This window comes from Rhodanobacter sp. Root561, from assembly GCF_001427365.1.
In the GTDB taxonomy this organism is placed as follows: domain Bacteria; phylum Pseudomonadota; class Gammaproteobacteria; order Xanthomonadales; family Rhodanobacteraceae; genus Rhodanobacter.
In genome coordinates this window covers 1-112,570 of sequence record NZ_LMGH01000012.1, presented here as the reverse complement: position 1 = coordinate 112,570, position 112,570 = coordinate 1, and the positions used below count along the sequence as shown (strand labels likewise).

Annotated in this window: 106 protein-coding genes and 3 tRNA genes (1 of these 109 cut by a window edge); 59 read left to right on the top strand and 50 right to left on the bottom strand. The window is 66.8% G+C overall.

The features are described 5' to 3' along the window. Positions 1-164, top strand: the 3' end of a protein-coding gene (locus tag ASD55_RS11495; protein ID WP_200946152.1) for a 2'-5' RNA ligase. The gene continues 406 nt to the left of window position 1, outside the view; 164 of the gene's 570 nt are visible here — the last part of the coding sequence; the start codon falls outside the window, past its left edge; it ends in the stop codon at positions 162-164. A gap of 14 nt (positions 165-178) precedes the next feature. Here the strand turns inward: ASD55_RS11495 and ASD55_RS11490 are convergent, their stop codons facing one another. Continuing rightward, the gene (locus tag ASD55_RS11490) at positions 179-1,057 is read right to left on the bottom strand and encodes an EamA family transporter (protein ID WP_082542750.1); all 879 of its coding nucleotides are present in this window, start codon (positions 1,055-1,057) and stop codon (positions 179-181) included. A 654-nt stretch (positions 1,058-1,711) separates the two neighbouring features. On the opposite strand from ASD55_RS11490, the gene ASD55_RS11485 reads away from it, so the two are divergent. Then, positions 1,712-3,193 carry a carbohydrate-binding protein gene (locus tag ASD55_RS11485; protein WP_082542749.1) on the top strand — a complete coding sequence of 494 codons (1,482 nt, stop codon included), beginning with the start codon at positions 1,712-1,714 and terminating at the stop codon, positions 3,191-3,193. Between the two features lie 43 nt (positions 3,194-3,236). On the opposite strand, the gene ASD55_RS11480 is transcribed toward ASD55_RS11485, so the two are convergent. Then, positions 3,237-3,605 (bottom strand): VOC family protein, encoded by a 369-nt coding sequence (locus tag ASD55_RS11480; protein WP_157598954.1) that lies wholly within the window; start codon positions 3,603-3,605, stop codon positions 3,237-3,239. Positions 3,606-3,720: 115 nt separating this feature from the next. On the opposite strand from ASD55_RS11480, the gene ASD55_RS11475 reads away from it, so the two are divergent. Continuing rightward, positions 3,721-4,065 carry a zinc ribbon domain-containing protein YjdM gene (locus ASD55_RS11475; RefSeq protein ID WP_056766253.1) on the top strand — a complete coding sequence of 115 codons (345 nt, stop codon included), beginning with the start codon at positions 3,721-3,723 and terminating at the stop codon, positions 4,063-4,065. A gap of 15 nt (positions 4,066-4,080) precedes the next feature. On the opposite strand, the gene ASD55_RS11470 is transcribed toward ASD55_RS11475, so the two are convergent. Together ASD55_RS11470 and ASD55_RS11465 are read right to left on the bottom strand one after the other, a co-directional pair. Beyond that, a complete protein-coding gene (locus tag ASD55_RS11470) occupies positions 4,081-5,325 on the bottom strand; it encodes a GGDEF domain-containing phosphodiesterase (protein ID WP_056766251.1) in 1,245 nt (414 codons plus the stop codon). Positions 5,326-5,403: 78 nt separating this feature from the next. After that, entirely contained in the window at positions 5,404-6,618 is a 1,215-nt protein-coding gene (locus ASD55_RS11465) for an HD-GYP domain-containing protein (protein ID WP_056766249.1), read from the bottom strand. Positions 6,619-6,874: 256 nt separating this feature from the next. On the opposite strand from ASD55_RS11465, the gene ASD55_RS11460 reads away from it, so the two are divergent. Continuing rightward, complete coding sequence (locus ASD55_RS11460) at positions 6,875-7,330, top strand: PepSY domain-containing protein (RefSeq protein WP_235577789.1); 456 nt, start codon at positions 6,875-6,877, stop codon at positions 7,328-7,330. 46 nt (positions 7,331-7,376) lie between these two features. Here ASD55_RS11460 and ASD55_RS11455 read toward each other — a convergent pair whose 3' ends face one another. Together ASD55_RS11455 and ASD55_RS11450 are read right to left on the bottom strand one after the other, a co-directional pair. Then, positions 7,377-7,802 carry an organic hydroperoxide resistance protein gene (locus tag ASD55_RS11455; protein WP_056766243.1) on the bottom strand — a complete coding sequence of 142 codons (426 nt, stop codon included), beginning with the start codon at positions 7,800-7,802 and terminating at the stop codon, positions 7,377-7,379. Between the two features lie 81 nt (positions 7,803-7,883). Then, entirely contained in the window at positions 7,884-8,351 is a 468-nt protein-coding gene (locus ASD55_RS11450; protein ID WP_056718210.1) for a MarR family transcriptional regulator, read from the bottom strand. Between the two features lie 171 nt (positions 8,352-8,522). On the opposite strand from ASD55_RS11450, the gene ASD55_RS11445 reads away from it, so the two are divergent. Further along, on the top strand, positions 8,523-8,999 hold the full coding sequence (locus ASD55_RS11445) for a nuclear transport factor 2 family protein (protein WP_235577788.1): 477 nt from the start codon (positions 8,523-8,525) through the stop codon (positions 8,997-8,999). 12 nt (positions 9,000-9,011) lie between these two features. Here ASD55_RS11445 and ASD55_RS11440 read toward each other — a convergent pair whose 3' ends face one another. Beyond that, a complete protein-coding gene (locus tag ASD55_RS11440) occupies positions 9,012-9,545 on the bottom strand; it encodes a lipocalin family protein (protein ID WP_056766238.1) in 534 nt (177 codons plus the stop codon). Between the two features lie 107 nt (positions 9,546-9,652). Continuing rightward, a complete protein-coding gene (locus ASD55_RS11435) occupies positions 9,653-10,873 on the bottom strand; it encodes an FAD-dependent oxidoreductase (RefSeq protein ID WP_056766236.1) in 1,221 nt (406 codons plus the stop codon). A 151-nt stretch (positions 10,874-11,024) separates the two neighbouring features. Between ASD55_RS11435 and ASD55_RS11430 the strand changes: the two genes are divergently transcribed. Together ASD55_RS11430 and ASD55_RS11425 are read left to right on the top strand one after the other, a co-directional pair. Further along, on the top strand, positions 11,025-11,951 hold the full coding sequence (locus tag ASD55_RS11430) for an ABC transporter ATP-binding protein (protein ID WP_056766482.1): 927 nt from the start codon (positions 11,025-11,027) through the stop codon (positions 11,949-11,951). Beyond that, on the top strand, positions 11,948-12,709 hold the full coding sequence (locus ASD55_RS11425) for an ABC transporter permease (RefSeq protein ID WP_056766234.1): 762 nt from the start codon (positions 11,948-11,950) through the stop codon (positions 12,707-12,709). Before ASD55_RS11430 ends, ASD55_RS11425 begins: the two co-directional genes overlap by 4 nt. A gap of 4 nt (positions 12,710-12,713) precedes the next feature. On the opposite strand, the gene ASD55_RS11420 is transcribed toward ASD55_RS11425, so the two are convergent. Then, entirely contained in the window at positions 12,714-13,211 is a 498-nt protein-coding gene (locus tag ASD55_RS11420; protein ID WP_056766232.1) for a hypothetical protein, read from the bottom strand. 282 nt (positions 13,212-13,493) lie between these two features. On the opposite strand from ASD55_RS11420, the gene ASD55_RS11415 reads away from it, so the two are divergent. From ASD55_RS11415 to ASD55_RS11395, 5 genes are all read left to right on the top strand, one after another. After that, positions 13,494-14,351 carry a DUF3014 domain-containing protein gene (locus ASD55_RS11415; protein WP_056766230.1) on the top strand — a complete coding sequence of 286 codons (858 nt, stop codon included), beginning with the start codon at positions 13,494-13,496 and terminating at the stop codon, positions 14,349-14,351. Between the two features lie 18 nt (positions 14,352-14,369). Beyond that, on the top strand, positions 14,370-14,966 hold the full coding sequence (thpR, locus tag ASD55_RS11410; protein ID WP_056766228.1) for an RNA 2',3'-cyclic phosphodiesterase: 597 nt from the start codon (positions 14,370-14,372) through the stop codon (positions 14,964-14,966). A 238-nt stretch (positions 14,967-15,204) separates the two neighbouring features. After that, positions 15,205-16,014 carry an SAM-dependent methyltransferase gene (locus tag ASD55_RS11405; protein ID WP_056766226.1) on the top strand — a complete coding sequence of 270 codons (810 nt, stop codon included), beginning with the start codon at positions 15,205-15,207 and terminating at the stop codon, positions 16,012-16,014. A 209-nt stretch (positions 16,015-16,223) separates the two neighbouring features. Next, positions 16,224-16,559 carry a hypothetical protein gene (locus ASD55_RS11400; protein ID WP_056766224.1) on the top strand — a complete coding sequence of 112 codons (336 nt, stop codon included), beginning with the start codon at positions 16,224-16,226 and terminating at the stop codon, positions 16,557-16,559. 174 nt (positions 16,560-16,733) lie between these two features. Further along, positions 16,734-18,383, top strand: a complete 1,650-nt coding sequence (locus ASD55_RS11395) for a GGDEF domain-containing protein (RefSeq protein WP_235577787.1) — start codon at positions 16,734-16,736, stop codon at positions 18,381-18,383. A gap of 134 nt (positions 18,384-18,517) precedes the next feature. Here ASD55_RS11395 and ASD55_RS11390 read toward each other — a convergent pair whose 3' ends face one another. Beyond that, positions 18,518-21,280, bottom strand: coding sequence for a M14 family zinc carboxypeptidase (locus tag ASD55_RS11390; protein ID WP_056766480.1), 2,763 nt, complete (start codon positions 21,278-21,280; stop codon positions 18,518-18,520). 178 nt (positions 21,281-21,458) lie between these two features. On the opposite strand from ASD55_RS11390, the gene ASD55_RS11385 reads away from it, so the two are divergent. The 6 genes from ASD55_RS11385 (at position 21,459) to ASD55_RS11360 (ending at position 27,475) form a co-directional block, all read left to right on the top strand. Further along, positions 21,459-22,271, top strand: coding sequence for a class I SAM-dependent methyltransferase (locus tag ASD55_RS11385; RefSeq protein WP_056766220.1), 813 nt, complete (start codon positions 21,459-21,461; stop codon positions 22,269-22,271). Between the two features lie 89 nt (positions 22,272-22,360). Beyond that, positions 22,361-22,582: an oxidoreductase-like domain-containing protein gene (locus ASD55_RS18110; protein WP_082542748.1), complete on the top strand. Its 222-nt coding sequence runs from the start codon at positions 22,361-22,363 to the stop codon at positions 22,580-22,582. After that, positions 22,579-23,337 carry an arginine deiminase family protein gene (locus ASD55_RS11375; protein ID WP_235577786.1) on the top strand — a complete coding sequence of 253 codons (759 nt, stop codon included), beginning with the start codon at positions 22,579-22,581 and terminating at the stop codon, positions 23,335-23,337. Before ASD55_RS18110 ends, ASD55_RS11375 begins: the two co-directional genes overlap by 4 nt. Before the next feature lie 3 nt (positions 23,338-23,340). Further along, positions 23,341-23,811: a GNAT family N-acetyltransferase gene (locus tag ASD55_RS11370; protein WP_056766215.1), complete on the top strand. Its 471-nt coding sequence runs from the start codon at positions 23,341-23,343 to the stop codon at positions 23,809-23,811. A gap of 143 nt (positions 23,812-23,954) precedes the next feature. Further along, positions 23,955-26,672 (top strand): Ig-like domain-containing protein, encoded by a 2,718-nt coding sequence (locus ASD55_RS11365; protein ID WP_056766213.1) that lies wholly within the window; start codon positions 23,955-23,957, stop codon positions 26,670-26,672. A gap of 89 nt (positions 26,673-26,761) precedes the next feature. Continuing rightward, positions 26,762-27,475 (top strand): ion channel, encoded by a 714-nt coding sequence (locus tag ASD55_RS11360; RefSeq protein ID WP_056766211.1) that lies wholly within the window; start codon positions 26,762-26,764, stop codon positions 27,473-27,475. 259 nt (positions 27,476-27,734) lie between these two features. Here ASD55_RS11360 and ASD55_RS11355 read toward each other — a convergent pair whose 3' ends face one another. Next, complete coding sequence (locus ASD55_RS11355; RefSeq protein WP_056766210.1) at positions 27,735-28,457, bottom strand: rRNA pseudouridine synthase; 723 nt, start codon at positions 28,455-28,457, stop codon at positions 27,735-27,737. 124 nt (positions 28,458-28,581) lie between these two features. On the opposite strand from ASD55_RS11355, the gene ASD55_RS11350 reads away from it, so the two are divergent. Together ASD55_RS11350 and ASD55_RS11345 are read left to right on the top strand one after the other, a co-directional pair. Further along, positions 28,582-29,577 (top strand): LLM class flavin-dependent oxidoreductase, encoded by a 996-nt coding sequence (locus tag ASD55_RS11350; protein WP_056766208.1) that lies wholly within the window; start codon positions 28,582-28,584, stop codon positions 29,575-29,577. A 61-nt stretch (positions 29,578-29,638) separates the two neighbouring features. After that, positions 29,639-30,496: a PA4780 family RIO1-like protein kinase gene (locus tag ASD55_RS11345; RefSeq protein ID WP_056718193.1), complete on the top strand. Its 858-nt coding sequence runs from the start codon at positions 29,639-29,641 to the stop codon at positions 30,494-30,496. A gap of 54 nt (positions 30,497-30,550) precedes the next feature. Here ASD55_RS11345 and ASD55_RS11340 read toward each other — a convergent pair whose 3' ends face one another. After that, entirely contained in the window at positions 30,551-30,985 is a 435-nt protein-coding gene (locus ASD55_RS11340; protein WP_056718192.1) for an FKBP-type peptidyl-prolyl cis-trans isomerase, read from the bottom strand. Between the two features lie 139 nt (positions 30,986-31,124). Beyond that, positions 31,125-31,682 (bottom strand): YaeQ family protein, encoded by a 558-nt coding sequence (locus ASD55_RS11335; protein ID WP_056766206.1) that lies wholly within the window; start codon positions 31,680-31,682, stop codon positions 31,125-31,127. Positions 31,683-31,746: 64 nt separating this feature from the next. Here ASD55_RS11335 and ASD55_RS11330 point away from each other — a divergent pair, with 64 nt between their 5' ends. The 5 genes from ASD55_RS11330 to ASD55_RS11310 all read left to right on the top strand — a co-directional run bounded on the left by ASD55_RS11330 (position 31,747) and on the right by ASD55_RS11310 (position 37,015). After that, positions 31,747-32,634, top strand: a complete 888-nt coding sequence (locus ASD55_RS11330; RefSeq protein WP_056766203.1) for a pseudouridine synthase — start codon at positions 31,747-31,749, stop codon at positions 32,632-32,634. Between the two features lie 102 nt (positions 32,635-32,736). Further along, positions 32,737-34,740 (top strand): oligopeptide transporter, OPT family, encoded by a 2,004-nt coding sequence (locus ASD55_RS11325; RefSeq protein ID WP_056766200.1) that lies wholly within the window; start codon positions 32,737-32,739, stop codon positions 34,738-34,740. Positions 34,741-34,831: 91 nt separating this feature from the next. Continuing rightward, positions 34,832-35,173, top strand: a complete 342-nt coding sequence (locus ASD55_RS11320) for a carboxymuconolactone decarboxylase family protein (protein WP_056766478.1) — start codon at positions 34,832-34,834, stop codon at positions 35,171-35,173. A 73-nt stretch (positions 35,174-35,246) separates the two neighbouring features. Further along, a complete protein-coding gene (locus tag ASD55_RS11315) occupies positions 35,247-36,317 on the top strand; it encodes a methyltransferase (RefSeq protein WP_056766198.1) in 1,071 nt (356 codons plus the stop codon). Continuing rightward, positions 36,314-37,015 (top strand): pseudouridine synthase, encoded by a 702-nt coding sequence (locus ASD55_RS11310; RefSeq protein ID WP_007805859.1) that lies wholly within the window; start codon positions 36,314-36,316, stop codon positions 37,013-37,015. The genes ASD55_RS11315 and ASD55_RS11310 overlap by 4 nt, the downstream gene beginning before the upstream one ends. Positions 37,016-37,018: 3 nt before the next feature. On the opposite strand, the gene ASD55_RS11305 is transcribed toward ASD55_RS11310, so the two are convergent. After that, a complete protein-coding gene (locus tag ASD55_RS11305) occupies positions 37,019-37,363 on the bottom strand; it encodes a YkgJ family cysteine cluster protein (RefSeq protein ID WP_056718186.1) in 345 nt (114 codons plus the stop codon). A gap of 46 nt (positions 37,364-37,409) precedes the next feature. Further along, a complete protein-coding gene (locus ASD55_RS11300; RefSeq protein WP_056766196.1) occupies positions 37,410-38,000 on the bottom strand; it encodes a DUF1415 domain-containing protein in 591 nt (196 codons plus the stop codon). A 233-nt stretch (positions 38,001-38,233) separates the two neighbouring features. Between ASD55_RS11300 and ASD55_RS18850 the strand changes: the two genes are divergently transcribed. Both ASD55_RS18850 and ASD55_RS11290 read left to right on the top strand, forming a co-directional pair. Continuing rightward, positions 38,234-39,322: a lytic transglycosylase domain-containing protein gene (locus tag ASD55_RS18850; RefSeq protein ID WP_235577785.1), complete on the top strand. Its 1,089-nt coding sequence runs from the start codon at positions 38,234-38,236 to the stop codon at positions 39,320-39,322. An 82-nt stretch (positions 39,323-39,404) separates the two neighbouring features. Further along, on the top strand, positions 39,405-40,964 hold the full coding sequence (locus ASD55_RS11290) for a YdiU family protein (RefSeq protein WP_056766194.1): 1,560 nt from the start codon (positions 39,405-39,407) through the stop codon (positions 40,962-40,964). Between the two features lie 47 nt (positions 40,965-41,011). Here the strand turns inward: ASD55_RS11290 and ASD55_RS11285 are convergent. Continuing rightward, positions 41,012-41,088 (bottom strand) — tRNA-Arg (locus ASD55_RS11285). 145 nt (positions 41,089-41,233) lie between these two features. On the opposite strand from ASD55_RS11285, the gene ASD55_RS11280 reads away from it, so the two are divergent. The 6 genes from ASD55_RS11280 to murB all read left to right on the top strand — a co-directional run bounded on the left by ASD55_RS11280 (position 41,234) and on the right by murB (position 46,776). After that, the gene (locus ASD55_RS11280; RefSeq protein WP_056766192.1) at positions 41,234-42,769 is read left to right on the top strand and encodes an aldehyde dehydrogenase family protein; all 1,536 of its coding nucleotides are present in this window, start codon (positions 41,234-41,236) and stop codon (positions 42,767-42,769) included. A gap of 84 nt (positions 42,770-42,853) precedes the next feature. Continuing rightward, positions 42,854-43,156: a DUF4190 domain-containing protein gene (locus tag ASD55_RS11275; protein ID WP_056766190.1), complete on the top strand. Its 303-nt coding sequence runs from the start codon at positions 42,854-42,856 to the stop codon at positions 43,154-43,156. 6 nt (positions 43,157-43,162) lie between these two features. Beyond that, positions 43,163-43,936 (top strand): SDR family oxidoreductase, encoded by a 774-nt coding sequence (locus ASD55_RS11270; RefSeq protein ID WP_056766187.1) that lies wholly within the window; start codon positions 43,163-43,165, stop codon positions 43,934-43,936. Beyond that, positions 43,929-44,696, top strand: a complete 768-nt coding sequence (locus ASD55_RS11265) for a class I SAM-dependent methyltransferase (protein ID WP_056766185.1) — start codon at positions 43,929-43,931, stop codon at positions 44,694-44,696. The genes ASD55_RS11270 and ASD55_RS11265 overlap by 8 nt, the downstream gene beginning before the upstream one ends. Before the next feature lie 3 nt (positions 44,697-44,699). Beyond that, positions 44,700-45,737, top strand: a complete 1,038-nt coding sequence (locus ASD55_RS11260) for a quinone-dependent dihydroorotate dehydrogenase (protein ID WP_056766184.1) — start codon at positions 44,700-44,702, stop codon at positions 45,735-45,737. Between the two features lie 10 nt (positions 45,738-45,747). Continuing rightward, positions 45,748-46,776 carry a UDP-N-acetylmuramate dehydrogenase gene (gene murB / locus ASD55_RS11255; RefSeq protein ID WP_056766181.1) on the top strand — a complete coding sequence of 343 codons (1,029 nt, stop codon included), beginning with the start codon at positions 45,748-45,750 and terminating at the stop codon, positions 46,774-46,776. An 845-nt stretch (positions 46,777-47,621) separates the two neighbouring features. On the opposite strand, the gene ASD55_RS11250 is transcribed toward murB, so the two are convergent. Then, positions 47,622-48,869 (bottom strand): MFS transporter, encoded by a 1,248-nt coding sequence (locus ASD55_RS11250; RefSeq protein WP_056766179.1) that lies wholly within the window; start codon positions 48,867-48,869, stop codon positions 47,622-47,624. A gap of 243 nt (positions 48,870-49,112) precedes the next feature. Between ASD55_RS11250 and ppk1 the strand changes: the two genes are divergently transcribed. Continuing rightward, positions 49,113-51,287: a polyphosphate kinase 1 gene (gene ppk1 / locus ASD55_RS11245; RefSeq protein ID WP_056766476.1), complete on the top strand. Its 2,175-nt coding sequence runs from the start codon at positions 49,113-49,115 to the stop codon at positions 51,285-51,287. A gap of 190 nt (positions 51,288-51,477) precedes the next feature. After that, a complete protein-coding gene (locus tag ASD55_RS11240) occupies positions 51,478-51,681 on the top strand; it encodes a hypothetical protein (RefSeq protein WP_056766475.1) in 204 nt (67 codons plus the stop codon). Between the two features lie 54 nt (positions 51,682-51,735). Here ASD55_RS11240 and ASD55_RS11235 read toward each other — a convergent pair. Next, a tRNA-Ala gene (locus ASD55_RS11235) sits at positions 51,736-51,811 on the bottom strand. A 178-nt stretch (positions 51,812-51,989) separates the two neighbouring features. Further along, entirely contained in the window at positions 51,990-53,105 is a 1,116-nt protein-coding gene (locus tag ASD55_RS11230; protein ID WP_056766178.1) for an HRDC domain-containing protein, read from the bottom strand. A gap of 109 nt (positions 53,106-53,214) precedes the next feature. Here ASD55_RS11230 and ASD55_RS11225 point away from each other — a divergent pair, with 109 nt between their 5' ends. Continuing rightward, a complete protein-coding gene (locus ASD55_RS11225; RefSeq protein WP_056766176.1) occupies positions 53,215-55,152 on the top strand; it encodes a formylglycine-generating enzyme family protein in 1,938 nt (645 codons plus the stop codon). 39 nt (positions 55,153-55,191) lie between these two features. Here ASD55_RS11225 and ASD55_RS11220 read toward each other — a convergent pair. From ASD55_RS11220 to ASD55_RS11115, 22 genes are all read right to left on the bottom strand, one after another. After that, a tRNA-Leu gene (locus ASD55_RS11220) sits at positions 55,192-55,277 on the bottom strand. Positions 55,278-55,304: 27 nt separating this feature from the next. Then, positions 55,305-55,886 carry a cysteine dioxygenase family protein gene (locus ASD55_RS11215; protein WP_056714687.1) on the bottom strand — a complete coding sequence of 194 codons (582 nt, stop codon included), beginning with the start codon at positions 55,884-55,886 and terminating at the stop codon, positions 55,305-55,307. A 47-nt stretch (positions 55,887-55,933) separates the two neighbouring features. Continuing rightward, positions 55,934-57,058 carry a homoserine O-acetyltransferase gene (locus ASD55_RS11210; protein WP_056766174.1) on the bottom strand — a complete coding sequence of 375 codons (1,125 nt, stop codon included), beginning with the start codon at positions 57,056-57,058 and terminating at the stop codon, positions 55,934-55,936. 2 nt (positions 57,059-57,060) lie between these two features. After that, positions 57,061-58,113 (bottom strand): cytochrome C biogenesis protein CcmI, encoded by a 1,053-nt coding sequence (locus ASD55_RS11205; RefSeq protein WP_056766172.1) that lies wholly within the window; start codon positions 58,111-58,113, stop codon positions 57,061-57,063. After that, the gene (locus ASD55_RS11200) at positions 58,110-58,556 is read right to left on the bottom strand and encodes a cytochrome c-type biogenesis protein (protein WP_056714679.1); all 447 of its coding nucleotides are present in this window, start codon (positions 58,554-58,556) and stop codon (positions 58,110-58,112) included. Before ASD55_RS11200 ends, ASD55_RS11205 begins: the two co-directional genes overlap by 4 nt. Next, positions 58,556-59,098 carry a DsbE family thiol:disulfide interchange protein gene (locus tag ASD55_RS11195; protein WP_056766170.1) on the bottom strand — a complete coding sequence of 181 codons (543 nt, stop codon included), beginning with the start codon at positions 59,096-59,098 and terminating at the stop codon, positions 58,556-58,558. The genes ASD55_RS11200 and ASD55_RS11195 overlap by 1 nt, the downstream gene beginning before the upstream one ends. Further along, the gene (locus ASD55_RS11190) at positions 59,095-61,080 is read right to left on the bottom strand and encodes a heme lyase CcmF/NrfE family subunit (protein ID WP_056766168.1); all 1,986 of its coding nucleotides are present in this window, start codon (positions 61,078-61,080) and stop codon (positions 59,095-59,097) included. Before ASD55_RS11190 ends, ASD55_RS11195 begins: the two co-directional genes overlap by 4 nt. After that, a complete protein-coding gene (gene ccmE / locus ASD55_RS11185; protein WP_200946173.1) occupies positions 61,077-61,562 on the bottom strand; it encodes a cytochrome c maturation protein CcmE in 486 nt (161 codons plus the stop codon). The genes ASD55_RS11190 and ccmE overlap by 4 nt, the downstream gene beginning before the upstream one ends. 24 nt (positions 61,563-61,586) lie before the next feature. Further along, a complete protein-coding gene (ccmD, locus tag ASD55_RS11180; RefSeq protein WP_200946171.1) occupies positions 61,587-61,784 on the bottom strand; it encodes a heme exporter protein CcmD in 198 nt (65 codons plus the stop codon). 5 nt (positions 61,785-61,789) lie between these two features. Next, positions 61,790-62,548, bottom strand: coding sequence for a heme ABC transporter permease (locus ASD55_RS11175; RefSeq protein ID WP_056766164.1), 759 nt, complete (start codon positions 62,546-62,548; stop codon positions 61,790-61,792). 9 nt (positions 62,549-62,557) lie between these two features. Next, positions 62,558-63,247: a heme exporter protein CcmB gene (ccmB, locus tag ASD55_RS11170; protein ID WP_056766162.1), complete on the bottom strand. Its 690-nt coding sequence runs from the start codon at positions 63,245-63,247 to the stop codon at positions 62,558-62,560. Then, positions 63,240-63,875 (bottom strand): cytochrome c biogenesis heme-transporting ATPase CcmA, encoded by a 636-nt coding sequence (gene ccmA, locus ASD55_RS11165; RefSeq protein ID WP_056766160.1) that lies wholly within the window; start codon positions 63,873-63,875, stop codon positions 63,240-63,242. The genes ccmB and ccmA overlap by 8 nt, the downstream gene beginning before the upstream one ends. Positions 63,876-63,934: 59 nt before the next feature. Then, complete coding sequence (locus ASD55_RS11160; protein ID WP_056766159.1) at positions 63,935-64,342, bottom strand: DUF3293 domain-containing protein; 408 nt, start codon at positions 64,340-64,342, stop codon at positions 63,935-63,937. Then, a complete protein-coding gene (locus ASD55_RS11155; RefSeq protein ID WP_056766157.1) occupies positions 64,335-65,738 on the bottom strand; it encodes an NAD(P)/FAD-dependent oxidoreductase in 1,404 nt (467 codons plus the stop codon). The genes ASD55_RS11160 and ASD55_RS11155 overlap by 8 nt, the downstream gene beginning before the upstream one ends. A gap of 144 nt (positions 65,739-65,882) precedes the next feature. Beyond that, positions 65,883-67,433, bottom strand: coding sequence for a M4 family metallopeptidase (locus tag ASD55_RS11150; protein WP_056766155.1), 1,551 nt, complete (start codon positions 67,431-67,433; stop codon positions 65,883-65,885). A 230-nt stretch (positions 67,434-67,663) separates the two neighbouring features. Then, positions 67,664-68,425, bottom strand: a complete 762-nt coding sequence (phbB, locus tag ASD55_RS11145; protein ID WP_056766153.1) for an acetoacetyl-CoA reductase — start codon at positions 68,423-68,425, stop codon at positions 67,664-67,666. 125 nt (positions 68,426-68,550) lie between these two features. Next, the gene (gene phaR, locus ASD55_RS11140; protein ID WP_007808062.1) at positions 68,551-69,048 is read right to left on the bottom strand and encodes a polyhydroxyalkanoate synthesis repressor PhaR; all 498 of its coding nucleotides are present in this window, start codon (positions 69,046-69,048) and stop codon (positions 68,551-68,553) included. Between the two features lie 88 nt (positions 69,049-69,136). Then, positions 69,137-70,690, bottom strand: a complete 1,554-nt coding sequence (locus ASD55_RS11135) for a DHA2 family efflux MFS transporter permease subunit (protein WP_056714642.1) — start codon at positions 70,688-70,690, stop codon at positions 69,137-69,139. Positions 70,691-70,704: 14 nt separating this feature from the next. Continuing rightward, positions 70,705-71,901, bottom strand: a complete 1,197-nt coding sequence (locus tag ASD55_RS11130; RefSeq protein WP_056714640.1) for an HlyD family efflux transporter periplasmic adaptor subunit — start codon at positions 71,899-71,901, stop codon at positions 70,705-70,707. Continuing rightward, positions 71,888-73,366, bottom strand: a complete 1,479-nt coding sequence (locus ASD55_RS11125; RefSeq protein WP_056766150.1) for an efflux transporter outer membrane subunit — start codon at positions 73,364-73,366, stop codon at positions 71,888-71,890. Before ASD55_RS11125 ends, ASD55_RS11130 begins: the two co-directional genes overlap by 14 nt. Before the next feature lie 11 nt (positions 73,367-73,377). Beyond that, positions 73,378-73,902 (bottom strand): MarR family transcriptional regulator, encoded by a 525-nt coding sequence (locus tag ASD55_RS11120; protein ID WP_056718285.1) that lies wholly within the window; start codon positions 73,900-73,902, stop codon positions 73,378-73,380. A gap of 66 nt (positions 73,903-73,968) precedes the next feature. Continuing rightward, a complete protein-coding gene (locus ASD55_RS11115; protein WP_056766148.1) occupies positions 73,969-74,736 on the bottom strand; it encodes a TatD family hydrolase in 768 nt (255 codons plus the stop codon). 170 nt (positions 74,737-74,906) lie between these two features. On the opposite strand from ASD55_RS11115, the gene ASD55_RS11110 reads away from it, so the two are divergent. Both ASD55_RS11110 and ASD55_RS11105 read left to right on the top strand, forming a co-directional pair. Beyond that, the gene (locus ASD55_RS11110) at positions 74,907-75,494 is read left to right on the top strand and encodes a glycine zipper 2TM domain-containing protein (protein WP_056766146.1); all 588 of its coding nucleotides are present in this window, start codon (positions 74,907-74,909) and stop codon (positions 75,492-75,494) included. Positions 75,495-75,529: 35 nt separating this feature from the next. Beyond that, positions 75,530-76,027: a glycine zipper 2TM domain-containing protein gene (locus ASD55_RS11105; RefSeq protein WP_056718288.1), complete on the top strand. Its 498-nt coding sequence runs from the start codon at positions 75,530-75,532 to the stop codon at positions 76,025-76,027. Between the two features lie 120 nt (positions 76,028-76,147). On the opposite strand, the gene ASD55_RS11100 is transcribed toward ASD55_RS11105, so the two are convergent. Further along, positions 76,148-76,582: a cell wall hydrolase gene (locus ASD55_RS11100; RefSeq protein ID WP_056718289.1), complete on the bottom strand. Its 435-nt coding sequence runs from the start codon at positions 76,580-76,582 to the stop codon at positions 76,148-76,150. 473 nt (positions 76,583-77,055) lie between these two features. Then, positions 77,056-77,868, bottom strand: a complete 813-nt coding sequence (locus ASD55_RS11095) for a folate-binding protein YgfZ (RefSeq protein ID WP_056766144.1) — start codon at positions 77,866-77,868, stop codon at positions 77,056-77,058. 373 nt (positions 77,869-78,241) lie between these two features. Here ASD55_RS11095 and sdhC point away from each other — a divergent pair, with 373 nt between their 5' ends. The 13 genes from sdhC to lpxK all read left to right on the top strand — a co-directional run bounded on the left by sdhC (position 78,242) and on the right by lpxK (position 90,906). Then, entirely contained in the window at positions 78,242-78,637 is a 396-nt protein-coding gene (gene sdhC / locus ASD55_RS11090) for a succinate dehydrogenase, cytochrome b556 subunit (protein WP_056766140.1), read from the top strand. Next, positions 78,634-79,038: a succinate dehydrogenase, hydrophobic membrane anchor protein gene (gene sdhD, locus ASD55_RS11085; protein ID WP_040673274.1), complete on the top strand. Its 405-nt coding sequence runs from the start codon at positions 78,634-78,636 to the stop codon at positions 79,036-79,038. The genes sdhC and sdhD overlap by 4 nt, the downstream gene beginning before the upstream one ends. Positions 79,039-79,057: 19 nt before the next feature. After that, the gene (sdhA, locus tag ASD55_RS11080) at positions 79,058-80,845 is read left to right on the top strand and encodes a succinate dehydrogenase flavoprotein subunit (RefSeq protein ID WP_056718292.1); all 1,788 of its coding nucleotides are present in this window, start codon (positions 79,058-79,060) and stop codon (positions 80,843-80,845) included. A gap of 96 nt (positions 80,846-80,941) precedes the next feature. Further along, positions 80,942-81,724, top strand: a complete 783-nt coding sequence (locus ASD55_RS11075; RefSeq protein ID WP_056718293.1) for a succinate dehydrogenase iron-sulfur subunit — start codon at positions 80,942-80,944, stop codon at positions 81,722-81,724. 102 nt (positions 81,725-81,826) lie between these two features. Beyond that, positions 81,827-82,075: a succinate dehydrogenase assembly factor 2 gene (locus ASD55_RS11070; protein ID WP_056766138.1), complete on the top strand. Its 249-nt coding sequence runs from the start codon at positions 81,827-81,829 to the stop codon at positions 82,073-82,075. Further along, positions 82,047-82,484, top strand: coding sequence for a protein YgfX (locus ASD55_RS11065; RefSeq protein ID WP_056766135.1), 438 nt, complete (start codon positions 82,047-82,049; stop codon positions 82,482-82,484). The genes ASD55_RS11070 and ASD55_RS11065 overlap by 29 nt, the downstream gene beginning before the upstream one ends. Before the next feature lie 98 nt (positions 82,485-82,582). Beyond that, positions 82,583-83,824: a lipoprotein-releasing ABC transporter permease subunit gene (locus ASD55_RS11060; RefSeq protein WP_056766133.1), complete on the top strand. Its 1,242-nt coding sequence runs from the start codon at positions 82,583-82,585 to the stop codon at positions 83,822-83,824. 7 nt (positions 83,825-83,831) lie between these two features. Further along, positions 83,832-84,530: a lipoprotein-releasing ABC transporter ATP-binding protein LolD gene (gene lolD, locus ASD55_RS11055; protein WP_056718297.1), complete on the top strand. Its 699-nt coding sequence runs from the start codon at positions 83,832-83,834 to the stop codon at positions 84,528-84,530. A gap of 92 nt (positions 84,531-84,622) precedes the next feature. Next, positions 84,623-86,923, top strand: a complete 2,301-nt coding sequence (locus ASD55_RS11050; RefSeq protein ID WP_056766131.1) for a DNA internalization-related competence protein ComEC/Rec2 — start codon at positions 84,623-84,625, stop codon at positions 86,921-86,923. Between the two features lie 98 nt (positions 86,924-87,021). After that, a complete protein-coding gene (locus tag ASD55_RS11045; RefSeq protein WP_007808032.1) occupies positions 87,022-87,687 on the top strand; it encodes a MotA/TolQ/ExbB proton channel family protein in 666 nt (221 codons plus the stop codon). Between the two features lie 10 nt (positions 87,688-87,697). Next, positions 87,698-88,129, top strand: coding sequence for a biopolymer transporter ExbD (locus tag ASD55_RS11040; RefSeq protein WP_007808031.1), 432 nt, complete (start codon positions 87,698-87,700; stop codon positions 88,127-88,129). Further along, positions 88,126-89,910 carry a lipid A export permease/ATP-binding protein MsbA gene (gene msbA, locus ASD55_RS11035; RefSeq protein WP_056766129.1) on the top strand — a complete coding sequence of 595 codons (1,785 nt, stop codon included), beginning with the start codon at positions 88,126-88,128 and terminating at the stop codon, positions 89,908-89,910. The genes ASD55_RS11040 and msbA overlap by 4 nt, the downstream gene beginning before the upstream one ends. Positions 89,911-89,919: 9 nt before the next feature. Continuing rightward, positions 89,920-90,906, top strand: coding sequence for a tetraacyldisaccharide 4'-kinase (gene lpxK, locus ASD55_RS11030; protein WP_056766128.1), 987 nt, complete (start codon positions 89,920-89,922; stop codon positions 90,904-90,906). Here lpxK and hutI read toward each other — a convergent pair. The 3 genes from hutI to ASD55_RS11015 form a co-directional block, all read right to left on the bottom strand. Next, positions 90,892-92,121, bottom strand: coding sequence for an imidazolonepropionase (gene hutI, locus ASD55_RS11025; protein ID WP_056766127.1), 1,230 nt, complete (start codon positions 92,119-92,121; stop codon positions 90,892-90,894). The genes lpxK and hutI overlap by 15 nt on opposite strands. 45 nt (positions 92,122-92,166) lie before the next feature. Beyond that, complete coding sequence (locus ASD55_RS11020; RefSeq protein ID WP_056766125.1) at positions 92,167-93,660, bottom strand: chloride channel protein; 1,494 nt, start codon at positions 93,658-93,660, stop codon at positions 92,167-92,169. A 197-nt stretch (positions 93,661-93,857) separates the two neighbouring features. After that, the gene (locus tag ASD55_RS11015) at positions 93,858-95,417 is read right to left on the bottom strand and encodes a bifunctional GNAT family N-acetyltransferase/carbon-nitrogen hydrolase family protein (RefSeq protein WP_056766122.1); all 1,560 of its coding nucleotides are present in this window, start codon (positions 95,415-95,417) and stop codon (positions 93,858-93,860) included. 85 nt (positions 95,418-95,502) lie between these two features. On the opposite strand from ASD55_RS11015, the gene ASD55_RS11010 reads away from it, so the two are divergent. The 4 genes from ASD55_RS11010 (at position 95,503) to ASD55_RS10995 (ending at position 99,554) form a co-directional block, all read left to right on the top strand. After that, positions 95,503-96,873: a formimidoylglutamate deiminase gene (locus ASD55_RS11010; RefSeq protein ID WP_056766120.1), complete on the top strand. Its 1,371-nt coding sequence runs from the start codon at positions 95,503-95,505 to the stop codon at positions 96,871-96,873. A 107-nt stretch (positions 96,874-96,980) separates the two neighbouring features. Beyond that, complete coding sequence (locus tag ASD55_RS18440) at positions 96,981-97,169, top strand: hypothetical protein (RefSeq protein ID WP_157598952.1); 189 nt, start codon at positions 96,981-96,983, stop codon at positions 97,167-97,169. 96 nt (positions 97,170-97,265) lie between these two features. Beyond that, positions 97,266-98,252 carry a multidrug resistance efflux transporter family protein gene (locus ASD55_RS11000; RefSeq protein WP_056766116.1) on the top strand — a complete coding sequence of 329 codons (987 nt, stop codon included), beginning with the start codon at positions 97,266-97,268 and terminating at the stop codon, positions 98,250-98,252. Between the two features lie 48 nt (positions 98,253-98,300). After that, on the top strand, positions 98,301-99,554 hold the full coding sequence (locus ASD55_RS10995) for an MFS transporter (RefSeq protein ID WP_056766113.1): 1,254 nt from the start codon (positions 98,301-98,303) through the stop codon (positions 99,552-99,554). 147 nt (positions 99,555-99,701) lie between these two features. Here ASD55_RS10995 and ASD55_RS10990 read toward each other — a convergent pair whose 3' ends face one another. Then, on the bottom strand, positions 99,702-100,985 hold the full coding sequence (locus tag ASD55_RS10990) for an ectonucleotide pyrophosphatase/phosphodiesterase (RefSeq protein WP_056766111.1): 1,284 nt from the start codon (positions 100,983-100,985) through the stop codon (positions 99,702-99,704). 52 nt (positions 100,986-101,037) lie between these two features. On the opposite strand from ASD55_RS10990, the gene ASD55_RS10985 reads away from it, so the two are divergent. Then, complete coding sequence (locus ASD55_RS10985) at positions 101,038-101,457, top strand: hypothetical protein (RefSeq protein ID WP_056766109.1); 420 nt, start codon at positions 101,038-101,040, stop codon at positions 101,455-101,457. Between the two features lie 169 nt (positions 101,458-101,626). Here ASD55_RS10985 and ASD55_RS10980 read toward each other — a convergent pair whose 3' ends face one another. From ASD55_RS10980 to ASD55_RS10970, 3 genes are all read right to left on the bottom strand, one after another. Then, positions 101,627-102,139 (bottom strand): methylated-DNA--[protein]-cysteine S-methyltransferase, encoded by a 513-nt coding sequence (locus ASD55_RS10980; RefSeq protein ID WP_056766106.1) that lies wholly within the window; start codon positions 102,137-102,139, stop codon positions 101,627-101,629. Beyond that, positions 102,136-103,635 (bottom strand): DNA-3-methyladenine glycosylase 2, encoded by a 1,500-nt coding sequence (locus ASD55_RS10975; RefSeq protein ID WP_056766473.1) that lies wholly within the window; start codon positions 103,633-103,635, stop codon positions 102,136-102,138. Before ASD55_RS10975 ends, ASD55_RS10980 begins: the two co-directional genes overlap by 4 nt. Positions 103,636-103,757: 122 nt before the next feature. Beyond that, positions 103,758-104,303, bottom strand: a complete 546-nt coding sequence (locus ASD55_RS10970) for a nuclear transport factor 2 family protein (RefSeq protein ID WP_056766103.1) — start codon at positions 104,301-104,303, stop codon at positions 103,758-103,760. A gap of 154 nt (positions 104,304-104,457) precedes the next feature. Here ASD55_RS10970 and ASD55_RS10965 point away from each other — a divergent pair, with 154 nt between their 5' ends. The 3 genes from ASD55_RS10965 (at position 104,458) to ASD55_RS18100 (ending at position 112,030) form a co-directional block, all read left to right on the top strand. After that, complete coding sequence (locus ASD55_RS10965) at positions 104,458-106,074, top strand: tetratricopeptide repeat protein (RefSeq protein WP_056766102.1); 1,617 nt, start codon at positions 104,458-104,460, stop codon at positions 106,072-106,074. A 67-nt stretch (positions 106,075-106,141) separates the two neighbouring features. After that, entirely contained in the window at positions 106,142-107,812 is a 1,671-nt protein-coding gene (hutU, locus tag ASD55_RS10960) for a urocanate hydratase (protein WP_056766100.1), read from the top strand. A 279-nt stretch (positions 107,813-108,091) separates the two neighbouring features. Continuing rightward, positions 108,092-112,030: a DUF4365 domain-containing protein gene (locus ASD55_RS18100; protein WP_082542746.1), complete on the top strand. Its 3,939-nt coding sequence runs from the start codon at positions 108,092-108,094 to the stop codon at positions 112,028-112,030. The last annotated feature ends 540 nt before the right edge of the window (positions 112,031-112,570 follow it).

Below are 112,570 nucleotides of genomic sequence, written 5' to 3'. Positions count from 1 at the left end.
GGCGCGCCTGCGAGTTCGTGCTGATCCGCAGCTTCTTCGGCGAATCACGCTTCGAGGTGGTGGGGCGCTGGCCGCTGGCCGAGGCGTCGGGACAGCCGTCGGTCAATCTGCTGGACGAGCTGGCCAACATGCCGGACCTGCCCGAGTTGCCTGACGCCTACTGACCGCGCGGCCCCGGTCAGATCGACGGCTCGGCGCTCGTCACCGGTGCCACCTGCTGGCGCCGTTCGCGCGCCAGGCGATGTTCGCGCCAGGCAATGTACAGACTGGCCGCGATGATGATGGCGGCGCCTGCCGCGGTGTAGCGATCCACCGCCTCGCCGAAGATCCACCAGGCCAGCACCGCCACGATCAGCAGCTGCAGGTAACTGAACGGAGCCAGCAGCGACGCGTCGGCCAGGCGCAGCGCACGCGTCCAGCAGAAGTGGCCGCCGGTGCCCAGCGCGCCGGACAGCACCAGCCATGGCCAGATCCCCGCCTGCGGCCATTGCCATACCGACAGCGCGGCGGGCAGCGACAGCGGAATCCACAGCAGGGTGGTCAGCAGCACGATGCGGTCGGCCGGTTCGCTGCCGGTCAGCGACTTGATGCTGATCGTCACCGCCCCGGTCAACGCGGCCGCCAGCAGGGCGACCAGGCTGCCGCTGGTGAACGCATCGCTGCCTGGCCGCACGATCACCAGCACGCCGATGAAGCCGGCGACCACCGCGCTCCAGCGCCGCATGCGCACCACTTCGCCCAAGAACAGCACGGCGCCGATCGTGACGAACAGCGGTGACGAATAGGACAGCGCCACGGCCTCGGCCAGCGGCAGGTTCACGATCGCCCAGAACCCGGCCAGCATCCCGCCCATGCCCAGCACGCAGCGCACGATGTAGAAACCCAGTCGCGGGGTGCGCAGCAGCTGCCAGCCGTGGCCGTGCAGCAGGGGCAGCGCGAACAGGGCGCCGAAGCCGCTGCGGAAGAAGGTGATCTGGAACGGATGCAGCTGGGCCGAGGCCAGGCGGATGCAGACCGCCATCAGCGCAAACAGGCTGGCGCTGCCCAGCATCAGCATGACGGCGCGCAATGGCAGCGCCGTGACGGGGGATGACGGGGTGGGTGTCGTTTCCAGGAGCGTGCCGCAGGAAGCGAAGAGTGGCGCGCATGGTACTGCAAGTTCCGACCCGGCTTCGCATCGCAGTCGCCGTGCAATGGCGTGTTGCATGTCCCGCAGTCATGGCGCAGCACCCGGACTCGGCCTTGCAGCGATCGGTGAGGTGGTGCCGACGTGCGATCGCGCCGGAGGCCGCTGCCGCTGCGGCGTCCCGACGCCGGCGAGGGCGTTTCATGATTCCTCGGCGCTTGGTGGACAACGTTGTCAATCCACATGAGGTTTCATCACCTCCTCGCAACGTGAGGCAATCCCGCGGCTTGATGGCGTCTGGAGCCAAGCGCGGATCATGGCGGGCGGTTCCCCGTCACAGTTTGGAAAAAGTCTGATAGACAACGTTGTCATTCGAGTCTATGACGGGACAGCACGTCCATAAGAAGCGGTAGCGAGCAAGGAGGCAGCAGGACACCGGGTTCCCCACCCCTGGCTGACCGGAGCGTCGCCAGGCCTGTCCTGACAACCCACCCGTAGCGATGTAGTCCCGACAGGAGACATCTCATGTTTGCGAAACGATCGGCTGTGTGGTCCGGCTTGGCTTTGAGTGCATTGGGCAGTGCCATGGGCACGTGCTTTTCGGTGGCCCTGCTGGCGGCAGTGCCGCTGCAGGCGACACACGCGCAATCCGCGCCCGCCTGTGCCGCGGCGTGGAATGCGGCGACCGCCTATGGCGGCGGCAGCGTGGTCAGCGAGAACGGCAACAACTACCTGGCCAACTGGTGGACCCAGGGCAACGACCCGGCGACCAGCAATGGACCGAATGGTTCGGGCCAGCCATGGACATCGCAGGGCAGTTGCGGCGGCAGCAATCCGCCGACCGATCCGCCGCCCACCGACCCGCCTGCGTCGGGTGGTTGCGACGCGGCATGGAATGCGGCGACCGCCTATGGCGGCGGCAGCCTGGCCAGCGAGAACGGGGTGAACTACAAGGCCAACTGGTGGACCCAGGGCGATGACCCGGCCACGCACAGCGGACCGACGGGTACCGGCCAGCCGTGGACTGCCCAGGGCAATTGCGATGGCACCACGGACCCGGGCGATCCCGGTGATCCGGGGGACCCTGGCGATCCGGGCACGCCGAACCCGCCTGCCGAGGGCTTTCTGTTCAGTCCGTACAAGGACGTCACCATCAACCTCAACTGGAATACCAACGTGATGCGCACCGCGGTCACCGGCACGGCGATTCCGCTGGTGGGCAGCGGCAGCCTGGTGTCCACCGCGTTGCCGAATCTGGGTGCGGTCACCCTCGCGTTCGCTTCCGGCGAATGCGGCAGCGAAAGCTGGGGCGGCATCCCGGCGGCGAGCTTCGCCAGCGCCAACATCCAGCCGCTGGTCGACGCGGGCATCAGCTATGTGGTTTCCACCGGCGGCCAGGCGGGCAGCTTCACCTGCGGTTCGGCGGCGGGCATGGCGCAGTTCCTTTCGCGCTACGCCTCGCCGTACATGGTTGGCTTGGACTTCGATATCGAAGGCGCCCAGTCACAGGCGCAGATCAACAACCTGATCGCCAACGCCGCGTACGCGCACACCTTGTATCCGAACCTGCGCTTCTCGTTCACGCTGGCCACACTGGCTGCATCGGACGGCAGCTACGGCGGGCTGAACGGCGTCGGCGACATGGTGGTGCGCGCGGTGAAGGCAGCCAACCTGCCGAACTACACGATCAACCTGATGGTGATGGACTTCGGTTCGGCGAGCCCCGGCGTGTGCGTGGTGTCGAACGGGCAGTGCGACATGGGCCAGTCGGCGATCCAGGCGGCGCTGAACCTGCAGCACACCTACGGCATTCCCGCCAGTCGCATCGAGCTGACCCCGATGATCGGCGTGAATGACGTCAGCAGCGAAGTGTTCCGGATTTCCGACGTGGACACCGTGGTCAATTACGCGGTGAACCAGGGCATGGCCGGCGTGCACTTCTGGTCGCTGGATCGCGACACGCCGTGCGCGGGCGGTGGCGGCACGGCATCGCCGATCTGCAATTCGGTGAACGGCACCACGCCGCTGCAGTACAGCAAGCGGTTCCTGCAGGACCTGGGCAAGTAGCAACAGGAGCTGGCGGACCGGCCGGATGCCGGTCCGCCAGCTTTCAGGACGTCGCCGATTCGACGAAGGTGACCATGTTGCCGTCCGGATCGCACACCGGCGCGAAACGCACGAAGTGCGTGGCCAGTTGCGGGGCAGGGACGTCGATGTTGCGATCCTGCAGGTCATGCAGGATTTCGTCCAGATCCTCGACCATGATGCCGACCGACGTTGCACCGGCGTGGCAGCAGGGCTCTTCGGTCAGCTCGTTCCTCGACAGCAGCTGGATGCGCGTGCGCCTGGCGATCTGCCACTCGGCACAGAACGCGTTGGGTGTGTCGTCAGGGTCCCGTCCGAACAGGCGGGCATACCAGGCGCTGGATGCAGCAAAATCGCTCACGGCAACAGTGGCGAGAACCTGGCGGGCAGTCATGATGTTTCTCCGCGGGTATTGGCGCAAGATTTAGCGCCTCGTCCATGTCGGCAGCGTGAAGGTCCGCACGATGCCCTTATAATCGCGGCCCGTTTACCTGATTCAGGGGCGTTCCGTGTCCGATATTCCCGCCTGTCCGTCCTGCGCGATGGAGAACACCTATCCCGACGGCGACAACTACATCTGCGCCGATTGTGGCCACGAGTGGCCGATTGCGTCGGGTAACGGCGAGGGTGGCGATGCGCTGGTGGTGCGCGACGTCAACGGCAACGTGCTCAACAGTGGCGACACCGTGACGGTGATCAAGGACCTCAAGGTGAAGGGTTCATCGATCCCGCTGAAGCAGGGCACGGTGATCCGCAACATTCGCCTGGTCGATGGCGACGACGAGCACATCGAAGGCAGCTCGGACAAGATCAAGGGACTGGTGCTGAAGGTGTGCTTCCTGAAGAAGGCCTGAGGCCGCTGCCCGTTGTCAGTCCGGGGGCAAGGCCTGGAAGCGCTGCACGAAATCGGCTGCTGCTTCCGGCATGCCGAGATGGTAGCCCTGGCCAAAATCGCAGCCCATGCCGGCCAGCAGGTCCTCGGTGGCCTGGTTCTCGATGCCTTCGGCAATCGTGGCGAGGTCGAGGTCGTGGGCCATGTTGATGATCGCGCTGACCAGTCGAGTCGTATGCGGATCGTCCTGCGTGGAGCCGATCAGTGACTGGTCGATCTTCAGTTCGGTGGCGGGGAAGCGGCGCAGGTAGGAGATCGAGGCGTAGCCGGTGCCGAAATCGTCGATGGCGATGCGCACGCCCATGTCACGCAGCCGGCGCAGCACCTGCACGCTGGACTCCAGGTCCGCGGCCAGCGCGGTCTCGGTGACTTCCGCGATCACCGAGGTGGGCGCCACGCCCCAGATGTCGAGTGCGCCCCGGAACTGCTCGACCATGCCGGGCCGCGAAAAGGCCTGCGGCGAGAGGTTGATGGCAAAGTCCAGTCCGCCCTTCGCGCACAGCGGCGCGGCGTGGCGCAGGGTGGCGTTGATGCTCCAGCGGGTCAGCATCGAAATCAGGTCGCTCTGTTCGGAAAACGGCACGAAGCTGGCCGGCGACACCGCGCCGTGGCGGGGGCTGGTCCAGCGTGCCAGCGATTCGACGGCCACCAGGCGCCGTGCCTGCAGCTCGCATACCGGCTGGAAATACACCTGCAGCCGGTTCGCCTCGATGGCGTCGCGCAGTTCCTCGTAGAAAATCTCCACCTGGGTGTCGTGCGGCTGGTAGATCTGGCAGGACTCGCGCCGGCGCTGCGCTTCGTCCAGCGCCATCGCGGCGCGGCGGCACAGCAGGTCCGCGTCCTGCCCGTGTTCGGGGTAGAGCGCGATGCCCATCACCGCGCGCAACTGCCAGGGCGATTCCACACCGTGCAGCGGCTGCTCGAAGGCCTGGCTGAGTCGCGCGCTGGCCAGCAGCACGTGGTTGCGGCTCAGCATGTCGGGCAACAGCACGGCGTAGCTGTCGTCGCCGGCGCGGAAGACCCGGTCGGCGGGGCGCAGCGACCGCACGATCAGTTCATGGGCGATCTCGCCGGCGTGCTCGCCCTGCGCGTAACCGAAGCGCAACGCGATCTGGCGCAAGCCGCGGGCACGCAGCATGAGCACGGCGAAACGCCCGCCCGTTTCGGCGCAGGCGCCGATTTGTTCCTCGATCGCGGCAAACAGGGAATCCCGATTCAGCATGTCGATGGCAACGCGGCCTGGAGACTTGAGGGCGGGTGGAGCGCGAACCCGTGGCACGGGCGAATCATCGCAGCTGCGTCATTTCAGGAACAGGCCGGCGGCGTCGATGCCATAGTCGCCGGCGACCAGGCTGCGCACGATGTCCACCGCAGCGTCATGGCCCTGCTGCATCAGGTCGACCTGATGGAAATCCTCCAGCGGCTGCTTGTTCGACCGGGTCAGCACGACGACCTTGGGGCGCAGCCGGCGCACCTGGTTCTGCGCCATCACCACGGCGACCTCGCCGGTGCTCAGCTCCACCAGCGACCCGGTCGGGTAGACGCCGAGGCAGACCTGGAAGCGCTCGATCATCTCGGCCTGGAACAACGTGTTGCGGGTGGCGTAGATCTGCCGCAGCGCGTGGTGACGGGAAATGGCCGGACGATAGGGGCGCGGACTGATCATCGCGTCGTAGGTGTCGATGATGCCGAGCATGCGTCCGGTGATCGGGATCATGTTGCCGGCCAGGCCGTCGGGATAGCCGCTGCCATCATGGCGCTCGTGATGGCTGCGCAGGATGTCGAGCACGTCCTGGTCGGTGATGTCCGACTCGGAGACGATCGCCAGCCCGGCCTCGACGTGCGAGCGCACCACGTCCACTTCGGCGGGCGAGAGCGAGCCGGGATAGCGCAACAGGTTTTCGGGAACGCGGGTCTTGCCCACGTCCATCAGCAGGCCGCCGGCGGCCAGGCTGAGAATGGTTTCCTCGGCGAAGCCCATGTGCCGCCCGAACGCGGCGGCAAGCGCGCTGCAACCGATCGAATGGCTGTAGGAATAGTTGTCGTGCCGGCGCAAGCCCTCGACCAGGAAAAATGCATCGGCGCTGCGCAGCACGCTGGCCACCAGCGGTCGCACTGCCTGCTCCACGCGCTCCACCGAGAGCTCGCGGCCGCTGGCGATGTCTTCGTAGATCCGGTCGACCATCTCGCCGGCGTTGTCCAGCGCGGCGTGCGCCCGCGGCGCTTCCTCCTCGACCGGAATCCTGTCGGCGTACTGGACGGTGTCCTTGAAGCGGGTCCCAGAGAGGCTGGTGCGGGTCAGTGCCGGTCGCGCCGTTATCGGCACCTGGCGGCGAAGGTCGATGTATACGTACTCGCAAACCGCGCGGACGGCAGCGAGATCCTCGGGACTGGCCAACCCCACTCCCTGCAGGGGAAAAGAGGTCGCGTCCCACGGTCGGTCGAGCCGGCACACGTACATGCCAAGCCGGAGGGCGTGGACGTCCATGCGCTGTTCTTCGATCTCAAAGGCCACGCATGGTCCCGGGCTGGCTGGAATGGGGCGAGCCGATGGTCTGGCCGAATGGCCCGGCGGCAGACTTTCCGCCTCCTGCAACACCCGGCAGCCTAGCAGGGGATTGTGTGCGGATGCCAATGAAGCATGTCGCGCAGGATGCGTTGATGCGGAGTGATCATGCGCGCGTCGACCATTGGCCTGGCCGAGTGTCGCCACTACAGTGCAACACCTTGCCCAGGACCCTCGTGCCCGTATGTCGCCCACTCACCGATTCTTGCGTACCTTCCGATCGATCCATCTGCACCTGGGCGTGTTCACCGCCCCGATGCTGCTGTTTCTTGCCATCACGGGCGGGCTGCAGGTGTTCGGCCTGCACGAAGGCTCGCGCGGCAGCAGTTACGCGCCACCGGCCTGGCTGGCCAGTGCGGCGCAACTGCACAAGAAGCAGACCCTGGAAATGCCGCAGCGGCGGCGTCCGCCGGCCACGGCGGCCGGCAACACGGCGCAACCGACGCCGGCCGCGCAACCGCGTGTGCGCGACGAGGCGGCGCGGCCAGCGAAGAAGAATCTGTGGCCGATGAAGGTGTTCTTTGCGCTGGTCGCCCTGGGCCTGCTGGTGTCGGTGTCGAGCGGGCTGTACATGGCGTGGCGCTTCACCCGCCGCCCCGCGATGTTCGGTGCGGTGCTCGGCGCCGGAGTCGTGGTGCCGCTGTTGCTGCTGCTGTTCTGACCCGTCGGCGCGGCAGGCTGGACTACGGCCTGCCGCGGCCGGTGACTCAGGCGATGGTCAGCGTCACGTCGATGTTGTTGCGCGTGGCGTTCGAGTAGGGGCAGACGATGTGCGCCTTCTGCACCAATGCCTCGGCCTCGGCGCGCGGCATGCCGGGGATCGTGATGGTCAGCTCGACCTCGATGCCGAAGCCGGTGGGAATCGGGCCGATGCCGACCTGGCCGGTGACTTGGGTGTCGGCTGGCAACTGCAGCTTCTGCTGGCCAGCCACGAACTTCATCGCGCCCAGGAAGCAGGCCGAGTAGCCGGCGGCGAACAACTGTTCCGGATTGGTGCCGTCACCGCCGGCGCCACCCAGTTCCTTCGGGGTGGTCAGCTTGACGTCGAGCACGTTGTCGGAGGAGGTGGCGCGGCCGTCGCGACCGCCGGTGGCGGTGGCCTTGGAGCGATACAGGACTTTTTCGATGGACATGGCGGATTCCTTGGTTGTGGGTGATGAAGTTGTGTGCTATCAAATAGCGCGCTATTTGAATGATGGAAAAACGATTGGCGATCAGTCCTCGGTGGACAGCTTGCGGCGCAGGTCCTGCAATTCCTGCTTGAGGTGGATCAGCTGCTCCGGTGCGCAGCGGGTGGCGCAGAAGATCGATTCCTGCACCTTGCCGGCCTTGCCCTGCAGCGCCTTGCCCCGGGCGGTCAGCGAGATCACCACGTGGCGTTCGTCATCGCGCGAGCGCAGCCGCGTCACCAGGCCTGCGGACTCCAGCCGCTTGAGCAGCGGGGTCAGGGTGGCGGAGTCGAGGAACAGGCGTTCACCGATTTCCGACACGCTGAGGCTTTCGTCCTCCCATAGCACCATCATCACCAGGTACTGCGGATAGGTGATGTCGAGGGCCTTGAGCAGCTTGCGATACACCTTGTTCATGGCCAGCCCGGCCGAATAGAGCGCAAAGCACAATTGCGCATCCAGCCGGGGTACGGCGTTGGCGGCAGGCTTCGTGGTGGTGCGGGCGGCTTTCATGGCTGCGCATATTACATAGCGCGCTATTCGTTTGCAAGCGATCTTGTTCGCGAGATCGCAGCCGTATCGCGCGGCTGGAGTAGAGTTGTGGACCCGCCGGTGCCGCCAGAGGTTCCGGCATCCACGCAGCAGCCCAGGGGACTACGCATGGACTTCCGGATCAGCAGGTTCGTGACACTCACGGTTGCCGCCTCCGTGGCGCTGGGTGGAGCCGGTGTCCACGCCGGGGAAACGTACAGCGCGGCCCAGCGCGAGGCCCTGGGCGCGGTCGATGCGCTGTTTGTGGCCATGACTCGGCATGACGTGGAAGCTTCGCGTCGGCTGATCCTGCCAGGCGCCAACTTCGTGGTGCTGCTGCCCGACGGCAAGCTGCGGATCGAGGCCGATACCGGTTATCTCGACACGCTGGCCAAGCGCAAGGAAGCCTTCCTCGAGCGCATATGGGATGCACAGGTCACCGTGCAGGGGAATCTCGCCCAGGTCTGGGCGCCGTACGACTTCCATCTGGACGGCAAGCTGTCCCATTGCGGCATCGACAGTTTCAGCCTGGCGCGGACCGCCGATGGATGGCGCATCGCCGGCATCAGCTACACGGTGCAGAAGGTAGGTTGCGCGCCGAGCCCGCTGGGCGCCGTGCACCCGCAGTGAGGGCGTTTCAGGTCACTCCAGCGGCGCGGTGATCATCAGCTGATCGACGTCGTAGCCGCGCTGGCGCGAGTGTTCCTTCAGCGTCCGGAACAGCGCATGGTCCATCGACGCCTTGCGGGCGAGGATCCACAGATGTTTCCGGCCGGGACTGCCGATCACCGCCCATTGGTAGTCCGGGTCCACCTCGATCACCCAGTAGTCGGCCCAGGTCACCGGCAGCCAGCTCAGCCAGCCCGGGGCGAAGCGCACCTCCAGCGCACCGGGCTGGCCGTCCTTGATCCGGGCCACGCCGGTGACCGACATCCGGCCCTTGCGGGTGCGACAGGTGTTGTCCACGCGTACGGTGCCGTCGGCGTTCGGCGTGTACCTGGCGGTCACGCCGTCCAGGCACTTGCGCTCGAAATACATCGGCAACCGGGCGATCTCGTGCCATTGGCCGGCGTAGTGGTTGAGGTCGAGCGAGCGCACCGGCTCGTTCGGCAAGGTGGCCGCCGCGACGGGTGCGGCGAAGGCCAGCGATGCGAAAAACAGAAGCAGGAAGGGCATGGCGGATGCCGGCAAGGAGGGACAGAGCATGCTACGTGTCGGAAGTGCCACTGGATGCGGGCATCGAGCAGGAATGGCCAGGGGCGCGTCATCGGCTGGCGAGTACGTCATGGCTTGCGCTCCAGCCGGGCGAACGAGAAAAGCGATGCCAACCGGTGCCTGCGCCGTTCGATCAGCGCGCGGATCAGCTCCGCGCCCAGCATGCTGTAAGTGATGCCATTGCCGCCATAGGCCATCGCGAAATGCACGCGCGGCCCGTATTGCGCGTGCGGCCCGAAGAACGGCAGGCCGTCATCAGTCTCGGCGAAGGTGCCGCCCCAGGCGAAGGTAGGGGTCAGCCGGAGGCCGGGAATGGCCCTGGCCACCTTGCCCACCAGTTTGCGCGCCTTGCGGTCGACCCGTGCATCGCGCAGGGCCGGCACGTCGATGGCGTCATCTTCGCCGCCGACTAGCAGACGGTGGTCGGCGGTGCTGCGCAGATACAGGTAGGGGCGGGCGGTTTCCCAGGCCATGGTGTCGGCCAGGCCATGCAACGCATCCGGATCGAGCGGATCGGTGACGAAGGCGTAGCTGCTGCGGTTTCGTGCCACCGGTGTCTTCAACCATTGCTGGCTGGCGTAGCCGGCGGCGACCACCACGTGTTTTGCGCGCAGGCGGATGCCGTCGCTGCTGCGCAGGGTGACGCCCAGGTTGCCCGCCTCGATGGAATGGATCGTGCTGCGATCGAACACGGCCGTGCCGCGGCGTTCGAGCCGGGCGAACAGCCGGTTGGCCATCCGGTACGGGTCCATGCGGGCGGCCAGCCGGCTGAGGATCGCGCCTGGCGCCTCGATGCCGTAGTCGCCACGGAGCGCGTCCGCCGACAACCATTCCACGGCCAGGCCGTGCTTGCGACGCAGCGCGAGTTCGTCCTGCATCGCCGAGACATCGCGGCGGCGGCTGGCGTAGTAGAGGCTGCGCATTTTCGCGAAGCCGACGTCGCGCACCTCACGGGCCAGCGTGCCCAGGCGCGGGATCGCCTCGGCGCAGGCGGTGTAGGCAAGTACCGCATCGGCCTCGCCGTAACGCCGCGCCAGCTCGCTCATTGGCGTGTCGATCTCGTACTGCAACAGCGCCGTGCTTGCCGCGGAACTGCCCCAGCCGATGTCGCGCTGTTCCACCACGACAACGTCGTGTCCCGCCGCGACCAGTTCATGGGCGATCAGGGCGCCGGTGATGCCGCCGCCGATCACCACCACGTCGCAGCGCGTGTCCTGCTGCAACGGCGGGAACGCATGCATCAGGCCGTTGCTGATCGCCCAGAACGGATAGCCGCTTTTGAGATCCATGCCGGTTGACCCTGGCGTGCCGATTCGATGGCGCAGCGTTAGGTGTCCGATGTCTTCGCGTCGTGAGCGGGACTACCGGACTGGCGGGCTGGCCTTGGCCATTGCCACCGGCATACCATGCGCGTTCCCCGATCGTTGCCAGGACATGTGCGTGCCGCCGATCATTGCCGTAAAGCAACTCAGCAAGACCTACGCCTCCGGTTTCAAGGCACTGAACGACATCAACCTGGAAATCCGCCAGGGTGAGATCTTCGCCCTGCTCGGACCCAACGGTGCCGGCAAGACCACCCTGATCAGCATCATCTGCGGCATCGTCAATCCCGGCGAGGGCACGGTGCTGGCCGATGGCCACGACGTGGTGCGCGATTACCGCGCGGCGCGCTCGAAGATCGGCCTGGTGCCGCAGGAGCTGACCACCGACGCGTTCGAGACGGTGTGGAACACGGTCAGCTTCAGCCGCGGCCTGTTCGGCAGGAGCGCGAACCCGGCGTACATCGAGAAGGTGCTGAAGGAACTCTCGCTGTGGAACAAGAAGGACAGCCGGCTGATGACCCTGTCCGGCGGCATGAAGCGCCGCGTGATGATCGCCAAGGCGCTGTCGCACGAGCCGCAGATCCTGTTCCTGGACGAACCCACCGCCGGCGTCGACGTGGAGCTGCGCCGCGACATGTGGGCGATGGTGCGCGCGCTGCGCGACACCGGCGTCACCATCATCCTGACCACGCACTACATCGATGAGGCCGAGGAGATGGCCGACCGCATCGGGGTGATCAACAAGGGCGAACTGATCCTGGTCGAGGACAAGGCCGAGCTGATGAACAAGCTCGGCCGCAGGCAGCTGACCCTGCAGTTGCAGAGCCCGCTGGACAGCGTGCCGGCCTCGCTGTCCGGCTATGCGCTGGAGCTGTCGGCCGACGGCAGCCAGCTGGTCTACACCTTCGACGCGCAAGGCGAGCACACCGGCATCGACGTGCTGCTGCGACGGCTCGGCGAGGCGGGCATCGACTTCAAGGACCTCAAGACCAGCCAGAGCTCGCTGGAGGACATTTTCGTGAACCTGGTGAGGGAGCGCGCATGAACGTCTACGCCATCCGTGCGATCTACCTGTTCGAAATGGCGCGTACCTGGCGCACGCTGCTGCAGAGCATCGTCTCGCCGGTGATCTCCACCTCGCTGTACTTCGTGGTGTTCGGCGCGGCGATCGGCTCGCACATGAACGGGATCGACGGGGTCAGCTACGGCGCCTTCATCGTGCCGGGACTGATCATGCTGTCGCTGCTGACGCAGAGCATCTCGAACGCCTCGTTCGGCATCTACTTCCCGAAGTTCGTGGGCACGATCTACGAGATCCTGTCGGCGCCGGTGTCCGCGTTCGAGATCGTGGCCGGCTACGTGGGCGCGGCAGCGAGCAAGTCGATCATCCTCGGGCTGATCATCCTGGTCACCGCGCGGCTGTTCGTGCCGTTCCAGATCGAACATCCGCTGTGGATGCTGGCGTTCTTGCTGCTCACCGCGCTCACCTTCAGCCTGTTCGGCTTCATCATCGGCATCTGGGCGGACAATTTCGAGAAGCTGCAACTGGTGCCGCTGCTGATCGTGACGCCGCTGACCTTCCTCGGCGGCAGCTTCTACTCGATCCACATGCTGCCGCCGTTCTGGCAGAAGGTCACCCTGTTCAATCCGGTGGTCTACCTGATCAGTGGTTTCCGCTGGAGCTTCTACGGGGTGTCCGACGTGAGCGTGGGTGTCAGCGTGAGCATGACCCTGGTGTTTCTCGCGATCTGTCTGGCCGCGGTGTGGTGGATCTTCCGCAGTGGCTATCGGCTGAAGGCCTGACAGTTCAGCTCAGCGCGGTATGCGCATGGAACGGCAGCAGCGTGGCGCCGGTACGGGCCACGGCCGGTTCGGCGGCGCCCAGTTGCTCCTTGCTGGCGTCGATCACCACCAGGATGCGCCCGGCCGCGATCTCGTCCTTGAACTTGCGGCTGATTGCATCGGGCACCTCGAAACCGACCATCTCGCCGATGCAGGTGCCGAACGCGGCGCCGGCAATCGTCATCGCCGCGGCGCCGGCGAGCGTCACGCCCAGCGGCGGCACGGCGACCGCGACGAGTCCGAGCAGCAGGCCGGTCCCGCCGCCGCAGACGCCGCCACGCACGGCGGCGGGGTAGAAGTCGTTGCGCCCCTGCATCAGGTGATCGGGGATCTTTTCCAGCTCGATGTCTTCGCGGGCGACCAGCGAAATATCGTGGTCGTCCACGCCGGCTTGTCGCGCCGCGGCCATCGCGGCACGCGCTGCCGGCAGGTCGGGCGTGCTGAATACGCGTCGGGTTTTCATGGAGTGTCCCTCCACTTCCGGCATGGCGCCCCTGCGGACGGCACGGGCAAGGCGGGTTTGCCGCGCCTATCTTTGTCGTCGCAACGTCATCGTTGCGTGACCCCCTTGTTATCAGAAACGATGGGCTGCGTCGGTGCGTCTTTCATGCGCCGAAGGGGAACGGGAGCACGGTCGCCCCATCCGCAGGCCTGTACGGTGTGCTCTCGCAGGTTCGGGCGAGCGCGATGAACGAATGGGGCGCATGCAAGTCCAACCGGGATATACGGCACAACGGGAGAGATCGTGGGCAAGCAACAAGCATCGACAGGCAGCTGGATCGGAGCGGTGGTCGTGGTCCTGGCCATCGTGGCGGGAGGCATCTATTTGGCGCGCAAGGCCATGCACCCGGGCGCGCCGGAACCGACCACGCCAGCCGCTTCGGCGTCGGCCCGAACTGCTCCGGCCAGCACGCCGATCCAGCATCCGATCGAACAGGCGCAGGCCGGGCTCGCAACCGCCTCGACCGCCGCGCTGCCCGCACTGGATGACAGCGATGCCGGCGTGGCTTCGGCACTGGCCGCACTGGCCGGCGGCAGCGACCTGTCGTCGCTGCTGGTGAGCCAGCAACTGATCACCCGCATCGTGACCACCATCGACGCGCTGCCCCGGCACGACGGGTTGGGTACGTTCACGCTGCCGGCGCATGTGCCCAAAGGCGCGTTTGCGGTCGACGAGGTCGACGGCGGGACGGTGATCGGCGCCGGCAACAGCGCTCGCTACGCGCCCTACATGCAAGTCGTGGACGCGACCGACCCGCAGGCGCTGGTGGCCTGGTACGTGCATGCCTATCCGCTGTTCCAGCAAGCCTACCGGCAGCTGGGCTATCCGAAGGGCTATTTCAACGATCGCCTGATCGTGGTGATCGACGACCTGCTGGCGGCGCCGGAACCGGCCCAACCGCCCGCGGTGGTGCGCTCGAAGACGTTCTACGTCCATGCCGACCCTGCACTGGAGTCGCTCTCGACCGGACAGAAGCTGCTGCTGCGCGTCGGCTCCGCCAACGAGGCGAGGATCAAGGCGAAACTGCGTGCGATCCGCGCCGGGCTGATCGGACAGCATTTGCCGGCCACGCCGGCGGCGGTCGACGGAAAGCACCCATGACCTTGCCCGGTCGCTCCCGTGCCCGCTGATCATCCGCAGCTCGACCTGCTTGGTGCTGCAGCCGCGCATCCTGCCGAAGTGCACCGGCTGTTCCTGGCGCTGCTGCCGGATGCCGCGACCCGCGCACGCCTGGCGCAGATCGCGGCATCCCTCAAGGCCGACCATCCCGGCCTGCGCGCACGCTGGGTGAATCCGGCGCGCTACCACGCCACGCTGCATTTCCTGGGCGACCACCCGATGCTGCGCCAGGACCAGGTCGATGCCGCCATGGCGGCGGCAGGCCGGCTCGGCGGCGTGCCCGCGTTCGATTGGGTGCTCGATCACGCCAGCAGTTTCCGCGGCCGCCAGCCGCCCTGCGTCCTGCGCAGCATCCGCATGCCCGAGCCGCTGCAGCAGTTGTGGCAGGACTTGCGCCATGCGCTGGTCCTGGCCGGGCAGGGGCGGCACGTCGAGCGCAGCTTCACGCCGCACGTCACACTCGCCTATGGTCAGGGCATGCTGCCGGAAACGGCACTGATCGAGTCGGTGGCCTGGCCGGTCACCCGGGTAGGGCTGATCCACAGCGTCGTGGGGCAGCAGGACTATCAGGTGCTGGCGGACTGGTCGCTGCGTTAGCGCGCCCGGTGATATCGCTGTAGTGGCGTCGTCGCAGCGGGTGCGGTATCCGGATGGGCGGCCGTTTCTCGTCGCTGTTGCGGGCGTGAGCAGGCCAGCTTCACGCGCGGCGATCGCGGCGGGTTCTCGACCACAGGGCTGCCATTGCCGCCGGGCCTGATCAGGTCGCCGGGGGAGGCGTTTCCGTCGACGCGGGATTCGGGTACAACGGACTGATCCATCTCAAGCGAGCAACAAGATGCAAGCAACGCCTTCGACCGGAAGCCTGGTCTGCGTCGGTCTGGGCATGACCCTGGGTTCGCACCTGGGGCCGCTGGCGCGCAGCCATATCGAACAGGCCGACGTGGTGTTTGCCGCGCTCTCCGACGGCATCGTGGAACTGTGGCTGCAGCGCATGCATGCCGACGTGCGCAGCCTGCAGCCGTTCTACCAGGAAGGCAGTTCGCGCATGAACACCTACTGGCAGATGGTCGAAGCCATGCTGGTCGAGGTTCGCGCGGGCAAGCGGGTCTGCGGGGTGTTCTACGGCCATCCCGGCGTGTTCGCCTGGGTGCCGCACAAGGCGATCGAACTGGCCCGCGACGAAGGCTATCGCGCGCACATGGAGCCGGGCGTGTCGGCCGAGGACTGCCTGTACGCCGATCTGGGCATCGACCCGGGTGCGTATGGCTGCCAGCACTACGAAGCCAGCCAGCTGCTGTTCTACCAGCGCCGCATCGACCCCACCGCCTACCTGATCCTGTGGCAGGTCGGCGTGGTGGGCGACCAGTCGATGGCGCGCTTCTCGACCAACGCCGCCTATCGCCAGGTATTGGTGGACGTGCTGGCGCGTGATTACCCGCTGACCCACGAGGTGATCATCTACCGCGCGGCGACCTTGCCGATCCAGTCACCACGCATCGAGCGGCGGCTGCTGGGCACGCTTGCCCAGGCAACGGTCGAGATGGCGGATACGGTGGTGATCCCGCCGGCACGTCCGTTGCAGCCGGATCATGAAATCCTGGCGCGCTTCGATGCGCTGGACAAGGCGCTTTCTCCGGTATCGTGAGCGCAGGCGATGCGCTGGCGGTAGCCCGACGGTGGCGCTATGCTGCCCAGCGCGTCCACGGGGGTATCAGACGCACTACTGCCGGGGGGCAGACTATCGTTTTCGGTGGATCGATTGAGTGAATGGGTGTGGCGCGTCGCCGTCGACGTCGTTCATCAGCCGGTCTGAACGTTTGCAGTTGCACCACGATCAGGTTCAAAGGGGGAATCTTGTCAGACATTATCGATTTCATGGAAAGGATGGGGGGCGATGCCCAGCTGTCGCAGGCGTCAGCGGACGAGCTGGCGGAGGTCCTGTCCGCAAGCGATCTTGCACCCGAGATGCAGTCGGTGGTGATGGAGGGGAATGCTGCAAAGCTGGAAACTCTGCTCGGAACGAAGCCCATGTGCATGTTGGTGGCACCGCCCGGACCGCCAGGTACCGAGTCAACTCCGGTGCGGCCGGCCGTACCGCCGCCGCCGCCGGATGACGCCGAGGAAGAGCAGGAAATCAAGGACCTTGCTGAACACGCGAGTGCCAGCGAACGCGAGATTCGTCGGGCCTAGTCGATGCCCAATTCCGGCACCCGGTGTCGATGGCTGCTGATCAGCTTGATTGGCAGCCTTGCCCTGTTTGCCGGCATGGCTTGCGCGACAGAACCCGCGACGACAAACGAAAGCGAAGTCCTGTTGCAGCAGGCTGAGACACAGGCTTGTCCCACCGCGCTCACGAAGCAATGCGTGAGCTTGCTGCGTCGTCTGGATTCGATGGCGGATCAGTTGTCTCCGGAACGGAGGCAGCATCTGCGCTATCTGCAGGCTTGGCAGGCTGTTCTCGGTGGCGATTACCAGAAATCGGATGCGCTCATTGACGGCATCCTGAGCCACTCGCAAGATCCGAACCTGTCGTTGCAGGCCGCGATACTGCAAGTGAATTCCCTGTCGGAGCAGTCCCGCTTCGAAGAGGCCTTCCGCCAGCTGAGCCGATTGATCGTTTCCCTGCAGGATGGCGTGGGTATCACTCCGCGCATGCGGGAAAAGGGCTTTGTAGTGGCATCCTCCCTGTACGCGGACGCTGGCCAGTATGAATTGGCGTCCTATTACGCCAACGAGATATTCAGGCAGGGTCTGGCAATCGACGGCTATACCTGCGTGGACGACCATGCCCGCATCGCGGCTCTGTTCGGCAGTGGCCAGTGGGAGGGCATCGAATCGCTGATGGCGCAGGGCATCGAGGTCTGCATCAAGGAGGGCAACAGCCTCTACGCCAATGGCATTCGCTATTTCGCGGCCAAGCTGGATGTCAGTCGCGGGCATCCGGAGCAGGCGATCGCCCTGCTGCGGAAGAACTACCCGGCGGCGGAACGCGACGGCTACGCGCCCCAGCTGGCCCAGTTCAACGCCTTGCTGGCTGCCGCTTACTACGAAACCGGGCAACTGCAGCTGGCGCGGGAGTCGGCGCTGGCGGCGGTCACGCACGGTACGCACAACCATTACGCCGAATCCATCGGCACGGCCTACCGGATCCTGTATCTGGGGGCCAAGCAGCAGGGTGACGTCGCCTCGGCGCTGGCGTATCACGAAAGGTACATGACTGCCGACAAGGGCTATCTGGACGAGCTCAGCGCGAAGGCGCTCGCGTTCCAGACCGTGCAGCAGCAGGTGGCAGCGAAGAAGCTGCAGATCGACACGCTGAACAAGCAGAACCGGATCCTCCAGTTGCAGCAGTCGCTTGATCGCAGCGCGTCGGAAACCAACCGGCTGTACATCATCCTGCTGCTGACCGTGCTCGGCTTCATCGCGTTCTGGACCTACCGCATCAAACGCTCGCAACTGCGCTTCATGAAGCTGGCGCGGCGCGACGGGCTTACCGGGATCTTCAACCGGCAGCATTTCGTCAGTTCGGCCGAACTGCAGTTGCAGTATTGCCGCAAGTCGTCGCGGCAGGCCTGCCTGGTGTTGATCGACCTTGACCATTTCAAGGTGGTCAACGACACGCACGGGCATGCGGTGGGCGATCGCGTGCTGAAACGCGCCGTGGCAGCCTGCCAGAAACACCTGCGCTCCACCGACATCTTCGGCCGGCTCGGTGGCGAGGAGTTCGGCATCGTGTTGCCCGAATGCACGCTGGAACAGGCCCTGGGCCGCGCCGAACAGATCCGCGCGGCGATCGCCGACGCAGCCGGCAGCGACGATTCGCTGGCGGTGGCGGTGTCGGCCAGCTTCGGCGTGGCCACCATCGAGCGTTCGGGTTACGACCTCAGGAAGCTGCTGATCGATGCGGACGACGGCCTGTACCGCGCCAAGCGCGAAGGCCGCAACCGGGTCCGCGTCTGCGATGACGCGCAGCCACGCGAGCGTGTCGCCGGCGTGGCGGTCGAGAACGCGTAAGCCGATCTGGCGCACCCGGTGCGCGATGCGCTTCGGCACGCCTCGTAGGGCGGACACCGTCCGCCGGCTTTCCGTCACATTGTGCAGAAGCGGCGGGCAGTGCCCGCCCTACGCCTGGGGTTGGTCGGGGTCGCTTATGGTGACGCCGTGTCTTGCGCTTTCGCCGTCGGCGCATCCAGCCGGTTGAAATGGAGGATGGCGTTGAACACCAGCGGGTAGCTGCCGATAGTTTCGCCGCGCCAGATCGGGTTGCTGGCGAACAGCAGCACATGGCCCTTGCCGTAGCGGGCGTCGACCACGGCGGCGCGTTCGGCGATCTCGTCGCCACCATCGAGCAGGCCGGCGATCAGCAGGTCTTTCGCCGCGGCGTAGCGTAGGATCACCTGCGGTCGCTGGTCCAGCGGGATGACCCACGGGTTGTTGCGCATCTGCTCGGCGTTCAGCGGCATCGGCTGCCATGGCTTGACGTCGGGCAGCGCCGGCGCGGCGGTCGCGGCGCGGCCTTCCGGCGTGTCGGTGTCGTGCGGGCCACCCCGTCCGGTCGGGCGCTGGAAGTTCTTCGCGTTGGGCAGGCCGTGGTCGCCGGTGAGCAGGCTGGATACGCTGAACGACTGCCCGGCCGCGCTGTACAAGGCCAGTTCGTCGCGCGTGTAGCTGGCGGCGATCGGACTGCGCCGGTCGACGAACTTCGCCTGCAGCACGCTGCCGACGACCTTCAGCCGACTGGTGGGAACGATCGAAACGCCCGGCGCCATGCCGGTGTCGATGGCGAACTTCGCAGTGTCCTCGGCGGTGACCAGCAGCCCGCCGTCGCGCACGAACTGCTGGAGCCTGGCCAGCCCGCTGCTGCTCAGGCCGGGCCGCATGTCGTCGGTGGCATCGATGCGACCCAGGTTCGGCGTCAGCGCCGTGGTTTTCCACGGCAGCGGGTTGCCCCACATCGGCATGCCGTCGACGATTTCCCGCGCGCTGGCGTCGCCAATCGGGGCGAACAGGATCACGTCGTACTTCGCGTGCAGGTCGCCGATCCTCGCCACATCCTGGGTGCTGATGTAGTCGTACGGCACCTGCAGGTTGTCCAGCGCGATGCGCCACCAACCTTCGGTCTGGGTGCCCAGCCAGGTGTGCATCAGCGCGATGCGGGGCAGCTTTCCGTTGGGCAGATCGATCGCGGCCAGGCCCGTCGGTACGTTGACCGGCTGGCCGACCTGGCTCATCGGCGCCTGCAGGATCGCCGGATCGGTGATTCGCGCCACCTGCACGTCGAACAGGTCGCCCATCGACCAGCCGGTGTCGTCGTAGGGATGCTGCTGGGGGTCTTTCGGCGACCAGTACTGGCGATCCAGCAAGGTGTCGGCGATGCGCGAGTAGGGCTGGTCCATGCGCACCACGTAGCTGCCGGCGGGGAACGTCTGCGTGGCCGGCTTCTTCTGCTGGTCGGCCGGGGCGGGCAGGCTCACGGTGACCGGCGCGCTGGTGCGGCTGATCTCCACATGCTGGCGCTGCAGCACGCGCAGCAACTGGGCGCGCGAGCCGGCGCGCGGATCGCTGGCGCTGAACACGTAGGCGGCGGGCCCGGCCTGCTGCGGCTTCTCGATCGAGCGTTTGGCCTTCAGGTAGAAGTTCTTCAGAAACTGCTGGCCATTGCCGGCGAAATAGTTCAGCGCGGTGAGCAGGCCGGTCTGCTGGTAATTGTTGTTGTTGCGCTGCGACCACAGCACGGTGGGCAGCGGCGGGTTGGGCCGGTACCAGGTGCGCTCGTACTCGGACGGTTCGAGGATGCGCTGCACGGTGTCGGCGCCGCCGTTGCCGAAGGTTTCGTAGAGCCGGCTGATGCCGTTGTGCATGGCCGCGATGAACATCAGGTAGCCCGGGCTCCAGGTGTCGAAGTCGCCGTGGGTGAACACGCCGGGCATGCCCAGCCGGGTCATCTGCTGCACATTGTCCCAGCCGAGCTGCTGCCATTCGCCGGTGAGGATCGGGTCGATCCACGCGTTGTACGGGCCGTCGCCCACCGTGTTGTCGTACAGGAACGGCACGGATTCATGCAGGTCGTGCAGCACCTGGGCATGCCAGCCCACGAAGGTGTCGGCCACGTTGCGGGTGAGCGCCAGCGACATGCCCATCGCATCGCGGTTGTTGTCGTGCGCCACGTAGTGGCCCCAGTACATCAGTCGCGGATAGTTCTGGCCGGGGTGGGCCAGGTGCCAGTTGTACAGGTCGACCATGCGGTCGCGGCCATCCACCTCGACCACCGGCGTGATCAGGGTGATCACGTGCGAGCGGATGTGGCGGATGTATGGCGCCTCGTCCACCGCCAGGCGGTAAGCCAGTTCCATCAGCGCGGTGGGCGAGCCGGTCTCGGTGGAGTGGATGGCGCCGGTGATGTAGTAGACCGGGGTGGACTGGGCGACCAGCTGGTCGGCCTTCGCATCGTCCATGGCTATCGTGCGCGGGTCGGCCAGCTGGGCCAGCCGCGCCCGGTTCGCGTCCAGCCCGGCCAGCAGACTCTCGTCGGCGATCGCCACCGCGATCATCTCGCGGCCTTCCTCGCTCTTGCCGATGGTGAACACCTTGACCCGCGGACTGGCGGCGGCCAGCGCCCGGAAGTAGCGATGGACGTCGGCGCTGTACGGCAGGTAGTTCGGCGCGCCGGCGACATGGCCCAGCACCTTCTCCGGCGTGGGGACGCTGGCGGAAGCGGGCAGGTAACTGGTCAGCGGCGTGTTGAACGACGGGTCGGTGGTGAATTTCAGGATCTGGTCGGTATAGGCCTGGTCGACCGGCTGATCCGGCGCGCGGGCGTAGTCGTTGGCCACGACCGTGCTGGCGGCGTGGGCGGCGAACACGCCGAGCGAGAACAGCACGCCGCATGAGAACCGGATGGTTGTATGCATGATCAGCTTCCCCCGTGGCCGAGGCCGGCCGATTTCCCCACTTTGCCAGAGCGCGCCGGACTGCGGATAGGCCATCAGTCAGGTAGGGATTCGGCTCGCATGCACCGTGCCGGTCGGCACGGGTTCGTGGCGCGAATCGGGTGCACAATCGGCAGACCTCTTGCCATGGAGTAGCGTCATGCGACCGACCGTGCTTGCAACCCTGTTTTGCCTCGCAATTCCCGTTGCCGTTTCGGCCCACGCGCCGAACCCGAACGCGGCCTCGCAAAAGGCCGAGAAGACCGGTATCGACAAGGCCGCTGTGGAGAAGGCTGCTGTGAAGAAGGCTTTGAACGACCCCGCCCGCGCCGCCGACAAGGGCGACGACAACCGCCGCAAGATCGAACAGGTGATGCTGTTCGCCCAGGTCAAGCCGGGCCAGAGCGTGCTGGAACTGGTCCCCGGCAGCGGCTACTGGACCCGCGTGTTCAGCGCCGTGGTCGGGCCGCAGGGTCACGTCTACACGGTGTGGCCGAACGAGATGGGCAAGTTCGACACCGAAAGCCTGGCCAACTGGCAGAAGCTGACGGCCACGCCGCACTACGCCAACGTGGGCATCCTGCAGCAGCCGGCGGCGAAGTTGCAGGCGCCGGCGCCGGTGGACCTGGTGTTCACCGCGCAGAACTACCACGACTTCCATGATCCGTTCATGGGACCGATGGACATCGCGGCCTTCAATCGTCAGGTGTTCGATGCGCTCAAGCCCGGCGGCCTGTTCGTGATCATCGACCACGTCGCTCCGGCCGGTTCGGGACTCGCCGATACGAACACCTTGCACCGGATCGACCCGGCCTCGGTGAAGCAGGAAGTGGAGGCCGCCGGCTTCGTCTTCGACGGCGAAAGCAAGGCGCTGCACAACCCCGCCGATCCGCACGACATCAAGGTGTTCGACAAGGCGATACGCGGCCACACCGACCAGTTCATCTTCCGCTTCCGCAAACCCGCGAAGTGATTGGCGCAACGCGACCTGCTTGAGTTGCGGCGGTGTCTGGCGGCACCATCAGGGCGACACGCCTATTCGCCGATGCCCGCAGGAGCGCCGTGAATTCCGATGAACCTGTCGCACCGGTGGCCGATCCGCACGATCCGCCACCGGTGCGTCCGCCCGAGCCCGATGCCGCCGATTGCTGCGGCGAGGGTTGCGTGCGCTGCGTGTACGACGTGTACGACGAGGCGCTGGAGCGTTACGAGCGCGCGCTGGCCGCATGGCATGCGCGCCATCCGGGACAAGCAAGGGGAATCGAACCATGTGGATCGCCATGACGCGTGAGGTCAGCCCGGCACTCGGCGATTGCGAGCTGTCGTTCGTCGAACGCGCCGCGATCGATGTGGCGCAGGCCAGCGCGCAGCATCACGCCTACCAGCACGCGCTGGAAACGCTGGGTTGCCGGGTGATCGCGCTGCCGGCCGAAGCCGATTTGCCCGACTCGGTGTTCGTCGAGGACACCGCGATCGTGCTGGACGAGGTGGCCGTGTTGACCCGTCCCGGCGCCGCGTCCAGACGCGGCGAGGTGGCCAGCATCGCCGCGGCGCTGGGCGAGTGGCGACCGCTGCTGGCGATCGAGGCGCCGGGCACCATCGACGGCGGCGACGTGCTGCGACTGGGCCGCACGCTGCATGTCGGCGAGTCGGCACGCAGCAATGCCGCAGGCATCGGGCAGTTGCGCGAACTGCTGGCCGGACATGGCTACGCCGTCGAAGGCGTGCCCACGCACGGCTGCCTGCATCTGAAATCGGCGGTGACCCAGCTCGACGACCACACCGTGCTGTTGCAGCCGGCCTGGGTGGACCGCGCACGCTTCGCCGATTTCCGGGTGATCGAAGTCGATCCGGCCGAGCCGCATGCGGCGAACGTGGTGCGCATCGGCGATGCCTTGCTGATGCCGGCCAGCTTTCCGCGCACGCGGCAACGCCTGCTGGACGCGGGTTTCGCCGTGACTGCCGTCGACGTCTCCGAGCTGCAGAAAGCCGAAGGCGCGGTGACCTGCTGCAGCCTGATCTTTCGCGCCACGGACTGAACCGTGCTCATCCGTTATCGCCTGGCCCGCCCGCAGGACGCCCTCGCGATCGGCGTGCTGGCGCGGCGGGTGACCCGGCGCTGGATCCTGCCGGAGCAACCGGCCAGCGCAGCCGCTTCGCTGCTTTACGGCATGGGCGCCCGGGTGATCCGGCGCAAGATCCTGGCTGGCCAACGCTTCCAGCTGGCCTGGCAGGATGGCGAGCGCCTGGTGGGCGTGGCGGCGATGCGCGACGAATCGCATCTGTTCCAGTTCTTCGTGAGCACGCGCCTGCACGGCCACGGCATCGCCCGCCGACTGTGGCAACGCGCGATGGACGATGCGTTCCGCCGTGCCGGCACGCGCCACTTCACGCTGAATTCCTCGGCGATGGCGGTGCCGGTCTACCGGCATCTGGGTTTCGTCTGCAGCGGGCCGCTGAAGATCAGCGACAACGGCCTGGTGACCCAGCCGATGCATCTGGATCGGCCGTGAAGCCGGCACCGCTGACCCGCGGCGATCCGCGAGTTCTTGCGTTGAGCGTCACCGCAACTACGAATTTTGGTCATACCGCGGCAAGCGCCGGTCGCATATAAAACGCGCCGGGGGAATCCTTGCCAACGCGTAGGGATTTATCAATGTCGTGGAACAACAAGATCGTCCGCAGCCTGGTGCTCGCGGGATGCGTGGCCTGTTGGCCGGCGCTGGCCGCTCCGCTGCTGCCGGATCACCAGGAATTCGACGCCGCACTGCAGGTGCCGTTCCAGGCGACGGCAGGGCGGGACATCGTGATGCACTTCGAATACCCCGGGGCCAACCCGGGCACGCCGGTGGCGTGGCAGGTCGCGCTGCTCGATCGCGATGGCCAGTTGCTGCGCGAATGGAATGGCGGCTCCGTGCTGCACACGCGCCAGGCGCAGGCCAGCATCCACTGGGACGGCCTCGATGCGCGCCACCAGCCGCTGCCCGCCGGCTACTACAGCCTGCGTCTGCGCGCGATCGCGCTGGACGATGACAACGCACGCCGCATCGGCAGCGGCCTGGCCAGTCGTGCGCTGGCGCTGGCCGAACGCCTCGCGCCCGAGGCGATCACCGAGCAGCGCCAGGAAATCCAGATCGGCCATGTGCCGGCGGCGGTCATGCCGCACTTCACCGCGCTGGCGCAGCATGCTGCCCCGCAGAGCTTCGCGGCCAGCACTGGCGGGCTGCCCTACACGGTCTGGTACGGCGATTTGCACAGCCAGACCAACCACAGCGACGGTGGCGGCGCGCTGGCCACCTGCCACGGCGAGCAGAATCCGCAGAGCAGTGCCTACGGCCCGACCGATGCCTACCAGTACGCGATGGGTCGCGGCCTGGACATGCTGATGACGTCCGAGCACAACCACATGTACGACGGTTCGACCGGCACCAACACGTCGGCCAACCCGGCCACCGCGCACAACCTGTTCGCCTCGGGCCTGCAGGCCGCCGCCGCGTTCCGTGCCGCGCACCCGAACTTCCTGGCGATCTACGGCCAGGAATGGGGCGTGATCAGCAACGGCGGCCACATGAACATCTTCAACGCCGACGGCCTGATCGAGTGGGAGAAGAACAGCGCCGGCCAGCTGATCGGCGACTACGAGATCGCCAAGGGCGACTACGGCTCGCTGTACACGCTGATGCGCGGCAAGGGCTGGATTGGCCAGTTCAACCATCCCGCGCAGAGCGGCCAGTTCAAGGTCGGCGGCACCGACTTCGGCTATACCGCCGATGGTGACCAGGTGATGGTGCTGGCCGAGGTGCTGAACAGCTCGGCGTTCTCGGTGAACACCACCGAATCGGAAACCGTGCGGCCCAACTATGAGATCGCCTTCAACACGATCCTCGAACGCGGCTACCACGTGGCGCCGAGTTCGGACCAGGACAACCACTGCGCCAACTGGGGTGCCAGCTTCAGCAACCTCACCGGCGTGCTGATCCCGACCGGTACCGCGCTGAGCCTGGACAGCTTCCTCGACGCGCTGCGCGCCAGGCGCGTGTTCGCCACCGAGGACAAGACCGCGCAGATCGTGCTGACCGCGAACGGCCACGTGATGGGCGAGCGCTTCGCCAACAGCGGTCCGCTGACGCTCGACGTGAACTACGCCAGCACTTCCGGCCAGACGGCGCAGCACGTGGAGCTGTTCGAGGGCGTGCCCGGCAGCAACGGCAGCGTCACCAGCCTGTCCGAGACGGCCACGACCACGGTCACGCCGGCGGCGGGCGAGCATTTCTATTACGCCAGGATCACCCAGGCCAACGGCCTGCGGCTGTGGTCGGCGCCGGTATGGGTGACCGAGGGTTCCGGTGGCGGCGACACCACGGCACCGACCGCAACCGCCAGCGAGAACGGCAGCAGCGGCAGCATCAGCTTCACTGCCAGCGCCAGCGACAACGTCGGCGTGACGCGGGTGGAGTTCTACGTGGACGGCGCGCTCAAGGCCATCGATGCCAGCTCGCCGTACAGCGCGACGCTGGACTCGACCACGCTGGGCGACGGCGCGCATGCGCTGATCGCCAGGGCGTACGACGCCGCCGGCAACGTCGGCAGCAGCAGCCCGGTCAGCTTCAGCGTGTCCAACGGCAGCAGTGGCGACAGCACCGCCCCCACGGTAAGCGCCTCCGAAAGCGGCAGCAGCGGCAGCATCACGTTCAATGCCACCGCCAGCGACAACGTCGGCGTGGCACGGGTCGAGTTCTACGTGGACGGCACGCTCAAGGCCACCGACGCCAGCTCGCCGTACAGCGCGACGCTGGACTCGACCACGCTGGGCGACGGCACGCATGCGCTGATCGCCAGGGCGTACGACGCCGCCGGCAACGTCGGCAGCAGCACGGCCGTGGCCTTCAGCGTCTCCAATGCCACCAGCACGCCCGCGCAACTGATCGCCAACGGCGGCTTTGAAAGCGGCACGACGGGATGGACGCAAACCAGCGGCGTGATCACCAGTGACAGCAGCGAGCCCGCGCATGCCGGCAGCTGGAAGGCGTGGCTGGACGGTTACGGCAGCAGCCACACCGACTACGTGCGCCAGCAGTTCAGCATTCCCGTCACCGTGGCCCATGCCACGCTGAAGTTCTTCCTGCATGTGGACACCGCCGAGTCGGGCAGCACCGCGTACGACACGCTGCAGGTGCAGCTGATCACCTCGACCGGCAAGTACATCAACCTGGCCAGCTTCTCCAACACCAACGCCGCCAGCGGCTACCAGCAACACACGATCAGCCTGGATGCGTACAAGGGGCAGACCGTGCAGGTCAATTTCTACGGCAAGGAAGACGGCAGCCTGGCGACCTCGTTCGTGATCGACGACGTGGGCGTCGAGGCACAGTGAGTGCGCACATGGCGGGAAGCACAAGCTTCCCGCCATGCTCGCGGCTGCAGCTACACTGCATCGGGTCGACGCCGTGCAGGGAACGAGGGATGAGTGACATCGACGCGACCGGGACCACCGGCAAACTGATCCGCTACGCGCACCTGCGCTGGCTGGTGCGCATCCTGCGGCACCCTTCGGCGGTGCTGTTGCTGGTGCAGCTGATCGGACTGCTGCTGTACCCGTTCATCGAACATACCCGTTCGGCACGCGCGCTGTTCGGCGCGTTCGGCGTGCTGGTGCTGTGCCTGGCGATCGCGATGGTGCAGCGTACGCCGGGGCGGGCATGGGTCAGTGCCGCCATCGCGGTGCCGGCGGTGCTGTTCAACGTGCTCGACCTGACACTCGGCCTGCCGGGGCTGAAACCCTGGTGGGCGGCACTGGAATCGCTGTTCTATTTCTACGCGGCGATCTGCCTGATCCGCTACATGCTGGCGGACCGGCGCGCCACCAGCGACGAGCTGTTTGCGGCCGGCGCCACGTTCACCCTGCTGGTCTGGGCGTTCACCTATCTGTTCGTGCTGTGCCAGACCCTGCAGCCGGGCTGTTTCGCGGCGGCTGTGAATCCGGATGCGCCGCGCAGCTGGACCGAGCTGCTGTTCCTGAGCTTTGCCCTGATGTCCAGCACCGGCATCGGCGACGTCATTCCGGTCACCGTGCACGCCCGTGCGGTGGCCAGCCTGGAGATGTTCGTGGGGGTGATGTACATGGCGCTGGTGGTGTCGCGACTGATCGGACTGACCCTGTTGCGCAAGGGCGAGTAGCGACAGCGACAGATGCGCCGGGCGAGGTGTCCCGGCGCAACCGCGGTGACTCGCGGTCCGCCGGGGCAGCGGGCGCTTACTTGCTGTTCTTCTTCTTTTCCTGCTTGGCCGCCTTTTTTTCCTTCATGGTCTTGGCCGGTTTCTTCTTCTCGTCCTTCTTTGAATCCATGCCCTTGCTCATGTTGCTCTCCGCGATGTGGATGGTTGGCAGTGACGCATGGGCAAGTCTAAGCCGTTCTGCCGGTTCCGGGCAGGGTGCTCAGATGCGATCGTCGGGGGCCAGGTAGCGCCATTGCCCTGATGGGAGTTTCGACAGCGGAATGCGCCCCACCCGCAGGCACTTCATCGCCAGCACCTTGAGGCCGACCGCGTGGCACATCGGCTCGATCCGGCTCGCCGACATCCGCTTGAAGGCGAAGCGCAGGCGCTGCTCGCTCTGCCAGCTGACCTTGATCGGCGGCATCGCGTAATTGTTGAAGCTGAGGCCGTGGTTGAGCAGGGCCAGGCCGTTTTCCTTCAGCGTGCCGCTGACCTCGACCACGAACTCCTGCTCGATCCGGTCGATGTCCTCGGTGAGCTTGCGGCTGACCCGCCAGTCCTGGGTGAACACCAGCAGGCCGCTGGCAGCGGTGGGCAAGGCCAGCGGCGCGCCGAGGCCGTGCATGTGTCGCTGCAGCGGCCGCACGCCGGAAGCGTCGTCGGCCCATCGGGTGGCCGGCGTCACCAGCGCGCGGGCCGGGTTCGGGCCGTCGCCCGCGTCGTAGCCGGCCGGCTTGTGCAGCACCAGGGTGACTGCCTCCAGCGGCGCCAGTTTGGCGGCCGGGTCGATCTCGACGCTCTGCGTGTCGACCATGAACTGCGGCTCTTCCACCACGATGCCGTCGACCCGCACCCAGCCGCCCTCGATGTACTGCTCGGCCTCGCGGCGCGAACATTGCGCCAGCGCGACGACGCGCTTGGCCAGGCGGAGGGATTCGGTCATCGGGCATGCCAGCGGGTGAGGGTAGGCCATTGTAGGCCGGCTTCGGCGCGGGGAAATCGGCGGCTGGCAATCGGCGCCGGATGTCCCCACATCGAAGTCATCCGTTTTTGGCACGAGTCACGACATGATCCCGTTTTCCATTCTCGACCTGGCCCCGGTGACCGAAGGCAGCGACGCCAGCCAGGCGTTCCGCAACACGCTGGACCTGGCCCGCCTGGGCGAACAGCTGGGCTATCGCCGTTACTGGCTGGCCGAGCACCACAACATGCCCGGCATCGCCAGCGCCGCGACGGCGGTGCTGATTGGCCACGTGGCGGCGGGCACCTCGACCATCCGCGTCGGCGCCGGCGGCATCATGCTGCCCAACCATTCGCCGCTGCAGGTGGCCGAGGCGTTCGGCACGCTGGCTTCGCTGCACCCGGACCGGATCGATCTGGGGCTGGGCCGTGCGCCGGGCACGGACCAGGCCACCGCGCGTGCCTTGCGCCGCTACTTCGATGGCGCGGACAGCTTTCCGCAGGATGTGCTGGAACTGCTCGCCTATTTCGAGCCCGCCGTGGCCGGACAGCAGGTGCGCGCCGTCCCCGGCGCGGGCGTCGAGGTGCCGGTGTGGCTGCTCGGCTCCAGCCTGTTCAGCGCGAAGCTGTCGGCGCAGCTCGGCCTGCCGTTCGCGTTTGCCTCGCACTTCGCGCCGGACGCGATGGACGAGGCGCTGGCGCTGTACCGGCGCGATTTCCAGCCCTCCGCCCGCCTGCAGCAGCCGTACGCGATGCTGGGCATCAACGTGGTCGCCGCCGACAGCGATGCCGAGGCGCGCCGGTTGTTCACCACCCAGCAGCAGAGCTTCATCAACCTGCGTCGTGGCCGGCCGGGGCTGATCCCGCCGCCGATCGACGACATCGAGGCGTACTGGACGCCGCCGGAAAAGCTGATGGTGGAGCGCGCGCTGGCCTGTGCCGTGGTCGGCGACGCGGCCACGGTGGAACAGGGCATCGCCGCCTTCATCGGGCGGCACCGGCCGGACGAACTGCTGCTCACCGCCAACGTGTTCGAGCACGGGGCGCGGCGGCGTTCGTTCGAGCTGGCGGCCGCGGCACGCGATCGTCTGCAGGCCGCATGAGCCCCGGGGCGCCAATCGGCCATAATGGGCGTTGTTCTCCCATCGCGAAGCTCTTCCAAGCATGAAAACCCCCAAGGGCCTGCAGGACCTGATCGACGAAGGCGTGATCGATCAGGTGCTGCGACCGCTGAAGAGCGGCAAGGAAGCCTCCGTCTACGTCGTCCGCTCGGGCGAGGACATTCGTTGCGCCAAGGTCTACAAGGACATGGCGCAGCGCAGTTTCCAGGCGCGCGTGCAATACCAGGAAGGCCGCAAGGTGCGCGGCAGCCGGCAGATGCGCGCGATGGGCAAGGCCACCAAGTTCGGTCGCAAGGAGGCCGAGGCCGCCTGGAAGAATGCCGAGGTCGACGCGCTCTACCAGCTCACCGCCGCCGGCGTGCGCGTGCCCAAACCCTACGGTTATTTCAGCGGCGTGCTGGTGATGGAGCTGGTCACCGACGCGGAGGGCTACTCGGCGCCGCGGCTGGGCGAGGTGGAACTGTCAGCCGACACCGCCCGCGAGTACCACCGCTTCCTGATGCAGCAGGTGGCGCGGATGCTGTGCGTGGGCCTGATCCACGGCGACCTTTCCGAATACAACGTGCTGGTGGGACCGGACGGCCCGGTGATCATCGACCTGCCGCAGGCGGTCAGCGCCTCGGGCAACAACAACGCCCGCACCATGCTGCGGCGTGACGTGGGCAACATCAGCATCAGCCTGTCGCGCTTCGCGCCGGAGCTGCTGGACACCCACTATGGCGAGGAGATGTGGGCGCTGTACGAACTGGGTGAACTGCACCCGGACAGCGAACTCACCGGCCACTTCGAGTTCGACGAGACCATCGCCGACGTGGACAGCGTGATGCAGTCGATCATCGACGCGCGCGAGGAAGCGATCATCCGCCAGCAGGGGCGCGAGGCCGCGGCGCAGGAAGACTGAGCTTCGCGGGTCGCAGGGCGGCAGGCAGTGCTCGCCCTGCGACCTGGAAAGGGTTCAGTGCGTGCTGACGTCGACCAGTTCCACGTCGAACACCAGCGAGGCGTTCGGCGGGATGTCGCCGCCGGCGCCGCGCGCGCCGTAGCCGAGCTCGGCGGGAATCAGCAGGGTGCGCTTGCCGCCTACCTTCATGCCGGCCACGCCCTGGTCCCAGCCGTCGATCACGCGGCCGGCGCCCAGCGGGAAGTTGAACGGCGCGCCGTGGTCGTACGAGCTGTCGAACTTGGCGCCGTGCTTGTCCTTGGCGCTGTCGTCGTAGAGCCAGCCGGTGTACTGCACCAGCACGTCCATGCCGGGCTTGGCCTCGGCACCGGTGCCGACCCGGGTGTCGATGATGGTGAGCTTGTCGACCTTGCCGCTCGCGTGCGCCGGAGGCGGCGTGCTGCAGGCGGCGAGGGCGAACACGGTGAGCAGGGGCAGCAACCAGCGCATGGGTGACTCCGGGAAGGTGGATGGAAAGGGACAGGGTATTACGTGTCCGCAAGCTTTGTGGCGGCGTGGACCCCACCCCAGCCCTCCCCTGCCGAGCAGGGGAGGGAATTCCGGCGTTTTTCGGCTTTGTGGCAGACGCTCAGCTCACCAGTTCGGTGGCGACCATGCGCTTGAACGGCTCGACGGCCACCGCATCGGCATCGTTCATCAACTGCAACTGGCCGTCCTGGATCAGCGCCTGCAGGCGCATGCCACGCTGCAGCAGTGCCACCAGTTCGGCCACCGTGGCGACGGGAATGTCCAGCACGGTGAGGTTCTTGTTGCGGGCCAGCGCACTGGCGTTCTTGTTCCACCAGATCTCCGCCGCGTTGCCGCCGTAGTTGATCACCACCACCTGGCGCGAACGGCCGCAGGCCTTGCGGATGCGCGTCTCGTCGGGCTGGCCGACCTCGATCCACAGCTCGATCTCGTCGGTATACGCCTTGCGCCACAGCGCCGGTTCGTCCTCGTCGCTGATGCCCTTGCCGAACTCCAGGCGATCCTCGGCATACAGCGCGAACGCGAGCAGGCGCACCATCAGGCGCTCCTCGGTTTCCGACGGATGCCGCGCCAGGGTCAACGCATGGGTGGCGTAGTAATGCCGGTCCATGTCGCTGACCTGCAGTTCGACTTTGTATATGGTGGAGTTCAGTGCCATGGGCGTACCTGGAGACAACAAGCCGACCATTGTACGCGCCGGGCAGCACCTACACTGTGCGCACATGAAGTCGCCCACACCAAGCTTCACCCGTGACGCCCGCGCCAGCACGGTGCACCTGCCGCCGGGCCACTGGGCGACCGTGCTCGACGCGCTGTGTGGGCACTTCGCCACGATCAGCCGCGCGCAATGGCTGGACCGCATCGAACGCGGACGCGTGCTGGATGGGCAGGGCGGCGCGATCACGCCGCAGACGCCGTACCGGGTGGGGCTGCGCGTCCACTACTACCGCGAGGTGGCGGATGAGCCGGTGATCCCGTTCGGCGAAACCGTGCTGCATGTGGACGAGCACCTGGTGGTGGCCGACAAGCCGCACTTCCTGCCGGTGACGCCGGCCGGCGGCTTCGTCGAACAGACCCTGCTGCGCCGGCTGGTCCAGCGACTGGACAACCCCGCGCTGGTGCCGCTGCACCGGATCGACCGGCTCACCGCGGGCCTGGTGCTGTTCTCGGCAAACCCGGCCAGCCGCGCCGCGTATCAGGCGCTGTTCCGCGAACGGCGCATCGACAAGCGCTACGAGGCACTGGCGCCGGCCTTGCCCGAGCTGGCGTTTCCGCACCTGCGGCGCTCGCGCATCGTTGCCGGCGAGCCGTTCTTCCGGATGCGCGAGGCGGCAGGCGAGGCGAACAGCGAGACGCGCATCGAGGTGATCGAACAGGGCGCCAGTGACTGGCGTTATGCGCTGTTCCCGCGGACCGGAAGGAAACACCAGTTGCGCCTGCACATGGCCGCGCTGGGGGCACCGATCAGCGGCGATCCCCTGTATCCGGCGCTGGCCGAGCCGGCCGCCGACGATCATCTTCGGCCGCTGAAATTGCTGGCGAAGGAGCTGGCGTTCGTCGATCCGTTGTCCGGACAACCACGGCACTTCGCGAGCGTCCTGGCGCTATAGGCGGGCGGCACCTGCGGGCTCGCCGTTTCGCGCCATCGGTAACCACCCGCGGCCATTCCACGCTATCTTCCACCGCAGCATCCATCCGGGGGAGAGTCATCTGTGAGTGCAAAACCAGCTTCCATCAGCGCGCCACGCACCGAGTTGACCGTACGTGGGTTGATCATCGGTATCGTGATCACCCTGGTGTTCACCGCGGCCAATGTGTTCTTCGGGCTCAAGGCCGGCCTGACCTTCGCCACCTCGATTCCGGCGGCGGTGATCTCGATGGCGATCCTGCGCAACTTCAGGAACTCGACCATCCAGGAAAACAACATCGTGCAGACGATCGCCTCGTCGGCGGGCACCTTGTCGGCGATCATCTTCGTGCTGCCCGGTCTGGTCATGGTCGGCTGGTGGACCGGCTTCCCGTTCTGGATCACCTTCGGCATCTGCGCCACTGGCGGCATCCTGGGCGTGATGTACACGATCCCGCTGCGCCGCGCGCTGGTCACCGATTCCGACCTGCCGTATCCGGAAGGCGTGGCCTGCGCCGAGGTGCTGAAGGTGGGCGGCGGCGACGATTCGGAATCCACCACGGAAGAGAGCAGCCGCGCCGGCCTGCTCGCCGTGATGGGCGGCTCGGTGGTCTCGGCGCTGTTCGCCATCGTGGTGGCCACCCGCGTGTTCGGCAGCAACGTGGCGCAGTATTTCCGCCTCGACGATCGCGGTTCGGCGACTGGCTACGACTTCAATCTTTCCTTCGCGCTGCTGGCAGTCGGGCACCTGGTGGGGCTGTGGGTGGGCCTTGCCATGTTGTTCGGCGCCGTGATCGCGTGGGGCTGGGCGGTGCCGCATTACACCGGGCTGCTTGTTGGCGTCACCGGTGCCGCGGCGGACGTGGCGCAGGCGGCGTGGAGCAGCAAGGTGCGCTTCATTGGCGCCGGCACGATCGGCGTGGCGGCGATCTGGACGCTGGCCAAGCTGGTCAAGCCGGTGATCGGCGGACTCGCCGCGGCGATGGCCTCGTCACGGGCGCGCAAGTCCGGCCAGGGCGCCAGCCTGCCCCGTACCGAGCTGGACATGCCGATCGGCATCGTCGGCCTGGTCAGCCTGCTGTGCCTGCTGCCAATCGCCTGGCTGCTGGGTGATTTCGCCGGCGATACCGGCCTGGGCGACCACCTGGGCCTGCTGCTGGCCGGCGGCCTGGTATTCGTGGTGGTGATGGGTTTCCTGGTCTCGGCGGTGTGCGGCTACATGGCCGGCCTGATCGGTTCGTCCAACAGCCCGCTGTCGGGCGTGGGCATCCTGGTGGTGATCGTGGCGGCGCTGTTGCTGGTCGCCGGCGTGCAGTCGCAACTGCCGGTCAGCGCGGGCAAGGGGCTGGTGGCGTTCGCGCTGTTCGCCACCTCGATCGTGTTCTCGGTGGCGACCATCGCCAACAACAACCTGCAGGACCTGAAGACCGGCCAGCTGGTCGACGCCACGCCGTGGAAGCAGCAGGTGGCGCTGGTCGCCGGCGTGCTGGTGGGCGCGGCGGTGATCCCTCCGGTGCTGGACTTGGTCAACCAGGCCTACGGTTTCGCCGGCATGCCGGGCGTCGACCCCTCGCGCGCACTGGCCGCGCCCCAGGCCGGACTGATCTCCGCGCTGGCGCAGGGCGTGATCCAGGGCAACATCGACTGGAGCCTGATCATCCTGGGCGGCGCGATCGGCGTGGTGCTGATCATCATCGACGCGGTGCTGGGACGCGCCAGCAAGTCCGCCTCGCTGCCGCCGCTGGCGGTGGGCCTGGGCATCTACCTGCCGACCTCGACCACGCTGATGGTGGTGGTCGGCGCGATCGTCGGCTGGTACTTCGACAAGCGCGCCGACCGCGCGCGCGATCCGGAGGCGACCAAACAGCTGGGCGTGCTGCTGGCCTCGGGCATGATCGTGGGCGAGAGCATCATCGGCGTGGTGATCGCCGCGATCGTGGTGTTCTCCGGCAAGGAGGCGCCGCTGGCCCTGGTCGGCGGCGGCTTCGCCAATGCAGCGATCTGGATCGGCGGGATCGCCTTCATCGCGGTCAACGTGGCGCTGTATCGCTGGGTGGCCCGACTGGGCCGTACACCCGCGGCCGGTTGAGGGGTTTGACGGGCATTTGTCCGCGCCGTGGCGCATGATCGCGCTGCGGCGGGGCAGGTCGCCCGGCTGCCACGACAACGAGGTGACCGTCATGCTGGATTGGTTGCAATACCGCAAGGAACTGCTGGGCCGGATCGGCGAGATCGGCAAGCTGAGCCCGGATACCCTGAAGGGCTACCAGACCCTGTCTGGCGCCGGCGAAAAGACCGGTCACCTGGATGCGAAGACGCGCGAGCTGATCTCGCTGGCGGTGGCGGTGACCACCCGCTGCGACGGCTGCATCACGGTGCACGTGGGCGAGGCGCTGAAGCATGGCGCCAGTCGCGAGGAAATTGCCGAAGCACTCGGTGTCGCGGTGGCGATGAACGCCGGCGCGGCCCTGGTGTATTCCGCCCGCGCGATGGATGCGGTCAACGCGCACAGCGGCGGTTGAGTCGGCAATCGGCGCGGATACAAGGCGCCGCCACGTACAATGCCGCCATCGTTTTTGATGGTCGAGGGATGACGTGACGGTTGCCGGAGTTTCCGCTGCCGCGCCGGATGCGGCGCTGGCGGCCCTGTTCGTGCCGTTCGAGTCCGGTGAGTTGTCCTTGCCGGCAGACGGTCGCGTGCTGTTCCTGCGCGCCCGCGCGGGCGTGCGCCTGCGCGAAATGGCGCAGCCGGGTTGGCTGTGCGAGCAGGGCTTCCTGCCGTTTGCCGACGAACTGGCGCGCAACGGCCTGCGCGTGGGCGAGCCGGCGGCCGGGGAGAAATTTTCGCTGGTGCTGCTGCTGCCGCCGCGCCAGCGCGACGAAGCCCGCGCGCTGTTCGCCCGCGGGTTGCAGCACGTGGCGGCGGGCGGCGTGCTGCTGGCAGCGATGCCGAATGCCGAGGGCGCGAAGTCGGGCGAGGCGGACCTGGCGAAACTGGCCGGCGCCGTGCAGCACCAGTCCAAGCACAAGTGCCGGGTGTTCTGGAGCACGCCGTCTGCCGACACCGTGGATCAGGCCTTGCTGGCCGAGTGGCTGGCGCTGGACGCGTCCCGCGAAATCATGGACGGCTACATCAGCCGCCCCGGCCTGTTCGCCTGGGATCGCATCGATCGCGCTTCGGCATTGCTGGCCGCGCATCTGCCGGCGGATCTGCACGGCAGCGTGGCCGATCTCGGCGGCGGCTACGGTTATCTTTCCACGCAGGTCATCGCGCGCTGTCCGCGAGTGCAGGCGATCGACCTGTACGAGGCCGAGGCGCGCGCGCTGGAGCCGGCGCGACTCAACCTGACCCGGGCGAAACGCGAAGCCGGCAGGGAACTCGCGGTGGCGGTGTACTGGCATGACGTCACCCGCGGCCTGGCGCAGCGCTACGACGCCATCGTCAGCAATCCGCCGTTCCACCAGGGCCGCGCCGACCTGCCCGAGCTGGGCCGCGCGTTCATCGTCAGCGCGGCCGAGGCGCTGCAGCCGGACGGCCGCCTGTTGCTGGTGGCCAATCGCCATCTGCCCTACGAGGCCGTGCTGGCCTCGCGTTTTCATGAAGTGCGCACGCTGGTTGTGCAGGAAGGATTCAAGGTGATCGAAGCGGTGGGAGTGCGGGGATGAAACTGGTCAAGCTGATCGCCAATCTGGGTTATGGCAGCCGCAAGGATGTCACGGCGCTGTTCCGTTCCGGCCGCATCACCGATGCCGATGGCGAAGTGCTGTACGCCGACGACGTGGTGCCTTACGAGACCATCCGCGTCGACGACGAACCGCTCGATCCGCCGCCCGGCCTGGTGCTGATGCTGAACAAACCGCTGGGCGTCACCTGCTCGCGCAAGGACCCGGGCCGGGTGGTCTACGACCTGCTGCCGCCACGCTACAGCGTGCGCTCGCCGGCGCTGTCCAGCGTGGGCCGGCTCGATCGGGACACCTCCGGCCTGCTGCTGTTCACCGACGACGGTGCGCTGCTGCACCGAATCATTTCGCCCAAGGCGCAGGTGACCAAGGTCTACGAGGCGACGCTGGCGCAGGATCTGCGCGGCGACGAAGGCGCGCTGTTCGCCAGCGGAAGCCTGATGCTGGAATCGGAGAAGGAGCCGCTGGCGCCGGCGAACCTCGAAGTGCTGGGCCCGCGCCATGCCCGGCTCAGCGTCACCGAGGGCCGCTACCACCAAGTGCGTCGGATGTTTGCCGCCACCGGCAACCATGTCGAGACCCTGCAGCGGATCTCGGTGGGCAGGCTCGCGTTGGGCGAGTTGCCGCTGGGCGAATGGCGTGCGCTGGATGCCGACGAGGTCGCGCTGATCTTCGCGCCCTAGCACCTACAGCATGTGCACCGCGGTGGGGATCGTGGCGCCGAACCACTTGTGCCGCTCGTCGCGGCAGCTGGGGCTGCCCATCGCGAACTTGCGGCAGATGCCCGGGCGTTCGTCGTAGATGGTGCAGCCCGAAGTGTTCGGATCGACCGCCGCGCACCAGCCGTCCTCGCCCTTGGCCAGGGTTTCCATGCCGTGTTCGTCGCGATCGATCAGCCACGTGGGCACGTGGTCGTCGGGCATCAGCACCACGGTGAGGCGGCAGCACACGGCTTCGCAGGTATTGCAGTGGACGCCGGGGTCGATGCTTTCGGCGTAACGGTCGACGGGCTGTGCGCGAGAGGGATTCATGCGCCAGCTTGGCACTGCCGCGATGAACAGGATGTTGAGGCGACGATCAGTCCGCCTTGTCGTCCCACAACGCCTGCCAGCCATCCGCACCCAGCCGGCGCAGGGTTTCCTGGTTGCGGCGATAGATCGCGTCGGTGTCGCTCATCTGTTCCATCGCGCGTTCGACGCTCGCTTCGCGCAACAGGTGCAGGGTGGGGAAGGGTGAGCGGTTGCTGAAGTTCTCCACGTCGTCCGCTTCGCTGTCGGCGAACTGGTACTGCGGATGGAAGCTGGCCACCTGCCATTCGCCTTCCAGTCCCAGCGTCTGCACGGCCGCGTCGGCCACGTCGAGGAAGTCGTTGTAGTCGAGGAAATCGCCGAGCACAAACGGATGGATCAGCAGGCCGGTTTCGCATTCCTCCGGCGTCAGCGCGTTGAGCGACTGCAGCTCGCCGCAGAGGTCGTCCAGCAGCGCGTCGGTGTCGCGTGCCTGGCTCACCCGCATGCGCAGCTTGCCCTGCACGTGGGGCGCGCGGGCGAACGGACACAGGTTCAGCCCGATCACCGCCCGTTCCAGCCAGCGCGTGGTGGCCGCCAGGTAGGGCGCGTCCCCGGGCAGGGCGTCGGCGTTCAGGTCGTTGGCGGGGGACGGGATCATGCGATTTCCGGTTCGGGGACGAGCCCGACTATAGCCGTTGCGGGCGGGCCACCGGCACGGACTGGCTGCGGCGCGCAGATGACGTGCGATGATGTCCGACGCATTCCGGGCACGCGGCTTGCTTGGGTGAAGGTTTCCCTTCGCCGGCCACCGCTGAACGCGGCTTTGCCCGGTCGCATGGTGAGGATGGATTCGTGGATGGTTCGAGCGGCCGGATGACAGGTGCGACCCACTTGGCGCCCGGCGAAAAGCCGGAAGCTCCTCGCCCCGCCGTGGCGCGCGCCGCGGCGGCGACCGCGTGCGCGCCGACGGCCAGTCGTTTCCGCGGACCCCAGCGCCGCCCCGATCCCCGGGCCAGGCCTGCCACGCCCGCGCCGGCGCGGCATGCGCTGGTGCGTCGGCGCCGCGAATCAACGCTGCGCGAGGTGCCGGGCCATCGTGGACGATGGACGGCAGCGTTCGCCGCCTGGCGTCACTTCGCGGCGCGCGTGCCGGCCTTGGTCAATGTCTATCTGCCATCGGTGCCGCGCTACCTTGCACCGGCGCTGCTGGCCGCGGCGTGTCTTGCGACAGCGATCGGCTTTGGCGGCGGGCGCCATCCCGGGCATGCGACGGCTCCCGCGATGACGGCGCAACCGGCGCCCGGAGCGCCAGCCCTGGTCACGGCCGTGCCACCCAGGGAGGTGGCCGCTCCAGCGGCGGCTCCGGCGATTCCGCCGTATGCCGCGGAACAGCGGACGCCTCCCGCGCCGTCCGCCGACCGCCTGCTCAGCGAAGTCAGCACGATGGACCTGATGATGCCGATCGCCGAGCCCGACCTGGACATCCGTTCGCGCCACAGCCTGTGGGCCCAGGTGGGCAAGACCTACGGCATCGACCCGCTGTTGCTGTACAGCGTGGCGCTGGTGGAATCGAAGTCGCTGTATCCGGACGGCCGGGTGGCGCCGACGCCGTGGCTGTTCCGCGTCGACGACCATCTGGTGCGGGGCGATCGCCAGCACGTGCAACTGCAGATGGCCGCGGCCAGCCAGTTCGGTTCGGCGGTGCAGGACGTGGGCATCATGCAGGTCTATTACCCGATGCACCGCGACGCGGTGCGCGACCCGCTGACCCTGCTCGATCCGCGCACCAACATCACCGTCGGGGCAAAAATCCTCCGCGACGGCATGCGCCGCACCCGCGATCGCGTGATGGGCGTGGGCTATTACCACAGCCGCACGCCCAGCCTGGCCAGGGGTTACGGCACGGCCGTGCTGACCGTCTACGACAGGCTGAAGGCGCAGCATCGCAAGTCGGCCAGGCAGGGGCCGGTGGCGCGCTAGGTTCCTCCGGTCGCAGGCGAACGCCTTGCATCGCGGGGCGGTCGCCCGGATATAGGCAGCACCTCCCGCGGTCACTATCAGCATGTTCCATCTGCGCTTCGACAACGCCTTCGTCCGCGACCTGCCCGGTGATCCGCAGCAGGGCGCAGGTCTGCGCCAGGTCGAAGGCGCGCTGTATTCGCGGATCGATCCCACGCCCGTGGCTGCGCCGCGGCTGCTGGCGCATTCGGCGGAGATGGCCGCCACGCTGGGGTTCAGCGAAGCCGAGATCGCTGCGCCGGAATTTGCGCAACTGTTCGGCGGCAACGCGCTGCTCGACGGCATGCAGCCGTATGCGGCGAACTACGGTGGCCACCAGTTCGGCCACTGGGCCGGGCAGTTGGGCGATGGCCGGGCGATCTCGCTGGGCGAGGTGATCAATGCCGCCGGCGAACGTTGGGAGTTGCAGCTGAAAGGTGCGGGCCTGACACCGTATTCGCGCGGCGCGGATGGTCGCGCGGTACTGCGCTCGTCGGTACGCGAATTCCTGTGCAGCGAGGCGATGCACCACCTGGGCGTGCCGACCACGCGGGCGCTGAGCCTGGTCGGCACCGGCGAGCCGGTGCTGCGCGACATGTTTTACGACGGCAACGCGGCCACCGAGCCGGGCGCCATCGTCTGCCGCGCGGCGCCTTCGTTCCTCCGCTTCGGCAACTTCGAACTGCCGGCGTCGCGCGGCGACATCGGTCTGCTGCGGCAACTGGTCGACTTCGCCATCCGGCGTGATTTCCCCGAACTGCAGGGGCAGGGCGAGGCGCTGTACGCGGAGTGGTTTGCCCAGGTCTGCGAGCGCACCGCCGCGATGATTGCGCACTGGATGCGGGTGGGCTTCGTGCATGGCGTGATGAACACCGACAACATGTCGATCCTGGGCCTCACCATCGACTACGGTCCGTACGGCTGGATCGACAACTACGACCCGGACTGGACGCCGAACACCACCGACGCGCAGCGTCGCCGCTACCGTTTCGGCCAGCAGCCGAACGTGGCCTGGTGGAACCTGAGTCGGCTGGCCGGCGCGCTGGCGCCGCTGTTCGCCGACGTGGCGCCGCTGCAGGCGGGGCTGGATCGCTACGCGGCCGCCCATGCCGCTGCCGATCGGGCGAATATCGCCGCGAAACTCGGCTTCGCCGAATGCCGCGATGACGACGTGGCCCTGATGCAGTCGTTGCAGTCCCTGCTGCAGCAGGCCGAGATCGACATGACGCTGTGGTTTCGCGCACTCGCTGATCTCGACACGCGGGCGCCCACGCTGGCGCCATTCGCCGCGGCTTTCTACGACGAGGCGAAACGTCGCGCGGCCGAGCCGGCGCTCGACGACTGGCTGCGCCGCTACGCGGCGCGGCTGGCCGACGATCCGTTGTCGGCCGGACCACGTCGCGAGCAGATGCGTCTGGCCAACCCCCGTTACGTGCTGCGCAATTACCTGGCGCAGCAGGCGATCGACCGCGCCGAGCAGGGCGACCTCGACGGCATCACCGAGCTGCTCGACGTGTTGCGCCACCCGTACGACGACCAGCCCGGCCGCGAGGCGTTCGCGCAGAGGCGCCCGGACTGGGCGCGGCACAAGGCCGGTTGCTCGATGCTGTCGTGCAGTTCCTGAGCCGGAAAGCACGAAGGCCGGCAATGCCGGCCTTCGTGATCGGAAAATGGTGCCCTCGAGACGATTCGAACGTCCGACCTGCCCCTTAGGAGGGGGCCGCTCTATCCAACTGAGCTACGAGGGCAGCGCCGGGATTTTCGCATGGATCGCGCGGTTCTGCTGCTCCCCTGCCGCCAGAGGGAGGGAGCAAGGTGGTTGCCCCTGCTAGAATGGCGAATTACCGATTTCATCCACGGTGCCGGCAGGCGCCGCATGTCCAGGAGACATCCATGTCCCATGCAATCCTCAGCGCGCTCGGCCTCGACGGCGAGCAGTCCGGCAGCTACCTCGGCCAGGGCGAGTGGTCGAAAACCACCGACGCCGGCGCGTTGCAGCCGGTGAACCCGGCCACCGGCGAAGTGCTCGGCACCGTGCATGCGTCCAGCGCCGCCGATTACGAGGTGATCGTCCAGCGCGCCCAGGCCGCGTTCAAGGTGTGGCGCACCACGCCCGCGCCGCAGCGTGGCGAAGCGGTGCGCCTGTGCGGTGAGGCGCTGCGCAAGCACAAGGACGCGCTCGGTTCGCTGGTGGCGCTGGAGATGGGCAAGATCAAGCCCGAGGGCGATGGCGAAGTGCAGGAGATGATCGACATCGCCGACTTCGCGGTGGGCCAGAGCCGCATGATGTACGGCTCGACCATGCATTCGGAGCGCCCCGGCCACCGCATGTACGACCAGTACCATCCGCTGGGCCTGGTCGGCATCATCAGCGCGTTCAACTTCCCGGTCGCGGTGTGGGCGTGGAACGCCATGCTGGCCACCATCGCCGGCGACATCTGCATCTGGAAGCCGTCGCCGAAGACGCCGCTGTCGGCGATCGCCACGATGAAGATCTGCAACGAGGCGCTGAAGGACGCCGGCTTCCCCGACCTGTTCTTCCTGTTCAACGATGCCGGCAGCGACCTGGCGCAGGCCTTCGTCGACGACAAGCGCATCCCGCTGATCAGCTTCACCGGCTCGACCAAGGTCGGCCGCATGGTCGGCGAGCGCGTGGCGCAGCGCATGGGCCGCTCGCTGCTGGAGCTGGGCGGCAACAACGCGATCATCCTCGATGAAACCGCCGACCTGAAGCTGGCGATCCCGGGCATCGTGTTCGGCGCCGTCGGCACCGCCGGCCAGCGCTGCACCACCACGCGCCGTTTGTTCGTGCAGGAATCGATCTTCGACGGCGTGGTCGATACCCTGGTCAAGGCCTACCAGCAGGTCGAGGGCAAGATCGGCGATCCGACCCTGGCCACCACGCTGATGGGTCCGCTGAACAGCCAGGAAGCGGTGCAGGGCTACCTGAAGGCGGTGGAGAACGCCAAGGCCGCCGGTGGCACCGTGCGCACCGGCGGCAAGGCGCTGACCGACCGCAAGGGCAACTTCGTGCTGCCGACCATCGTCACCGGCGTGAAGAATTCCGACGACGTGGTGCAGACCGAGACGTTCGCGCCGATCCTCTACGTGATGCCGTTCAAGACGCTGGACGAAGCCATCGACATGCAGAACGACGTGCCGCAGGGCCTGTCCTCGTCGATCTTCACCAACAACCTGCGCGCGGGCGAGCAGTTCCTGTCGGCGGCGGGTTCCGACTGCGGCATCGCCAACGTCAACATCGGCACCTCGGGTGCGGAGATCGGCGGCGCGTTCGGCGGCGAGAAGGAAACCGGCGGCGGCCGCGAATCCGGTTCGGATGCGTGGAAGGTCTACATGCGCCGCCAGACCAACACCATCAACTACTCCGACGCGCTGCCGCTGGCGCAGGGCATCAAGTTCACGGTGTGACGAAAGTCGGCCACGGGCGTTCGCCGTCCGTGGCCGTCCGATACATGAAGGCGTTGTGCCACCTCCCTCACGAGTGAGCGAACGATGAGCTATCAACCGTCTTATCGCCCGGGCAACACGACCAGTTCGCTGGCGGTGGTGAGCCTGGTGTTCGGCATCCTGACGTGGATCTTGCTGCCGTTCATCGGTGCGCTGGTGGCGATCGTCTGCGGTCACCTGGCACGCGGCGAGATCCGCCGCAGCCCGATCGACCACCGCATGGAAGGTGACGGCATGGCGGTGGCCGGGCTGGTGCTCGGCTACGTCCAGCTGGCCTTGTGCGTGCTGGGCATCTTCCTGCTGATGGCGGTGCTGATCTTCGGTTTCGCGTTTGCCGGCTGGCACTGACGGCGCATGAACAAGGCGCTGCCGGCTCCGTTCGATTTCCGCGGCTTTCGCGTCGTCGTGGCCGGTGGCAGCCGTGGCATCGGCCGCAGCATCGCGCTGGGTTTTGCCGCCGCTGGCGCCGGGGTCTCCATCTGCGCCCGTGGCGCAACAGCTCTCGAGGAAACTCGCCAGGCCATCGCGGCCCACGGCGTGGTCGCGCACGCGCAAGGCTGTGACCTGGCCGACGCCTCGGCGATCGAAGTTTATGTGGCGAATGCCGCCGACGCGCTCGGCGGCATCGACGTGCTGGTCAACAACGCCAGCGGTTACGGCTTCGACGAAGGCGACGAGAGCTGGCTGGCCGGCTTCAACGTCGACCTGATGGCCGCGGTGCGCGCCTCGCGCGCGGCGCTGCCGCATCTCAAGGCGTCGGCCCACGGCTGCATCCTGCACACCAGTTCGATCGCGGCCTTCCGTCCGCGTGCGAACGGCGCGGCCTATGCCGCGGTGAAGGCGGCGCTGAGCCAGTACACCACCTCGCAGGCGCTGGCGCTGGCCGGCGAGCGCATCCGCGTCAACGCGATCGCGCCCGGCTCGATCGCGTTCGCCGATGGCCTGTGGGAGCGGCGCCGGGTGGAGCAGCCGGAGTTGTACCGCGCCACGCTGGCGAAGATTCCGTTCGGCCGCTTCGGCACGCCGGAGGAAATCGCCCACGCCGCGCTGTTCCTCGCTTCCCCGTTCGCGGGCTGGATCACCGGCCAGACCCTGGTCGTCGACGGCGGGCAGATGCTCAGTGGCTGATTTCCAGTCCACCACACGCTTCAGCGATCGCGTCGACGACTACGTGCGCTATCGCCCCGACTATCCCGTGGCGCTGTTCGACTGGCTGCAGCGCGAGCAGGGCGTGGACAGCCACTGGCGCGTGGCCGACGTGGGTGCGGGCACCGGCATCTCCTCGAAGATGTTCCTCGATGCGGGTTACCGTGTGACGGCGGTAGAGCCGAATGCGCCGATGCGCGCCGCCGCCGAGCAATGGCTGCGCGGGTACGACGGCTTCGATGCCGTCGACGGCCGCGCCGACGCCACCAAGCTGGCCGATGCCAGCGTGGATCTGGTCACCGTGGCGCAGGCGTTCCACTGGTTCGACGAGGCAGCGGCGCGGCGCGAGTTCGCGCGCATCCTGCGTCCGCAAGGGCTGGTAGTGATCTGGTGGAATTCGCGCCGGCTCACCGGCACGCGCTTCCTCGAAGGTTACGAGGCCTTGCTGCTGCGCTTCGGCACCGACTACACCAGCGTGGCCGAGCGTTACGCCGACGATGCACACATGCGCGTCTGGTTCGGCGCCGGCTACCGCGGCAGCGCCAGTTTCGGGCACGGCCAGCGGCTGGACTTCGACGCGCTGTGCGGGCGCCTGATGTCATCCTCGTATGCGCCGCAGGCGGGACATCCGCAGCATGAGCCGATGCTGCAGGCGCTGCGCGAACTGTTCGACAACTGCGCCGAAGACGGCACGGTAAGCTTCGATTACGACACCCGCATCTTCGCGGGCCAACCGGTCTGATCCATGTACGACATCCTGCGCCCGCTGCTGTTCCAGCTCGACGCCGAGAAGGCACACCACCTCACCCTGTACGGGCTGGGCGTGGCCCAGCGCAGCGGCTTCGCCCGCTGGATCGCCAAGCCGCCGGCGGACCTGCCCACCACGGTGTTCGGCATTACCTTTCCGAACCCGGTCGGCCTGGCGGCCGGCCTGGACAAGAACGCCGAATACCTGGACGCGCTCGATGCGCTGGGCTTCGGCTTCATCGAAGTCGGCACGGTCACGCCGCTGCCGCAGCCGGGCAACGACAAGCCCCGCATGTTCCGCCTGCCAGGGCACGAGGCGATCATCAACCGGCTCGGCTTCAACAATGGCGGCGTCGATGCGCTGGTGCGCAACGTGCAGCAGTCCAGCTACCACGGCGTGCTCGGCATCAACATCGGCAAGAACAAGGACACGTCGAACGAGAAGGCGGTCAACGATTACCTGACCTGCCTGCACAAGGTCTACGAACACGCCAGCTACGTCACGGTGAACATCTCCTCGCCGAACACGGCCGGACTGCGCGACCTGCAGCAGGAAGCCACGCTGTACAAGTTCATTTCCGTGCTGCGGGCGGCGCAGGAGCGGCTGGGTTCGCAAGCCGGCAAGCGCAAGCCGATGCTGCTGAAGATCGCCCCGGATCTGTCCGAAGCGGAGCTGGATGCGATTGCCGAGGTGCTGCTGCGCACCGGCATCGACGGGGTGATCTGCAGCAACACCACGATCGATCACGAGTCGGTGGCGGATGACCCGCGCGGCGGCGAGGCGGGCGGCCTGTCCGGCAAGCCGCTGTTCGCGCGGTCCACCGCGGTACTCGCCGGCATGCACAAGCGCCTGCAGGGACGCATTGCGCTGATTGGCGTGGGCGGCATCCTCGAAGGCAGCGACGCGGCCGAGAAACTCGACGCCGGCGCCTCGCTGGTGCAGGTCTACTCGGGCCTGGTCTATCGCGGCCCGCACCTGGTCGGCGAATGCGTCAACGAAATCCGTCGCCAGCGCGAGGCCGCCCATGCCGTCTGAGCGCACCGACATGGGTGGTTACACGCTGATAGAAAACGCCTCGCTGGTGAACCGCAACACGCTGCGCGTCGATGCGCGCGCCACGTTGCTGGCGGAAATCCGCGACGCCAGCAAGCTGCCCGAACTGCTCGACTTTCCCGCCGTGCGCAACGGCCGCCTGCTGGTGTTGGGCGAGGGCAGCAACATGCTGTTCACCGGTGACTTCGACGGCACCGTGCTGGCGATGGAAACCCGCGGCGTGCAGGTGGAAAGCGACGGCGACAGCGCACGCATCGCGGTGGCCGCGGGCGAACGCTGGGACGACTTCGTGCGCTGGACGCTGGGCCAGGGTTACGCCGGCCTGGAAAACCTGATCCTGATCCCCGGCACCGTGGGCGCCGCGCCGATCCAGAACATCGGTGCTTACGGCTGCGAAGTGGCCGAATTCGTCGAGAGTGTGGAAGCGTGGGATACCCGCCAGCACCGCGTGGTGACGCTGGACCACGCCACCTGCGCATTCGCCTATCGCGACTCACTGTTCAAGCACGAGCCAGGTCGCTACATCGTCACCGCCGTGCGCTTCGTGCTGCCCCGCCACCGCGCACTGCGCACCGACTACGCCGGCATCGACGAGCAGCTGGCGCGGATGGGCATCGACAAGCCCGCACCTTTCCACGTCGCCGAAGCCGTCGTGCACCTGCGCACGAAAAAACTGCCCGATCCGGCCGTGATCGGCAACGCCGGCAGCTTCTTCAAGAACCCCATCGTCGACGCCGCGCTGGCCGATGCGCTGAAACGCGAGCATCCCGAACTGGCCGCCTGGCCGCAAGCGGATGGCCGCAGCAAGCTTTCCGCCGCGTGGCTGATCGAAGCCGCCGGCTTCAAGGGTTTCCGCGAAGGCGATGCCGGCATCTCGAACCGGCACGCGCTGGTGCTGGTCAACCACAGTCACGCCACCGGCCCCCAACTGTGGGCGCTGGCGCAGCAGGTGATGCACGGCGTGCACGCCAGGTTCGGCGTGCAGCTGGAACCTGAGCCGGTGGTGATCGGCGCGCGCTGAGCGCCTATTGCTCTTGGAGCACTCGGAGCAAGAGCTTTCGTCCTCCTTCGGAGGGCGAGGTACTTCTCTTTTGCTTGTCCAAAAGAGAAGTACCCAAGAGAAAACGACACCCCGCTTCCGCGCCTTGCGGACATCCTGTCCGCAAGGTTCGCGAGTCGGGGTCGGGCTTTTCGACAGGGCATCCTGCCCTGGCGAAAAGGAGCCGACATCCCTGTCGGCTCCCGCTACGCGGCCTGTCGACCCCGCCTCGCCGCTGCAGAGGGGCCCCGGGTAGAGCGACGCGCATCCTGCGCGTACTTTTCAGAAGAGCCGGATCAAGAGCANTACGCGGCCTGTCGACCCCGCCTCGCCGCTGCAGAGGGGCCCCGGGTAGAGCGACGCGCATCCTGCGCGTACTTTTCAGAAGAGCCGGATCAAGAGCAAAGCCGCGGCGACCGGAGCTTTTGCTCTGGCTTTTTGCTTTTGCTTTTCAGCTTCATCACCGAGTGCGGGCCACGATGGCCCGCTGCTTTACCGGGGTCCCTTGTGCGGCGGTGAGCCGGGGTCGACAGGCCGCGCAGCGGGCGTTGCCACGGATGGCAACGCCTTTTCGCACGGGCAGGATGCCCGTTCGAAAAGCCCGGCCCCGGCTCACGGACTTGCCGGACAGGAGTCCGGCAAGCGCCAAGCGGGGTGGCCTTCTCTTTTGGTTACTTTTCTCTTGGCCACGCAAGAGAAAAGTGACTCGGTCGCCGAAGGCGATCGACCGCTCTGCACTTGAGCTCTTGCTTCAGAAAATGAGGCTTATCCACTGCACGGAGGACGAACGGCTCTCCCGCTTTGAGCCAAAGCGCCCCGCGCGCGCATCAATCGCGAACCCGCTTCTCGATACTCGGCAGAAACACCGTGATCAGCCCCATCAGCGGCAGATACGCGCACAGGCCATAGACATATTCGATGCCGTGCGTGTCGGCCAGGCCGCCGAGTATCGCGGCGCCGATGCCGCCCATGCCGAAGGCGAAGCCGAAAAACAGTCCCGAGATCATGCCGACGCGCCCGGGAATCAGCTCCTGCGCGTAGACCAGGATCGCCGAGAACGCGGAGGCCAGGATCAGGCCGATCACCACGGTGAGCACACCCGTCCACATCAGGTTCGCGTGGGGCAGCAGCAGGGTGAACGGGGCCACGCCCAGGATCGACACCCAGATCACCCACTTGCGTCCCACGCGGTCGCCCACCGGTCCGCCGATCAGCGAACCGGCGGCGACGGCGAACAGGAACACAAACAGGTGCACCTGGGCGCTCTGCACCGACACGCCGAACTTGTGGATCAGGTAGAAGGTGTAATAGCTGCTGAGGCTGGCCAGATAGAAATACTTGGAGAAGATCAGCAGGCCCAGGATCGCCAGCGCGCCGATGATCTGGTTGCGCGACAGGGCGATCACATCCAGGTGCCGCGATGGCGACTTGCTGCGCGCCACGTGATGGCGGCCGTACCAGCGCCCCACCTGCAGCAGCACCACGATGGCCAGCAGGGCGGCCAGCGAGAACCACGCCACGCTGCCGCGCCCGTGCGGCACGATGATCCATGCCGCCAGCAGCGGACCCAGCGACGAGCCGGTATTGCCGCCGACCTGGAACAGCGACTGCGCCAGGCCATGTCGACCACCGGAAGCCATCCGCGCCACCCGCGACGATTCCGGATGGAACACCGACGAGCCGGTGCCGACCAGGGCCACGGCCAGCAGCAGCACGGGGAAATTCGGCGCGACCGCCAGCAACAGCAGGCCGCACAGGGTGAAGCCCATGCCGACCGGCAGCGAGTAAGGCATCGGTCGCTTGTCGGTGACCATGCCCACCAGTGGCTGCAGCAGCGAGGCGGTGAGCTGGAAGGTCAGGGTGATCAGGCCGACCTGGGCGAAGCTCAGGTGGAAGCTGCCCTTCAACAACGGATAGATCGCCAGGATCAGCGACTGGATCATGTCGTTGAGCATGTGCGCGAAGCTGATTCCGCCGAGCACGACGAACTGGGTGGGTTCGCTGGCGGGGATGGAAGTCGTGGATGCGGGGATCGCGGAAGGGGAGAGCGGAGCGCTTTCGACGCGGGTCTGCATGGGCGGTGTTTGACTGGGTGGGGTACGACGCGGGGAGGCCCTACCTTAGGACAGTGGCGGCGAACCCGCATGTGCCAGGGGTACGGCGTCGTGCTTCCACCGGGCCGACTTGTCATCTGACCGTCAAGCGCGTGCGGCAGACTGAGCCGGGGATGACCTGTCGCGGCCGTCGTCACCCGGGCCTTGCCCCTGCCGCGCTACGATGTCCCGACGTATTCCTGCATGAGCCAAGCCGGTGTCACCATGAACAGCCGCCTGATCCACGAGAGCTCGCCGCCCGGCACCGCGACGCCGGCCGCCAACGATGCCTCGACGGCGATCGCGCCGGCGACGGACCTGGGCGATCCCCGGCTGTTCATCCACCGCGAGTTGTCGCAGCTGCAGTTCAACATCCGCGTGCTGGACCAGGCGCTGGACGAGCGCACGCCGCTGCTGGAAAGGCTGAAATTCCTGCTGATCTTCTCGCGCAATATGGACGAGTTCTTCGAGATCCGGGTGGCAGGGCTGAAGGGCCAGGTGGCGCTGGACCACGAGCTGATCGGCCCGGACGGGATTCCGCCGAAGCGTGCGCTATTGATGATCAGCGAGATCGCGCACCGGCAGATCGAGCGGCAGTACGCGATCCTCAACGAGCGCATCCTGCCGGAACTGGCCGCGCAAGGCATCCGCATCGTGCGGCGCCAGCAGTGGACGCAGAAGCAGAGGCTGTGGGTGCGCCGCTATTTCCGGGCGGAAGTGGCGCCGCTGGTGACGCCGATCGGGCTGGACCCGACCCATCCGTTCCCGCTGCTGGTCAACAAGAGCCTCAACTTCATCGTGCGGCTGGACGGCGTGGATGCGTTCGGCCGCGACTCCGGCCTGGCGGTGGTGCCGGCGCCGCGCGTATTGCCGCGGCTGATCCAGATGCCGGCCGAGATCTGCGAGGGCGGCGACAACTACGTGCTGCTGTCCTCGATCATCCATGCCCATGCGGAAGAACTGTTCCCCGGCATGGAGGTGCTCGGCTGCTACCAGTTCCGGCTGACCCGCAACGCCGACCTCACGCTGGACCCGGAAGACGTCGAGGACCTGGCGCTGGCGCTGCGTGGCGAACTCTACTCGCGCCGCTTCGGCGACGCAGTGCGGCTGGAAGTGGCCGACAACTGCCCGAAGGACCTGACCGATCACCTGCTCAAGCAGTTCGGCCTGGCCGAGTCGGAGCTTTACGAAGTGAACGGCCCGGTGAACCTGGCGCGGCTGTTCCGCATCGCCAGCCACGTGAATTACCCGCGGCTGCAGTACCCGCCGTTCACGCCCGCGCTGCCGAAGGAGCTGCGTCACGCCGAGGACCTGTTTCAGGTGATCGGCAAGCAGGACGTGCTGCTGCTGCATCCGTACGAGTCGTTTGCGCCGGTGGTGGACCTGCTGCGCCAAGCCTCGGTCGACCCGCAGGTGCTGACGATCAAGCAGACGCTGTACCGCACCAACGCGAATTCCGAAATCGTCGACGCGCTGGTCGACGCGGCCCGCGCGGGCAAGGAAGTGACCGCGGTGGTCGAGCTGCGCGCGCGTTTCGACGAGGAGTCGAACCTGAGCCTGGCCTCGCGCCTGCAGCAGGCTGGCGCGATGGTGATCTACGGCGTGGTCGGCATCAAGACGCACGCGAAGATGATGCTGATCCAGCGTCGCGAAGGCCGCGAGCTGGTGCGTTACGCCCACCTGGGCACCGGCAACTACCACAGCGGCAATGCGCGGCTGTACACCGATTACAGCCTGCTCACCTCCGACGAGGCGTTGTGCGAGGACGTGCACAAGCTGTTCAGCGAACTGACCGGCATGGGCACCGTGCTGCACATGAAGAAGCTGCTGCATGCGCCATTCACGCTGAAGCCCCGGCTGCTGGAAATGATCGCCGGTGAAGCGGCGCACGCCGCGGCGGGCCGGCCGGCGCGGATCATCCTCAAGCTCAACGCGCTGACCGAACCGACCGTCATTCGCGCGCTGTACCGGGCCAGCATCGCCGGTGTGCAGATCGACCTGATCGTGCGCGGCATCTGCAGCCTGCGGCCAAGTATCGAAGGCGTGTCGGAAAACATCCGGGTGCGTTCGATCATCGGTCGCTTCCTCGAACACAGCCGCGTGTACTGGTTCGCCAACCACGGCGAGCCACTGCTGTACCTGTCCAGCGCCGACCTGATGGAGCGCAACCTCGATCGCCGCGTGGAAACGGCGTTCCCGATCGAGGGCAAGCGGATGCAGCAGCGCATCACCCAGGTGCTGGAGCTGTGCCTCGCCGATAACATCGGCGCCTCGCTGCTGCAGGCCGACGGCGAGTACCTGCATCCTCTGCCGGCCGCCGGCGAGCCGATCCACGACATGCAGGCCGAGCTGCTGGGAAAGTTGTGCGGGGCAGGGGCCGGCAACGGCAACGGGCACTGAACCAGCTGCATCGCGCAGGGCGGGCCATGCCCGCCGGTTTTGATGGGTACGGGAGAGTGCTGCTGGATAGCCCGGCCGCGCGCATCGCCGCGTTGCCGGTGGTGATCCGCCGTTGAGCAGTTTCATTCCACGGACCGCCCTGGCCGCGGAGTACGATGCGCCGACATCGGGCGAATTGCCGGGAGCTGCCTTGAACGCATCGACGCTGTGGTGGGGTCTGCTGTTCGGCTCGATCGGGCTGGGCTTCTTCGTCTACGGCAGAAAGCAGCGCGCGATCGTGCCGCTGGTCTGCGGCATCGCCCTGATGGTGTTTCCGTATTTCGTCAGCGGCACCGCGTGGCTGATCATCATTGGCGTGGTGCTGGTCGCGATTCCCCGGTTCGTCAGCCTGTGAGGCGAACGCCCAAGAAAAAAGCCCGCGGAAGCCGCGGGCTTTTTTGAAAATCCGTGGTGGAGCGGATGGGGATCGAACCCACGACCTCCACGATGCGAACGTGGCGCTCTCCCAGCTGAGCTACCGCCCCACGGAAGCCGCGAATATTAGCAGCGTGGGTGGGGTTCGCCAAGACCCCGGCTGGCGGATGGTGAAGCGCGGCGATCCATCGACCCTGTGCCGGAGGGGCTTGCGCGGACGGGTGAGCCTTTCGACTTCGCGCTGCGCGCCTGCGTTCCGGTCGAACGGCGGACCAGGACGTGCGGCGCTCAGTCCGGCAGCAGCCCGGGCAGGTCGTCGTGCAGCACCTCGCGGCGCCAGCCTTCGAGGAAGTCCGGCCATTCGGCGGTGACCACGTATTCCTCCAGCACCTTGCGTGGGCACAGCAGGCCGGGCGGCAGGTCGAGTTCGCCGGCGCGGGTGTCGACCAGTTGCTTCATCTCGCCCAGCGCCTTCTTCGCCGCGCCCTGCGGGTGGGCCGGGATTTTTGCGGTCGTCGCGATTTCCTCGGCGCTGACGGTGGGCGCAATCAGCTCGAACAGTTCGCTGCGTTGCGCCGAGCGCAGAGCGCGCTGGCCGCGGCTGCGCTGTTCCAGGTCGGCCAGATGGGTCGGCGGCAACTCGGCCAGGTTCAGTGCGAGGTTGTCGTCGAGCAGCCAGGGGCGTGGCACGTCGAGTCGACGCGCGCTGCGGTCGCGCCACAACAGCAGGCGGCGCAGCAGGGCCTGGCGTTCGGGTGACCATTCGGCAGCGCCACGCAGCGCACGTTGCGGCTGCGGGTCGCCGTCACGATGGCTGGCGCGCTGCTTCAGGCGGGCACAGTCTTCGGCGTGCCACGCGCTGCGGTCACGCTGGCGCAGGCGCTCGTTCAATTGTTCGTGGATGGTTTTCAGATAGACCACGTCCAGCGCGGCATAGCTGCGCTGCGACGCGGTCAACGGACGCTGCAGCCAATCCGAGCGGGTCTCGCCCTTGTCCAGTTCGTCGCCGGACAGTTCGGCCACCAGCGCCCGATAGCTGATGCCCAGGCCCATGCCGACAAAGGCGGCGGCGATCTGGGTGTCGAACAGTGTGTGCGGGCCATCGGGCAGCAACGGCGAGAGGGTTTCCAGATCCTCGCTGGCACTGTGCATGATGGTGACGGCCGGGCCGGCGCCCAGCAGCGGCTGCAACGCCGGGCCGATGTCGAAGGCCAGCGGGTCGACCAGGGCGTAGCGACCGTTCCAGCCCAGTTGCAGCAGGGCCAGCTGCGGATAGAACGTATTGCGCCGCATGAACTCGGTGTCCAGGCCCACGGCGGCGTCTGCCGGTATCGTGGCCAACCATGCCTGCAGCGCGTCGAGCGTGTCGATCCAGTCGGCGGCAGGGGTTTCGGGCAATGACATCGGTACTCCTTGGAAGGCGGCGCGGTCACTCGCGCGGATTGCCCTGTCGGCGGTTTGTGCCTATGGTGAGCAGCGCACGATAACAGGCCGCGCCCAAGGACGCCCATCCATGCCGAACAACGCCAACCTGCAGCGTCAGCGTTTTCTCGGTGGTGCGCTGGGGGTGATCGTGCTGGGGTTTGCGCTGACCTATCACTTTTTTCCGCGCCTGTTCCACGTCGATCCGACCCAGGCGCCGCGGCGTTCGATGTCGCTGGGCACCGCGACGCTGGGCAGCGGCCTGCAGCCGGAGCGCGCAACGGCGATCAGCGAACTCAATGCCGGGCCGCCGCTGACCTTGGCGCCGGCTGCGGTGATCGCCGCGCGCAACAGCGCCAAGGCCGACCTGCCCAAACAGCTCAGCGCCGACCCGCCCGAAGTGGTGGCCCTGCTCGACAAGGCCACCAGGGCGCTGCATGCGGGCGCGCTGGCCGGCGGCGAGGACAGCGCTGCGGCCCTGTTCGAGCAGGCGTTGAAGCAGAAGCCCGACAGCCGCCGCGCCGTGCAGGGCCTGTTCGACGTGCGCGCGCGCCTGGTGGCGGAGATCGACCAGGACATCGCGGTGGGTGACGTGGACGCCGCGCATGACCTGCTCGACGCCTTGCGCACGCTGCCCAACGCCGAAGCCGAAGTGGCGCAACTGGAAACCGGCCTGCAGACGCTGGAGAAGGTGCGCCCGATGCTGGCCCGGGCAGCGGGCCTGCTGCAGCAGGGCAAGGCCGACCGCCCCGACGGTGGCAGCGCGCTGGACCTGTATCGCGACGTGCAGAAGCTGGACCCGCAGAATGCCGTGGCCGAGCAGGGCATCCTTCAGGTGCAGCGTGCCGTGCTGGACCGGGCGCTGGCGGCGGTGGCGCAGAACGATTTCGCCGGCGCCGACCACGAACTGGCCAGGGCGCAGCAGATCCGTCCCGGCACCCAGCAGATGCGCGACGTGCACCAGCGCGTGGACGACATGCGCGAGCAGCGTGCCCGCGGAATACTTGCCCAGGCGCATACCGCGCTGGATGCCGGCAACGTGACCCTGGCCATCAAGCTGGCCGGGCAGGTTCGCGCGATCGATCCGGACCTGACAGGGCTGCCGGCGCTCGACGAGCAACTGGTCAACGCGCGTCTCTACGCCAGCTACAAGCCCGGCCAGGCCTTTGCCGACCATTATGTCGACCTGCCGGGCAAGGCGCCCACCATGGTGGTGATTCCCACCGGCAGTTTCATGATGGGTGCACCGGCCAGCGACAGCGATCGGCTCGCCTCGTCCCAACCGCAACATGCGGTGACCATCGCCACCGGTTTCGCGATGGCGCGCAGCGCGGTGACGGTGGCCCAGTTCCGCGAGTTCGTGCGTGCCAGCGGCTACGTGCCCGATTCGATCCGGCTGGGTGGCGCCAGCGTGTACGACGAGCGCAGCGGCGTCCTGCGCGACGACAGCACCGCCACCTGGGAAGACGACTACGCTGGTCGCAAGGCCGACGACAACCTGCCGGTGGTGAACGTGTCCTGGGCCGATGCCACGGCTTACGCGGCGTGGCTGCAGCAACGCACCGGCAAGACTTATCGACTGCCCAGCGAAGCGGAGTTCGAGTACGCGCTGCGCGGTGGCACGAAGACACGTTACTGGTGGGGCGACGGGGTGCCGTCGCACCCGGTGGAGAACCTGACCGGCTCCGCCGACCGCTCACGCAGTGGCCGACGCTGGAGCAACGCCTTCCGCGGCTATCGCGACGGCCACTGGGGACCGGCGCCGGTGATGAGCTTCGCCGCCAACCCGTTCGGCCTGTTCGACATCGACGGCAACGTTTCCGAATGGGTGGTCGACTGCTGGCACGACAGCTACCTGCGTGCGCCCACCGACGGCAGTGCCTGGGTCAACCCCGGCTGCCGCGCCCACGTGCTGCGCGGCGGTTCCTGGGGCAGTTCGCCCGAACAGGTCGAATCGGCCTATCGCCAGGGCGCCAACGGCGACGCCCGCAGCGCCCGCGTGGGCTTCCGCGTGGTGCGCGAGCTGTAGGCATGAAAAACCCCGCGCGAGGCGGGGTTCTTCGAAAGCTGGTACCGGTGAGAGGACTCGAACCTCCACTGTGTCACCACAAGCGGATTTTGAGTCCGCCGCGTCTACCATTCCGCCACACCGGCATGTGTGAGCGGGGGATTATGCCGGGTTCAGTGCACGCGGTCGAGTCCCAGCTGGCGCACGTCACGTCCGTACCAGCGGTCCTCGGGCAGGGGCTGGAACACCGAGCAGCGGACCATCGGGCCGGAATAGATGTGCAGGCTGACGGTGACCGCGTCGTCGCTGGGGTTGCGGATGCTGTGGTATTCGTGCGGCGGGATCAGGCTGCCGGCCGAGCCGGCGCCGGCCTGGATCGAACCGACCGGCTGGAAGCAGTAGCGCTTGTCGTCGTGTTCCAGCAATTCGTACTGCACGATCTCCAGCGCACCGTTCCACACGCCCTCGACGCACCACATGCCGTCGTGGTCATGGATCGGCGTGCCCTGGCCCGGCCCCCAGGTCATCGCCACCACGCAGTAGCCGTGCTCCTCGCTGCGGTACAGCTCGCGCCGCGCGTAGTGTTCGGCATTCGCCTCGAACACGCATTCCGGCAGGGTCACCGACTTGTCGCGGATCATCCTGCACAGGCTGTTGCGCAGGCTGTCGGTGAGCTCGTGGGTGGTCGACTTGGCCACGGCGGCGTCGATGGCGTCGATCAGGGTGCGGCTGCCGGGGAAATCCAGGGTAAGCATGGCGTTCTCGGGGAATGCGGGAGCTGTCTAGCTTAGCAGCGCGGCGATCAGCCGGCCGCCAGCCGGTTCAGGAAGCCGCCGATGGCGCGGCTGTAGTTTTCGATGTCGACCAGGAACGCGTCGTGGCCTTGCGGCGAATCCAGCGCCACGAACTCGACCCGGGCACCAGCGGCTTGCAGGCCTTCGGCGATCTGCTCCTGCTGCTGCAGCGGAAACAGGATGTCGGTGCTGACGCCGATCACCATGGCCTGTTCGACGTGGATGCGCTTGAGTCCTTCGTGCACGCTGCCGTGGCCGTATTCGGCGATGTCGAACCAGTCGCTGGCGCGCGACAGGTACAGGTAGCAGTTCGGGTCGAAGTTGCGCACGAAGCGCCGGGCGTGGCCTTCGAGGTAGGACTCCACCTGGAACTCGCGGCCGAACGGTTCGTCCTCGCGCTGCTCCGGATCGAGCCGGATGCGGGCGAAGCGGCCGTTCCACTCCATCGCCGAGCGATAGGTGATCACGCCGAGCTTGCGCGCGATGCTCATGCCCAAGTCGGGATAACTGCCGCCCTCCGTGGCATGGATGTCGTAGCGGCCGTCGTTGAACTGCGGATCGAGCCGGATCGCCTCGCGCTGCAGCGAGCGGATCGCGATCGCGAACGGCTGCGCCTGGGGCGCGGTGTCCACGCTGATGTGGGTGCGCACGCTGCCCGGGTGCAGCAGCATGTAGGCCAGCGCGCTCATGCCGCCCATCGAGCAGCCGATCAGGCAGGCCAGTTGCGTGATGCCCAGGCTGTCGACCACGGCGTGCGCCGCGTTGGCCACGTCTTCCAGCGCCAGTTCGGGGAAGCTCAGCCGATAGGCTTCGCCGGTGGCCGGATCGTTCGAGGCGGGGCAGGTGGAGCCCTTGTCGCTGCCCAGCGAGTTCACGCAGATCACGAACCAGCGCCCGGTGTCGATCGCCTTGCCGGGGCCGGCCATGTCCTGCCACCAGCCGGGCGTCGGGTCCTCGTCGCATGAGGTCATGTGTGCGCTGGGCGACAGGCCGGTCAGCACCAGCACGGCATTGTCGCGGGCCGCGTTCAGCGTGCCCCAGGTTTCGTAGGCGACGTGCGCGCCGTGCAGTTCGCCGCCGCGCTTCATCGGGAAGGGCGAGGACAGGGCGAGGTAACGGCGCGCGTCGCCCATGGTCAATGCACTTTGTCGATGCTGATCTTGATCGGCGTCGTGCTGTCCACCGCGACCACCCCGGCGTCGCCTTCCAGGTCGCCGGGCCGGGCCTCGGGCTGGCCGCCGTGGCTGATCCGCGCGCCGACGAAGACCCGCGCAACCGAGGACAGCTTGAACGCCGGCGTCATCGCCATCGCGTCGGTCAGCGTGACCGTGGCGGGCAGGCTGGCGGGATCGAGTTTCGCCACCGCCAGCGGCATCGGCGGGCCATCCGGCGAGCGGGCGTAGACGAACAGCACATCGCCCGCGGCCAGCTTGCCTTTCAGCGCCGGCGCCAGCGCGACCTGCACCTGCAGCGCGGCGCCTTGTGGGGCGCTGGCGGCGGCGCTCGACGATGCACCGGCCGGTGCGCCGCCGGCGCGGGCATCGGCCACGGCGATCTGCTCGGCGACGGATTTGGCCACGTTCGAGCCCGGTTCCAGCTGCGGTTGCAGCAAACGCCAGGTGGCGGCGGCGTCGCGGTAGTCGCCATTCTGGAAATCGCTGATGCCGAGCAGCCACAGGCCGCGCTGGCTGTCCGGGTGCAGCTTCACCGCCTGCACGAGAAGTTCGCGCGCGCGACCCTCGATGCGATGGTCGGCCCGCGTCATCGAATCATTTTCGGCCCAGCCGATCATCGCCTCGGCGTTGTTCGGGTCCAGTTTCAGTGCGTGTCCGAAGGCATCGCGCGCATTCGCCGGCTGGCGCAGCATGCTGCTGGTCTGGGCCAGCAGCATCCAGCCCTGCAGGTCGTCCGGCTGCTGTTGCAGATGGGTGCGCAGTTCGGTCAGCGCCTGGTCCATGGTCAGCGAGGGCGGTGCCTGCTTGCTGGCCGGGTTCAACGCGTTGGGCGTGCCCACCAGCAGGTACAGCGTGCCGGTGCCGAGCGGCAACACCAGGGCGATCAGCAAGGCCAGCGCGAACACGCTGCGCGGGCGACCGGCTTCGCGGCCCTGGCGCAGCAGCGGCAACAGCAACAAGGCCAGTGCCGCCGCGACCATCGCGGCAGCAATCACGACAAAAGCGATCTTCACCAGTCGTCCCCGGAATCGGTTGGTGTTTCATCCATGGTGCGGGCGGCACGACTGCGCTGGCGGATCAGCACGAGCACCACGCCGGCGCCGCCCAGCAGGATCAGCAGCGGGCCGAACCACAGCAACGAAGTGCCGACGGTCAGCGGCGGGTCGTACAGCACGAACTCGGAGTAGCGGGCGACCAGGTATTGCCTGATCTCGTCGTCGCTCTTGCCTTCCTGCATCATCCTGAAAATCTGGTTGCGCAGGTCGCGGGCGATCGGCGCGTTGGAATCGGCCAGCGTTTCGTTCTGGCACATCGGGCAGCGCAGCTGATGGGTGAGGTGCTGGAAGCGCAGTTCCTGCGCGTGATCCTTGAACGGCATCGGCTCGATCGCCTGCGCGTAAGCGAAGCCGCCCAGCAACAGCGAAGCGACGAGGAACACCCGCAGCAACCGGCGCATCACGGCGCCTCCTTCAGCATCGCTGCGATCGCCGGCTTCAGTTCCTTCGCCATCACCTCGGGCGTGATCGGGCCGATGTGCTTGTAGCGGATCACGCCCTTCGCATCGATCAGGAAGCTTTCCGGCGCGCCGTACACGCCGAAGTCGATCGCGGTGTTGCCTGGTTCGTCGGCGATCAGCAGGGCGTACGGATTGCCGTGTTTGGCCAGCCAGTTCTTCGCATCCGCCGGCGGGTCCTTGTAGTTGTAGCCGACCAGCTGCACGCCCAGGGTCGGCGCCTCGGCGCTCAGCACCGGGTGCTCCACGCCGCATTCGATGCACCAGCTGGCGAACACGTTGAGCAGGTAGGGCTTGCCCAGCAGGTCGGCCTTGCTGACCTGCTGGGTCGGCTCGTACAGCTTGGGCAGGTTGAATTCCGGCGCCGGCTTGTTCAGCAGCGGCGTGGGGATCGCGTTCGGATCGTGCTGGGTGTTCCACCAGATGCCGAAGCCGAACAGGCCGACCAGCAGCATGAAGCCGATGAAAGGAAGCAGGCGGTTCATGCGCGGCCTTCCCCGACCTGCAGCGTGGCGCCGGCATCGACGACGCCTTCAGCCTTCGCCGCCCGCTTGAGGCGGAAGCGCTTGTCGGTGGCGCAAACCACGCCGCCCAGCATCATCAGCAGGCCGCCACCCCAGATCCAGCGGATGAACGGCTTGGTGTAGAGCCGCAGCGCCCACGCGCCTTCGAGGTTGTTCGCGTCCATCGGCTCGCCCAGCGCCACGTAGAGGTCGCGGGTGATGCCGGCGTCGACGGCGGATTCGGTCTGCACCTGGCCACGCGGGTAGGTGCGTTTCTGCGGATGCATCACGGCGATCTGTTTGTCGCCCCGGGTAACCGTGACGGTGCCCTGGTCGGCGGTCCAGTTCGGGCCGGCGGTGTGGTGCACGCCGTCGAAGCGGAAATCGTAGCTGCCGATGTGCTGGGTCTCGCCGGGCGCCATGCGCACGTCGCGGGTCACGCTGAGCGATTCGGACAGCAGCACGCCGATCACGAAGATGCCCACGCCCAGATGCGCCAGCAGCATGCCGGCCATCTCGCCCGGGTAGCGTCGGCCACGCGGCGCTTCACGCCAGCGCTTGATCGCATACAGCAGCACGCCGACGACCACCCACACGCCGGCGGCGACGCCGACGATCGCCTTGAGGTTGCCGTCGACCAGGAAGGCCGCGACGATCGCGCACGCCAGCGCGGCGACGACGACCCGCAGCAGCAGTCCCTTCAGCACCGGCGCATCACCCTTGCCCCAGCGCAGGAACGGGCCGAACGGCATCAGCAGCACCACCGGCGCCATCAGCAGTGGAAACAGGAAGCCGAAGTAGGGCGGGCCCACCGAGATCCGGCCCAGGTTCAGCGCATCGCCGATCAGCGGGAACAGCGTGCCCAGCAGCACCATCGCCGCCGCCACGGCAAACATCAGGTTGCCGATCAGCAACACCGTTTCGCGCGACACCACGTTGAACGCCTTGCCGCCCAGCACCTTCGGTGCACGCAACGCGTACAGCAGCAGCGAGCCGCCCACCACGATGGTGAGGAAGGCCAGGATGAACACGCCGCGGCGCGGGTCCGAAGCAAAGGCATGCACCGAGGTGAGCACGCCCGAGCGGACCAGGAAGGTGCCCAGCAGCGACAGCGAGAACGCGAAGATCGACAGCAGGATGGTCCACGCGCGCAGCGAGCCGCGTTTCTCGGTGACGGCCTGCGCATGGATCAGCGCGGCGCCGACCAGCCACGGCATGAAGCTGGCGTTCTCCACCGGGTCCCAGAACCACCAGCCGCCCCAGCCCAGTTCGGCGTACGCCCACCAGCTGCCGGCGACGATGCCGCAGGTGAGGAAGGCCCAGGCCATGTTGGTCCACGGCCGCGCCCAGCGCACCCAGGCCTGTTCCAGCTCGCCGCCGAGCAGGGCGGCGATCGAGAACGCGAACGCCACCGAGAAGCCGACGTAGCCCATGTACAGCATCGGCGGATGGAAGGTCATGCCCGGGTCCTGCAGCACCGGGTTCAGGTCCGCACCGTCGCCCGGCATCGGCAACAGCCGTCCAAACGGATTGGAGGTGAAGATGATGAAGGCGAGGAAGCCGACCGCGATCAGGCCCATCACCGCGATCACCCGCGAAGCGAACACCTCGGGCAGCTTCTGGCTCAGCGCCACCAGGGCGATCGTCCACACGTTGAGGATCAGGATCCACAGCAGCAGCGAGCCCTCGTGCGCGCCCCATACCGCGGCGATGCGGTAGTACCACGGCAGCGCCAGGTTCGAATTGTCGGCCACGTACTGCACCGAGAAGTCGAAGCGCAGGAACGCCCAGGCCAGGATGCCGAACGCCATCGCCACGAACACCGCCTGACCGGCCGCGGCCGGGCGCGCCACCGCCATCAGCGCACGATTGCCGCGCCACGCGCCGACCAGCGGCAGGATGCTCTGCGCCAGCGCCAGCAGCAGGGCGAGGATCAGCGCGAGTTGGCCGAGTTCGGGGGTCATGGCTTGGGGTTTCCTTGCATGGCGTCCTGAGCTGCAGCGCCTTCTTCGACCTTCTTGCCTTCGTGCGCCTTGGCCATCGCGTCCTTCAGCTCCTTCGGCATGTACGTCTCGTCATGCTTGGCCAGCACTTCGGTGGCGACGAAGCGGGCGTTGTCCATGTGGCCGGTGGCGATCACCGACTGGTTGTCGCGGAACAGGTCGGGCAGGATGCCGGTGTACTCCACCGGCATCGCGCCGCCGGCGTCGACCACGGTGAAGGTGACCTTGAGCGAGTCGCTGGCGCGCTGGATCGAGCCGGCCTTGACCATGCCGCCGAGGCGGAAGGTCTTGTAGCTGGCCGCCTCGCCCGACTGCACCTGGCTCGGCGTCAGCAGGTAGTTCATGTTGTTCTGCAGCGCCAGCACGACCAGCACGGCGGCGACGACGGCCGCGGCGAGGATCGACAGCACGATGGTGAGTCGGCGCTTGCGGGTGGGGTTCATGGGCATGGTCAAAAACCGCCCCGGTCAGGGGGATGCTGGAGTGGAAGGGGGTTTGCGTTCCTGACGCACGCTCTGACGCGCCAGCCGTGCGCGAAGTTCCCGCAGCACACGGTGGCGGCGCAGGCGCGGCGCGACGGTGTCGGCAATCAGCACGACGAAGAACAGCGCATAGGCCGGCCACACATAGGCGGCGTAACCGCCCATCGCCAGGAAATGCTGCAGGGCGTTCATCGGTCGGCCTCGCTTTCGGCGATCTGGCGCACCCAGTCCTTGCCGCCTTCCAGCTCGAGCAGGTCGGTGCGCACGCGGCGGAACAGGCTGGCGGCGTAGTAGCACTTGGTGGCCAGCATCATCGTCAGCAGCGGCCACAGCATGTCCCAGGACATGGTGGATTTGCCGAACACGTTGACCGTGCTGCCCTGGTGCAAGGTGTTCCACCAGTTCACCGAGAAATGCACGATCGGCACGTTGATGACGCCGATGATGGCGAGGAAGGCGGCGGCGCGGGCGCCCTGGCGGCGATCCTCGAACGCGTGGTACAGGCCGATCACGCCCAGGAACAGGAACAGCAGCACCAGCTCGGAAGTGAGCCGCGCATCCCAGGTCCACCAGGTGCCCCACATCGGCTTGCCCCACAGCGAACCGGTGACCAGGGTGATGAAGGTGAGCGCCGCGCCGATCGGCGCCGATTGCATCGCCACGACCTCGGCCAGCTTGATTCGCCAGACCAGCGCGATGAAGCCGGCCACGCCCATCACCGCGTAGATGAACATGCCCATCCACGCGCTGGGCACGTGGATGAAGATGATCCGGTAGGCATCGCCTTGCTGGTAATCGGCCGGGGCCAGCACCAGGCCGCCGTACAGGGCCACCGCACCCAGCAGCAGGGCCAGCGTCATCGCCCATGGCTGCAGCGTTCCGGCGAAGCGGTAGAAGGTTGGCGGCGAGCTCAGCCGGTGCAACCAGAGCGGAATCCAGTTAGACATGGTGAATCGTCATGCGTCCAGGGCAATACGGAGGGCGGCGGCGCAGGCCAGCGGCGCCAGCACCACGGCCAGCACCAGCGAGGCAGCGAGCCAGGCGATCGGTGCAAGCCACGGCAAACCCTGTTGGGCAGCCGCCACGGCGCCGGCGGCGAAGATCACGGCCGGTACGCACAAAGGCAGCAACATCAAGGCCAGCAGCATACCAGAGCGCCGGGTGCCGGCCGTCAGCGCCACCAGCACCGCGCCCAGCAGACTCAGCAGCGGCGTGGCCAGCAGCAGGGCCAGCAACAGCACGGGAATCACCACGCCGGGCAGGTGCAGCATCGCGGCCATCAGCGGCGCAATCACGATCAGCGGCAGCGCGGTGGTGATCCAGTGCGCAAGGATTTTCATGCCCAGCACCAGCGCCAGCGGCTGCGGCGCCAGCACCAGCTGTTCCAGCGAACCGTCCTCGATGTCGCTGGAGAACATCGCATCCAGCGCCAGCAGCATCGCCAGCAGCACGGTGACCAGGATCACACCGCCGGCGATCCGTTGCAGCAAGGTGTCTTCCGGCCCCAGCGCAAACGGGAACAACATGGTCACGATCAGCGCGTACAGCACCGGCATCGCGATGTCGCCGCGCCGGCGCCAGGCCAGGGTGAGGTCGCGCCGCAGCATGGCGGCGCAGGCGGTGGCAAGGCCGGGATGCTTAGCCATGCATGCGGATCCGTCGCGGCTCGCCGCCGTGGAAGCTCACCGTGCCGTGGCTGGTGACCATCGCTGCGCCGCCGGCGTCGGTATGTTTCTCCAGCAAATGGTTCACCAGGGCGATGCCGATGCGGTCCAGGTTCGCGTACGGCTCGTCGAGCAGCCACAGCGTGGCCGGCAGCAGGACCAGCCGGGCGAGCGCCGCGCGTTTCTTCTGGCCGGCCGACAGGCGGCGCACGGGCTCGTCCTCGTAACCGCGCAGGCCGATGTCGGCCAGCACGGAAGCCACGCCCAGGCCTTCGCGCGTGCCGTGCAGGCCCGCGGCGATGCGCAGGTTTTCGCGGGGACTCAGGTCCGCCTTGAGGCCGAGCTGGTGACCGAGGAACAGGATCTGGCCTGCGCACGCGTCGCGCTGCAGCGTCTCACCGTGCCAGAGCAGTTCGCCTTCGCCGCGGTGGAGCAGGCCGGCCAGCATGCGCAGCAAGGTGGTCTTGCCGCTGCCGTTGTCGCCCTCGACCAGGGCCAGTTCGCCCGCGTGCAGCTGAAAATCCAGCGGCGCGAACACCGGTTCGTCCTGGCGATGGAAACTCAGGGCCCGCGCTTCGAGCAGGGGCACGGCGGTGCTGGCGGCAGTCATTCCCGCGATTGTCCGCAATGGCGTCGATGCTGTCCATGCGGCGCACTGCCGCTGAAGCTTCAGGCCACGGTGCGCAGCAGGGCGGCGCCGGCGGCCTCGCCGTGCACATAGGCCAGCTGCCCGTGCGTCCTCGCCAGTGCATCGAGGATGGCCAGGTCCGGACCGATGGCGAACAGGCTGGGTTCGCTCCAGCCGCTGCTGCCCACCCCGATCGCCGGCAGCACGATGGCGCCGGGCTGCGCCTGCAGAGCGCCCAGCAAGGCGTGCTGGGCGGCCAGGTTCTCGGCCGGTGCGCGGCGGCGTGCCTGCGGATTCCAGGCGGTGATGAAGGCCCACGAGCGGCCGCCGACCACCTCGGCCAATGCGGCGGGCAAGGGCAGGTCGACCCGGATCGTGGCCCAGTTCACCGTGTCGATGCACACGTGGTACGCGGTCGAGCGGAACGCTTCGAGCAGGGCCTCATCCATGACGCAGCGCCGGCAGCGGAGGCAGGGTGGAGACAAACAATGCTGCCGCCGCGTCGATATCGATCGTCGTCACGTTCGGATTCTCGCGCAGCAGTTGTTCCAGCAATTGATCCTGGGCGCGGCCGCGTTCCAGCGCATAGGCATAGGGCAGGTGGGTGAAGGTGACCATGCGGTAGCGCGCCATGTAATGGGCGGGGATGCGGGCGGCCAGCAGCGCGCCCAGTTCGCGCTTGGCCAGGTAGTGCGGGTCGGCCACCGAGTCGCGCATTTCCACGTAGTTTTCCAGCGCCATCGCGGCGATCGCGTCGGCGTTCGGTTGGCGCACGCGCTGGAACTCGGCGAACACCTCGGCGCTGTCGCCGGGCGCTGCGGCCAACAGGTTCGCCAGCACCACAGTGTCCTCGAAGCCGCAGTTCATGCCCTGGCCGTGGAACGGCACGATCGCATGTGCCGCATCGCCGACCAGCAGCGCGCGGCCATCCAGATGCCAACGGTCGAGGTACAGGGTGGACAGCGTGCCGACCGGGTTGTGGTCGAAGTCTTCGGCGAAGCGCGGGATCAGCGACAGCAGGCCGGGGAATTGTTCGCTGAAGAACGCTGCCGCTGCGGTCGAGTCGGGCAAGCTGGCGAAGCTGGGCGCCGCGCCTTGCGCGGGCAGGAACAGGGTGACGGTGAAACTGCCTTCCGTGTTCGGCAGCGCGATGCACATGTAGCCGCCGCGCGGCCAGATGTGCAACGCATGCGGCTCCAGCGCGTACTGGTCGCGACCACCGCCGAGTTGCTGCAGCGTGGCCGCGAGCTCATGGGCGGGCGGAATTTCCAGCTCCTTGTAGCCGTGGCCCAGTGCTTCGATCCGCTCGCCCAGCGGCGCATGGGCGTTCATCGCCGCGCGCAAGGCCGAGCCGGCGCCATCGGCACCGATCAGCAGGCCCACCGCCTGTTCGCGTTCCACGCCCGCGCCGTCCGCCAGCCGGATGCGCTGCTGCCCGAAATCGGCGGCGACCAGGCTCTGGCCGAAGTGAAAGGTGACCCCCGCCGCCTCGGCCGCATCCAGCAGCAGCATGTTCAAGGCGCCGCGCGAGACCGACCAGATCACCTCGCTGTCGTCCACGCCGTAGCGCTGCAGCGCGCTGTGGCCGTCGCGATCGTGCACCATGCGGCCGCGCATCATCACCGCCCGTTGCAGCACGTCGTCGGCCAGCCCGGCGCTGCGCAAGGCCTGCAGGCCGCGCTCGGCCAGCGCCAGGTTGATCGAGCGGCCACCGAGAAAGCCGGCCAGCCGCGGATCGGGCCGCTTCTCGAACACCTCGACCGCAAAGCCGCGCTGCGCCAGCTGCTGCGCCAGCAACGCGCCGACCAGGCCGCCGCCGATGAGGGTGATGGGTTGCTGCGCCATGCTGCGATCCGTCGATGAGGTTCGCCCACTGTTCCGCAAGCAGGGCGGGACTGCAATCCCGGATGACTTTCATGCGGCCGGGGGCACAGAAAAAGGGCCGACCCTGGCGGGCCGGCCCTTTCCGGTCATGCGTTTGCCGATGGCTTACTGGCAGGTCACGCCGACCGCGTTGAACGCCGCCACCACGTCACTACGCGGGTAGCCGTAGTCGTCCGCGGCGCTTTCCACGCCACAGGCGCCCGATTTGAACGTGGAAGTGGCCGTCCAGTACATCTCGTTGGCACGCGCGAAGACCTCGAAGGCCTTCTTCGTGTTCCAGTTGGACGACTTGGCCAGCGTGCAGAACGCCTTGTTGTAGACGCCACTGGAATAGTGCACGTCCAGGCCGCTGTAGTAGTCCGCCGCGTTGCCGATCGAGTCGCCGTCCAGCGTGGGCGTGCACATCCAGCGCAGCGCGGTGCCGTTCTTGATGATCTCGGCGCCGACCAGCCAGTCGTTGCTGCCGCGGTCGAAGTACTCGGCCGCTTCGCCCGCCATGTCCGAGAACGCCTCGTTCATGCCGCCGGACTGGCCGGAATACTGCAGGTTGGAGTTCTGTTCGGTGAAGCCGTGGCTGATCTCGTGGCTGGTCACGTCCAGCGAGGTCAGTGGGTAGAAGTAGCTGGCGCCGTCGCCGAAGTTCATCGACGAGCCGTTCCAGAACGCGTTCTCGTAGTTGCGACCGTAGTGCACGTTCATCACCAGCTGGAAGTTCAGCGGCGGTGCGCCCAGCCAGTCGTTGTACATGTCGTGCACGACGCTGCCGAAGTGGTGCGCGTCGTTGATCGGCGAGTAGGCGCCGTTCACGGCATCGCCGCTGCTGTTCGGGCAGATGAAGCTCCACAGCGTGCCACGGCGAGTGCTGCTGGCCATGTTGTTGGTCTTCACGTCCGGGTTCTGCATATAGCAGGTGGAACCGGACTGGGTGACCGCGAGCGCAGCGTAGTCGGTACCGTAAAAGTACTGGCCAGTCTTCTGGTTGCCGCCGGCGCCGGTCGCGAGCGCCGGCGTGCCGGTGACACCGCCGCCACCGCCGGGCTTGCCCTTGGTGGTGAGGCCTTCCCAGGATTCGATCACTTCCCCGGTGTTGGCGTCGATGATCGCCATCGGGCGCGTCGGCGTACCGTTGCGATCGACGAAGAACGAAGTGAGGTAGGCGAGGCGGGCGCGATTGCCCTCGGCGTAGACGTACAGGTCGCTTTTCGCATTCTGGATGTCGCTTTCCCGCACGCCGTTGACGCCAATGCCGAAGGGCAGCAGGCCGGCATGTGAACGCAGGAGGGCAACGGCGCGGGCACCGCTGAGGACCGGCGCGACCGAGGCAATGTCGTGATCGAGGCCGCGGGAAACTTCGCCGCTGATACCGAGGACGTTGCCGTTGTGGTCGTGTTCCACCACGACGTTGCGACCGTATACCGGCACGCCGCGGAAGGTCTGTTGTTCACGGGTTTTCAGGGTGCCGTGGGCGGTGCGTGCCTGGCGGCGCGGTGACAGCGCGGCGTCGGCGTCCAGGCCGATGCGGTTGGCGAGCGCGGCGGGTGCGATCATTCCCATGGACTGGGCCTGGACGCGGGTGTGCGTGGCGGCCCCGGCGTCGGACATGGCTGCCAGGCCGATGGCTCCCAACAACGCAACGACAAGTGGTTTGTGCATCATCAGTGTTCCCCTCCCAAAGCGTGACTGGACAGACGCACTCGGCCGGCTCTTCCGGTCATGGCGCGTCTTGCGGTCCGGCCGCAGGAAGTCCCCCCGAACAGATCGGCGGCCGGATCGCTGGACGCTACGGTCGTTTGCGGCTACCGGTCAATAAGAACATTTCACAGCGTGATGCCGTTTGTGAAGCCGGTGTGGAGGGCCGATCGGATGAGCTCCCCGGCAAGCCGCCTTCAGAAGCTCATGAAATACCCGCCGTTGACGGGCAGGTTGGCGCCGGTGATGTAGCCGGCTTCGTCGGCGGCGAGGAAGGCCACGGCACGGGCGATGTCGGCGGGCGAACCGAGCCGGCCGACCGGAATACCTGCAATGATCTGTGCGCGGATCTCTTCGGATACCGCGGCCACCATCGGCGTGTCGCAATAGCCCGGCGAAACGGTGTTGACGGTGACGCCCTTGCGTGCGGTCTCGCGTGCCAGCGCCATGGTGAAGCCGTGCACGCCGGCCTTGGCGGCGGAGTAGTTGGTCTGGCCGAACTGCCCGGTCTGGCCGTTGACCGAGCTGATGTTGACGATGCGGCCGAAGCCGCGGGCGGTCATGCCGTCGACCACGTGACGGCACAGGTTGAATACGCCGTCGAGGTTCACGTGCATCAGCTCGTGCCATTGCTGCGCGGTCATCTTGCGCAGGCTGGCATCGCGGGTGATGCCGGCGGCGTTGACCACGATGTCGACGCTGCCGTGCTGCTGCTCGATGCGTTCGATCACCGCGCGGCAGTCGTCGAAGTCGCTGACGTCAACCGGCGCGAAGCTGATCGCTCCATCGAACGCGGCCACTTCGTCGTGGAACGCGGCCACACGCTCTTCGCGCGAGGCCAGGTCCAGCGCGATCACCCGACGTCCCGCGCCGGCCAGCTGGCGACAGATTTCCGTGCCCAAGCCGCCGATGCCGCCGGTGACAAGTGCAACGCGTTGGGGAAGGGTGGCTGGGCTCATCGCAGTGCGTCCATGGGAGGATCATGCCGCGGGGCAGCACATGCCGTGCTGCAACGGCCGGACCGGAAAAGGCAGGGGGTGACAAACGGACGGCGCGTCGATGCGCGCCGTCGATCGGGTCCGGATCAGCCGGACTTCTTGCCGCCGCGGGCGCCGCCGGGCGGCGTCGGCATGACCTGGGCGGCGGTGTCCATCAGCCCGCGCTGCATCGCCTGGAACGCGGCCATGTTGCGCTCGGTCAGGTCGTTCAGCGTGTTCCAGGGAGTCTGGCCCATCAGGCTGTTGAGCTGGCTGCGGAACTGCGTCTGCTGGTCGAGGAACACCTGCAGGCTGCGCTCCAGGTAAGGCCCCATGAAGCCTTGCAGCGAATCGCCGTAGAAGCGGATGATCTGGCTGAGCAACTGCGGCGACAGCATCGGCTGCCCCTTGTCCTCGTGCTCGGAGATGATCTGCAGCAGGACCGAACGGGTCAGGTCCTCGCCGCTCTTGGCGTCGCGGACCTCGAAATCCTCGTTGTCCAGCACCAGCTGGCGGACTTCCTCCAGCGTGATGTAGCTGGAGATTTCCGTGTCGTAAAGACGCCGGTTCGGGTACTTCTTGATGGTGCGCTTGGTTTGTGCCATGCGTCACAAGCTAGCAGAAGATATTGCGTCGCACCAGTCGCACCGCTCCATTCATGCTGCAGTGCAAGGCTGCAGCATTTTCGGCGGCTCAGTGTCCGACGGCGCCACCGGTATTGCCGAACGGTGGCCGGGCGAACCAGATCAGTGGAATCAGCGCCAGGAACATCACGCCGCAGACGATGTACACGTCGTTCACTGCCAGGGTCAGTGCCTCGCGGGTGATCAACTGGTCGACGATGCCCAGGCTCTGGGTGGAAGAAAAGCCGCCATGCTGGAGTTGCTGCAGGAAGTGTGTCGCCGCCGGCGCGGCCGCGTTGACGTGCTCGGTCTGCACCGCATGGTGATATTCGCCGCGGTGCTGCCACAGCGTCACGGTGGCGGCGGTGGAAATGCTCGAACCCAGCGTGCGGCAGAAGTTGGCCAGTCCCGAGGCGCTGGCCACCTGATCCGCGGGCAGGCCGGACAGATACATCTGGTTGAGCGGAATGAAGAAACAGGCGATGCCGATACCCATCACGAAGCGCGGCAGCACCAGGGTGCTGAACGACGCCGAGCTGTCGAAGCCGGCGAACCAGAACGAGGTGACCGCGAACACGATGAAGGCAAACGTGACCACCGCGCGCAGTTCCAGCCGCTGGATGTTGGCGCCGATGATCGGTGCCATCACGAACGCCAGCACGCCCACCGGCGCGCTGGCCAGGCCGGCCCAAGTGGCGGTGTAGCCCAGGGTGATCTGCAGCCACAGCGGGAACACCACGTTGATGCCGAAGAACGCCATCATGCCCAGCGACAGCGCGATGACCGCCACGGTGAAGTTGCGCGACTTGAACAGCGACAGGTCGATCACCGGGTGCTTGGCGAACAGTTCCCACACGATCAGGAAGGTCAGGCAGACCAGCGCGACGATGCCCAGGGTCAGGATCATCGGCGAGGAAAACCAGTCGTTGTCGTTGCCGTTGTCCAGCATGAATTGCAGCGCGCCCACGCCGACCACCAGCAGGGTCAGCCCGATCACGTCGATCGGCGCCTTGAAGGTCTTCGTCTCGCGCTTGCGCAGCAGCGCCCAGGTGATGATCGCGGCCAGCGCGCCGACCGGCACGTTGATGTAGAAGATCCACGGCCATGACAGGTTGTCGGTGAGCCAGCCGCCCAGGATCGGTCCGAAGATCGGCGCCACCACCACGGTCATCGCCCACAGCGCCAGCGCGATGCCCTGTTTCGCCTTGGGATAGCTGGACAGCAGCAAGGCCAGCGACAGCGCCACCATCGGGCCGGAACCGGCGCCCTGCAGCAGGCGACAGATCACCAGCATCGGCATGCTGGTGGCCATGCCGCACAGCATCGAGAACAGCACGAACAACCCCACCGAAGCGATAAAGGTACGCACCTCGCCGAAACGGCGGGCCAGCCAGCCGGTGAGTGGCTGCATGATCGCGCTGGCCAGCGCGTACGAGCTGATCGTCCAGGTGCCTTCGCTGGGACTGACGCCGAGGCTGCCGGCGATATGTGGTACCGAGACGTTGACGATCGTCATGTCCAGCACCTCCATGAAGGTGCTGAAGGCGACAGCGATGGTCAGCAGGACCAGCGCGCCGCCCTGCAGCGGCTTCAACGGCGTGGCGTCGTTCGGGGTGGCGGCCATCGGCGGGGTCCGGCTCAGTGGGCGGCGTGGGGGAGGTTGGCGCGGATGATCTGCGTGGCTTGCGCGTCCGCCTTGCTGGCCATCTGCTCGTACACGTCGGTTTGCGCCACCGGCTGCGTTGCCGGCGCGGTCGCCAGCACGTTGCCCTTGTCATGGGTGATGTCGATGGTGGTTTCGGTGGACAGGCCGATCCGTAGCGGGTGCTTGTCCAGCTCCTTGTTGTCCAGCGAAATGCGCACCGGCACGCGCTGCACCACCTTGATCCAGTTGCCGGTGGCGTTCTGCGCGGGCAGCAGCGAGAACACGCTGCCGGTACCGGCGCCCAGGCCGATCACCTTGCCGTGGTATTCGGCATCGTCGCCGTAGACATCGGAGACGATCTTCACTGGCTGGCCGATGCGGATGTGGCGCAGCTGGCTCTCCTTGAAGTTCGCATCCACCCATAGGTCATGCAGCGGCACCACGGTCATCAGCTGCTGTCCGGCGGCCACGCTGTTGCCCAGCTGCACGCTGCGCTGGGCCACGTAACCGGAGACTGGCGCGTAGATCGCGTTGCGCTGCGCGGCGACCCATGCCGCGCGGAAATTCGCGCGCGCCTGCAGTACGGACGGGTTCTGCGCCACATCAGTGCCTTCGGTGGCCGCGTGCGCGGCGGCAGCCTGGGCTTCGGCCGCTTCCAGCGCAGCCTGCGCCTGCGCCACGCCATCGCGCAGATGTTGCACGATCTCTGGCGATTCGGCCTGGGCAGCGATCAGCGGCAGGCGGCGCTGCAGGTCGGCCTGGGCCTTCTTCAACGCGAGCCTGGCCGTGACGACCTGGGCGTCGGCACCGGTGGCCGAACTGGTCTGCTGGCGCACGCCGCGCACGGCCTGGGCCAGCGCGCTGCGGGCCTGTTCAAGTCGGGTCTCGGCGTCGGTCGCGTCCAGTTTCACCAGCACCTGGCCAGCTTCCACGCGCTGCGTGTCGTCAGCGAGGATGGCCACCACGGTGCCGGGCACCTGGGCGGAAATCGCCACCTGGTTGCCGCCGACGTAGGCGTTGTCGGTCTTCACGCGAGTGGAAAACACGAACAGCCACAGCAGGAACCAGATCACCCCGGCAAGGATGAACACCGCGGCGACGATCAGCAGGGCGCGCCGGCGCTTGGCCGGATTCTTCGCGGCCATGCCGCTGTCATTGCTGTCGACAGTTTCGGATTCAGTGGCGCTCATGGTCGGAAGCTCCGGCATTGACAGAAGAGGAAGGGAAGGTGGCATCGTCGGCGCTGCGATAACCGCCGCCGAGCGCCTTGATCAGGGCGAGATCCGTGCTCAGCGCCTGTGCCTGCAACTGGGTGGCGGCATCGCGCTGTTGCAGCAGGGTCGCCTTGGCGCCAAGGCTTTCACGCAGGTCGCGCACGCCCTGGCGGGCACGCGCCTGCGCATTGGCCAGCAGGACCTTGTCGGCATCCAGCTGGGCCTGTTGTTCGCGCAGGCGGGCCGCGACCTGTTCGGCGCTCAGCGACTGGGTGGCCACCTCGCGGGCGGCGGTCAGCACCGCGCTGTCGTACTGGGCGACGGCGGCATCGAGCTGGGCCTTGCTGACGCCGTAGTTGGCCTCGAGCGTGCCGCCGTTGAAGATCGGCAGGTGCAGTGCGGGCGTCACCGCGAAGGTGCGACTGCCCGCGGTGAGCAACTTGCCCATGTCGATGCTGGACAGGCCGGCCAGCGCCTTGATGCTGAAGTCGGGAAAGAACTGGGCACGGGTGGCATCGGTCTGCTTCAGTGCCGCCTCGACCTGCCAGCGGCTGGCCGCGATGTCGGGGCGACGGGCCAGCAGGTCCAGGCTGGCATCCGCCGGTACGCCGCCGCTGATCACGGGCAGCGGGCTGGCGTGCAGCTCCGGCAGCTCGGCCGGCGCCACGCCGAGCAGGGAAGCCAGCGCCGCGCGGCGGATCTTCGCCGAGCCGTCCAGTGCCACCCGCATCTCGCGCACCGCCGCCAACTGCGCACGGGCCTTCTGCGCCTCGTCGGGCAGGTCCACGCCCTGTTTCACGCGCAGATCGGCGATGTGGGCGAACTGCTGTTGCGTGGCCAGCAGGCGGTCGGCCAGTTGCAGCCGCGCCTGGTCGGCCTGCCAGCCAAAGTAAGTGTCTGCCACGGCGTACTGGATCGCCAGAGCCGCGGCGCTGCGCTGGGCCTGGGCGGCGCGCGCCTGGTCCAGCGCGGCTTCCATGGTGGCGCGCTTCTTGCCCCACCAGTCGAAATCGTATTCCAGCTGCACGCCGAGATCGGCCTGGTTGTACCAGCTGAAGCCCAGGAACTTGCTGGGAATCAGGCCGTGGTCGCTCATCCGCGTGCGCGACACCTGCGCGCTGCCGTTGACCGACAGGCCGAGTTGGGCCGCCGCGAGCTTCGCCGACTGTTCGGCGTTCTCCACGCGGCTGCGTGCCAGCGCCAGGTCCGGCGACTGCTGCATCGCGCGGCCCATCAGGTCGTCCAGTTGCGGATCGTTGTACTGCCGCCACCATTCGGCGCTGGGCCAGCCGGGGCGAACGGCCGTCTGCAGGCCGGCCAGGGGCGCCTCGTCGCGCAGCGCGGGCGTGTCCAGCTTGGCCGGGGCGCGGGCACAGCCTGCCAGCATCAGCACGATGGCGGCGACAAGCACGGTGCGACCGCAATGCGGGGCATGCTTCATCGGGGTTTCCTTCATGGGTGGCGGCTTTCGCCCAGTTGGTCGAGGTTGCCGGCCAGTTTGCGCAGCAGACGGTCAAGTTGACGTTTGTCGGTGGCGCTGAAGCCGGCGAACATGTTGGCAAGGCGGGGGAACATCGGCGGCAGCATTTTCTGCACCAGCCGCCGGCCTGCCGCGGTGATGCGGATAACCACCTTGCGCCGGTCGCTGGCGCCGGCGCCGCGGCTGATCAGGCCGCGCTTGACCAGCGCGTTGCCGATGCGGGTCATGTTGGTCGCGCCCTGGTTGGTGTAATCGCACAGCTCGCCGGGCGTGGAAATCCCGTCGGGGCGGCTGTACAGGATCATCAGGGTGAGAAATTCGCTGTGATTGAGCCTGTTCGGCTTCAGCTCGGACTCGAGTTCCTCCTCGATGTCCTGCCCAAGCATCAGCATCAGGCGGCACAGGCGTGCCTCGGCCGCAGGCATTTGCGGAATGATCCCGCTCACTCGCCCGATGCCCTCGTCCATCATCGCGATGCACTGCTTCAGTTGCGCCATTTCACTGATTCATATTTCACCAGTGAAGTAAAATATCAGCAGGTGGCCTACGCCTGCAAGTATCCGTCAGTGGATGCCGAACAGGCGCCGGGTGTTGGCGCGTGTCAGGTCGGCGACATGCTGTTCCGATTCCCCGCGCAGGCTGGCCACGCAGCGCAAGACCTCGACCACCCGGGCCGGCTCGTTGCGCTCACCGCGGTGGAAGGCATCCGGCTGGTCCGGCGCGTCGCTTTCCAGCAGCAGGAATTCGAGCGGCATGCCCGCCACGATGCGGCGCAATCGCTGCGCGCGTTCGTAGGTCACCGGGCCGCCGATGCCCAGGTGAAAACCCATGTCCCACAGTTGGCGGGCCTGCTGCTCGCTGCCGGAAAAGCTGTGCACCACGCCACGCAACCCGCCCTGGCGCCGCAGGGTGAGGATGACTTCCTCCAGCGCGTTGCGGGCGTGCACGATCACCGGGAGTTCGTGTTCGCGTGCCAGTTCCAGCTGGCGCAGGAAGTACTCGCGCTGCATGTCCGCGTCCAGGTCCTCGCGATGGAAGTCCAGCCCGATCTCGCCGACCGCCACCGGTCTGCTGTCGTTCAGCAGCGAAGACAGCGCCTGCACATTCGCGGGAACATGATTCGACAGGAATACCGGGTGGAGACCCCACGCCGGGTGCAATGCAGGATGACGACCGCAAAGCTCGCCGATGACCGGCCAGCTGGCGGCATCCACGGACGGCACGACCATGGTGTCCACGCCAGCCTTGAGTGCCCGTGCAATCACTTGGTCGCCGTCGTCCCGGAAAGCGGAGTCATTGAGATGCACGTGGCTGTCGGCGATCTTGCGCATGGTCGATTTTCGTGTCGTGGCCGAGAGAAATGTCGTGATGGCGTGAAGATAATGTAGCCGGACCGAGCTAACTCCGATTCAGTTGGAGCAAGGTTCAATGAACTCGCATGTTATTGCGCTCGCACCCGGCAATGCAGCCAGCCACAAAACAAAACAGAGGAGAGGTTGTTATGAACAGATTGACGATCAACGTGCTCAATATCGCGATCGCTGCGGTACTGGCGACCGGCATTTCCGCCTGCAATCGCAACGCCGACGCGGGCGTCTCCAACGGTACGGCCGACGCCGGCAGCACGGATGCCGGCGGCGCCGCCGTGAAGTATGCCAAGGTCGTCAGCGTCGATCCGGTGCGCTCCACGGTGAACAACCCCAAGCAGGTCTGTCACGACGAAACCGTAACGCACACCGCTCCCCCGAAGGATGAGCATCGCATTGCCGGCACCGCGATCGGCGCGGTGGTGGGCGGGCTGGTCGGCAACCAGGTGGGCGGCGGCAAGGGCAAGACCCTGGCAACCGTGGCCGGTGCCGTCGGTGGCGGTTATGCCGGCAACCGCATCCAGGCCAGCAAGCAGCATGGGCAGGTGACCTCGACGGTCGAGCGCAAGTGCGAAACCGTGAACAACAGCACCACCAAGATTGTCGGCTACGACGTGCGCTACGAGTACAACGGCGTGACCCGTACCGTGCGCATGGATCACGATCCGGGCGACCGCGTGCAGGTGCAGGAAGGTGTCACCGCCGTGTCGGACGCCCACTGAAACCCCTCTCCCTCCCCGTAACAAGGAACTGACCCATGAATGCACTCACCAGCAAGTTGGCACTCGTTGCGGCAATGACCGGCGGGCTGGCCCTGGCCGGCTGCGCCACGACGCCCTACGGCAACAACGGCGGCTATAACGGCGGCTACCAGTCGCAGCAAGGCAGCTACGGCAACCGCAACGTCCGTTGCCAGTCTTGCGGCGTGGTGCAGGAAGTGCAGCAGGTCTATACGGATGGCAGCAGCGGCAACGGCGGCACGCTGGGAGCGATCATCGGTGCGGTTGCCGGTGGCGTGCTGGGCAACCAGGTGGGCAAGGGTGACGGTCGCAAGGCTGCCACCGTTGCCGGCGCGGTCGCTGGTGGCGTGGTCGGCAACCAGGTAGGCAAGCGTAACAGTGGCAGCGATGTCGCCTGGCGCGTCGTGGTTCGACTGGACAATGGCCAGTACGCCACGGTCACCCAGCGCGAGAACCCCGGCGTTCGCAATGGTGACTATGTCGAGGTGCGTGGCGACCACGTCTACGCGCGCTGATGCATATCGCGTAGTTTGATATTTGGACGTCTGGACGTCCAAATAAAAAGGCCCTCGAAAGAGGGCCTTTTTTCTTGTCGCTTGGTGCGTTCATGGATGACCGCAAATGCACTTTACGGTTCAATTCACCGCGTAGAAGGCGTGTTCGCCGATCGTCACGCTGGGGCGGTTGTGCGACCACGCGGGCGAGATGGCGGTGGTGGCGAAGTGATCGGCGCGCGGGACCACCATGCGACGTTCTGCCACGGGCAACTGCCAGTTGTGCAGCGACATGCCAGCGATCTGCCATGCCTTGTTGAACGCTTCGAGGTTGGTGATCTCGAACGAACCGGGCGTGGTCGTCGTGGCGAACTGGTGCGGTGCCGTCACCACCTTGCAGACGGTGTCGCCCCAGCGACCGCGATCGCGACGGCGCAATGCCACTTCAGCGACCGCCAGCTGGCCATTGATCGGCTCGCTGCGTGCTTCGAGATACACCGTGGTGGCCAGACAGGCCTGATCGGCGACGGGTTGTGGCATCAACGTGGTCAGCCACAACAGCATGGAAAGTTTCATGTTCTGCCTCCAGCGTGCTGTACGCGCGAAGCAGAAGCAGCTTCACGTGCCGTTGCGGTGGACGGGCGGGCAGGCCGTTCCACCTGGATCTGTCGTCATGGCCGAAACTTGTGGCCATGGCGCTTTGCCACGGGATTGTGGCGGTCGAACGACGGTCAGGCCGTTCGGGGGACTGGTTTCGGTCGGGCGTTGCGCGGCGCTATGGGCCGTATTGCCTGCGACTTGTACGCACTCGTTGGCTGCGAGGCGTTGTTCCATCCGGCGATGTGGCTGCCGGGTCGCGCCGATTCGGAATTCATCCGGTTCGTCGCGTCAATCGACACCCCGTGTTACGGGTGCCGCGATATTCGATCGGCGGAGCCTAGTGGCGGAAATCGCCGCTGGCAAGTGCCGGGGTGCCGAAGTTTAACCGGCACTCACGATGGGTTGACAAGTGCCATCGCGAATCTCGTTGTTATCACGAACTATTGTGTTCACGACGGCCACGAAGAAAGCAGGGTCATTGCGACATCGTCGTCGAGAATCAGCGTGTTCACGTCATTCGCTTCGGCGACAAGTTCGTCATTCAATATCGCGAGTGCCTCGAACGTCCTGTCGGTTGCAATCACGTCAAGCACGCGCCCGATGTCGCGCTCTTCCTTTCGCAGCACGTCGCCCGCATCTGCAGCTTGCGACAATGTGACGCGATGCAGGTGTCGCTTGTGGCCGCCACGAAAATGCAGGCGCGCCACGATTTCCTGGCCGGGATAGCAACCCTTGTCGACCACCACGGCCTGCAGGCGTTGCAGCGAGATTGCCGGCGGCAACAGTTCGCCCAGGCACGATTCCGGCAACCACGGCCAGCCGTCGCGCAATTGCGGCAATCGCCAGGCGTCGTCGCCGACGCTGGTGATGCGCAGGCTGTGCGAGTCGCAACCGAACGAAACATCGCCGTCGTCATCGCCGGTCGGTCCGGTCACCAGCGATCCCTGCGCCAGCGCAGGTCCGCTGGCGAGATGCCGCGGTGGCAATGCGGTGATGCGCACTTTCGAACGGAACACGAAACGGCGCAGCGCCTCGGCCATCACCGCGGCGCTGCCGCCACGCAACAGCAGCAGGTAGCGATCATCGGCGAGACGCGCCAGATGAAAGAGCGTCAGCACGCGTCCTCGTGGATCGAGCCAGGCGCTGAATTGCCATCGATCGACCGTCAGCGATTTCACGGCGCTGCTGAACTGGGCGTGCGCGAATGCAGGCGCGTCGGCACCTTCGAGCAACAATGTTTCGGCGGGCAGGGGCAGGTTCATGGGAATGGCGGAGTTGGGGACGGAGGGCTGCAGACACAAGGGCGCGGACGCCATGGCACGAGCCTGCATGGTTGTACTGCACTGCCGCAAGTATTAACCTTTGTCGGCTTACAAAAACCATGTCCAATACCACGACTCCCGCCGAATCCCATCCTGCTTCCGTTCCTGCGGAAACGACTGCCGTGCCTGCGGGCAAGCCATCGGAAAAGGATTCCACGGAGCGCGCGGTTCCCGATCCCACGCGTTATGGTGACTGGGAAAAGAACGGACGCTGCATCGACTTCTGAACGTTCGCGCCGGCGCTCGTCGCCGTCGTGCAAGGGGCAGGACAGAGGCGGCATGGACATCAGCGATTCCACACAGGATAGCCGCCATGGCAGATACGCAACGACCGCTCTCACCGCACCTGCAGATCTACAAGAAGCAGGTGCAGATGATGACCTCCATCACGCACCGCGCCACCGGCATCGCGCTGGCCGTCGGCAGCCTGCTCGTCGTCTGCGGCCTGATGCACCTGGCCACTGGTGAGGAAGGCTTCAACCACTTCAGGGGTGTGCTGGGCAGTCCGGTCGGCATGATCCTGATGCTGGGCTGGAGCTGGTCGCTTTTCTATCATCTTTGCAACGGCATCCGGCACCTGCTGCAGGACGCCGGCCTCGGTTATTCGATTCCCCAGTTCGTGCGTTCCAGCTGGCTGTCGGTCATCGGCAGCATCGTGCTGACGGTCGTGGTGTGGGCTTACGTGTTGATGGCCGGGGGTGCGGCATGAGTGCGAAGGATGTCGCCGTGAAGGATCGGCGCAACCCGTTGAAGACGGCTCGCGGCCTGGGTTCCGCCCAGTCCGGCGTGGAGCACTGGTGGACCCAGCGGGTTACCGCGGTGGCGCTGGTGCTGCTGGGCCTGTGGTTCGTGGTCACCGTGCTGTGCCTGCTGCACGCCGATTACGCCACCGCCCGCGCCACCGTGGCCAAGCCGTGGAATGCACTGCTGCTGATCGCTTTCGTGCTCACCATGTTCTGGCATGCCGTGCTCGGTCTGCAGGTGGTGATCGAGGATTACGTGCATACCCGCTGGAAGGAAGTGGTCCTGATGGTGGCGATCAGGTTCCTCGCGGTGCTGGGCGCGCTGGCTGGCGTGCTGGCCGTGCTGCGCATTGCGCTGACCCCATAAGACGCGAGGAAAAGGTTTCATGGAAAGCTACAAGATCCAGCAGCACCTGTATGACGTGATCGTGGTCGGCGCCGGCGGCGCGGGTCTGCGCGCCACCTTCGGCCTGGCCGAGAAGGGGCTCAAGGCCGCCTGCATCACCAAGGTCTTCCCGACCCGCTCGCACACCGTGGCCGCGCAGGGCGGCATCTCCGCCGCGCTGGGCAACATGGGCGAGGACGACTGGCGCTTCCATTTCTACGACACCGTCAAGGGTTCCGACTGGCTCGGTGACCAGGACGCGATCGAGTACATGTGCCGCGAGGCGATCCCCTCGATCATCGAGCTGGAACACTACGGCGTGCCGTTCTCGCGCACCGACGAGGGCAAGATCTACCAGCGCCCGTTCGGCGGCATGACCACGCATTACGGCAAGGGCACCGCGCAGCGCACCTGCGCCGCGGCCGACCGCACCGGCCACGCGATCCTGCACACGCTGTACCAGCAGGCGCTGGCGCATGACGCCACGTTCTTCATCGAATACTTCGCGATCGACCTGATCTTCGACGCGGAAGGCGTCTGCCGCGGCGTGCTCGCGCTCGACATGAACGAGGGCACCCTGCATTTCTTCCGCGGCCATGCCGTGGTGATGGCCACCGGCGGTTATGGTCGCGCCTACTTCAGCGCCACTTCGGCTCATACCTGCACCGGCGACGGCGGCGGCATGGTGCTGCGCGCGGGCCTCGCCCTGCAGGACATGGAGTTCGTGCAGTTCCATCCCACCGGCATCTACGGCGCCGGCTGCCTGATCACCGAAGGCGTGCGTGGCGAAGGCGGTTACCTCACCAACTCCGAGGGCGAGCGCTTCATGGAGCGCTATGCGCCCAGCGCGAAGGACCTGGCCTCACGCGACGTGGTCAGCCGCGCGATGACGTTGGAGATCCGCGAGGGTCGCGGCGTCGGCGAGCACAAGGACCACATCTTCATCAACCTGATGCACCTCGGTCCCGAGGTGATCCACGAGCGGCTGCCGGGCATTGCCGAATCGGCGCGCATCTTCGCCGGCGTCGACGTGACCAAGGAGCCGATCCCGGTCATCCCGACCGTGCACTACAACATGGGCGGCATCCCGACCAACTATCACGGCGAAGTCGTGCAGAAGCGCGGCGACGATGTCGACGCGGTGGTGCCGGGCCTGTTCGCGATCGGCGAAGCGGCCTGCGTGTCGGTGCATGGCGCGAACCGTCTGGGCTCCAATTCGCTGCTCGACCTGGTGGTGTTCGGTCGCGCCGTGGCACATCGCTGCGCCGAGCTGATCAAGCCGGAAACCGCGCACAAGGATCTTCCGGCTAACGTGCTGGACAAGGCGCTGGAGCGTTTCGACGGCCTGCGCAACGCGAACGGCAGCAAGCCGACCGCGCAGATCCGTCTGGAGATGCAGCGCACCATGCAGAGCGATGCGGCGGTGTTCCGCACCGGCAAGACGCTGAAGGAAGGCTGCGAAAAGATCTCCGCCGTGCGCGACTCGTTCAAGGACGTGCGCGTCAGCGATCGTTCGCTGGTGTGGAACTCCGACCTGATCGAGACGCTGGAGCTGGCCAACCTGCTGGATCAGGCGGTCGCCACGATGTACGGCGCCGCGCAGCGCGAGGAAAGCCGCGGTGGCCATGCGCGCGAGGACTTCCCCGAGCGCGACGACGTCAACTGGATGAAGCACACCCTGGCGTGGGTCGACGAGACGGGCAAGCCGCGGTTCGATTCCCGCCCCGTGCACATGAATCCGATGACCGACGAGGTCAAAGCCGTGCCGCCGGCGAAACGCGTTTACTGATGCCGCCAGGCGGCTGCGGCCGCCTCGTGGCATGGACATCATTGGTTGTACGGTCGGGGCGCAAGCCCTCCTGCAGAAAGTCGAAGGGTTCAGCACATGGCAGAGTTTTCGCTACCGAAGAATTCGAAGATCCAGCCGGGCAAGCATTACCCGGCCAAGGATGCGAAGAAGCCGCGCACTTTCCGTATCTATCGCTGGTCGCCGGATGACGGGCAGAACCCGCGCATCGATACCTATGAGGTCGACCTGGCCGCCTGCGGTCCGATGGTTCTGGACGCGCTGCTGAAGATCAAGAACGAGATCGATCCCACGCTGACCCTGCGTCGCTCCTGTCGCGAAGGCATCTGCGGTTCGTGCGCGATGAACATCGACGGCACCAACACGCTGGCCTGCACCAAGGCGATCGGCGAATGCGATGCGGGCGACGTGAAGATCTACCCGCTGCCGCACATGCCGGTGGTGAAGGACCTGATCCCGGACCTGACCCACTTCTACGCCCAGTTCGCCTCGATCAAGCCGTGGCTGCGCACGCAGAGCCCGGCGCCGGATCGCGAGCGCCTGCAGTCGCCGGAAGAGCGCAAGAAGCTCGACGGCCTGTACGAATGCATCCTGTGCGCCTGCTGCTCGACCAGCTGCCCGAGCTACTGGTGGAACGGCGACAAGTACCTCGGTCCGGCGATCCTGCTGCAGGCGTACCGCTGGATCGTCGACAGTCGCGACGAAGTCACCGGCGAGCGCCTGGACGACCTTGAAGACCCGTTCAAGCTGTACCGCTGCCACACCATCATGAACTGCACGCGGACGTGCCCCAAGGGTCTCAATCCGGCCAAGGCGATTGCCGAGATCAAGAAGTTGATGGTGGAGCGGCGTTCAGCCTGATCGCGCCGCGCGTCATTCACGACGACAGGCCGCCGCGTGCGGCCTGTCGCGTTCTAGCGCAACGGTTACACTGCGCATTCATGGATACGACCGAGCCCCGTGATGGATGAAGCCCGCATCAAGCGCCTGCGCTGGCGCGCCCGCCGCGGCACGCGCGAGCTGGACGCGCTGTTCGGCGGCTGGCTGGACGAGTGCTTCGCCGGTGCGGACGAAGCGCAGCGGCAGGCGTTCGACCAGCTGCTCGACGTGCAGGACCCTGACCTGTGGGACTGGGTGATGGGCCAAGCCCGCCCCGAGCGCGCGGACTGGCAGGCGATCATCGATGACATCCGCGCCCGCCATCGGCTTTGAATACCGACCTTCGCGGCTGCTGCGGGCGGCGCTGATCCTGGTCGCCGGGGCCGCGCTGCTGGCCACGCTGCTGTGCATGATTCCGTGGTGGTCGAAGCTGTTGCTGGCGGCGATCGTGTTGCTGTCGACGGCTCTCGTGCTGCGACGCCTGGCCAGCGGTCCCGTGGTGGCGGCGGGCTGGAGTGCCGACCAGGCGTGGACCTTGCGCCTGCACGATCACGAAGACGTGCCGGCCACGCTGAGTTCGTTCCGTGTGCTTGGCGAAATGATCCTGCTGCGCCTGCGCACTGACGCGCACGGGACGCAGATGCTGCTGATCGCCACGGACAACAGCAATGCAGACACCCGTCGAAGGCTGCGCATGCGGCTGGCCACGATCCAGGCTGCCGACGCCTTGCCCCGCCTGTGACTGAACCGCAACTTCCGCCGCGCGGCAGGGTCCGAGCGAATACCTGATAATGGATGACCGGGCGGCCCGCCCTGCGACTCCCCACAAGCGACCCGCCCATGTTCCGACCGCTCGAACTTTTCATCGGCCTGCGCTACACCCGCGCCAAGCGGCGCAACCAGTTCATCTCCTTCATCTCCACCGTGTCGATCGTGTGCATCGCGATCAGCGTGATCGCGCTGATCACGGTGATGTCGGTGATGAACGGCTTCGACTACCAGATGCGCTCGCGCATCCTCGGCGCGATCTCGCACGCCACGGTTTCCGGCGTGGGCGAGAGCGTGCAGGAATGGCCGCGCGCGCTGCAGATCGCCGAGGCCAACCCGCATGTGCTGGGCGCGGCCCCCTACGTGGAGACCGAGGCGATGCTGCTGGCCCGCCGTTCCGGCCCGGCGCTGGTGCGCGGCATTGAGCCGGCGCAGGAGCCGAAGGTCGTCGACATCGGCAAGCACATGCTGGAAGGCAAGCTCAGTGAGCTGACTCCGGGCAGTTGGAACATCGTGTTGGGACGCGAACTGGCGATGACGCTGGGCGTGGGCGTGGGCGATCGGGTGACCATGGCGGTGAACCAGTTGCGCGCCACGCCGATGGGCAGCATGCCGCGCATGCGCGCGTTCCACGTGGTCGGCACGTTCGAGGTCGGCATGGAGCAGTTCGACTCCGGCCTGGCGCTGATCAATATGAGCGATGCGGAGAAGCTCGGCGAACTGAGCGGCCCGACCGGCATCCGCCTGCGCCTGGACGACTTGTTCAATGCGCGCCCGGTGGCCACCGAACTGGCCAACCAGCTGGGCCAGGTCTACCGGGTGCAGACCTGGATGGATACCAACGCGAACCTGTTCGCCGCGCTGTCGATGGAAAAGATGGTGATGTTCATCATCCTGTCGCTGATCATCCTGGTGGCGGTGATCAACCTGATCTCGATGCTGATGATGCTGGTCACCGACAAGCAGGCCGACATCGCGATCCTGCGCACGCTGGGCGCCACGCCGCGCAGCATCATGGGCATGTTCATGGTGCAGGGCGTGCTGGTGGGTTTCGTGGGCATCGGCTTCGGCGTGGGCTTCGGTTCGCTGCTGTCGTGGAAGCTGCCCGGCATCATCAAGTGGATCGAGCACACCTTCCACGTCACCTTCCTGTCGCCGGACGTCTACTACATCAGCGAGGTGCCGAGCCGGCTCGACTGGCACGACGTGGGCTGGACCGCTCTGCTGACCTTCGCGTTCTCGCTGCTGGCCACCCTCTATCCCGCGTGGCGCGCCTCGCGCACGCAGCCGGCGCAGGCGCTGCGCTATGAATAAGACCGTCATGACCGAGAAGACCGAAAACGTGCTGCGCGCCACCGGCGTGGCCAAGACCTATGCCGAAGGCGGGCTGCGCACCGACGTGCTGAGCGACGTCAGCTTCAGCCTGAAGCGCGGGCAGACCATGGCGATCGTCGGCGCCTCCGGCTCGGGCAAGAGCACGCTGCTGCACATCATCGGCGGGCTCGACACGCTGACCGCTGGCGAGGTGGAGGTGGACGGCCGCGTGCTGTCGAAACTGTCCGACGCCGAGCGCGGCCGCGTGCGCAATCGTTCGCTGGGTTTCATCTACCAGTTCCACCACCTGCTGCCGGAGTTCACCGCGCTGGAGAACGTGTGCATGCCGCTGCTGATCCGCGGCACCGCGATCGCCGAAGCGGAAAAACAGGCGATGGTGCTGCTGGAGCGGGTCGGCCTCGGCGGACGCACGCATCACAAGCCGTCCGAGTTGTCTGGCGGCGAGCGCCAGCGCTGCGCCGTGGCCCGGGCGCTGGTGACCCGGCCGGCCTGCGTGCTGGGCGACGAACCCACCGGCAACCTCGACGAGGCCAATGCGGCGCAAGTTTACGAATTGATGCTGGAGCTCAATCGGGAGATCGGCACCAGCTTCGTGCTGGTCACCCACGATCCGCATCTGGCCGCGAAGATGGATCGCACCCTGGTGCTGCACAACGGCAGGCTGCAGGAAGCTCCACGGGACTGACGTCCCGGCGAAAACCTACACGCATTTCATCTGCGCCGCCGCTTCCGCCGCGCTAGTCTCGGCTTCTTCCAGGATGGAACGGGGCGCGCGGCATGGGGCGACTGACGGCGATCACCGCGGCGCTGGCCCTGCTGCTCGGGGTCCTGCTGGTGCAATGGTTGCCGCGACTGCCGCCGCGCGGGTGGCTGCCGTGTCTGGTGCCGGTGATCGTCCTGCTCGCCTGGCGCTGGCCACGCTGGCGCTGGCTGGCCTGCCTGCTGTTCGGCGCGGCGTGGGCGGCGTGGCATGGTGCGGCGGCAATGGATGCGCGGCTGCCGCGCGCGCTGGAAAGGGTCGACCTGGTCGTGGTCGGCAGCATCGCCGATTTGCCGCTGAGCCATCCCGATGCCAGTCGTTTCAGCCTGCGCGTGGAGCAGGCCAGCCTCGATGGAAGGCCCGTCGCGCTGCATGGGCGGATCAGCGTGTCCTGGTACCAGGATGCACCACCGCTGCAGCCATGTTCGCGCTGGCATCTGCTGCTGCGACTGAAGCGGCCTCGCGGCCTGCTGGACCCCGGGGCGGCCGACAGCGAACGTTCCGCGCTGGAGCGCGGCATCGTCGCCACCGGCTACGTGCGGGACGACCCGGACAACCGCTCGCTCGGCGGGCGACGCTGGTGCGTCAACGCGATCCGCGATGCGGTCGCCCGCGGCATCGCCGCACGCGTCGGCGACCACCACGATGCCGCCTTGCTGCAGGCATTCACCGTGGGCGACACCCGCGGCCTGCAGCCGCAGGACTGGGCGGTGGCGCGCGCCAACGGGGTCTCGCACCTGATCGCGATTTCCGGCTTCCATGTCGGCGTGGCCGCGGTGTTCGGCGTGGGGCTGGCATGGCTGTCGTATGCGTTGTGGCCGGGGCTGGGTTTGCGTCTGCCGCGGCCGCTGGCCCAGGCGGCCGCGGCCTTGCTGGTGGCGACGATCTACAGCGCGCTGGCCGGCTTCGGCCTGCCGACGGTGCGCACTCTGCTGATGATCGCCGTGGTGACGCTGGCGCGTTGCGGCCGGCGCGGCAGCGGCGGAGCCCAGTCGCTGGCGCTGGCGATGATCGCGATCCTGCTGTTCGACCCGCTGGCGGTGCTCGCGGCGGGATTCTGGCTGTCCTTTGTCGGCGTGGGCTTCCTGATGCTGTGCCTGCAATCGCGCGGGCGCGGCCTGCGCGCTTTCCTGCACGAGCTGACTGCCGGGCAGCTGGTGATGACGGTGGCCCTGCTGCCGCTGACGATTTGGTTCTTCGGCCAGGCCTCGCTGGTCGGCGCCTTGTCGAACCTGATCGCGGTGCCGCTGGTCAGCTTCGTGATCGTGCCGTGCGCGCTGGGCGGCATGCTGATGCTGGGCCTGTGCCCGCCGCTGGTCGGGCCGGTGTTGTGGCTGGCCGCGCGGATGGCCCACGCGCAATGGTGGTTGCTGGAGCAGATGGCGACCTGGCCGGGTGCGCACTGGTATCTGCCCACCGTACAGCCCTGGGCGCTGCTGCTCGCGGTGCTGGGCGCGCTGTGGCTGTTCATGCCGCGGGGGATGCCGCTGCGCTGGCTGGGCCTGCTGCTGTTCCTGCCCTTGCTGCGGCCACCGCTGTCCACGCCGCCGGAAGGCGCGTTCCAGGCGTGGGTGCTCGACGTGGGACAGGGCCTGTCGGTGTTGCTGCGCACGCACGACCACGTGCTGGTCTACGACGCCGGCGCACGCTATCCGTCGGGCTTCGACCTCGGCGAAGCGGTGGTGCTCCCCGCGTTGCATGCGCTGGGCGTGGGCCGGCTCGACCTGCTGATGATCAGTCACGGCGACAACGACCACGCCGGCGGCGCCCGGGTCGTTGCCGAGGCGTTTCCAGATACGCCGCGCTACGCAGGCGAACCGGCGCGGATGCGCCTGCCGATGCGCCGGTGCGTGGCCGGCCAGGCGTGGACCTGGAATGGCGTGCGCTTCCGCGTGCTGAATCCTCCGGCGGGTGCGACTGACCGCGACAACGACAGTTCCTGCGTGCTGCTGGTGGAGAACGGTTCCGGCCGGCTGCTGCTCAGCGGCGACATCAGTTCCGCGGTGGAGCCCTCGGTGGCGGCGAGTCTCGGAACGGGGCCGCCTGTCGTGCTGCTGGTGCCGCACCATGGCAGCAAGACCTCGTCTGGCGCGGGCTTCATCGCCGCGGTGCAGCCGTCGGTGGCGATCGTGTCGGCCGGATGGCGCAACCGCTTCGGTCATCCGAAGCCCGAAGTGCTGGCGCGCTACGCGGCAGCCGGGGTGCCGGTGTTCAATACCGCGGTGCAGGGCGCCATCGCGCTGGATTTCCCGGTCGATGCCCCGCCACGGCGCGAAGCGGGTTGGCGCCAGCGGCAGCCGCGTTACTGGCGCGAGTGAGGAATGCCACACCCGCCGCAGTACGGCCGGGCCAGACTGCTATCATGCGCGCTTCCTGTCAGGTCGCATGTTGGGGTCGAAAAGTGCTGGAAATTCTGATGGCTGGCGGCTGGGCGATGGTGCCCATCCTGATCTGTTCGGCGATCGCCCTGGCGATCGTGCTGGAACGTTGCTGGACGCTGCGCCGGCAATCCGTGTTGCCGCCCGGCCTGGGCGACGAAGTGCGCCAGTGGGCACGCTCGGGTCAACTCGATCCCAAGCACCTGGACACGCTGGCCAGCGGCTCGCCGCTGGGCGAATTGCTGGCCGCCGCGCTGACCGTGCGCCGGCAGCCGCGCGAGATCATCAAGGAGCGCATCGAGGACACCGGCCGGCACGTCATCCACCGGATGGAGCGCTACCTCAACACGCTGGGCACGATCGCCCTGATCGGCCCGCTGCTGGGCCTGTTCGGCACGGTGATCGGCCTGATCCGCATGTTCATGGAGGTGATGGCCGGCGGCATCGGCGATCCGGCGAAGATGGCCGGCGGCATCGGCGAGGCGCTGATCTGTACAGCGTCGGGCCTGACCGTGGCGATTCCCGCCTATGTGCTGCATCGCTACTTCCGTTCGCGCGTAGCCGGTTACTGCGTGGAGATGGAAAAGCAGGCCACCGCCCTGCTGGACGAGCTGACCCTGTCGCCAGCGGCCGCCACGGCTGCGGCCAGCGCGGCGGCACGACCGCGCCGGACGCCGGCGCCGACCGCGCCAGGCGCAGGCTGAGCGCACACCGATGCGTATCAGCAACGACCGCCGGGGCGACGACTTCGAGATCAACGTGATTCCGTTGATCGACGTGCTGCTGACCTTGCTGATGTTCTTCGTGCTCACCAGCACTTTCATCCAGCACTCGCGCATGCAGGTGACCCTGCCGCAGGCCAGCGCCCAGGATCGCGACCTGAACACCCAGGTGCTGACCATCATGATCGATCGCGATGGCCGTTTCTTCGTGGGCAGCGACGAGGTGATGGGCGAGGGCATCGAGGCGCTGAAGCAGACCATCGCGCGCAACGCCGGTGACGACCGCGACCGCCCGGTGACGATCCGGGCCGATGCGATGACCCCCAACCAGAACGTGGTCACCGCGATGGACGCGCTGGGCCAGCTCGGCTTCACCCGGCTGTCGATCGCCACCACGCCGACCAAGCCGGGCGCGGCGCAGTGAGCAAGCGCAAGGGCGGGGTGTGGGATGCCGAAAGCCGGCGCGTCTACGCGCGGCTGCTCGGTTACACCCGGCGCTACTGGGCGGTGGGCCTGGTGGCGATCCTCGGCATGGCGGTGGACGGTGGCGGGTTGGCGATGTTCACCAACCTGCTCAGGCCGATGTTCGACGACCTGTTCCTCAACAAGGACCCGTACCTGATCTTCTGGATGCCGATCTGGATCATCGCGATCTTCGGCATCCGTGGCCTGGGCACCTTCGTCAGCAATTACGGCATTGCCTACATCGGACGCAACATCGTGCAGGCGATGCAGCACGACGTGTTCGCTTCCTACCTGCGCCTGCCGGCGACCTTCTTCGGCCGCGAACCGTCGGGCCAGCAGATCTCGCGCATCACCTACACCAGCGAACAGGTGGCCTCGGCCTCGACCGATGCGGTGAAGGTGGCGGTGACCGAAGGCGTCACCGTGATCGGCATGTTCTACGTGATGCTGCACAACAGCGCCTACCTCACGCTGACCCTGCTGGTGATGATTCCACCGATCGTGCTGATCGCCACCGTGGTCAGCCGCCGTTACCGGCTGATCAGCCGGCGCATCCAGGGCATGATGGGTTCGGTGACCGGCACGGTGGAGGAATCGGTCGGTGCGCATCGTGAAGTGCGCATCTACGGTGGCCAGCAGCACGAGGCCGCGCGCTTCGACCAGGTCACCCACCAGGCCCGCCGTTTGAACCTGAAGATCGCCGCGACCAGCGCGATGTCCAGCACGGCGATCCAGACCGTCGCGGCGTTCGCGCTGGCGGCACTGGTCTTTCTGGGTACCCGGCCGGGCGTGATCGACCACATCTCCTCGGGCGTGTTCATTGCGGTGCTGACCGCGATGGGCGCGATGATGCCCTCGCTGAAGCGGCTGACCCAGGTGCAGGCGAACATCCAGCGCGGCCTGTCGGCGGCGGAGGACCTGTTCGAGGTCATGGACCTGCCGCCCGAAGTCGACCACGGCACGCGCGCGCTGGCGCGCACCCGCGGCGACCTGCTTTTCGAGGGCGTGCGGCTGACCTATCCGAACAGCGATTACGAAGCCTTGCGTGGCGTCGACCTGGCCTGCGCGCCGGGCACGGTCACCGCCCTGGTCGGCCGTTCGGGCAGCGGCAAGAGCAGCCTGGTCAGCCTGCTGCCGCGCTTCTACGAGCCGGGTGCGGGGCGCATCGTGCTCGATGACGCGGACTACCAGGAATACACGCTGCCCTCGCTGCGCCGGCAGATCGCCTGGGTCGGCCAGAGCGTGGTGCTGTTCGACGACACCGTGGCCAACAACATCGCCTACGGCGAACTGGCCGGCGCCAGCGAGGCCGACATCGTCGCGGCGGCCGAGGCGGCCAACGCGATGGAGTTCATCGCGCGCCTGCCCGACGGCATCCACACCCGCATCGGGCAGAGCGGCAACACGCTGTCCGGCGGCCAGCGCCAGCGCATCGCGATCGCCCGCGCCATCCTCAAGAACGCGCCGATCCTGGTGCTGGACGAAGCCACCAGCGCGCTCGACACCGAATCCGAACAGCTGATCCAGCAGGCCCTGCAGCGGCTGATGCGCGACCGCACCACGCTGGTGATCGCCCACCGCCTGTCCACCGTCGAAGGCGCCGACCAGATCGCGGTGATGGATCAGGGCCGCATCATCGAGCGGGGCAGGCATGCCGAACTGATCGCGCTGGACGGCCAGTACGCCGCGCTGCATCGCATGCAGTTCCATGACCATGCGGCCGACCAGGCCGGCGACTGAGGAGCGGCCGTGGCGCTGATCGACACGCTCGAATCAGCCTGGTATCGCGGCGCCCCGGCGCCGTGGTGGACGGCGCCGCTGGCGTTGCTGTACGGCGCCGTCACCCGCACCCGCGGCCTGCTGTTCCGGCGCGGCGTGCTGCGCAGTGTGCGACTGGCCGCGCCGGTGGTGGTGATCGGCAACCTCAGCGTGGGCGGCACCGGCAAGACGCCGTTGACGATCGCCGTGGTCGAAGCCCTGCGCGAGCGCGGCCATCGTCCCGGCGTGGTCAGCCGCGGCCATGGCGGAACCCAGCGCGAACCGCTGCTGCTCGGCGCTGCGCCCGATCCGGCCCGGGTCGGCGACGAGCCCTGCCTGATCCACGCCAGCGGCGTGCCGGTGGCGGTCGGGCGCGATCGTCCCGCGGCGGCGCAGTTGCTGCTGGACGCCGGCTGCAACGTGGTGCTCGCCGATGACGGCTTGCAGCACTACCGGCTGGCGCGCGACGTGGAGATCTGCGTGATCGACGGCGTGCGTCGTTTCGGCAATCGCCGCCTGCTGCCCGCCGGTCCTTTGCGCGAACCGGTCAGCCGCCTGCAGCGCGTCGACCTGCGCGTATGCAATGGCGGCGCCGCCGAGCCCGGCGAATATCCGATGCAGTTGCACGGGGGCGACGTCGTCGCCCTGGCCGACGGGCGGCGGCAGCCGCTGGCGGCCTTCCGTGGCCAGCGCGTGCACGCCATCGCCGCGATCGGCAACCCGCAGCGATTCTTCGACAGCTTGCGCGACGCGGGCATCGAGGTGATCGGACATGCGTTTGCCGACCACCATGCGTTTGTCCCGGGCGATCTCGCCTTCGGTGACCAGCTGCCGCTGCTGATGACCGACAAGGACGCGGTGAAGTGCGCCGGCTTCGCCCGCCCGGACTGGTTCCGGGTGCCGGTGCGGGCGCAGTTGCCGCTGGCGTTCTTCGACGCGCTGACCGCCCGCGTCGAGGCGGCGTTACGCCGGCACTGATTCGCCGCCGATCCACAGCCCGCGCAGCAGCTGCCCGCCGATCCAGTAGCACAGTTCCGCCGGCTGCTTCGCCTGCCATACCGCCAGGTCGGCGCGCTGGCCGACCGCCAGCGTGCCCCGATCGTGCAGGCCCAGCGCACGCGCCGCATGCACCGTGACGCCTCGCAACGCCTCTTCCGGCGTCAGGCGGAACAGCGTGCAGGCCATGCCGGCGGCCACACGCAGCGACAGCAGCGGCGAGGTGCCGGGGTTGCAGTCGGTGGCGATCGCGATCGGCACGGCGTGCTCGCGCAGCCGCTCGATCGGCGGCAGTTTCGTTTCGCGCAGCGCGTAGAACGCACCCGGCAGCAGCACCGCCACGGTGCCGGCCGCGGCCATCGCGCGGATGCCGTCGTCGCCGAGGTGTTCCAGGTGATCGGCCGACAGGCCGCCGTATTCGGCGACCAGGGCCGCGCCATCCAGGTCGGAAAGCTGTTCGGCATGCAGCTTCACCGGCAGGCCGAGCTGCTTCGCCCGTTCGAACACGCGGCGGGTTTCCTCGCGGCTGAAGCCGATGCCTTCGCAGAACGCGTCCACCGCGTCGACCAGGCCCTCGGCGGCCAGCGCGGGCAGCATCCCGTCGCAGGCCAGGGCCACGTAATCGTCGCGTCGATCCTTGTATTCCGGCGGCAGCGCGTGCAGGCCCAGGAAGCTGGTGCGCACGCCGACGCCCAGTTCGCGCCCGATCCGGCGCGCCACGCGCAGCATGCGTCGCTCGCTGTCCAGGTCCAGCCCGTAGCCTGACTTGATCTCCAGCGTGGTCACGCCATCGGCCAGCAAGGCGCGGGCGCGCGGCAGCGATTGCGCCAGCAGCTGTTCCTCGCTGGCGGCGCGGGTGGCGGTGACGCTGGAGGCGATGCCGCCGCCGGCCCGGGCGATCTCCTCGTAGCTGGCGCCGTTCAGGCGCAGGTCGAACTCGTGGGCGCGATCGCCGCCGAAGACCAGATGGGTATGGCAGTCGATCAGTCCCGGCGTGACCAGTGCGCCATCCAGCGAGCGGAGCGTATCGGCCAGCGATGCGGGTTCGCCGGGCAGCTCGTCCATCCGGCCGAGCCAGGCGATGCGGCCGTGATGCATCGCGATCGCCCCGTGTTCGATCAGTCCGTACGGCGCCTCACCCGCGAACGTGGCCAGCGTCGCGTTGATCAGCAAGGTGTCCCAGCGAGGATGGCTCATGTCGATCGGGTTCCGGCGAAGGTCAGGAGGGGCAGGGCGGAGGAATCAGGATTGTGCAGGCGGCGGCGGGTCGGCCGGCGTGGCCGGCTCGTCGAACGCGGTGGTGCGCACCGCGGCCGGCGCGGCGTCACCGGTCTCGTCGAGCGAATCGTCGGCCAGCTCGTAGACCACGTCCTGGCTCTGGCGCTGGCTGGCCTGCTGCCGCTCGAAGTCCTGCACCATGCGCTCGGCGAAATCGCGGTAGACCGGCGTGGGGCAGAACAGCGAGGCAGCGGCGCGGGCCAGCAGGCAGGCGGCCATGATCGGGATCACCATGTCCTGGTTGTCGGTCAGCTCCATCGCGATCACCGCCGAGGTCAGCGGCGCGCCGGTGACGCCGGCCAGGTAGGCGCTCATGCCCAGCAGCACCACCGCGGCGGCGGGCACGCCGGGCAACAGGTGCGCGATGTTCTGGCCCAGGCCCGCGCCGACCGCCAGCGCCGGCGAGAAGATGCCGCCGGGAATGCCGGCCCAGTACGAGACCACGTTGGCCAGCAGCTTGGCGATGCCGAAGCCCTGGTCGGGCATGTTCGCGGCGCCCTGCACGATCGCCCGCGCCTGGTCGTAGCCGGTGCCGTAGATGCTGTTGTGGGTGCACACGCCGAGCACGGCGAGGGTGAGCCCGCAGCCTGCCGCGAACGCCACCGGCCAGCGCGCGCGCAGGCGACCGACCCGGGCCAGCGGGCCGCGCTGGCTCAGCAGGATCAGGCGTGCGAACAGGCCGCCCAGCAGGCCGCAGATCACCCCGGTCAGCAGCACCGCCAGCCAGGCGTGGCCCAGTGGCAGGCTGGCCTCGACCTCGCCGAAATACGAGTAGTTGCCCATGATGCCCAGCGAGACTACGCCGCCGATGATCACCGCGGTCAGCAACAGGCCGCTGAAACGGTGCTCGAAGGTGCCGGCCAGCTCCTCGATCGCGAACACCACGCCGGCCAGCGGCGTGTTGAACGCCGCCGCGATGCCGGCTGCGCCACCGGCCAGGATGAAGCGCGAAGCGGCCTTGGGATCATTGAAGCCGAAGCGCCGGCCCAGCGAGTAGAACAGGCCCGCACCCACGTGCACGGTCGGTCCCTCGCGGCCGATCGACGCGCCCACCGCCAGCGCGATCAGGGTCAGCGCCATCTTGCCAGCGGCGATCGGCAGCGCCAGCATCCGCGCGCGAAAGCCTTCGTCCTCGATGTGCAACGTGCCGATCACCTGGGGGATGCCGCTGCCCCGCGTCGCGCGGAAGCTGCCCTCGGTGACCCGGGCGAGCAGGGCGAACACGATCGGGGTGAGGATCAGCGGAATCCAGACGCCGTGGTCGAGGATGCGCAGGAACAGCTGGTACGACCACACGCTGGCCTTGGCAAACAGGATCGCCGCCAGTGCCACCAGCACCGCGCCGAACCACAGCACCAGCCGGCGTTTCCAATGATGCGGCGCGAAGAACTCGTGCCCGAGCAGCGCCCGCAGGCGCGGGTTCGATGAGGTTGAAGCGGGTCTGGAAGGCTCGGACATGATCGCGATTATCGCAGAGCGGTGGCTGGCGATGGGTTCGAGCCTGTCGTCCCCCACCCGCCCTGCGGGCACCTTCCCCCGTTTTACGGGGGAAGCAAGCGTGCCGCGTCGAGGCTCGTCGCTTCCTTCCCCCGCCTGCGGGGGAAGGTGCCCGCAGGGCGGATGGGGGTGCGCTCCTGCTCTCGCTCTGTCTTCCCTCAGCGCGGCCGCCAGCGCGTCTCGTACAGGTCGAAGCGCCGGTCCTTGAGGTTGGTCACCGCGCCGGCATTGCGGGCGCGGGCCAGGCTTTCCAGGCGCAGGTCGGCGAACAGCACGGTCTCGATGTTCGGCGTGGAGTCGGCTGCGATGCCGTCGCGGGCGAACGGGAAGTCGCTGGGCGTGAGGATGCAGCTCTGGCCGTACTGGATGTCGAAGTTGTTGACGCCGGGCAGGTTGCCCACGTTGCCGGACAGCACCACGTAACACTGATTCTCGATCGCCCGCGCCTGCGAACAGTAGCGCACGCGCAGGTAGCCTTCGCGCACGTCGGTGCAGAACGGCACGAACAGGATCAGCGCGCCCTGGTCGGTCAGATGGCGGGCCACCTCGGGGAATTCGGAGTCGTAGCAGATCATCACGCCGATCGGGCCGCAGTCGGTGAGGATCGTCGCCGCGCTGTCGCCGCCGGAGATGTTCCACACGTTGCGCTCGCTGGGCGTGGGATGCAGCTTCTCGCGCTCGTGCAGCGAACCGTCGCGCAGGCACACGTAGCAGACGTTGTGGATGTCGCCGTTGGCCTGTTCGGTGGGGTGCGTGCCGGCGATGATGTTGATGTTGTAATGGACGGCCAGACGGCTGAACAGCTCCTTCACCTGCGGCGTGTACTGGCTCAGCTTGCGGATCGACTCGAACGGCGACAGCTCGGTGTTCTCGATCGACAGCAGCTGCAGGGTGATCAGCTCGGGGAAGGTGACGAAGTCCGCGTTGTAGTCGGCGGCGATGTCGGTGAAGTATTCGACCTGGGTGGCGAACTCCTCGAACGAGGTGATCCTGCGCTGCTGGTACTGCACCGAAGCCACCCGCACCGAATCGGGCAGGCGCCGGGGCGAGGGGATCGGCGGCATGTCCGGCTGGTCGAGCAGGCGCGGGTTGCGCCAGACCAGGTGCACCGCATAGCCCAGCGAATCGTGGTCCGACGGCACGTATGCCCGCAGCAGGCCGATCACCTCGAAATCGTTGTTGAGCTGGAAGCTCAGGGTGAGGTCGCGGCGCTTGCCTTCCGCCACCGCCTGCACATACGCCTCAGCGCTGCCGTAGCGCTGGATGTTCCTGGCCAGCCCGGGGATGCGCCCGCCGAACACGATGCCGCGCAGCTTCAGGTCGGTGCACAGGCGCTTGCGCGCGTGGTACAGCCGCTGGCCGATGCGCATGCCGCGATAGTCCGGGTGCACCACCACTTCCATGCCGTACAGCCAGTTGCCGTCGGGCTTGTGGCGCGAACCCATGCCACCGCCGGTGATCTGCGACCAGGTATGCGGGGCCAGCGCGGTTTCCTCATCGATGCGGAAGGTGGCGCAGTAGCCGACCACCTTGCCTTCGTACTCGACCACGAACTGGCCTTCGGGGAAATGCGTCTGCTGGGAGCGCAGCATCTCCGGCGAGTGGCCCCACTCGGCGGTGTAGATGCGCGCGGTCAGCTCGGCCAGTTGCGGCACGTCGTCCAGCCGGGCCTGGCGCAACAGCAGTTTCGGGGTGTTTTCGCTGGTTTTCTTGCTCATGGGCCTGTGCACGGTCGGTTTGCGCTCGGGTGAAGACGGAGCGGGGCGCCGGTTACACTGCACCATTCGGTGCGGAGCAAGCGTGATGAGCGAGTGGGCGAGTCCTTCGGGTTTCGAAGCCGGCCAGCTTTGGCGTGGCGACGGCTGGCTGGCCGATGGCCGTTTCGGGCTGTCGCCCGACGGTATGCTGCTCGACCCACCGGCCGGGCCGCAGACCCCGATCGGCTCGTGGGTGTTGCCGGGCATGCCGAACCTGCATTCGCACGCGTTCCAGCGTGCGATGGCCGGCCTGGCCGAACGTCGCAGCAAGGCCGACGACAGCTTCTGGAGCTGGCGCGAGACGATGTACGCGTTCGCCGCGGCGATCACGCCGGAGCAGCTGAAGGCGATCGCCAGCCAGCTCTACGTCGAGATGCTGAAGTCCGGCTACACCCGGGTCTGCGAATTCCACTACCTGCACCACCAGCCGGACGGCACGCCGTACGCGCAGCCCGAGGCGATGTCGCTGGCGCTGATCGAGGCGGCGCGCGAGGCCGGCATCGGGTTGACCCTGTTGCCGGTGCTGTACATGAGCGGCGGTTTCGATGGTCGGGCGCTCACCGCGCGGCAGCGCCGCTTCGGCCATTCGGTGGACGGCTATCTGCGCCTGCTGGAAAGCCTGCGCGCGCATGAAGGCGACGCGGTGCGCGTGGGCATCGCGCTGCACTCGCTGCGCGCGGTGCCGGAGCAGGCGCTCGCCGAGGTGCTGGCCAGTCCGCTGGCCCGCACCGGTCCGATCCACATCCACATCGCCGAGCAGATCGGCGAAGTGCAGGATTGCCTGGCCACCCGCGGCGCCCGTCCGGTCGAGTGGCTGTTCGAACATGCCGACGTCGACGACCGCTGGTGCCTGGTGCACGCCACCCATCTGACCGAGGCGGAAGCCGCGCAGCTGGCGCGCAGCGGCGCCGTCGCCGGCCTGTGTCCCACCACCGAGGCGAACCTGGGCGATGGCCTGTTTCCGCTGGCCGACTTCCTCGACGCCGGCGGCACGCTCGGCGTCGGTTCGGATTCGCACATCTCGATCTCGCCGGTGGAAGAGCTGCGCTGGCTGGAATACGGCCAGCGCCTGGCCACCCGCCACCGCAACATCGCGGCGCGCCGGCAGGGCGACAGCGTGGGCGAGACCTTGTGGCGGGCCGCCCTCGCCGGCGGTGCCCGGGCCAGCGGCGCGTCGGTCGGCGAACTGCGCGCCGGTGCCCGCGCCGACCTGATCGTGCTGGATGACGCCTCGCCGCTGCTGGCCGCCCGCGACACGCGGTCGCTGATCGACAGCTTCCTGTTTTCCGGCAACACGCCGCTGGTGCGCGACGTGATGGTCGGCGGCCGCTGGCAGGTGCGCGATTTCCGGCATCGCGACGAGGCCGCCATCGCGGCACGCTACCGCGCCGCGGTGGGCGCACTGGCGGCGCGCTGAGGCAGCACGGCGGAAAATGAACGCTGGCCATCGACTGCTCGCCCCGGCGTCATCGGCGTGGACGACAGCGGCGTTCTGACGGACACCTGCCACGAATGGAGTGTCCCATGCGTCGAATCACCTCCTGTCTTGCCCTCGGCCTGCTGCTGGCGGGCAGCGCCTCGCTCACCGGCTGCATCGTGGCCGCGCCACGTCCGGTCGCCCACGTGAGGGTGGTGGAGCCTGTCCACGCCCGGGTCTGGGTGCCCGGTCATTGGGGCCCCCGCCGCGTCTGGGTCGGCGGCTACTGGCGCTGACGCCTCCGAGGTCAGCGCCGCCGGCATCGGCGGCGCTGGCCCCTACGCACGACCGACGCGATTTGCCACACTCCGTTTTTCTGTCGGCGTGCCTGCATGCGTTCGAATGCCTTGCTCGCGGTGGGACTGGCGTTGTGCTCGGCGCTGTTCTTCACGCTCACCTACGTGCTCAACCGCAGCCTGGTCGCCGGTGGCGGGCATTGGGCGTGGGCGGTGATCCTGCGTTACCTGCTGACCTTGCCGATGCTGGCCGTGGTGCTGCCGTTCCAGGGTGGGTTGGGCGAACTGCCGGGCGAGCTGCGCCGGCATGCGCGGCCGTGGCTGCTGTGGAGCGGCGTGGGTTTCGTGCTGTTCGGCGTGCCGTTGACCTGGGCGGCCAGTAGCGGGCCGTCGTGGCTGATCGCCGGCAGTTTCCAGACCACCGTGCTGGCCGGCCCCTTGCTGGCGCCGCTGATCTACCGCGACGCACGGGCACGGCTGGCCTGGCGCACGCTGGCGATCGGCGCGCTGATCGTGGCCGGCGTGTTCGCGCTGCAATGGGGTCACGCCCAGGGCCAGCTGCATGCCGGCGACTGGCTGGCGATCGGCGCGGTGATGCTTTCCGCATTCGCCTATCCGCTGGGCAATCGGCAACTGCTGTTGCATCTGGAGCAAGGGCCGACGCAGCTGAACGCGGTGCAGCGCGTGTTCGGCATGACGCTGTGCAGCTGGCCGCTGTGGCTGCTGTTCGCGGTGATCGCGTGGTTCACCGTCGGCCCGCCGAGCTTGCGCGAGGCGCTGCTGGCCGGCGGCGTGGCGCTGTCCTCGGGCACCATCGCCACCATCCTGTTCTTCCGCGCCACCGACATGGTGCGCAGCGAACCGACCGCGCTGGCCGCGGTGGAGGCGATGCAGGCCGCCGAGCTGCTGTTCGCCACCGTGCTCGGCGTGCTGTTCCTCGGCGAGGCGTGGCCACGTGGCTACGCGTTGTTCGGCGCGCTGGCGATCATCGTCGGCATCGCGCTGTTCGGCTGGGTCAGCGGCCGTGGCGCGGCGGGCGACGACGAGGCCGTGCGTGCATTGCGCGGTGATCGCAGCGCCTGAGCGGCTTATGCTTGCGCGATGCCCACGTCCCCAGGCAAGACAGACACCATGAACCACGAAGCGGAGCCGGCTCCGTACATCCACCACGGCACGCCCGCGTTCCGTCACACCAACCTCGCCCTGTTCGCCGCCGGCTTCGCCACGTTCGGACTGCTGTACTGCGTGCAGCCGCTGATGCCGGAGTTCAGCCGCCACTACGGCGTCAGCGAGGCCGGCGCGGCGATGTCGCTGTCGTTGACCACCGGCGTGCTGGCGTTCGCGATGCTGTTCGCCGGCGGCTTGTCTGATGCGTGGGGACGCAAGTCGATCATGGTGGCCTCGTTGCTGGCCTCGGCCGTGCTGGTGCTGGTCACCGCGCTGATGCCGGACTGGAACGCGCTGCTGCTCGTGCGCAGCCTGCTCGGCCTGACCCTGAGCGGTTTGCCGGCGGTGGCGATGACTTACGTCAGCGAGGAGATGCACCCGGAATCGGTTGGCTTGGGCATGGGCCTGTACATCAGCGGCAGCGCGGTGGGCGGCATGGGCGGGCGGCTGATCTCCGGCGTGCTGGCGGACTTCTTCGGCTGGCGCGTGGGCGTGGCGACGGTGGGCCTGGTCGGCGTGCTGGCGGCGCTGATCTTCTGGCGCGTGTTGCCGCCGTCGCGACACTTCGTGCGGCAGCCGCTGCGCTGGCGCAGCCTGCTGGCCCGCTTCGGCGGCATGTTCCACGACCGCGGCCTGCCATGGCTGTTCGTCGAGGGCTTCCTGCTGCTAGGCGCCTTCGTCACCGTCTACAACTATCTCGGCTACCGCCTGCTGGCGCCGCCGTACAAGCTCAGCCAGACCGTGGTCGGGCTGATCTTCGGCATCTACCTGATCGGCACCTTCAGCTCGGCGTGGATGGGACACCTGGCCGGCAAGCTGGGCCGGCGCAAGGTGTTGTGGACCGCGTTCGCGCTGATGCTGCTGGGCGTCGCGCTGACCATGACCACGCCGCTGCTGCTGGTGATGCTGGGCATCGTGGCGATCACGTTCGGCTTCTTCGGCGGCCACTCCATCGTCAGCAGCTGGGTCGGCCGCCGCGCCGGCGCGGCGAAGGCGCAGGCCGCCTCGGTCTACCTGTTCTGCTACTACATGGGCTCCAGCATCGCCGGCGCCAGCGGCGGACTGTTCTACGCCGCGCACGGCTGGAACGGCGTGGCGCTGTTCGTCGGCGCGCTGGTGCTGGCGGGGCTGCTGATTTCGCTGTGGCTGTTCCGCCTGACGCCGCTGGTCAACGTGGCGACGCCGCCCACGCCGATGAGCAAGGGGGCGATGGGGTAGCTCCTCCCCCTGCGGGTCCCAAGGGGAGTCCTGCAAGTGAGGGGGTGCTTTTGATCTTGCGGGACTGACGCGAAGAGCGGACCCCACCCCGGCCCTCCCCTGCACGCAGGGGAGGGAGAACGGTAGATGCAGGGGAGGGAGAAAGGCTCAGCGCGACGCGGGTTTCAACATGTCCTTCACCGCGTCGTAGCTGCCGTCATTCGCCGCAGCGGGAATCCCCAGCAGATGGGTCATCAGCGGATAGACGTCCAGGTTCGGGAACGCGGCCACCTTCGCGCCGACGCGGAACGCCGGGCCGTGGGCCACGAAGATTGCTTGCATCAGCGGTTCGGCATTGTCGAAGCCGTGCTCGCCCAGGCTCACCCGGCCCTTGCGCTTGGCCGCGTAGTCGGTGGTGGTGATGCGCCAGTGCACGTTCGCCAGGCACAGCAGTTGCGGCACGCGTGCGTTGTGGCCGTAGGCCAGTCGCGCCGGCACGCGGGTCTTGTCCCAGCACTGCATGTGCGCCTGCGGCTGCTCCAGGGTCTGTTCGATCTGGCGGAACGCGGCGCGGTCCCCGGCGCTGTCCGACTTCGGATTGAACCCGGCCAGGATGCCCAGGCTCACCGCGTGGACCTGGTCCAGCGGGATCAGCGTGTCGATCATCACGTTGTTCGCTTCGGGCACGGTGGCCATGCCGTGGTCGGACACCACGATCAGGTTGATCCGCTCGAACAGGCCGCGTTGCTTCAGTCCGCTCACCAGCTGCGCCAGCGCCGCGTCGGTTTCGCGCAGCGCCTCGTTCACCTGGGGCGTATCCGGGCCGTAGACGTGGCCGGCGTGATCGACCCCGTCGAAGTACAGCGTGAGGAAGCTGGGCCGCTCGGCGACGGGCAGGTCCAGCCACGCCAGCACCTGGTCGACCCGCTGGGCCGGCGTGACCGCACCGTCGTAGGCCAGCCAGTGGTCGGGGCGATGGCCGTGGATGTCCGCTTCCGAACCGGGCCAGAACATCGTGGCCGTGCGCAGTCCATGCTGGTCGGCGGTTTCCCAGATCGGCGTGCCCTCGGCCCACCAGCGACCGTCGCTGATCGCCTTGCGGCTGCTCAGCGAGAACTTGCCCAGCTGCGGGTCGAACATCGTGTTGTTGACCACGCCGTGGTGGTCCGGGGTCAGGCCGGTGACCAGGGTGTAGTGGTTCGGGAACGTCAGCGACGGGAACGCGGGCTGCATCGAAGCGGCCTGCACGCCACCGCGGGCGAGCATCGCCAGGGTCGGGCTGAGCCCGCGCTGCATGTAGTCGTGCCGATAGCCGTCGATGGAAATCAGCAGCACGGGCGCGGGTTTGCCCGCCGCGACGGCGATGGCAGGTGTGGCTGCGGGGCGCTGCGTGGCGCAACCGAAGCTGAATGCTGCCAGGGAGCAGAGCAGCAGGCGAAACAGGATTTTCATACGGACAACCTTACGATGCATTGAAACCAACTGCACATGATCGCGCACCCTCATGACCAATACACGTCTTGATCGACATTCCTGGACGACACGCCTGCTGATGGCCGGCCTGGTGGCGCTCGTTCCGCTGGGCACGGCGGCGGCCTGGCAGTCCACCGCGCAGCCGGTGATCCGGCCGGTGTCGCCCAGTCTGCGGTTCCAGCAGGCTGCGCAGCAGCAGAAGACGCGCGACGACCTGCAGCAGAGCCAGTTGCAGCAGCAGTTGCGCAATGCCGTGCAGGACACCGCGAAGCGTCCGTCCGCGAATGACCCGCGCGCACTCGAGCAACTGGACAAGGCCCAGCAGGCGCAGCGCGACCGTGACCGCGCCGCGCAACAGGATCTGCTCGATCGCCAGCGCGACCAGCAGAACGTGCAGCCCTTGCCGCGGGTCGTGCCGAAGGCGCTGCCGACCTCCGCGCAGGGCGGCTAAGCCGCGCGGCTCCTCCTGGAGCCTGTGAAGAAAACCACTTCCTGTGGTTTTCTTCTATCGCGAGCCCGGTACACGCCCGGACTCGCTCACATGAAACAGTCACTTGCATGACTGCTTCATGCTCGGCCCTCATGGCCGACCTGAGAGGTTGAAAAAAACTCACAACCTCTCAGCCGAACAGGTCGCCGTGCGCGATGCGCTGCTCCAGGTTCAGCAGGTAGCGCTTCGTCGGCAGGCCACCGCCGAAACCGGTGAGGCTGCCGTCCGCGCCGATCACGCGATGGCAGGGCAGCACGATCGGCAACGGGTTGCGTCCGTTCGCGGCACCCACCGCCCGCACCGCCAGCGGCTTGTCGATGCGCCGGGCCAGTTCGCCGTAGCTGATCGTGATGCCATACGGAATCCGTCCCAGCTCCTGCCACACCTCCAGCTGGAACGGCGTGCCCACCGGATGCAGCGGCAGCTCGAAGTGCTGGCGCTGGCCGGCGAAATATTCCTCCAGTTGCACCCGGGCGAACTGCAGCGGCGCCGCCGCGCGTACCCAGCCCGGATGCGCCTGCTTCGGGTGCCGTTCGCGCTCGAACCAGACCTGGCGCAGGCCATGCTGGTCCGCCACCAGGCGCAGCGTGCCGACCGGGCTGTCCATCTCGTCGTACCAGATCGTGTCGGGGCCAGCGGTCATGCCATCGTCTCCGTCTTGCGTGGGCGAGGTGGCGTGTCCGCGGCACCGCGCCAAAGGTGGATCACGGCGTACGCGCGCCACGGGCGCCAGCGGTTCGCCAGTTCGGTCAGCGCCTTCGTGCCCAGCGGCGTGGCGGATGTCGTCGCCTCGCGGCGCAGGATCAGGTCGGCCGCGGGGAACGCGTCCGGATCGCCGAGCGCGCGCATCGCGATGTAGTGCGCGGTCCACGGGCCGATGCCCGGCAGCGCGACCCAGCGCGCCACGAACTCGTCCAGCGATTGGCCCGCCCGAAAATCCACGCGGCCATCCAGCAAGGCCTGCGCCACGCCGCTGATCGTCGCGGCGCGCGCGGTGGTCAGCCCGACCTCGCGCAGATCCGCCGCGGCCAGCGCGGCCGGTGTCGGAAACAGTCGGGTCAGGCCGGGCCACGGCGCCGTCGGCAACGGCTCGCCCCAGCGCTGCACGATCCGGCTTGCCAGCGTGCGCGCCGCCGCCACGCTGATCTGCTGGCCCAGGATCGCCCGCACCGCGATCTCGAAACCGTCCCAGCCGCCGGGCAGGCGCAGGCCCGGCTCGCGGCGGCGCAGCGGGCCCACGATCGGGTCGGCGCGGAACGTGTCGGTGATCGCCTGCGGGTTCGCATCCAGGTCGAACATTCGGCGCAGCGTCGTCACCACGCCGAGGATCTGCGTCGGCTGCGGGCAGTGCAGTTCCAGTTGCAGCGCATGTTCGCCACCCGGCCACGCGCGCAGGCGCAGCCAGCCCGGCGTGTTCGCGGGGCCGAACACGCGTGCGTAGCTGTGCTCGTCGACCTGTTCCACGCCAGGCAACGCGCGGGTGCGCAGGAACGCGAGCAGCGCATCGAACGCATACGGTGGCCGGTAGCCCAGCCGTAACCGCAGCGGCGCGCCCGCCATCGCGCGCGGATGCCGACGCAGTTCGCGCGGTGCGATCCGGTTCGCCTGGGCGAACGCGGCGTTGAACCGGCGCAGGCTGCGGAAGCCGGACGCGAGCGCCACTTCTGTCACCGGCAGCGCCGTCTCCGTCAGCAGCTGCTTCGCGAACAGCAGCCGGCGCGTCGTGTGCACGCTGATCGGCGGCGCGCCGACATGCTCGACGAACAGCCGGCGCAATTGCCGCGCGCCCACGCCGACCTGTGTGGCCAGGGCGTCCAGCGATTGCTCCGCCAGTGCGCCGGCCTCGATCAGCTTCAGCGCGCGGGCCACCGCCCGGTTGCCGCGTTGCCCTTCATCACTGCCCGGCGCCAGCTCCGGACGACAGCGCAGGCACGGTCGGTAGCCGGCCACCTCGGCCGCCGCCGCGTTCGCGAAATAGCGCACGTTCTCGCGCTTCGCGGAAGGCGCCGGGCAGACCGGGCGGCAATAGATGCCGGTGCTGCTCACCGCGACGAAGAACAGCCCGTCGAAGCGCGCGTCGCGGCTGCGTCGGGCCTGTTCGCAGATGGATGGCGCGGGCAGGGAAGGGGCGGGATTCATGGCCTTGAGGCTAGCACCGCCGCGCCGGCCAGACTCGCCGTTTTCGGACATCAATACCGCGCGCCGCGATGCGCAGGCATCAAGGCCGCATGCATCAATGCCGCTACATCAATGCCGCAGCATCAATGCCGGATGACAGGCAGCGCGGCAGTGTCGCCGTGCGGGCACGCCGCCACGCGGCCGGCGCGGAATGCATCCGCGTCCGCCGCGCTCGCCGGCCTGCCTTCATCACCGCCATCGAACGCGGCGCGCCACACGCCATCCACCGCGCGCCGCCACGTCGTCGCGAACCGGCCGATCGTGTAGCGCCGCTTCGCGCCCGGTGCCATGTTCTCGAACAGGTACGTACCGCTGGAATACGCGAGCGTGCCATCGCCGCTCACCACGACCTGTTGCGGATACCAGTCCAGGCGCACCGACTTGCCCGCAATCATCGGTGCCCAGTGCTGCAGGATCGCGGCGCGACCGCGCGTCGGCTGCGGCGTATTCGCATCGAACACCGCGTCGGCCATCACGTGCCCGGCAAACGCCGCCGCATCGTGTTTCTGCACGCTCTGCGCGAACGACAACTCGCGCTGCCATACCGCGCACTCCGGCGTCGCCGCCTGCGCGATGGCCGGGGCGATCGCGCACGCCAGCAACACCAGTCCACTCCCACGCAACGTCATCAGCCTGCTCCCCGCGGACCGCCCGCCGCCGCAGGATTCCCCTTGTCCGGGCACACGGCCAGTGCAGGACGGCAGGGGGTGGACGCTTCAGGCCGCGACAGGAGCGGCCGGCGCAGTATGATCGTCGGCGTCGCCAGGGCTGGGGGAGGCCCGCATGACTGCACTGCAACGCGGTTTGCTGATAGCGGCCCTGATCCTGCTGGGCCTAGGCGAGTGGATCTGGAACATGCACCTGGTGCAATCGCAGGTCCGGCAGATGATGCAGGCGCAGGCGGCGAAGCCGCACGACCGCCCGTCGTCGCTGCCCGCGCACAAGTTCACTCGCGAGCAGGGCTATGCGTTCATCGCCGCGCTGAAGAAGGCCGAGGCGATCGCCGATCCGCTGCAGCGTTGCCTGGCCTATCCAGATCCGCCGGACAGCCACTGGTCGCGCGATGCGGTGGTCGCGTATTGCCATTACCGCCTGCAACCGCGGCTCACGTTCGCCGAGGCGCAGTCGCTGATCCAGCACGGCAAGGCGGCCGAGCTCGATCGTCGCCTCGCGGCCGCCCTGCATGCGCAACAGACCGACCCGGACTCACGTGGCCTGCTCGATCGCATCTACCAGGATGCATTCCAGAACGGCTCGTTCGAGGTGCGGCCCACCCTGGACGCGTGGAAGCGCGATGCGCCGGACAGCGCGTTCGCGTTCGCCGCCAGCGGCACGGCCTACGTGTCGATGGCCGCCGAAGCGCGCGGCGAGAACTACCTGAGCGACACGCCGGACAGCCAGGTGCAGGCGATGGACAAGCTGCTGGCCCAGGCCGACAGCGACCTGCGCCGGGCGATCGCGCTGGACCCGAAGGTCACTCCCAGCTACGCCGCGCTGATCCACGCTGGCGGCATGGGCTACGCGCGCGACTATGTCGACGCGGCGATCCGCGATGCGCTGGCGGCGGTGCCCGACGACTATTCCACCTACAGCATGGCGCTGTGGGCGCGCCAGCCGAACTGGGGCGGTTCATACGAAGCGATGGACCAGCTGGCCGCGCAAGCGCGGGCCCGGGCGCCGAACAATCCGCTGATGAAGGTGCTGTCGACGGAGCGGCCGTTCCAGCAAGTCTGGCGCTGCGACTGCAGCGATGCGGACGAGATGGCGGCGTATCCGCATGCGGTCGACGAACTGACCAGCAGCAGCAACCTGCTCGGCATCGGCCGGATGGCCAGCAAGTACCGCGACCAGACCATGGCCCTGATCTACCAGTCCGAAGCGCTGCGCTTCACGCCCGGCGACGAGGACGCCCTCGTGAACCGGGCGTTCGCCCTGGTCGACTACGACGAGTCGGCCTGGGCCGCGGCCGACCTCAGCCAGCTGCTGGACCGCTCGCCCGGCAACACGAGGGCGCTCGACGCGCGCGCGAACGCCTACGAGATGCAGGGTGACTACCGGCGTGCCGAGCAGGACTTCCGCGCCATGCTGGCGCTGAACCCGGGCGACACGCGCGCGCTGGGCAAGCTCGGCGACATGTTCGTCAACTGGGAAAAGAACTGGGACAAGGGCTGGGCCGTGGCCGACCAGCTGATCCGCGAGCAGCCGCAGAACCCGTATGGCCTGCTGCTGCGCGCCGGCATCCAGGAACAGCAGCCCCGTGGCGGCCTGGACGCGACCGTCCAGCAACTGCAGACGCGCTTCGGCAAGGACCCGAACATGGCGAAGATCATCGTGCGCATGCGCGCCGCGGTGGCGCTGCGCAAGCACACCGGCATCGACGGCAAGCCCGCGGCGCCGTGAGCCGGCCTCCGGTTCGACCCGGTCGCTGACCTATACTCGGTGGTCTGACTCACCGGAGCCCTTCGTGATGAACGCACCCACCCGCATCGACACCACCCGCACCGTCCGCGCGCCCCGCGGCAGCGAGCTTTCCTGCAAGAGCTGGCTCAGCGAGGCGCCGTTCCGCATGCTGCAGAACAACCTCGATCCGGAGGTGGCGGAGAACCCGGCCGAGCTGGTGGTGTACGGCGGCATCGGCCGCGCCGCGCGCAACTGGGAGTGCTTCGACGCCATCCTCAAATCGCTGCGCGAGCTGAACGACGACGAGACCCTGCTGGTGCAGTCCGGCAAGCCGGTCGGCGTGTTCCGCACGCACAGGGACGCGCCCCGCGTGCTGATCGCGAACTCCAACCTGGTGCCGCACTGGGCGACCTGGGAGCACTTCAACGAGCTCGATAAGAAAGGCCTGATGATGTACGGCCAGATGACCGCTGGCTCGTGGATCTACATCGGCTCGCAGGGCATCATCCAGGGCACCTACGAAACCTTCGTCGAGATGGGCCGCCAGCACTACGGCGGTAACCTGAAAGGCAAGTGGATTCTCACCGCCGGCCTCGGCGGCATGGGCGCGGCGCAGCCGCTGGCGGCGTCACTCGCCGGCGCGTGCAGCCTCAACATCGAATGCCAGCAGAGCCGCATCGACTTCCGCCTGAAGACCCGCTACGTCGACGAGCAGGCCAGCGACCTCGACGACGCGCTGGCGCGCATCGCGAAATACACCGCCGCCGGCGAAGCGAAATCCATCGCCCTTCTTGGCAATGCCGCGGACGTGCTGCCCGAGCTGGTCAAGCGCGGTGTACGCCCCGACGCCGTCACCGACCAGACCAGCGCGCACGACCCCGTCAACGGCTACCTGCCGCAAGGCTGGACCGTGGAGCAGTGGTTCGAACGCCGCAAGAGCGACCCGGCCGGCACCGCCAAGGCCGCCAAGCTGTCGATGAAAACCCACGTGGACGCGATGCTGGCGTTCCACGCCCAGGGCATCCCCACCTTCGACTACGGCAACAACATCCGCCAGATGGCCCAGGACGTCGGCTGCGAAAATGCGTTCGCGTTTCCCGGCTTCGTCCCCGCCTACGTGCGCCCGCTGTTCTGCCGCGGCGTCGGCCCGTTCCGCTGGGTCGCGCTGTCTGGTGACCCGGAAGACATCTACAAGACCGACCAGAAGGTCAAGGAACTCATCCCCGACGACGAACACCTGCACCGCTGGCTGGACATGGCGAAAGAGCGCATCAGCTTCCAGGGTTTGCCGGCACGCATCTGCTGGGTCGGCCTGGGCCTGCGCGACAAGCTCGGCCTGGCGTTCAACGAGATGGTGCGCAACGGCGAGCTGAAGGCGCCGGTGGTGATCGGGCGCGATCACCTGGATTCCGGCTCGGTGGCGTCACCGAACCGGGAGACCGAGGCGATGAAGGATGGCTCGGACGCGGTATCCGACTGGCCGTTGCTCAATGCGATGTTGAATGTTGCAGGTGGCGCGACCTGGGTTTCGCTGCATCATGGCGGCGGGGTGGGGATGGGGTATTCGCAGCATTCCGGCGTGGTGATCGTTTGCGATGGCACCAAGGAAGCGGATGAGCGGATTTCGCGGGTGCTGTGGAATGACCCGGGGACCGGGGTGATGCGACATGCGGATGCGGGGTATGAGGTTGCGATCGAGTGCGCGCGGGATAAGGAATTGAAGTTGCCGATGGCGTAATTCGAACTACAAAAATCCACGTTCGCCGGTTCAATTCCGACCCTGGGCTCCCAGTTGTAGAAATCCATTCCGCATTAGGTTTTTACCTACGAGGGCTTTTTCTTTTTAACTCGGAAAAATCAAGTATGGCCAATATCAGAGATTGCTTGCGAGCAAGAGAAGGCGCGATAGATTTTTCCCGTGGGAAGGGAAGGCGCTGAGCCCCAGGCGCCGGTATGGGGTCACGCATGGTCAGAAGTTGAGAGATCGCATCAGAAAGAGCCGAATCGATCCAAAGGGATGACAGTGATCTCCGACCTCAAAAATCAAGGCCCTCTAAGAAGTCTTTCCCAAGAAATCGGCGAGGACGCCGCTTCGGTTCTTTCCGCTCATCGGCCGGCCGCTTGGACACTTAACGAAATTCCAGGCCCCGACTATGGAGTCGATTACCAAGGCTTAGTCCACGGCTCAGCCGGGGTTGGGGCTAGGTTCTACTTCAATATCCAATTGAAGGGAACTACGGATCCATCGGATCGCTTGGCGGACGGCATCCATCTTTCCCATGAATTCAAGCGGTCAACGCTAAACCTTTGGCATTCAAGTGGCGCCGTTGTCATGGTCGCGATTGCTGACATGATCGACAGCCGCGATCCCGTCACGGCTACGGCTCACTACTTATTTGCGAGCCCAATCCTTGATGACGCTCTTGCGTCGTTGCCGGACGATCAAAAATCGCTGACTCTTCGCGTCCCGCGAGCACAACTGATATCTCGAGATTTAGACGTTCTTCCGAACGTGGAGGCTTACATAGCCGAAATGCGAGATGTGCGCGCGCAGATGCGTGAGCGACGCCGCGCAGCAGGCTGCACGGAGGATACCCTGAGTTTGACTCAGTTTGTTGAAACAGGAGCAATCGACTCAAACCCTGTTACAGACACAATCGACTGCTTAATCGAAACACTTCCAAACAAAGCGGAAATGCATTCGGCGCTTTCCGCACTGCGGGCTGGGGACAGCGTCTCTGTTTTAGCCTTAACCCGAGATCCAGATGAAGTCGGTGATCATGACGGCCATATTGAGGCCGGCGTAAATGCCTACTTACGATCCCAGGCGATGGGCTTGGCGGGGGATGAGGCCGAGGCTGAGCGATTGTTGTCGATAGCCCATCGCCTCTTGCCGGAGAACGACGATGTAGTTTCAGCTCTAGCTCAAAATGAGCTCAATCATACTTTTTACGGAGAGAACGGGCGAGTAAAGCGAGAAGGGTTACTGCTGCTGCTGGAGGGGCGAAACAGTACGGGTGCGGCGAATGTTCGAGCCAAGCTACATGCTCTCAGTGGCAACTTCGAGTACGCGAGGAAGGCTCTTGAAGGTCATCCAATGCGTAAGACTGTAATCACATCGATGATCATTTCAATTGTCGAGAAGTCTTGGCGCAGGGTCGTTGATGAAGCGGCCTGCTTCTCCCAAATTGATGATCTGACACCTATTCAAAAATTCATTCTTCGCATGCTGGAGGCGCGCGCAGTTTTCCAGATGGCAATTGGTTCCATGCGCTGGAAAGAAGGAGAGGATGAGTTAGTCATTAAATCATCCGGCGTGCCAGGCATGGATATAAATCGTCTGCACCAAGCGTACGAGCTGAGCTTAGGTGCTATGCAGGCGGCTCAACTGCTAAATTGGCCGATCAATACAGAACACCTACTGGATGTTCTTCCAATCTCTGCAATGATTTTAGAGAGAGAGCAAGAAGTCCTGCCTCTCTTGGCGGCAATGGCCACGGCCAAGCCAAAAATTGCTCGCTTTCGCGAAGTTACCTCCAAACTCGCACTCAATGCAGATAAGCCACAGCTCGTTGTGCGCCTTAAAGAACTTGCCGGAGATGCCGCGGCGTACAACGACGAAGAGATCCTGCTTGCGGTAGCAGAAAATAAACTTGGTAACGCATCAAAAGCTTTCGCCATAGTTGAAGAGGTGCTGTGCAGCGAGTCAAATTCCGAGGTCTTTCTGTCCTCCCTCATGATGATAGGGGTGGCAGCAAGTGCAGCTTTCAAGACTGAATTGCTTCAAAGGATTAAAGACCGCCTCGCCAAATCCCCCGAGGGCAATAATTTTCTTGCGATTCTGGAATCTGCCACCTCGGTCAATCAGTCTCTCCTAAGACGATCGGAGGCCATAAAAAATCTGCACGGCTACTGGAAGGCTCACGGGCAACCAGTTGTAGTGGCTGATCACCTCTTGGATAACGCTGATCCGACATTATCGCAAGAAGCCGTCGTAATCACGGAGGTGGCTAGTGATCTACGAAACCAAGCATCGCTTGATCTAGGGCGCTGGGCGACTTTCGCGCACGCACTAATTACCGTCGGCGATTTTTCCTTGGCAATATCCGAATTGCGCAACGCAATCGATCGTTTTGGCGCGAACCCAAAGCTGAAATCATTGCTCGGAATCGCCTTGGAGAAGAATGGCAACTCGCCCGAAGCATTTTCTGTTTTCGAGGAGCTAATAGAGGCCGGAGAGGAAGCGGATTTGGCAAGGCGATACTTCGTCAATATTGCCTCTCGCTTTGGATTCTCTGAAAAAGCAGAAGATCAGGTACGCAATGCGCTGGTACGCGCGGCGAGCCCGCGCGCAAGATTGCAGCTCTTTAACACCTTATTCCAGCTATCGCTCCTTTCCCTTAGAGATTTGCCTGGTCTATGGGATCTGGCTTGGGAGTATGGGCGTTTGGCGAATCGGCATGATGAAAGGCAGGAAGGTATCTTCCTGCAAGAGGCCATTATGGCCACGTCACTGTACAGCCCGGAGAAAGACGATCCGCGTTTGGAAGAGCTTCGCAATAGGCTTGGTGCGTTTATTTCGGCGTTTCCAGAATCAAAATATCTACGCCAAGGACAACTGCCAGATGATGCATCGCCAGATGCGGTCATTAAAGCTCTACAGGCTGTTGCTGGAATTACTGATGATGATTTGCGGCGCGAGCGTTCTGTCGAACGTCGCTTGGATACTGGCGACCTTATGGTCCCGTTATCGTGGCGACCTCGAACATTTCTTCGCAACGTTAACAGCGTCTTGATGCTATGGGAGGTCAGAAAAAAAGCTCCTGCGGATCGAGGTGCAATGCATTTCATGATGACAGCGCCCGGTGTTGATCGATCAACGCCCGATACTTTGGACGGTAAGTCAGCGGTGCTGAGTTTTACATCGCTCTTGGTGCTTGATGAATGCAACCTCTTGCACTTCGTTCTTAATAAATTTCAGCGCGTGATCATCGCCAGGTCGGTCCTTGCTGCTTTGCAGGAAGCGCGAAATCCGGTCACCGGAGGTTGGGGCGGCGCGCGAGCGGAAAAAGTTTTAGATGCGCTACGCGTGAATTTCGCTAAGGTCGCTCATCCGCCTTTTCGTGACTCTTCGGAATTAGGTCCGCCGGACTGGTACGAAGATGAAAAGCTCGCGATGTCAACCCCTGAAAACATCTACTTCTCTGATGATCTGGTTGAAGCCGCGCTAGTTTGTAATGGAGATGGCGACGAGCACGCGAAACCGAGCATCTCAACGGTGGACTTTATTGAGCTGGTGGAAAGAGAGGAATCCATTGCCACGCTTGAAGCAGCGAAGGCAATCGCCAAGTTGATCGAGTTAAAAATCGGTGGTGTACCGGTCGCATTCCGCTACGTTACTTCTGCTGTCGAGTATGCGAAGGAAGATCAGTCGCTTCTAGAAGCAATTCTAGACGGCCTTTGGGACGCGTCAAAGCCGTATAAGGAGCTATTGGAGCACTTTGGAAACACGGCTGCGTACACTATGAGGTGTCTTGATGTAAGTGACGACATATTGGGACTATTATGGATGCGCTGGCTCAAGGCTGTCCGTTTTCAGTCAGATCGTGCGCTTAAGCCACTTTACAAACTTGGCCATGCTTTCGTGGCAGTGCTGCGCAATCTTCCTGATGACGAAGGCCAGGTGCGCAGGTTGTGGCAGTTGTTTTGGAAAGCCATTGAGCTAGGGTTGGCAAGTACTCTCAACGACGACCCTGACAAGATCGGGGCAAAAATGATCGGCGATGTGCTTGGGCGAACCAGTATCGTCGACCCAGAGTATCGAGTTTCGAACTTATCTCAAAAAGCAAAATTGGGCCTGCCCAATGGTACCGCCCTGTTGTCCGCGTACGAACAGGCATACGTCGAAGCCGCAGCAGAAGCTACGATCGCGAACATTAAGAAAGATAGCCACTAGAGAAAATAAGGGATCGAAAATAAGGGGTCAAAAATAAGGGGTCAGGTTCATTATCCTGTGGTTTTCAAATCGAAAATAAGGGGTCAGGTTCATTATCCTGTGGTTTTCAAATGGACCCGTGGGAAAGGGGACGTGGCTAATTAAATTGATTTTCCAAAGGTTGAGGTCGACGTTCTCCGAGCCGCGCTACTCGGTTTTCCTGATCGCTCTCGCATCGCTTGCGGTTGGATGTCGGCCTCATCCGCCCTTACGTCAGCCAACCTCTACGTCGCAACTTCCCTCGCGCCGACAGTCAGCCGCTGTCCCCTCTGGCATCGTTCCGGCGCCCCCACTCTCGGCAATAAGCCACAGGGTGTCGCGGGTGCTACCGGATCGCCTGGACGCGCAACGGAGTTTGCGCGGAACGCAGGCGATCCAGTCAACCGATACGGAGATCGTGATGTCGACGTCCCCCCGCATTGAGTAGCAGGAAGGTTTAGAGTCCGGGGTCACTTTAACTGTTTCGCGTAGGCGGCAGGTGTCAAGCCGCCCAACGCTTTC

Excerpts from the sequence above, each read along its gene's own strand:
- ASD55_RS11330 (WP_056766203.1), top strand. The coding sequence starts at position 31,747 with ATGAAGTCGCCCACACCAAGCTTCACCCGTGACGCCCGCGCCAGCACG.
- ASD55_RS11345 (WP_056718193.1), top strand. The coding sequence starts at position 29,639 with ATGAAAACCCCCAAGGGCCTGCAGGACCTGATCGACGAAGGCGTGATC.
- ASD55_RS10995 (WP_056766113.1), top strand. The coding sequence starts at position 98,301 with ATGAACCACGAAGCGGAGCCGGCTCCGTACATCCACCACGGCACGCCC.
- ASD55_RS11065 (WP_056766135.1), top strand. The coding sequence starts at position 82,047 with ATGACATCCGCGCCCGCCATCGGCTTTGAATACCGACCTTCGCGGCTG.
- ASD55_RS11195 (WP_056766170.1), bottom strand. The coding sequence starts at position 59,098 with ATGAACCGCCTGCTTCCTTTCATCGGCTTCATGCTGCTGGTCGGCCTG.
- murB (WP_056766181.1), top strand. The coding sequence starts at position 45,748 with ATGGGTGGTTACACGCTGATAGAAAACGCCTCGCTGGTGAACCGCAAC.
- ASD55_RS11485 (WP_082542749.1), top strand. The coding sequence starts at position 1,712 with ATGGGCACGTGCTTTTCGGTGGCCCTGCTGGCGGCAGTGCCGCTGCAG.
- ASD55_RS11340 (WP_056718192.1), bottom strand. The coding sequence starts at position 30,985 with ATGCGCTGGTTGCTGCCCCTGCTCACCGTGTTCGCCCTCGCCGCCTGC.
- ccmE (WP_200946173.1), bottom strand. The coding sequence starts at position 61,562 with ATGAACCCCACCCGCAAGCGCCGACTCACCATCGTGCTGTCGATCCTC.
- ASD55_RS11175 (WP_056766164.1), bottom strand. The coding sequence starts at position 62,548 with ATGTCTAACTGGATTCCGCTCTGGTTGCACCGGCTGAGCTCGCCGCCA.
- ASD55_RS10970 (WP_056766103.1), bottom strand. The coding sequence starts at position 104,303 with ATGACGTTGCGTGGGAGTGGACTGGTGTTGCTGGCGTGCGCGATCGCC.
- ppk1 (WP_056766476.1), top strand. The coding sequence starts at position 49,113 with ATGAACAGCCGCCTGATCCACGAGAGCTCGCCGCCCGGCACCGCGACG.
- ASD55_RS11490 (WP_082542750.1), bottom strand. The coding sequence starts at position 1,057 with ATGCTGATGCTGGGCAGCGCCAGCCTGTTTGCGCTGATGGCGGTCTGC.
- ASD55_RS11200 (WP_056714679.1), bottom strand. The coding sequence starts at position 58,556 with ATGCGCCGGTTGCTGCGGGTGTTCCTCGTCGCTTCGCTGTTGCTGGGC.
- ASD55_RS11105 (WP_056718288.1), top strand. The coding sequence starts at position 75,530 with ATGAATGCACTCACCAGCAAGTTGGCACTCGTTGCGGCAATGACCGGC.
- ASD55_RS11440 (WP_056766238.1), bottom strand. The coding sequence starts at position 9,545 with ATGCCCTTCCTGCTTCTGTTTTTCGCATCGCTGGCCTTCGCCGCACCC.
- ASD55_RS11100 (WP_056718289.1), bottom strand. The coding sequence starts at position 76,582 with ATGAAACTTTCCATGCTGTTGTGGCTGACCACGTTGATGCCACAACCC.
- ASD55_RS11125 (WP_056766150.1), bottom strand. The coding sequence starts at position 73,366 with ATGAAGCATGCCCCGCATTGCGGTCGCACCGTGCTTGTCGCCGCCATC.
- ASD55_RS11360 (WP_056766211.1), top strand. The coding sequence starts at position 26,762 with ATGAGTGACATCGACGCGACCGGGACCACCGGCAAACTGATCCGCTAC.
- ASD55_RS18440 (WP_157598952.1), top strand. The coding sequence starts at position 96,981 with ATGCGTCGAATCACCTCCTGTCTTGCCCTCGGCCTGCTGCTGGCGGGC.
- ASD55_RS11455 (WP_056766243.1), bottom strand. The coding sequence starts at position 7,802 with ATGTCCATCGAAAAAGTCCTGTATCGCTCCAAGGCCACCGCCACCGGC.
- ASD55_RS11050 (WP_056766131.1), top strand. The coding sequence starts at position 84,623 with ATGGGGCGACTGACGGCGATCACCGCGGCGCTGGCCCTGCTGCTCGGG.
- sdhD (WP_040673274.1), top strand. The coding sequence starts at position 78,634 with ATGAGTGCGAAGGATGTCGCCGTGAAGGATCGGCGCAACCCGTTGAAG.
- ASD55_RS11045 (WP_007808032.1), top strand. The coding sequence starts at position 87,022 with ATGGCTGGCGGCTGGGCGATGGTGCCCATCCTGATCTGTTCGGCGATC.
- ASD55_RS11420 (WP_056766232.1), bottom strand. The coding sequence starts at position 13,211 with ATGAAAACCCGACGCGTATTCAGCACGCCCGACCTGCCGGCAGCGCGT.
- ccmA (WP_056766160.1), bottom strand. The coding sequence starts at position 63,875 with ATGACTGCCGCCAGCACCGCCGTGCCCCTGCTCGAAGCGCGGGCCCTG.
- ASD55_RS11060 (WP_056766133.1), top strand. The coding sequence starts at position 82,583 with ATGTTCCGACCGCTCGAACTTTTCATCGGCCTGCGCTACACCCGCGCC.
- ASD55_RS11070 (WP_056766138.1), top strand. The coding sequence starts at position 81,827 with ATGGATGAAGCCCGCATCAAGCGCCTGCGCTGGCGCGCCCGCCGCGGC.
- ASD55_RS10965 (WP_056766102.1), top strand. The coding sequence starts at position 104,458 with ATGACTGCACTGCAACGCGGTTTGCTGATAGCGGCCCTGATCCTGCTG.
- ASD55_RS11020 (WP_056766125.1), bottom strand. The coding sequence starts at position 93,660 with ATGTCCGAGCCTTCCAGACCCGCTTCAACCTCATCGAACCCGCGCCTG.
- ccmB (WP_056766162.1), bottom strand. The coding sequence starts at position 63,247 with ATGGCTAAGCATCCCGGCCTTGCCACCGCCTGCGCCGCCATGCTGCGG.
- ASD55_RS11250 (WP_056766179.1), bottom strand. The coding sequence starts at position 48,869 with ATGCAGACCCGCGTCGAAAGCGCTCCGCTCTCCCCTTCCGCGATCCCC.
- ASD55_RS11010 (WP_056766120.1), top strand. The coding sequence starts at position 95,503 with ATGAGCGAGTGGGCGAGTCCTTCGGGTTTCGAAGCCGGCCAGCTTTGG.
- ASD55_RS11225 (WP_056766176.1), top strand. The coding sequence starts at position 53,215 with ATGCCGAACAACGCCAACCTGCAGCGTCAGCGTTTTCTCGGTGGTGCG.
- ASD55_RS11075 (WP_056718293.1), top strand. The coding sequence starts at position 80,942 with ATGGCAGAGTTTTCGCTACCGAAGAATTCGAAGATCCAGCCGGGCAAG.
- ASD55_RS11375 (WP_235577786.1), top strand. The coding sequence starts at position 22,579 with ATGACGCGTGAGGTCAGCCCGGCACTCGGCGATTGCGAGCTGTCGTTC.
- ASD55_RS10985 (WP_056766109.1), top strand. The coding sequence starts at position 101,038 with ATGACCAATACACGTCTTGATCGACATTCCTGGACGACACGCCTGCTG.
- ASD55_RS11450 (WP_056718210.1), bottom strand. The coding sequence starts at position 8,351 with ATGAAAGCCGCCCGCACCACCACGAAGCCTGCCGCCAACGCCGTACCC.
- ASD55_RS11355 (WP_056766210.1), bottom strand. The coding sequence starts at position 28,457 with ATGACCGAATCCCTCCGCCTGGCCAAGCGCGTCGTCGCGCTGGCGCAA.
- ASD55_RS11385 (WP_056766220.1), top strand. The coding sequence starts at position 21,459 with ATGCGACCGACCGTGCTTGCAACCCTGTTTTGCCTCGCAATTCCCGTT.
- ASD55_RS11300 (WP_056766196.1), bottom strand. The coding sequence starts at position 38,000 with ATGATCCCGTCCCCCGCCAACGACCTGAACGCCGACGCCCTGCCCGGG.
- ASD55_RS11095 (WP_056766144.1), bottom strand. The coding sequence starts at position 77,868 with ATGAACCTGCCCCTGCCCGCCGAAACATTGTTGCTCGAAGGTGCCGAC.
- ASD55_RS11390 (WP_056766480.1), bottom strand. The coding sequence starts at position 21,280 with ATGCATACAACCATCCGGTTCTCATGCGGCGTGCTGTTCTCGCTCGGC.
- ASD55_RS11270 (WP_056766187.1), top strand. The coding sequence starts at position 43,163 with ATGAACAAGGCGCTGCCGGCTCCGTTCGATTTCCGCGGCTTTCGCGTC.
- ASD55_RS11130 (WP_056714640.1), bottom strand. The coding sequence starts at position 71,901 with ATGAGCGCCACTGAATCCGAAACTGTCGACAGCAATGACAGCGGCATG.
- ASD55_RS11115 (WP_056766148.1), bottom strand. The coding sequence starts at position 74,736 with ATGCGCAAGATCGCCGACAGCCACGTGCATCTCAATGACTCCGCTTTC.
- ASD55_RS11310 (WP_007805859.1), top strand. The coding sequence starts at position 36,314 with ATGAAACTGGTCAAGCTGATCGCCAATCTGGGTTATGGCAGCCGCAAG.
- ASD55_RS11320 (WP_056766478.1), top strand. The coding sequence starts at position 34,832 with ATGCTGGATTGGTTGCAATACCGCAAGGAACTGCTGGGCCGGATCGGC.
- ASD55_RS11120 (WP_056718285.1), bottom strand. The coding sequence starts at position 73,902 with ATGGCGCAACTGAAGCAGTGCATCGCGATGATGGACGAGGGCATCGGG.
- ASD55_RS11160 (WP_056766159.1), bottom strand. The coding sequence starts at position 64,342 with ATGGATGAGGCCCTGCTCGAAGCGTTCCGCTCGACCGCGTACCACGTG.
- ASD55_RS11335 (WP_056766206.1), bottom strand. The coding sequence starts at position 31,682 with ATGGCACTGAACTCCACCATATACAAAGTCGAACTGCAGGTCAGCGAC.
- ASD55_RS11305 (WP_056718186.1), bottom strand. The coding sequence starts at position 37,363 with ATGAATCCCTCTCGCGCACAGCCCGTCGACCGTTACGCCGAAAGCATC.
- ASD55_RS11260 (WP_056766184.1), top strand. The coding sequence starts at position 44,700 with ATGTACGACATCCTGCGCCCGCTGCTGTTCCAGCTCGACGCCGAGAAG.
- ASD55_RS11155 (WP_056766157.1), bottom strand. The coding sequence starts at position 65,738 with ATGGCGCAGCAACCCATCACCCTCATCGGCGGCGGCCTGGTCGGCGCG.
- ASD55_RS11190 (WP_056766168.1), bottom strand. The coding sequence starts at position 61,080 with ATGACCCCCGAACTCGGCCAACTCGCGCTGATCCTCGCCCTGCTGCTG.
- ASD55_RS11215 (WP_056714687.1), bottom strand. The coding sequence starts at position 55,886 with ATGCTTACCCTGGATTTCCCCGGCAGCCGCACCCTGATCGACGCCATC.
- ASD55_RS11040 (WP_007808031.1), top strand. The coding sequence starts at position 87,698 with ATGCGTATCAGCAACGACCGCCGGGGCGACGACTTCGAGATCAACGTG.
- hutU (WP_056766100.1), top strand. The coding sequence starts at position 106,142 with ATGAACGCACCCACCCGCATCGACACCACCCGCACCGTCCGCGCGCCC.
- ASD55_RS11275 (WP_056766190.1), top strand. The coding sequence starts at position 42,854 with ATGAGCTATCAACCGTCTTATCGCCCGGGCAACACGACCAGTTCGCTG.
- ASD55_RS11150 (WP_056766155.1), bottom strand. The coding sequence starts at position 67,433 with ATGATGCACAAACCACTTGTCGTTGCGTTGTTGGGAGCCATCGGCCTG.
- hutI (WP_056766127.1), bottom strand. The coding sequence starts at position 92,121 with ATGAGCCATCCTCGCTGGGACACCTTGCTGATCAACGCGACGCTGGCC.
- ASD55_RS18100 (WP_082542746.1), top strand. The coding sequence starts at position 108,092 with ATGACAGTGATCTCCGACCTCAAAAATCAAGGCCCTCTAAGAAGTCTT.
- ASD55_RS11110 (WP_056766146.1), top strand. The coding sequence starts at position 74,907 with ATGAACAGATTGACGATCAACGTGCTCAATATCGCGATCGCTGCGGTA.
- ASD55_RS11365 (WP_056766213.1), top strand. The coding sequence starts at position 23,955 with ATGTCGTGGAACAACAAGATCGTCCGCAGCCTGGTGCTCGCGGGATGC.
- sdhA (WP_056718292.1), top strand. The coding sequence starts at position 79,058 with ATGGAAAGCTACAAGATCCAGCAGCACCTGTATGACGTGATCGTGGTC.
- ASD55_RS11280 (WP_056766192.1), top strand. The coding sequence starts at position 41,234 with ATGTCCCATGCAATCCTCAGCGCGCTCGGCCTCGACGGCGAGCAGTCC.
- ASD55_RS11290 (WP_056766194.1), top strand. The coding sequence starts at position 39,405 with ATGTTCCATCTGCGCTTCGACAACGCCTTCGTCCGCGACCTGCCCGGT.
- ASD55_RS11350 (WP_056766208.1), top strand. The coding sequence starts at position 28,582 with ATGATCCCGTTTTCCATTCTCGACCTGGCCCCGGTGACCGAAGGCAGC.
- ASD55_RS11210 (WP_056766174.1), bottom strand. The coding sequence starts at position 57,058 with ATGGGCGACGCGCGCCGTTACCTCGCCCTGTCCTCGCCCTTCCCGATG.
- sdhC (WP_056766140.1), top strand. The coding sequence starts at position 78,242 with ATGGCAGATACGCAACGACCGCTCTCACCGCACCTGCAGATCTACAAG.
- phbB (WP_056766153.1), bottom strand. The coding sequence starts at position 68,425 with ATGAGCCCAGCCACCCTTCCCCAACGCGTTGCACTTGTCACCGGCGGC.
- ASD55_RS10990 (WP_056766111.1), bottom strand. The coding sequence starts at position 100,985 with ATGAAAATCCTGTTTCGCCTGCTGCTCTGCTCCCTGGCAGCATTCAGC.
- ASD55_RS11135 (WP_056714642.1), bottom strand. The coding sequence starts at position 70,690 with ATGGCCGCCACCCCGAACGACGCCACGCCGTTGAAGCCGCTGCAGGGC.
- lolD (WP_056718297.1), top strand. The coding sequence starts at position 83,832 with ATGACCGAGAAGACCGAAAACGTGCTGCGCGCCACCGGCGTGGCCAAG.
- ASD55_RS11470 (WP_056766251.1), bottom strand. The coding sequence starts at position 5,325 with ATGCTGAATCGGGATTCCCTGTTTGCCGCGATCGAGGAACAAATCGGC.
- ASD55_RS11435 (WP_056766236.1), bottom strand. The coding sequence starts at position 10,873 with ATGGATCTCAAAAGCGGCTATCCGTTCTGGGCGATCAGCAACGGCCTG.
- ASD55_RS11425 (WP_056766234.1), top strand. The coding sequence starts at position 11,948 with ATGAACGTCTACGCCATCCGTGCGATCTACCTGTTCGAAATGGCGCGT.
- ASD55_RS10980 (WP_056766106.1), bottom strand. The coding sequence starts at position 102,139 with ATGACCGCTGGCCCCGACACGATCTGGTACGACGAGATGGACAGCCCG.
- ASD55_RS11230 (WP_056766178.1), bottom strand. The coding sequence starts at position 53,105 with ATGTCATTGCCCGAAACCCCTGCCGCCGACTGGATCGACACGCTCGAC.
- ASD55_RS11480 (WP_157598954.1), bottom strand. The coding sequence starts at position 3,605 with ATGACTGCCCGCCAGGTTCTCGCCACTGTTGCCGTGAGCGATTTTGCT.
- ASD55_RS11405 (WP_056766226.1), top strand. The coding sequence starts at position 15,205 with ATGCAAGCAACGCCTTCGACCGGAAGCCTGGTCTGCGTCGGTCTGGGC.
- phaR (WP_007808062.1), bottom strand. The coding sequence starts at position 69,048 with ATGGCACAAACCAAGCGCACCATCAAGAAGTACCCGAACCGGCGTCTT.
- ASD55_RS11015 (WP_056766122.1), bottom strand. The coding sequence starts at position 95,417 with ATGAGCAAGAAAACCAGCGAAAACACCCCGAAACTGCTGTTGCGCCAG.
- ASD55_RS10975 (WP_056766473.1), bottom strand. The coding sequence starts at position 103,635 with ATGAATCCCGCCCCTTCCCTGCCCGCGCCATCCATCTGCGAACAGGCC.
- ASD55_RS11000 (WP_056766116.1), top strand. The coding sequence starts at position 97,266 with ATGCGTTCGAATGCCTTGCTCGCGGTGGGACTGGCGTTGTGCTCGGCG.